Source organism: Mediterraneibacter catenae (genome assembly GCF_008691045.1).
Lineage (GTDB): Bacteria > Bacillota > Clostridia > Lachnospirales > Lachnospiraceae > Mediterraneibacter > Mediterraneibacter ornithocaccae.
Window position 1 is genome coordinate 115,344 of record NZ_VMSO01000003.1, and the last position, 115,343, is coordinate 230,686.

A 115,343-nucleotide genomic window follows, 5' to 3' on the forward strand; every position below is an offset into this window, starting at 1 on the left:
TCAGGCAGCAGGACAGGTACAAAAGAGTACTGTATAGAAATGGACGCAGTGGAAACGCAGAGAGAAGTGTGCGCGAAAACAGCGTCTTTTCTTTGTCTGACCTGAGCGTGCAGATATATGTGAAGCCTGCTGTAAAACCGATTATGATGAGAAGGATATGCCACAGGTAGGAGTGTATAGTGAGTGCGGGGAGAGGATAATGCAGTCCGCTTGTGTCAGCAAACACGGCAATCCCTCCCAGCAGACAGTAGCACATGAGGAATGCGAGAATAGTAAGGCGGGCGTTTTTGTGCCGCAGCCACGGATATGCGAGGAGAATATACATGGGAATGCTGCAGAGCTGGAAAGGAAAATACCACCAGTTGTAGCTCCCGCCTCCAAGGGTGAATGTCAGGGCAAACTGCTTCCATATCTCGCTGGACAGCATGATGATACCGCAGAGAAAGAAGAAAATGTCTGATATATGGGAAAAATATGATAACGTTGAAAAATTTCTCTTGTTCATTTATGCACCTCTTCTATATTATAGCGCAAACAGGGGAATGTTTATACCGGATTGCTGTTTTTTGAATTATAGCAGGATGAAAATAAACGTTATATTGTACGAAACATACAAATAATTAATAATTTTTCGGTGGTTTTATACAAAATGATATGCGGCGGAGGAAAAGGGAAGGAGATTTATGTAAAACACATAAAAAATCAATAAAAGATCATTCTGTGCAAGTTGAGAAAAAGGACAAAATGAAATAAAAAATGTCCGTCCGGGCGTCTTGAGTTTTACTGTGTGAAAATATTGACAAATTTCGATCCGGGGCGTAATATTTACTCAGCTTTCCGGAATGCCTATTTAATAAGAAGAGACAGACGGGAAGCGGACGTCTCCGGAAGAAGGGCAGAACGTGCTTTGACGGAGGCGGACGGCGTGGAACTGAAAAGTGAAAAGAGGATATAAGGGGTTCAAAGGTGAGCAACTCTTTTTTTTATGCCCAAATCCGCAGCACATACAGTTTCAGCGCGTCAAGTTTACATAGATAATCAAACAGAAAAAGGAGGGAGCAATACGGGAAATCTGACAGAAACACTGATGGAAGAGCTGAACTGTGAAACTGTGTTTACTCTTCCGGTTATAGGCGGTATCTCGGAGTCCGTGGTCGTCACCTGGATCCTTATGGCAGTGCTTGTTCTGTTGTCTGTCATCCTTGTGAGAAATCTTAAGGTTGAGAATCCTGGCAAGGTGCAGCTTGCGCTGGAAGCAGGCATCGGATGGGCGCAGGATTTCTTTGAGGGGATTATCGGGAAAGAGAACCGGAGGTATGTGCCTTATCTGATCACAGTACTTCTCTATCTTGCGGCAGCCAATACAGTTGCACCTTTGCTCGGCTTCAAACCGCCGACAAAAGATTTGAACGTGACCGCCGCATTGGCGATTATGAGTATGTGCCTGATTGAATTTTCGGGAATCCGGAAAAACGGGGTAAAGCATTGGGTAAAACATTTCGCCCAGCCGGTTCCGGTCGTAGCACCGATCATGATACTGGAGATTGTGATCCGGCCGCTGTCGCTCTGTATGCGACTCTTCGGAAACATGCTGGCGGGATTTGTGGTATTGGAACTTTTGAAATTTTTTGTACCGCTGCTCATACCAATCCCGGTAAGTTTTTATTTTGACATCTTCGACGGTCTGCTTCAGGCTTATGTATTTGTATTTCTGACAGCGCTGTTTATGACTGAGGAGATGGAATAATCCCGCGGCTGACGGGAAATAAGCTGTGCCCGGATGGAAGGGGCCGGCAGAGATATTTTATAAATCATAAAAGAGTAGAAAAAGGAGATCATTATTATGGAGACAATTATTGCTATCGGAGCAGCTATCGCTGTATTAACAGGTATCGGAGCAGGTGTAGGTATCGGAATTGCAACGGGAAAAGCTACAGAGGCAATTGCAAGACAGCCGGAGGCAGAAGGAAAAATCAGTAAGAACCTGATTCTTGGATGTGCACTTGCAGAGGCAACGGCTATCTACGGATTCATTATCGGACTTCTGATCATCATCCTTCTTCAGTAATATCGCAGACTGAACTGTTACGAATTTAGAGAAGATAACATGAAAGGTGGATTGCAAAGGTGATTTCAATAGACTTGAACCTTGTCTGGACCATCATCAACCTTGTTGTTCTTTATCTTTTGCTGAAACATTTTCTCATTGGGCCTGTGATGAACATTATGGAGCAGAGAAAACTGATGATCGAGGAAGGATTCAGAAATGCACAGACCGCACAGGACGATGCCAACAGACTGAAGCAGGAGTATGAGACAGCGCTTAGCGGAGCGAAACAGGAATCTGTACAGCTGATCGAGGATGCCAGAAAGAGTGCAAAAGCAGAGTACGACCGCATTATCATCGAAGCGGGAGAAAAAGCTGACACGATGCTTGAATCCGCGAAAGAGAGCGTGCGCGTAGAGCGTGAGCAGACGATGAAAGAACTGAAGTCCCAGATCGCAGGGCTTGCTGCTGCATCAGCGGCAAAGATCATCAGCGGAAATGCAGATGAGAAAGAGAGTCAGGACCTGTACGATCAGTTTTTGAAAGAAGCAGGTGAGAACGATGGCAATGCAGACAAATAAAGAGATACGCTGTTCTTCTCCGGCAGTCTCATACGGAAAGGTTCTGTTTGAACTGGGGGTTCCTGAAGAGAGTGTGAAAAAGACAAAGGAGATACTTGAGGCTGTTCCGCAGCTTTCGGATTTGTTTACGAATCCTACAGTCGCTCTGAAAAAGAAGCAGACGGTGATCGACAGGGTGTTTCCGGAAGATATGCGCAATTTTCTTAAGACAGCGTGCAGGTATCAGAGGATGGATCTTATGGACGAGATTTTTGCTGCATACGAAAAGTGCCGGGACGAGCAGGATAAAGTTCTGCATGCCGTTCTGACCTGCACTGTGGCACCGGGAGACGAGCAGAAGCGGGGAATGGAAAATTTCCTGAGCAGGAAATACGGTGCCGAAAAAGTACACATCGAAGTACGCTATGACGCAGACCTGCTGGGCGGATTTATTCTCCGCGCGGGCAGCGATGAGTATGACTGGAGTATGAAAGGACGTCTGGACAGACTTGCGCAGACTCTGGCACACTGACAAATTAACCTGGAGGTGAACAAGGTGAGTTCAATCAACTCAGATGAGATTATCTCTATTCTCCGAGAAGAGATAGAGAATTTTGATATAATGAGCAAAGACAGCGAGGTCGGTACTGTCGTATCAGTAGGTGACGGAATTGCTACAATCTACGGAATCGACCACGCAATGTACGGAGAGATCATCACATTCGAGACCGGGCTTAAGGGTATGGTCCAGGATATTCGCAAGGATGAGATAGGATGTATCCTTTTCGGCAGTGATACGGGGATCCGTGAAGGTACGAAAGTATCCCGTACAGGAAAGAAAGCCGGCGTACCTGTCGGTGAGGCGTATATAGGAAGAGTCGTCAATGCGCTCGGAGAAGCAATCGACGGCAGAGGGGAGATCGAGGCGTCCGACTATCGTCCGATCGAGCAGGAAGCGCCGGGGATCATTGACAGAAAGTCAGTCAGTGTTCCGATGGAGACAGGCATCCTCTCCATTGACGCAATGTTTCCGATCGGCCGCGGTCAGCGTGAGCTGATCATCGGAGACCGTCAGACGGGAAAGACATCCATTGCCATGGATGCGATCCTGAACCAGAAAGGCAAGGATGTGATCTGCGTCTATGTAGCCATAGGCCAGAAGGCATCTACGGTGGCAAAAGTCGTTAATACTCTGAAAACGCACGGCGCTATGGATTATACGATCGTAGTATCCTCCACAGCGAGCGACTGTGCGCCGCTCCAGTATATCTCGCCGTATGCGGGAACAGCGATGGCAGAGTATTTTATGTATCAGGGGAAAGATGTACTGATCGTGTATGACGACCTGTCAAAACATGCAGTGGCATACCGCGCCCTGTCCCTTCTCCTCGGACGTTCTCCGGGACGTGAGGCGTATCCGGGAGATGTGTTCTATCTTCATTCAAGGCTGCTGGAGCGCTCCAGCCGTCTGAGCGAGGAGAAAGGCGGCGGTTCTATTACAGCACTGCCGATCATTGAGACGCAGGCGGGAGACGTGTCCGCCTATATTCCGACCAATGTGATCTCTATCACTGACGGACAGATATTCCTGGAGAGCGGACTGTTCGCATCGGGTATGAGACCGGCGGTCAATGTAGGTCTTTCTGTATCCCGTGTAGGTGGCGCTGCACAGACAAAAGCAATGAAGAAAGCGTCGGGAAGTATCCGTATCGATCTGGCACAGTACAGAGAGATGGAGGTGTTCACACAGTTCAGCTCTGATCTGGACGCTGCAACAAAAGAACAGTTAGAGTACGGCAGCGGACTGATGGAACTGTTAAAGCAGCCGCTGTACCACCCGCTGTCCCTGCATGAAAAGGTCATTACTCTCTGCGCTGCGACACATAAAGTCCTTCTGGGAATCAACAAGAAGGAGATCAAGCAGTTCCAGGCGGATATGCTTACCTATTTCGAAACTGCGCATCCGGAGATCGGAGAGGAGATTGAAGAGAAGAAAGTTCTGTCCGACGAGCTGATCGAGAAGATTGTGAAGACTGCAAAGGCGTTTAAAGAGAGCAGGTGATAACATGGCAAATATCAGAGAGATACAGAGCCGTATCAACAGTGTCAAAGATACGATGAAGATCACGAATGCGATGTACATGATCTCTTCTTCTAAGCTGACGCAGGCGAAGAAAAAGCTTCAGGATACAGAACCGTACTTTTACGCACTTCAGGGTGAAATTTCAAGAATCCTGCGCCATCTTCCCGAACTGGAGCACAAGTATTTCGATAAGAGAGAGAAAGTGCCGCAGGATGAGCGGAAGATCGCTTCGATCGTAGTCACGGCGGACAAGGGACTTGCCGGGGCATACAATCATAATATCGAGAAGCTGGAAGAGGAGATCCTGGCAAAACCGGGAATCCATAAGCTGTTTGTTGTGGGAGAGCTGGGAAGGCATTATTTTGCAAAACGCGGGCAGGAAATTGATACACATTTCAGATATACAGTACAGAAACCGACCATGCACCGGGCGAGAGACATCTCGGGCGTGCTGCTCGAACAGTTTGAAAACGGCGAGCTGGACGAGATATATATTGTGTATACAAGGATGGAGAACTCCGTCCAGTCCGAGGCAGAAGTGATGAGACTTCTTCCGCTGGAGAGGAGCTCGTTCAACGAGATGAAGATGCCTCTCAATGTGCATCGTGAGTCTATCGAGCTGTATCCTTCCGCTGAGGCGGTGATGGATAGTATCGTGCCCAACTATGTGACCGGTATGATATACGGTTGTCTTGTCCAGTCGTATGCGAGTGAGCACAATGCCCGTATGATGGCGATGAAATCGGCGACAGACAGTGCCAAGGATCTGATCCATGATCTGTCGATCGCGTACAACAGAGCGCGTCAGGCGGCGATCACGCAGGAGATCACAGAGGTATGTGCAGGCGCCAGGGCACAGCAGAAGTAGCAGGATACTTTTGGAAAGAAAGTGAGAATGATTATGAATAAAGGAAGAATCACACAGGTCATGGGACCTGTCGTTGACGTAGTATTTGAAGACGGCGAACTTCCCTTTATCAAAGATGCTCTTGAAGTCGATAACAACGGCAGAAAGTGCATCATGGAAGTAGCCCAGCACCTCGGGAATAATGAGGTGCGCTGTCTTATGCTGGCAGCGAGCGAAGGGCTTCACAAAGACATGGAAGTTACAGCCACAGGAGCCGGCATCAAAGTGCCTGTAGGAGAGAAAACGCTCGGCAGACTCTTTAATGTGCTCGGCGAGACGATCGATGACGGAGAAGCTATTAAAGATTCACCTGAATGGGTAATCCACAGAGATCCGCCGTCATTTGAGGACCAGAGTCCGGTCGTGGAGATCCTTGAGACGGGAATTAAGGTTATCGACCTTCTGGCGCCGTACGCGAAGGGCGGTAAGATCGGTCTCTTCGGAGGAGCCGGAGTCGGAAAGACAGTGCTCATCCAGGAGCTGATCCGTAACATTGCCACAGAGCACGGCGGATATTCCATCTTTACCGGAGTCGGAGAGCGTTCCCGTGAGGGTAATGACCTCTGGTCTGAAATGAAAGAATCAGGAGTGCTTGAGAAGACTGCCCTGGTGTTCGGGCAGATGAACGAGCCGCCTGGAGCGCGTATGCGTGTGGCGGAGACAGGGCTTACGATGGCAGAGTATTTCCGTGACGAAGAGCACAGAAACGTACTGCTGTTCATTGATAATATTTTCCGTTTCACACAGGCCGGCTCAGAGGTGTCTGCGCTGCTCGGCCGTATGCCGTCAGCCGTAGGATATCAGCCCACACTGGCGACAGAGATGGGCGAGCTGCAGGAACGTATCGCTTCAACAAAGAACGGATCAGTAACGTCCGTACAGGCTGTCTATGTGCCTGCCGACGACCTGACCGACCCGGCGCCGGCGACTACATTCGCCCATCTGGATGCGACGACCGTGCTGTCCAGAAAGATCGTGGAGCAGGGTATTTACCCGGCGGTAGATCCGCTGGAGTCCAGCTCACGTATTCTTGAGGCGGATATCGTAGGGGAAGAGCACTATGAGGTGGCAAATAAAGTCATTGCGATCCTTCAGAAATATACAGAGCTGCAGGATATCATTGCAATCCTTGGTATGGAAGAGCTTTCCGACGAGGATAAAGCGACTGTCATGCGTGCAAGAAAGATCCAGAGATTCCTGTCACAGCCGTTCTTCGTAGCTGAGACATTTACAGGAATCCCGGGAAAATATGTGCCGCTGAAGGAGACAATCCGCGGGTTTAAGATGATCATCGACGGTGAGATGGATGAATATCCGGAGTCCGCATTCTTCAATGTAGGAACGATCGACGATGTGATCGAGAAAGCGAAAGCAGAAACTGCCGAAGAGTAAAAGTGCACAATAGAACAGGAGTGTATGCATAATGGATACATTTGGTCTGAAAATCATAGCGAGTGACAAGGTCTTTTATGAGGGCCGCTGCAGAAAACTCATCATTCCTGCTCCGGACGGAGAGAAGGGAATCCTGCCAAATCATGAAAATATGGTAATAGCTATTGCGGTAGGTACTGCAAAAGTACAGCTTGCAGGCGAAGATGAGTGGAGAGATCTGGCGGTCGGAACCGGGTTCGCAGAGATCGTAAACAACCGTGTCACACTGCTCGTGGATACCGCAGAAAGACCTGAAGATATCGATGTGCGCCGCGCCCAGGAACAGCAGGAGCGTGCTCAGGAACAGATGCGGCAGAAACAGAGCATACAGGAGTATTACCATACCCAGGCGTCCCTCGCCCGGGCAATGACCCGCCTGCGAGTAGCCCAGGATAAAAAGTGGAATATATAGCAACAACTCAGCCCATATAAAGAGCTCCGGACAAAACCATGCTTGCATGAGTTTTTCCGGGGCTTTTTATATGGAGGGAGCGCCCGAATATGAGCAAAGAAGCGGCGGAAGCCGCGGTAAGCACGTTAGTGCGGCTTTGCGAATGGCGCGGCAGAGTTGTTGCGGACGTGGCGCGCAAAGAAGCGGCGGAAGCCGCGGTAAGCACGTTAGTGCGGCTTTGCGAATGGCGCGACTGAGGTGTTGCGGACGGACGCTAGAGTTTTGCTAAGAAATAATCCGGTCGTTGACACGCCGGCGGTCGGATGTTATATTTAGGTTAATTTTGTGTAAAGTATCCGGCAAAATCCTGCCGGTATTTTTATGCAGAATCCGGAATACGTAAAAGTATTCCGGTACAACTTAATATAGTAATTTACAGCAAAGAGGGAAAAAATATGGATGTTTCTTTTGCAGGATTCTGTCAGCAGGTATTTGCTAATCCTGTACTGATGGTGACAGTAGTGCTCACACTGGGGGTTATCTTTGTGAACGGCTGGACGGATGCGCCAAATGCCATTGCGACATGTATTGCCACAAGGTGCCTGAAAGTCAGAACGGCAATCATGATGAGTGCCGTGTTTAATTTCCTTGGCGTGCTCGTTATGACGCACATCAACAGTGCGGTCGCATCGACGATCAGTAACATGGTAGATTTCGGCGGACAAACAGATGAAGCGCTTATCGCTTTGTGTGCTGCGCTGTTTTCTATTGTTGTCTACAGTGTGGCTGCATCTGTGTTCGGGATACCGACAAGCGAAAGCCATAGCCTGATCGCGGGTCTTACAGGTGCTGCCATAGCGATCCACAACGGAGTCGGGGGAGTTAATTTTGATGAATGGGTAAAAGTCCTTTACGGTCTTGTGCTCAGTCTGGCGCTGGGATTCTTCATGGGATGGGTGATATGTAAGATTATTACGATATTCTGTGCGGCTATGGATCGCCGGAAAACTAACGGATTCTTCACCACGGCCCAGATTTTCGGAGCGGCGTTTATGAGTTTTATGCACGGCGCGCAGGATGGCCAGAAGTTTATCGGCGTTCTTTTTTTAGGAGTTGCATTCTGCAACGGTCAGAGCAGCGTGGAAGGTATGCTCATTCCCGTATGGCTTATGCTGCTGTGCAGCGTCGTCATGGGCGTCGGGACAAGTGTTGGCGGAGAGAAGATTATTAAATCTGTAGGGATGGATATGGTAAAACTGGAAAAATTCCAGGGATTTTCCGCAGATCTTGCGGGCGCGGTATGTCTGCTGCTTTCCAGTGTGTTCGGTATCCCGGTATCAACGACACATACGAAGACGAGCGCGATTATGGGTGTGGGCGCCGTGAAACGGCTCTCTGCAATCAATTTCGGTGTTGTGAAGGACATGATGCTGACCTGGATCTTTACATTCCCGGGATGTGGCCTGATAAGTTTTGTGGTTGCGAAAATTTTTATTACGATTTTTTAGGAGGAAAAAACAGTGGCGAAGAAACAGGATGCATTTTATTTTGAGAATTTCGTGGCATGTGCAGAGGATTCCTGCCGTGCGGCACAGATGTTAAAAGAAGCGCTTGAAAATTTCGAACCGGAGAGTCTAAAAGAACGGCTTGACAGTATCCATGAGGTAGAACACAGTGGAGATGCAAAAAAGCATGAGATGCTGGATCATCTGGCGAAAGAGTTCCTGCCTCCCATCGAGCGTGAGGATATCGTCTCCCTGAGTCAGAATATTGATAATGTAACGGATAAAGTAGAAGATGTCATGCTCAGGATATATATGAATAATGTACAGAAGATTGAGCCGAACGCACTGAAAATGACGGATGTGGTAATTCAGTGCTGTGGTGCGGTGAGAGATCTTCTTGTAGAGTTTAAAAATTTTAAACGCTCTAAAAATCTTAAACAGCTTGTAATCCGCATAAATGATCTGGAGGAAGAGGCTGATAAATTGTTTATGCAGAGTATAAGAGGACTCTATACAGAATCCGAAGATCCGATCAGAGTTATCGCGTGGAGAGATATTTATATCTATCTTGAAAGATGTGCGGATGCATGCGAGCATGTGGCGGATGTGGTAGAGAGTGTGATTATGAAGAATTCATAACTGATTCGGACATATTGAGGAAAAAGAAGAGGTTATTATAACAGGAAGAACCGGCGGCAGAGTGACCGACCGGTTCTTCCCAGTTTTATCTTGCATTTTCAGTTAGCCTATACTACAATAAAAATGCCTTGTGAAATGCGATAAAACAATATTTTTATATATTTGTTGTAAACGAAAAAGTTTATTTAGATTGAAAGACAGGGGAGAGAAAGAAATGAGTGAAAGTTACAAACCGCGTTCTCTTGTAGATATCATGAACGATGTTTTAAGTACGATTCGTGATTATTATGACTCGGAATACGCCTATTATATTGAGAAAGAACAGGGCGATATCGAGACAATCTATGAGTGGTGCGCCGAGAATGTTGAGTGGCAGCGCGATCGTCTGAAACTTCTGCCAGAAGACCAGCAGCCAAAGTGGATGAGGATGGAAATCACAGATACTACTTCAGATGATTACAGCGTGTTCAGACAGATCAGCGAGGATACGACAGCTATTCTGGCGGTTGCAGGGGTGCACCGGGGAGGATGTACACTGGATCTGATGAGAGCACTTCTCCCTTATATCCCGCAGGCAATCGCACTTCAGAAGATGCAGAAGCAGCAGGAGTATCTCAGTTATCACGATGATCTGACAGGACTGTTGAACAGGAACAGTCTGGTGGATTATCTGGATCATGTAAATAACAAAGAACTCAAGTCTCTTGGAGCGCTTTCTATTGATATTAACGGACTGAAAAATTTTAACAAAGAGTTCGGCCGGGATTATGGTGATGAGGTGATTATCCGCATTGGAGAAGTACTGCAGGAGTATTTCCATAGCGGAGAGGTCTACCGTCTGACGGGTGATCAGTATCTTGTCCTTGTGGAGAATACGACATATGAAGACTTTACAAAGCAGATATATGCTGCCCATACCAAGCTTGACAATATCAGTCTCGGACTTGCATCAATGGGGTATGCCTGGGAGAAGGTAGATATTGATGTTGAGAAACTGGTGAATAATGCGGAAGTCATGATGCGCGAGGAGAAGAAGAAATATTATAAAAACCTTAAAAGAGGACATCATGAACCTATTATCAAGAAGGATCTTCTGGAAGATCTGGAACACCGCAACTTTATCGTCTGCCTCGTGCCTAAGGTAGATACTGCTACAGGACGGGTTGCCGAAGCTGAGGCGGTGGTAAGATATCATCATAAAGATCTGGGAATTGTAGATCCGGGAAGATATATCAATCTTCTGGAGGAGACGAAACTCTCACATTATCTGGATCTTTATGTATTTGAGGAAGTGTGCAAGACTCTTCACAAATGGGAGCTGGAAGGGATCCCGCTGATTCCGATCGCGGTGAATTTTGCCGGAGCTACACTGAAGCAGGAGAGCATTGCAGAGAAGATGCTGCACCTGATTGAAAAATATCATGTGAGATGCGAGTACCTTGAAGTGGAAGTGTCGGAATCCGGAAGCGATATGAACCAGGAGATGCTTGCAGAGACGAGCAGCAAGATACGCAAGGCAAATGTGCGCGTGATCCTGGATCATTTCGGTGCGAAAGATTCCAGTTTCTCCATACTTTCATTGATGGAGTTTGACGGGCTGAAACTGGATAAGAGTCTGATCACGAACATTGTAGGAAATACACGAAGCCGCATTGTTGCACAGGCTGTAATAGATATCTGCCGTCAGTTAGGAGCATTTGTCCAGGCGTCGGGTGTGGAGACTCAGGACCAGCTCAATGTGCTGAAAGAGCTGGGATGTGACTACGCCCAGGGTACATTGTTTAATAAACCGATTACAATTGAGACATTTGAAGTCAGATATATGAAAGGGTAGATATGGTAAAAGCATGGATTGCGGATGTTACATCACTTCTGGAGAAGGAATGTTATGAAAGGTATTACAGGAAGGTTCCTGATTTTCGGAAGAAAAAGGCAGACGTGCTCCGGCTGGATCAGATGAAAGCGCAGAGTGTGGGCGTGTGGGCATTGTGGCAGAAGATACAGACAGAGTACCATCTGCCGGAGAATGCAGCCTTTAATTTTTCGCATTCGGGCAATTACGTTATGTGTGCAGCGTGTATGGACGGTGAAAACATTCAGGTCGGCTGCGATATTGAAAAGACAGGAGAGCTTAAAATGAAACTTGCCCGGCGCTATTTCTGTCGGGAAGAATATGATACCATTGCAGCGGCTGAGACGGATGATGAGAAAACGGATCTTTTTTTCCGGTACTGGGTGCTTAAAGAGAGTTTTATGAAAGCGACGGGCAGAGGAATGGCGCTGCCGGTCAATTCTTTCTGCATCCGTATGGGAGAACCGCCTGACCTTATCAGGCAGCCGGCTGAGTTTGCGCAGAAGTATTATTACAGAGAATACCGCATCGAAGGACTGGCGTATAAAATGGCGGTATGTTCTACAGATAAGGATATTGATACGGAATTACATACAGAGTTGACATTATGATAAAATTTGACATTGACAGACATAAGATAAAGACATTGGGAGCGGGGGCAGCAGCGGGGCTCGCAGCCGGAATTCTGATTACTTTTCTGGGAGCTTATTGTGTTATCTCAGAGGACAGATTGGCAGCGGCAGCAAAAGAGGAACAGCTGACGCAGGAAAATGAGCAGCTTGCAGAGGAACTTAAGAAAGAACGCGCAGTGCAGGAAAATACCGAGACGCTTGCCGGTGATGAAGACGGCTGGCAGCTCATTCTTGTGAATGAAGATCATCCGCTGGATTCTTCCTACGAACCGGAGAAGCTGACAGAGATATCGCCGGGATATGAGGTGGATAACCGGATAGTTTCGGATCTTCGGCAGATGCTGGATGACGGAGCGGCAGAGGGGCTGAGCATGTATGTGACGTCAGCTTACCGGTCTTACGAACAGCAGACTCAGACATTTAACGCATCGATGCAGAATCGCCTGAACCAGAAGATGACTCCTCTTGAAGCTTATCAGGAGACAAGCATGTCTGTTGCGCTTCCGGGGACGAGCGAACATGCGACCGGCCTTGCCGTGGATATCATTTCTACGGAGTATGCAGCTCTTGATGACAGGCAGGGGGATACGGAGGAACAAAAATGGCTTATGGAACATTGCTGGGAATATGGGTTTATTCTGCGATATCCGCCGGAAAAGTCTGATATTACCGGCATCATTTATGAACCTTGGCATTATCGGTATGTAGGAAAGGACGCGGCCAAAGAGATAACAGAACAGGGGATTACCCTGGAAGAGTACCTCGGCCAGTAACGAACAGGAAAGTATAGAACGGCAGGAATACAGGTGCCTGCCGGCTGAGAATAATCAGTGGGGAATATAGGAAATACGTAAGGAGGAAAACCATGGAAGATTTAACATTCGGGGAACAGGTCAAGATCATTCTGGGGAGAAAAGGCATGACGATCAAGCAGCTTGCAGAGCTGATTGAAGTTCGGACAGGTAAGAAGATGTCCAGGCAGAACCTGACACAACGTCTTGGCAGGGATAATTTTCAGGAGCAGGATATGCGTATGATAGCAGGAATCCTTGATTGTCCGTTCCATCTGAGTATTATGTCGGAGATGCCGGCGCAGCCGCGCAGTACGGCGGCTCTTGAGAAGGCGGCAATTGCACGGACTGAAGCTGTAGAGAAGAAGCAGGCTGAGGAAGCAGAGCAGAATGAGACAGTTCTGATGAGTGACGAAGTCATGGGACAGGATTTGACTGAAGAGACGGCGGAGACGGCAGATGAACAGACGGTGCCCGAAGAGACGGTTACCTCAGATGAGCGGGATATGACGATCGGCGAGCTCTACGAAATCCATAAGGAGCTGTCCGAACTCGAGGAGAATGCAAAAGCCGGAGAACCAGTGGAGGAGATAAAAAAAGAGCTTGAAAAGCCCAAGAAGGACCGCTTCCGTACAGGAGGAATCTTCCTGCGCAGAAAACGCCGCAATGAGGCTGAGGAGAGCAGAAAAGAAGAAATATGGTCTGCAGACAGGGAGCAGAAAGCGGATGAAGTTCGGACAGAGGAAGAAGTTCAGCCTGCAGAGGAAGCTTATCAGGGAGAACTGACAGATGAGCCGGAAACCCTGTATACAGCGCCGGAACAGCAGGAGTTTGAGTCTGCATCAGATAAAAGAGATGATTTTGAACCGGTTATTACGCATGATGACGTAGAAGAGGACAGGGAAGCAGGGGAAATCAATCCATATACCGGAAGAGAGTATCAGTCGAACAGCGTGCGCATGCATCCTACCCGGATTGGGTATGTGCAGGTATATGACCGTACGATCCACAAGTGGACGGATATGACTGAATGGGCGTTCCTCGGTCTTCAGGAGCGGAAGAAAGCCCTGCTTGGAAAGGCATATGAGCCGCCGATTTATCTGGATTGAGTTTTTTAGGGCGGGAACATGTACATGAGAGTCCGCGCGGACTGACGAAAGGGGAAGGACACGATGGAGTGGAGAACGCTGTTGTCCCCGAGACGGGAGCGTGAGAGCTCGGGAAGATCAAAATCTGCAGATCTCCGAAGTGAATTTGAAAAGGATTACCACAGGATTATAGGAAGTGCGTCGTTTCGGCGGCTGCAGGATAAGACGCAGGTATTTCCTCTGGATAAGAGCGATTTTATTAGAACAAGACTGACCCATTCCCTTGAGGTCTCGTCTCTGGGAAAGTCTCTTGGACAGAATATCGGAGAGAATATTCTGAAGTTCCGCAGAAACTCAGGATTTACCCCTCAGATGAAAGAAGATATTTCACATATACTTGAATGTGCGGGGCTGATCCACGATATAGGAAACCCGCCGTTCGGGCATTTCGGAGAAATAGCAATACGTGAATGGTTCGCGGGGAATTTACCTGAGCTGTCTTTTGGCGGCCGGCGTGTAGAAGATATGCTGAGCGAGCAGATGAAACAGGATTTTTATCATTTCGAGGGCAATGCCCAGGCTCTCCGCCTTGTGACGAAACTGCACTATCTGGTGGACGAGCACGGAATGAATCTGACATATGCGCTGCTCAACACCATTATCAAATATCCTGTTCCTTCCACCGGAATCCGTATGGACAGTGGGAACATCAAGGATAAGAAGATGGGATATTATCTTGCGGATGAGGAGATATTCCGCAAGGTGACAGAAACGACAGGGGCGGGGAATAACAGACATCCGCTGACCTACATTCTTGAAGCAGCGGATGATCTGGCATACAAGACTGCAGATATCGAAGATGCATTTGTAAAAGGTTTCATCACTTATTATACTCTGGAGAGGGAACTGGCGCCTCTGGAACAAAATTATCCGGAGTCGCCGTTCAAACCGCTGGAAAAGCTGCGTAAGCTCTATGAGCGGGGGCAGAAGAAAGGCGTAAGCAATCCGGAGTCATATGCAGTGAAGAACTGGATAGTAAGTGCCCAGGGCTTTCTGATAAGCTGCGCCACATTTGGCTTTACATCCAACTATGAAAGTATCATGGCGGGGACATTCGGTCATGATCTGTTTCATGGAACATACGGAGAAAAGCTGATGGATCTGCTCGGGGACATGGCATACCGCCGGGTATTTTCCTCTATGGAGATCTATAAGATGGAAGTGGCGGAATCAGCCATCCTGGATAATCTGATGAACAAACTGGTGAGAGCAGTGCTGTATTACGACACCGATGTCAGGCAGGATACAATAGATAAGAGAGTAGTGTCTTTTATTTCGGATAATTATAAGAATGCATACAGACTGCAGGCGAAAGGAAAGAGCGAAGCGGAGAAACTGTATCTCCGCCTGCTCCTTGTGACTGATTATGTGTGCGGCATGACAGACAGCTATGCCAAACGTCTTTATCAGGAGATGAACGGGATTATATAGTTCCTACACAGCGGCACCAGTGCCCGAAGTCTGCTGTATCATTGCGTTCTCCTTCTGATAGATTTAATACCGGGACATATGCGCGCGTGAACCGCGGGAAGCCGAACAGATCGGCAGCGCGGGCCTCGCGCGTATCGTATATACCGGGGACTCCAAGCCATCTTCTGCCGCCTTCTTCGATGAGTACGAGATGGTTATAATTATGGTACCCGTGAAGAAGGAAACTGTTGTTGGCAAGCGGCCAGAATTTCCGGGGTAAAAGTGTCAGGTCTTCACGGCTGATTTTCTTTGCCTGGGTCAGCTCTTTTGCCTCGGCGGACTCCAGCGCAGGCTCTCTCGGCGGATCAGAAGAATTCTCTGCATCAGGGCCAGACTCCGCTTCAGACGAATCCTCCGTTTCAAGAACAGACGCTGCTTCAGGAACTGGGGACGGCTCGGTTATATCGGCTGGTGCGGCTTCAGTCTCAGGCTCAGGTACATCTTCAGGTACATCGGGCCTGATCATGTCAGGATGGATATCAAAGAAGAAGGAGGAAGCCATCCATAAGATTACGGCATTACTTTCCGGAGACTGCAGCAGAAATCCGTCAATCTGCTGAAGAGAACGCATTCCTGGAAAATGCGTCTCAGATACCGGAAGTCGGATTGAGATGTTTCTGCCGCAGGAGTTCAGTTCCGCAATCTGCGAAGTGACCATCTGATCATGGTCGCAGAAGAAAGCATACAGGTTGAGAGTGCTTCCTGTTCTGAGCGGGATACCTCTGGCGTGGATCTGAAGGATGCATGACTGATAATGGCGGGAGACTTTGATAAAGCCTACATTCCGCCTGCGTTTATAATTTTCGTATTCATATAGATAAAAGGTGCCGGGATTCATAGAATTAACCTCTGGTCTTGTCTCTTTTCATTCCAGTCTATTCAGAGAGGCAGGTAAAAAGAACAGAGACAGAAAGGAAAATTATGTCTGAAGAAAGAATTGATATCTGCGAAGAGCAGAAAAAGATCGACGAAAAATATATGAGAGAGGCGATTCGTCAGGCGAAGAAAGCTTATAAACTCGATGAGACGCCGATCGGCTGCGTGATCGTCCATGAAGGTAAGATCATAGGCAGGGGGTATAACCGGAGAAATACGGATAAGAGTCCTCTCGCCCATGCGGAGATCACAGCGATTAAGAAAGCGAGCAAAAGACTCGGCGACTGGAGACTTGAAGAGTGTACGCTCTATGTGACGCTGGAGCCGTGCCAGATGTGTGCCGGAGCGATCATACAGTCTCGTCTGACCCGCGTAGTGGTGGGCTGCATGAACCCGAAAGCAGGTTGTGCGGGTTCGGTCCTTAACCTGCTGGATGTGAAAGCGTTCAATCACCAGGCGGAGCTTACAACAGGAGTGCTCGAAGAAGAGTGCAGCACGCTGATGACAGGATTCTTCCGCAATCTGAGGGAGCGGAAGAAGATGCAGAAGAAAGCTGCTATATCTTCTTCTCTTCCCTGAAATCTTCAATGTACAGAAATGCGGTCTGCAGAGAGCAGCCCGAGATCTTGTGAAGCGATGATACCGATGTTATCGGGGGTATCCGCATCCATTACGGAAAAGTTCCTGGAAACTATGTGCGGCTGTGGGGCGTAAAAGCTGATTCTGTGCACCTGTGTGAAGAGAAACGGAATATCTGTCTGAACAGAAAACGGACAAACGGTCCGGCATATAATATCTGCCAGAAGAATGCCATCGGGAAGTTCAGCGCGACAGTCTGCAGCCATACAGCAATAAACTGGCTTCCGGCATCTTTGAATAATATTGTCGCTGCGAGGCTCATGAGCGGGCACATCCATGCGACAGATACGGCAGAAATCGCAAGAACAAGATGGAATGGATTCTCCCTTTTCGGATTCACGATGCAAAATGCCGTTTTCTTTGCGATGTGTCCTACAAAAAAGAAATCGAGTACAAAAGCGACCGGCGCCATGATCACAAATTCATGAAGTGCTGACAGAAACACGCTGTTGTTCATACCGCCTATATTTAAGGCAATATTATAGCAGATCATCATATAGACCATGACAAATACCATCAGAATGGTAAAAATTATTTCCTGAAATTTAGTTTTGGGCATAAAAAATCCTCCTTAATGATAGTAAACAGAAAAATGTGTTGTTCGTTATCATTCAGGAGAATGTGCGTTTCCAATAAGACCAAAATCCGTTATTCTTTTTTACGTGCATTGCGCTTCGAACATGATCCACAGGCGTTACCCCGGCAGTTGACTCAGCCCAGGCACCCTCACGGCACCCGGGAGCTCCTGCTTAGTGCTGCTCCGTTCCCGACCTGACACGGTTCACAGGTTCCCGTCGCGTGAGACCCAGACATCAACATCACTTACCGGGGGCAGCCCTGCAGACTGCCGCCCTCTGCGCAATATCACCCCTGCTATAGCGGATTGCAGGTTCAAGGTACCGCTAACACCCCGGCTGCACGAGTCTTTAGTTTACATGGTTTTTGCAGAAATGTCAATGGATGGCGGGGAAAGAAATTGCCGAAATTGATAATTGGTGCTAGAATAAACAGAACTTATGAAGAAACGGAGTGCGCAGATGAACATCCTTTTAGCAGCGATCAACGCAAAATATATTCATGCTAATCTTGCAGTGTACAGTCTGAGGGCTTATGCCTGCAAATATATTGAAGAAATTGAAATCGCGGAATACACGATTAATCAGCCGGTGGATGATATCCTTATGGATATCTATACGCACCGGCCGGATATTTTGTGCTTTTCCTGTTATCTGTGGAATATAAGTTATGTGGAACAGCTTATCAGGGAGATACCGAAGATACTGCCTGATACGAAGATATGGCTGGGCGGGCCGGAGGTCTCTTACAATGCAAAGGATATGCTGAGAGATTATCCCGGTCTGGCAGGCATTATGTGTGGGGAAGGTGAGGGGACTTTCCTGGAACTTATGGAATATTATCATGCGGGAACGGATGTGCCAGAGGGAGCTTCCCTTTCTCAAATTCCCGGGATTGTATACCGGGAAAGTGAAGGGAATATCCAGGATACACCGCCCCGTCCGGTTCTTGACCTGAGCACCGTTCCGTTTGTATATGAACATATCGAAGATTTTCGTAACCGGATCATCTATTACGAGTCAAGCAGAGGCTGTCCGTTCTCTTGCAGTTATTGCCTTTCTTCTATTGACAAGTGTCTCCGGTTCCGCGACCTTGAGCTTGTGAAAAGTGAGCTGCAATTTTTTATCGATCATGAAGTGCCGCAGGTGAAATTTGTGGACCGGACATTTAACTGCCGCCATGATCACGCTATGGCAGTGTGGAGATATATCAAAGAACACGACAGAGGCATTACGAACTTTCATTTTGAGATAGCAGCGGATCTTCTGAATGAGGAGGAGATCAGTCTGATCCGCAGTATGCGCCCGGGACTCATCCAGCTAGAGATCGGCATCCAGTCCGCAAATGAGGAGACGATACGTGAGATCAGGAGAAAGATGGATCTGGACAAGGTAGAACACATTGTGGCAGAAGTGAGAGAGAACAGAAATGTGCATCAGCATCTTGATCTGATAGCGGGGCTTCCGTATGAAAATTATGACAGTTTCACGAAGTCTTTTGACCGCGTATACAGTATGAGACCGGATCAGCTCCAGCTCGGGTTCCTGAAAGTACTGAAGGGTTCACTCATGCACGAGAGGACGAGGGAATACGGGTTAGTTTACCAGAATCGGCCGCCCTATGAAGTCCTTTCAACAAATTGGCTGTCTTATGCTGATATAGTCCGGCTTAAAAAGGTTGAGGAGATGGTAGAAGTCTATTACAACAGCGGACAGTTCAGAAATACAGTAGGGCATATGGAGAAAGAATTTACCGGTGCGTTTGCTATGTACAGCACTCTGGCGGATTATTATGACAGAAACGGTCTGTTCAGGGTCAGTCATTCGCGGATCTCAAGATATGAGATTCTGTTCCGATTTCTGGAAGAACATACCGGAAGGCCGGACGAATATGTACAGTGGTTGACATTAGACCTGTATCTGAGGGATAATGTGAGAAACCGTCCGCAGTTTCTGCCGGAGAATAAAGTGAGTTCAGATGAAGCAGCTGCTTTTTATAAGTCAGAAGAAGAGGAACGTCGTTATCTGAAGTCATATACGGGATACGACAGAAGACAGATGCGCAAGATGACACATCTGGAGCGGCTGTCCGGAAGTCTGTTCCTGTTTGATTACCGGGAGAGAGACCCGCTCAGCGGTGATGCAAAATTATATATAATAGAAGATCAGGAAAGGAAGATCGACAATGAATTTTCATGATAAACGGTTCAGACGTATTGTTTCTATTATTATCCTGCTTTTGATAGCAGCGATGGTGCTGACAATGGTACTGCCGTACATTATATGACGGTTACGGTTTTTACAGGAAAGATACAGGAGAGACAGCAGGCAATGTCAGAGAAAGATGGAATGAGGATCGGAAAGATCACGCAGACCGCATGGCAGCGGACTGTCAGAAAACAGCTGCATACAGAAGATAAAAGAACGCTGTTCGGCGCATCTCCGTGGGAGACGTGCTCCGGTTTCGAAACGGAGGGAGGCGGCGGATATGTGTGGGCGGATGCCTGTGCAGCAGGAGATGACGGCAGAACAGGATATTATGCCGTATATCACGCGGCCGGTGATCTTGCAGCCCGCGGTGTAAGCGCGGAAGGAGCGGCAGTGCGTATCCTGCTCCCGACGGGAAGCAGTGAGGAGAAGCTTGGCTTGCTTGCTGCCGGCGTGGACCTCGCATGCAGGGAATTGAATATACAGGCGTCAAGTTTTCAGGCAGAGGTGTCGGGCGCAGTGCGACAGACAGTAGTATTTGTGAGTGCGGCAGGGAAGTTGTACAGCCGGCCGGCAGGGCGGAAACGGGGACAGGAAAAACACGATGCGGTGCAGACTGTGCAAAAGGGGGAGATGCACCGGGAGATCGTTCAGTGCGGATATGCTGGGCTTGAAGGGACACTGCGCGTCCTCGGTGAAGCCCGTGAGGAGCTGGAGACAAGGTTTGTCTCTACGTTCCTCGATCAGGCAGAAGAGATGACAAATGAACTGGTAAGACCGGTGCAGCTTCTGAACATTTATGAATGTGACGGAGCGGCGGAGGTGTGCCAGATAGGGAGCGGCGGCATACTGGCAGCTCTGTGGCAGCTATCGGAGACCGCGCACACAGGGTTTGAGATCGATATGCCTCAGATCGCCCTGAAGCAGGAGACTGTGGAGATCTGTGAATTCTATCGGCTGAATCCGTATCTTATGACATCGGCCGGGAGCTATCTTATCCTGACCTCAGAGGCGGAGTCTGTCATCCGGGAGCTCGAAGAGGCAGGAGTATGTGCGGTCAGACTCGGTGTGGCAAGAGACGGGAATGCAAAAGTAATCCGGAATGGCGAAGAAGTCAGGTATCTGGACAGACCGGCGTCGGACGAGCTGGAACGCTGGATGGCTGAGCGGTGATATATAATATCGGGAGGGAGAAAGATGAGCGATAATAAAGAAGCTTTGAGGATTGAAATACTCAAATATCTGGAGAAACACAGCAGGGTTGACTTAAGTGAACTGGCTGCCCTTATGGGGGCGGAGGAGACGGAAGTCGCGAATGAAATGGCCGAGATGGAGAAAGAAAAGATCATCTGCGGCTATCATACGCTGATCGACTGGGATAAGACCGGTGTTGAGATGGTGACTGCCCTGATCGAAGTGCGTGTAACGCCCCAGAGAGACCGGGGATTCGACCGCCTTGCAGAGCGGATTTATAACTATCCGGAAGTCTATGCTGTCTATCTCATTTCCGGAAGCTATGACCTGCTTGTGACGCTCGAAGGGAAAAGCCTGAAAGAAGTTTCCCGTTTTGTCTCGGAAAAGCTGTCTCCGATTGAGGGCGTGCTCAATACTGCGACACACTTTATCCTGAAAAAGTATAAAGACCATGGAACGGTCATGATACCGAAGAAAGAGCCGGAAAGGATGCTGGTGATGCCGTAATGAGAAGTCCATTATCAAAGAAGATCATAGATATACAGCCGTCAGGGATACGAAAGTTCTTTGATGTAGCAAATGAGATGAAAGATGCTATTTCTTTAGGCGTCGGGGAACCTGATTTTGACACGCCATGGCGGATCAGAGATGAAGGAATTTTTTCGCTGGAGAAAGGCAGGACATTCTATACGTCAAATGCGGGACTGAAAGAACTGCGTCAGGAGATATGCAGGTATCTTGAACGGAAAATTCATGTGTCATACAATCCGATGAAGGAGACGCTGGTCACGGTAGGTGGGAGTGAGGCTATCGATGTAGGACTGCGCTGCATGCTCGATCCGGGGGATGAAGTACTTATTCCTCAGCCGAGTTATGTCTCCTATCTGCCGTGTACTGTTATGGCGGATGGCGTACCGGTGGCAGTCCCGCTCAAGAATGAAAATGAGTTCAAGCTGACTGTGGAAGATCTGGAGAAATATACGACGCCGAAGACAAAAATACTGATCATGCCATTTCCGAATAATCCGACCGGTTCCATTATGACAAGAGATGACCTTGAGCCTGTTGCAGACTTTGTAAAAGAACATGATTTGTATGTGATATCTGATGAGATCTATTCTGAACTCACTTACCAGACAGAACATGTCTCTATCGCGAGTCTGCCGGGTATGAGAGAGAGAACAGTTGTGATCAACGGTTTTTCCAAGGGATTTGCCATGACAGGATGGAGACTGGGGTACTGCTGCGGACCGGAAGAAATCATAGAGCAGATGACAAAGCTTCATCAGTTTGCTATCATGTGCGCGCCTACGACGAGCCAGTACGCAGCGGTTGAGGGTTTGAAGAACTGTGAAGACGAAGTGGAGGAAATGCGCAGATCGTATAATCAGAGACGGCGTTTCCTTATGCATGAGTTCAGACGGATGGGACTGGAGTGTTTCGAACCGTTCGGAGCATTCTATGTGTTCCCGAGTATAAAAGAGTTCGGTATGAGTTCTGAAGAGTTCGCCACACGGCTGCTGCAGGAGGAAAAAGTGGCTGTCGTTCCGGGAACTGCGTTCGGGGAATGCGGAGAGGGATTCCTGAGGATCTCGTATGCATATTCTCTGGATGACCTGAAAGAGGCGCTGGGACGGGTAGAGAGATTCATCACCAGACTGAGAGAAAAAACGGGAGATAAGTAAAATGTTGAATATCGTACTTCTTGAGCCGGAAATCCCGGCAAATACGGGAAATATAGGGAGGACATGTGTGGCGTCCGGCACCAGACTCCATCTGATCGAGCCCCTGGGCTTCAGCCTGAGCGAAAAAGCGCTGAAGCGCGCGGGAATGGATTACTGGAAGGATCTGGACGTGACGACTTATATTGATTACCAGGATTTCCTGGACCGGAATCCGGGAGCAAAGATATACATGGCGACAACAAAAGCCCGCAAAATATACACAGAAGTCTCCTATGAAGATGACTGCTACATCATGTTCGGAAAGGAGAGCGCAGGAATTCCCGAAGAAATCCTCGTTCAGAATCAGGAGAACTGCATCCGGATCCCGATGATGGAGAAGATCCGTTCTCTGAATCTCGGAAATTCGGCTGCGATTGTGCTGTATGAGGCACTGCGGCAGAACGGGTTTGCGGGGCTGGAACGGGAAGGTAAGCTGCACAGGCTTTCGTGGCAGTAAATTATGGTCAAAATTACATATAACAAGTCTTGGAAAAGAGCTCCGATGATATGGTAAATTTTATCATTTACATCACCGGGGCATTTATTTTGAATGAAAAATGCACGATATTTTCAGATATGCTAATGAACAGTTATGAAACATGCTAATAAATGTTTTGAATAATCACTGAGTATGTTATATAATGATCACAAGATCGTGTTAAAATTGTGTTAAAAACCATTCTCTGTATGAAGAAGGAAGTAATGGAAAAACTAAGGAAACAGAAATGATCGTGGAAGGTGGTGGATAAAATATGGTAGAAGAGACGATCAGGACGGTCCGCGAGACTGAGAAACAGGCGCAGGAAATCGTGGATAATGCCCGCCTGGAGAGTGAACGCACGATAAAAGCGGCGAAGGAACGCTCAGAGGCTCTCAGAGAAGAAATCCTCGGGAAAGCGTATGCAGAGGCGGCGGCTGAAGCTGAGAAAGCGCAGCAGGCGGGAGCAGAGACAGAGCGCAGGGCGAAAGCCGAATGTGAGGAAGAGACGGCGAAGCTTAAGACTTCTGCCGGGGAGAAAGAAAAAGAGGCAGTAGAGATGGTGATCTCGCTGCTGGCGTAGTCAATGACAGTTACTGATCACAGTAACTGACAGTAAAACAGAAAAGAAAGTGGCATATAAGTGTCATGCGGCAAAGGAGGGATATATAAATGGCGGTACTTAAGATGCAGAGGATCAGTATCTGCGCCTTAAAGAAAGACCGTAAAGCGATCCTTGAAAAGCTCCAGAGCCTGGGAACCCTTGAAGTAGATCATATCCTGGATGAGGATGAAGACTTCCACCGGATGGATACCGTAGGACAGAAACAGGGATTTGAAAAAGCGGCTGCCTCTGTGGATCAGGCGCTGGATATCCTGGAACGATATGTTCCGGAAGAAAAATCTGTGTTTTCGGCCCTTGAAGGTAAGAAGCTGATCTCCGTGGAAGAGGGGATGAAAGTCCAGGAGGAGCGGCGAGACCTCTTAAGGACGGCGAAGCAGATCTATGATCTGGACCGGGAACATGCAGAGCAGCTTGCATCTGTTACGAAGCTGACGAACAGCATCGAGAGCCTGACGCCGTGGCTCGCACTGGATGTTCCGCTTAAGGCAATGAAGACTGACAGGACTGTCTTCTTCCCGGGCACGATGCCCGGCGGCACGACAGCGGCAAAAGTATATGAGGTACTGGCAGAGAAGGCTCCGGACACGGAGAGTGCAGATGTGCATATTATTTCGCAGGAGCAGAGCACAGTCTATCTGGCGGTGATCTGCCTGAAAGAAGAAGCCGGTGCAATAGAAGATGCGCTCAGGAGTGAAGGATTTGCCAGAGCGTCCCAGACATGGGAGGAGGTGCCCGCGCGGCAGAAAGAGCAGCTTGAACAGCAGATTTCGGAATACAGGGAGAAGGTATCCGGGATCGAGGAGAAGATAACGGCGCTTGCTTCAGAGCGGGAGAGACTTAAGATCGTGGCAGATTATTACAGAGTCCGTGCAGACAAGTACGAAGTGCTTGGAACGCTGCCCCAGTCAGAGAGGACATTTGTTATCAGCGGGTATATACCGGAGGCTGTGGCGGGCAGTGTAGCGGACGGCCTGATGAAGAAGTATGACTGTATGGTGGATGTGGAAGAGTTAAAAGAAGACGAGGAACCGCCGGTCATCCTGAAGAACAACCCGTTCTCCGCCAATATGGAGGGCGTTGTGGAGTCCTACGGACTTCCAGTAAAAGGAGAGATCGATCCGACGACGATCATGTCGTTCTTCTATGTATTCTTCTTCGGAATGATGCTCTCAGATGCGGCATACGGAGTGATCGTATCCATTGTGTGCGGGATTCTTGTGCTGAAATTCCCGAGGATGTCGCCGGGGATGAAGAAGTCGCTAAAGCTCTTCTTCTACTGCGGACTCTCGACCATTGTGTGGGGCGTCCTTTTTGGCGGGTATTTTGGAAATATCGTGGATATCGTCTCGGCGAAATTTTTAGGCACGACGATCACGCCGCCGGCGCTGTGGTTCGTTCCGCTCAATGAACCGATGAAGCTGTTGCTGTACTCCCTGCTCTTCGGAGTGATCCACCTGTTTACAGGGCTTGCGATCAAAGGGTATCTGTGTATCAGAGACGGGAAGATCATGGATTTCTTCTGCGATGTTGTACTCTGGTTCATGCTTCTCATCGGACTGATCCTGATGCTTCTCCCGAGCGATCTTTTTGCATCGATCGCGCAGATGGAGATCGTATTTCCGGGATGGCTCAACACTACGGCAAAGGCGCTTGCGATTATCGGAGCTGTGGGAATCGTACTGATGTCGGGACGCTCGAATAAGAATCCGGCGCTTCGGATCGCTCTGGGTGCGTATGATCTTTACAACATTACAGGATGGTTAAGCGACGTGCTTTCCTATTCCCGTCTGCTGGCTCTGGGCCTTGCAACGGGTGTTATCGCATCGGTCATCAACCAGATGGGCAGTATGCTGCCGAACAATGTGATCGGGATCATTTTCTTTATCCTGATCTTTATCGTCGGACACGCAATGAATCTGGCGATCAACCTGCTGGGTGCGTATGTACACACAAACCGCCTGCAGTTCGTAGAATTTTTCGGGAAGTTTTATGAGGGCGGCGGACGGCCGTTCAACCCATTCAGAGAAAATACAAAATATGCAGAGATTAAGGAGGAAACTTTATCATGAGTGAATTAGGAATTGTGTATGCATTACTTGGAGCGGCTGTTGCTGTTCTTCTGTCAGGTACGGGATCTGCTATTGGCGTAGGTATCGCGGGTCAGGCGGCTTCGGGAGTTGTGACCGAAGATCCGAGTAAGTTCGCAAAAGTGCTGATCATCCAGCTGCTTCCGGGTACACAGGGTCTGTACGGACTTCTGATCGGATTTATCACACTGTCAAAGATCGGTGTGCTCGGCGGAGGCCTTGCAGATATTTCTGTCCAGACCGGACTTCTCATCCTGGCTGCGTGCCTGCCGATCGGAGTGGTAGGACTTCTCTCAGCGATCGCGCAGGGCAAGACTGCTGCGGCTGCTATCGGTATCGTAGCTAAGAAACCGGATCAGTTCGGTAAGGCTATGCTCTTCCCGGCGATGGTTGAGACATATGCGATCCTCGCACTTCTGATCTCCTTCCTGTCTGTCAACGGCATCCAGGTATAGACCGGGAAGATACGGATATGTGATTTGTATATCCGCGAAGAGACAGTGAAACATAAGAGACCAGAAACAAGAAGGAGAGCGAGGAAATGAGTGGACTGGATAAAATGAAAGCCCGGATTCTCGAAGAGGCGCAGAGCACCGCACAGGAGATTACCGACAAGGCGAAAGCGGACGCGGATGCGGCGGTTCAGGCCGCACGGGAGTCAGCCGAGGCCGAGGCGGCAAAGATCCTCGAGCGTGCGAAGCGCGACGCGGCAGATTATGCGGCTCGAGTGGATTCCTCGATGGATATGCAGAGAAAGCAGGCTGTCCTTGCCGCAAAGCAGGAAGTGATCGGCGGCGTGCTCGATAAGGCATATGATGCGGTAATGAATCTGGACGATGAGAAATATTTTGAAATGCTTGAGAAGATGCTGGAGAAACATGTTCTGGCCGAAGAAGGTGTGATCTGCTTCTCGGCAAAAGATCTGGAACGGATGCCGGAAGGCTTCCCGGAGAAGGTTAAGAGCATTGCCGAATCAAAGGGCGGAAAACTTACTCTCTCCGAGAAACCGGAGAAGATGGACGGAGGTTTCCTGCTTGTGTACGGCGGCATTGAAGAAAACTGTACGATCAGCGCAGTGTTTGCTTCCAGGCGGGAAGAATTATCAGATCAGGTGAACAGGCTGCTGTTCGGATAAAGCGCAGATGTTAGGAGGGTTAACTTGAGTAATACAAAATATACTTATGCGGTCGCGCGCATCCGCGCACTGGAAGTATCCCTGTTCTCAGATGCATTTATCGAGCAGCTCTTAGCGTGCAAGAGCGCGGAGCAGGTCCTGCAGTCCGTAGTCGAAAAAGGCTGGGGCGATATGGACACCGAGCATGATGCGGAAGCGGTATTAAAGCGAGAGGAAGAGAAGGCATGGGCGGTCATCCGTGACGTGGCTCCGGATATGAGCGTCTTCGACGTGCTCTCTTACCCGAAGCTGTACCATAATCTGAAAGCGGCAGTCAAAGAAGTGTGCACGGGTGTGAAGAATCCGGCAATGTTCTATGACGACTGCCCCATCCCCGGAGAGGAGATGTATCAGATCATAGAGAGCAGAGAGTTCTCCAGGCTCCCGGGCAATATGTCACGGACGGCACAGGAGGCGCTGGATACACTTCTGCATACAGGGGACGGACAGCTCTGTGACATCATTGTAGACAGGGCGGCGCTGGAGGCTATCGAAGAGGCAGGGAAGAAGTCGGGGGAACCGATCATGGAAAACTATGCGGACACGACAGTTGCCATCGCTGACATCAAGATTGCCGTGCGCTCCCAGAAGACGGGCAAGAGTGCGGAGTTCATGAGAAGCGCCATGGCGGAGTGTGATAGTTTAAGTCTTGATCAGCTTATCCGCGCAGCGCTCTCAGGCGCAGAGGAGATCGCCCAGTATCTCGAGGGCACATCCTATGCCGGGGGCGCGGACGCTTTAAGAGAGTCCCCGTCTGCATTTGAGCGCTGGTGCGACAACCGTATGATCGAGACATTGAAATCTCAGAAATATGAGACATTTTCTGTAGGGCCCCTGCTGGGGTATCTGATCGCAAGGGAGAATGAGATCAAGACGGTGCGGATCATTCTGACCGGGAAGCAAAACGGATTCACGGACGACGCGATCCGGGAAAGGATAAGGGAGATGTATGTATAAGATTGCAGTGGTCGGCGATTACGACAGTATCTACGGTTTCGCCACATTGGGGCTTAGCATCTGCCCTGTGAGGAACCGGGAGGAAATACGTGACAGGCTCCGCAGTCTCGCGGAGGAGGACTATGGCATCATCTATATCACGGAAGCGGCTGCCGCTGAAGTGAGTGATGAGTTGGAAATGTATCGTGAGAAGACTCTGCCGGCGATCATCCAGATACCCGGCGTATCCGGCAATACCGGAGCAGGCGTCGAGAATGTGAAGAAGACGGTGGAACAGGCGGTCGGATCAGATATTCTGTTTGGAGGAGTAAGCTAATGAGCACAGGAGTGATTAAAAAAGTCGCAGGACCTCTTGTCATTGCGGAGGGAATGCGTGATGCAAATATGTTCGATGTGGTCCGTGTGTCGAATCAGCGTCTGATCGGTGAGATCATCGAGATGCACGGAGACGAAGCATCGATCCAGGTATATGAGGAGACATCGGGATTAGGACCGGGCGAGCCGGTGGAATCCATGGAAGTTCCGATGTCCGTCGAGCTGGGACCGGGACTGATCACGAGTATCTATGACGGTATCCAGAGACCGCTCGATGATATCATGAAGATCTCGGGAAATAACTTAAAGCGTGGTGTAGAAGTACCGTCCTTAAAGAGAGATCTGAAATGGGAGTTCGTTCCCACGGTGAAAGCCGGCGATGAGGTGGAAGCCGGAGATGTGATCGGTACAGTTCAGGAGACTGTACTCGTACAGCAGAAGATCATGGTTCCGTATGGCATGAAGGGAACCATAAAGGAGATCAAAGCAGGAGACTTTACAGTTGAGGAAGTGGTTGCCATCCTTGAGACTGCGGAGGGCGATAAGGAACTGACACTGATGCAGAAGTGGCCGGTGCGCCGCGGACGTCCGTACCAGAAGAAACTTCCGCCGGAGATGCCGCTTGTGACAGGGCAGAGAGTCATCGATACATTCTTCCCCATCGCAAAGGGCGGCGTGGCTGCAGTGCCTGGACCGTTCGGAAGCGGTAAGACTGTCATCCAGCATCAGCTCGCGAAATGGGCGGAGGCTGATATCGTCGTCTATATCGGCTGTGGTGAGCGCGGCAATGAGATGACGGACGTTCTGAACGAGTTCCCGGAACTGAAAGACCCGAAGACAGGACAGCCCCTGATGCAGAGGACAGTTCTGATCGCAAATACTTCGGATATGCCTGTGGCTGCCCGTGAGGCGTCCATTTACACAGGTATCACCATTGCTGAATATTTCCGTGATATGGGATATTCTGTGGCGCTGATGGCAGACTCCACATCCCGCTGGGCGGAGGCATTAAGAGAGATGTCCGGACGTCTCGAGGAGATGCCCGGTGAGGAAGGTTACCCGGCATATCTGGGAAGCCGTCTGGCACAGTTCTACGAGCGTGCGGGACATGTGATCTCGCTGGGAAAAGAAGGACGTGAGGGAGCCCTCTCCGTTATCGGTGCGGTATCCCCTCCGGGCGGTGATACGTCAGAGCCTGTATCTCAGGCGACACTTCGTATCGTGAAAGTGTTCTGGGGACTGGATTCGGCTCTCGCGTACAAGAGACATTTCCCGGCTATCAACTGGCTGAACAGCTATTCTCTGTATCTGGATGATATGGAAAAATGGTTCAACGGAAATGTAGCTCCGGACTGGATGGAAGGACGTCAGAAGATGATGACCCTCCTTCAGGAAGAGGCAGAACTGGAAGAGATCGTGAAGATGGTCGGTATGGACGCGCTCTCACCGGGCGACCGGCTGAAGATGGAAGCAGCGCGATCCATTCGTGAAGACTTCCTGCATCAGAACTCTTTCCATGAGATCGACACTTATACGTCACTCAAGAAACAGCACATGATGATGCTCCTTGTAAATGCATTCTACGACAGGGCTGTAAAGGCTCTCTCAGAAGGGGCGTCCCTGCAGAAGCTGATCTCCATGTCTGTGAGGGAGCAGATCGGACGTTTCAAATATGTGCATGAGGATGCACTTGACGAGGAATATAAGAAAGTAGACGAGGAGTTGACCGCTCAGATCGCCAATGCATTTGTAAAGGAGGGCCGCTAAATGCCAAAAGAGTACAGAACCATACAGGAAGTAGCCGGACCGCTGATGCTCGTGCGCGGCGTGGAAGGCGTGACATACGATGAGCTCGGAGAGATCGAGCTTGCCAGCGGCGAGACAAGGCGATGCAAGGTGCTCGAGGTAAACGGAAGTGACGTGCTCGTACAGCTCTTCGAGAGTTCTACAGGAATCAACCTGTCCAACAGCAAGGTACGTTTCCTTGGACGGAGCATGGAGCTTGGTGTATCCGAGGATATGCTTGGCCGTGTCTTTGACGGTCTGGGCCGTCCGATCGACGACGGGCCGGAGATCCTGCCGGAAGCGCGCATGGATATCAACGGCCTGCCCATGAATCCGGCAGCCAGAAGCTACCCGGAGGAGTTCATCCAGACCGGAGTATCAGCAATCGACGGACTGAACACACTGGTAAGGGGACAGAAGCTTCCGATCTTCTCGGCATCCGGACTTCCGCACGCACAGCTTGCCGCACAGATCGCGAGACAGGCAAAGGTGCTTGGAAAAGATGAGAACTTCGCCGTTGTATTTGCCGCAATGGGGATCACTTTCGAGGAATCAAACTTCTTCATAGAGAGTTTTCGTGAGACAGGAGCGCTGGATCGTACTGTCCTGTTTATTAATCTGGCGAACGATCCGGCCATCGAGCGTATCGCAACACCGAAGATGGCGCTGACAGCGGCAGAGTATCTTGCATTTGAGAAAGACATGCATGTGCTCGTCATCCTGACCGATATCACGAACTACGCGGACGCGCTCCGCGAAGTGTCTGCCGCACGAAAAGAAGTGCCCGGACGCCGCGGTTACCCGGGATATATGTACACGGATCTTGCGTCCATCTATGAGAGAGCAGGACGTCAGAACGGTAAAAAGGGAAGCATCACTATGATCCCGATCCTGACTATGCCTGAGGACGACAAGACCCATCCGATCCCTGACCTGACAGGATATATCACAGAGGGACAGATCATTCTGAGCCGTGAACTTTACCGCAAGGGTATTACGCCTCCGATCGACGTACTGCCATCGCTCTCCCGTCTGAAGGACAAGGGAATCGGCGAAGGAAAGACCCGCGCAGACCACTCCAACACCATGAACCAGCTCTTCGCCGCGTATGCCCGCGGAAAAGACGCAAAAGAACTCATGGTCATCCTTGGAGAAGCGGCGCTGACCGAGATCGACCTGATGTACGCGAAATTCGCGGATGCATTTGAGAAAGAATACGTTTCTCAGGGATATAACACCGACCGTGGTATCGAAGAGACACTGGATATCGGCTGGAAACTGCTGAGAATGCTGCCGAGAACCGAACTCAAACGAATCGACGATAAATATCTGGATATGTACTACGGGACTGGCCCCGAAGCGTAAGCGCAGCGGGCCTGTCCCGGAAGCCGGAGGCAAGAAAATGACTGGCCCCGAAGCGTAAGCGTAGCGGGTCTGTCCCGGAAGCCGGAGGCAAGAAAATGACTGGCCCCGAAGCGTAAGCGCAGCGGGCCTGTCCCGGAAGCCGGAGACAGTATTAGTATTCAGATAAATCGATGAAGGAGGTGGCGTTTTGGCGGCAAAACAGGTGAACCCGACCAGAATGGAGCTGACGCGTCTGAAGAAGAAGCGGATCACCGCGATCCGCGGTCACAAACTGTTAAAAGACAAGCGAGACGAGCTGATGCGTCAGTATCTAGATCTGGTCCGTGAAAATATGGAAGTGCGCAAGAAGGTCGAGGCTGGTATCAAGTCTGCAAACCGCAACTTTGTCATCGCAAAGGCCGGAATGTCAGAAGCGGCGCTTAACACCGCTCTCATGGCGCCCAAACAGGAGATCAGCCTGGAGGCCGGAGAAAAGAATGTTATGAGCGTCGATATCCCGACTTTTGAATATAAGACAAGGACTGCGGACGAAAATGATATCTATTCTTATGGTTTTGCGTTCACATCAAGCGATCTGGATGGAGCAGTGAAATCGCTTGCGGATGTCCTTCCTGATATGATCCGTCTCGCTGAATGCGAGAAGGCATGCCAGCTCATGGCGGCGGAGATCGAGAAGACAAGACGGCGTGTCAATGCGCTGGAGCATGTGATCATACCGGAGACAGAGGAGAGCATCAAATATATTACGATGAAGCTGGATGAGAACGAGAGAAGTACCCAGATCCGTCTGATGAAGGTAAAGGATATGATGCTTGAAGACGCGCATCATTACAGCGAGAAATAGATTAAAATCTACTGATCACGGAGAGCCGGGAAGTAAATGGAACAGAGTTTTTCCTGGTGTTCATAGGAAAAAGAAAGAAAATATAAAGAAGATCTTAGCATTTGCGGTGCTGCCGGCAGAGATTTTATTAAATTTCTGCCGGCAGTCTTGTTGCGGCCTTTGTGGCATGATAGAATAAGTAAATGTCAGAAATGGCAATACTTAATTGTATAACGGACATCCTGACTGAGGAGGCAATATGAATCTTGACAATGAAAGTATAAAAAAACTGAGACAGCTTATTCTTTTTACGATAGTCCTGCTCATCGCTTTATGGAACTATGCGATCATCTTTGAGTGGATCGGAGTTGCGTTCGGGATTATTTTTCCGTTCCTGCTGGGGGGAGCGATTGCTTTCGTATTAAATGTACCGATGAGTTTCCTGGAAGAGAAGATATTCCGGAACAGATACCTGAAAGGAAAGAAAGTTGCCGAACGTCTCGCGAGACCGGTGTGCCTCGTGCTTACGATCGCGATTGTGATAGGCGTTGTAGTTCTGGTCATGTTTGTTGTAATCCCGGAACTGACTACAACGGTGATTTCGCTCGGAAAGACAATCCGGGATTTTATACCGGCTGCACAGAGGTTCCTTGAGGATGTGTTTGCAGATAACAGTGAGATCAGTAAGTGGCTTAATGGTCTGAACCTGAATGTGGACAGAATCATAGAAAGCGCTGTGGCATTCTTCCAGAACGGCGCCGGGGATGTATTGAATTCGACAATGTCCGCCATCGGATCGATTGTGAGCGGAGTGGCGACGTTTGTTATTGCATTTGTTTTTGCATGTTATGTCCTGCTCCAGAAAGAAAAACTGCGTGTGCAGGTTACAAAAGTGCTGTATGCATTCCTGCCGGAGAAACGCGTTGGTTGGTGCCTTGAGGTGTGTTCACTGACTGCAAAGTCATTTTCAAGCTTTCTGACGGGACAGTGTGTGGAGGCGCTGATTCTCGGAATGATGTTCTTCATTGTTATGAGTATACTGAATATGCCGTACACGCTGCTTGTAGCTGTGCTGATCGCATTTACGGCTCTGATCCCGATCTTCGGAGCGTTTATTGGATGTTTCATAGGAGCCTTCCTGATTTTGATGGTAGATCCGCTCCAGGCGTTGATCTTCGTGATCATGTTCCTTATCCTGCAGCAGATCGAGGGCAATCTGATTTATCCGAAGGTTGTAGGGGCATCCGTGGGACTTCCATCAATTTGGGTGCTGGCTGCGGTGACGATTGGCGGCAATCTGCTGGGAATCGTAGGTATGCTGATCTTTATACCGATCGTGTCAGTAGTATATACACTGTTCAGGGCGAGCGTGTATAAGAGACTGAAAAAGAAGCACAGGGACCTGAAGACAGGCAGGATGGAGAAACCAGAATCTCCAGTAGAGAATGATGAAAGAGGCACTACTGCTAAAAAATAGAAGGAAGACCTTGACTTACATCCACTCGCCGTGGTATACTACTACGGCGAATGGAAGTAGGTCTTTTTTTTATGCCTAAAAATCGATGGCTTCGCAACCATCAGTAACACGTAGTGAATAAGTTAAAAGCGAGGTGGAAGTTGTGCGCACAAGAATTACACTGGAGTGTACGGAATGCAAAAACCGTAACTACAACATGACAAAGGACAAGAAAGCTCATCCGGAACGCATGGAGACCAAGAAATACTGCAGATTCTGCAAATCACACACACTGCACAAGGAAACGAAGTAGTCGCCGGAAGGAAGTGGACAAATGAGTGATAAGGCAAAAACTCAGAAGAAGAGCTGGTTTAAGGGGCTTCAGGCGGAGTTCAAGAAAGTTATCTGGCCAGACAAGAAGACACTTGCAAGACAGACCACGGCGGTAGTTGCTGTCTCTGTAGTTCTCGGAGTGATCATCGCAGTGATCGACGCACTTCTGAGCTACGGGATCAAATTTTTGGTAGGATAGTTGACCGCAGCAGAAAGGTGATTTTATGTCAGAGGCAAAATGGTATGTAGTTCATACTTATTCAGGGTATGAAAACAAAGTGAAAGCGAACATTGACAAGACGATCGAGAACCGTCATCTGGAAGACCAGATTCTTGAAGTCCGCGTTCCCATGGAGGAAGTGACAGAGCTCAAGAACGGAGTCCAGAGAGCTGTACAGCGTAAGATGTTTCCGGGATATGTCATGATCCATATGATCATGAATGACGATACCTGGTATGTGGTCAGGAATACCCGAGGTGTGACCGGGTTCGTCGGACCGGGATCCAAGCCGGTTCCGCTGGAGGAGAGCGAGATGGAGAATCTCGGCATCAAACGAGATAATGTTGTTGTCAACTTCGGCGTAGGTGATACGGTTGTTGTGCTCAGCGGCGCATGGGAGGGAACTGTCGGCGTAGTGCAGAGCATGAACGATCAGAAGAAGAGCCTGTCTATCAATGTTGAGCTGTTTGGCCGCGAGACACCGGTTGAACTTGGTTTTTCAGAAGTGAAGAAAATGGATTAAAGATGAGTGGGAGGGGCATGGCCCCGTAAGTACCACAAGGAGGTAATTGAAATGGCAAAAAAAGTAGAAGGTTATATCAAATTACAGATTCCTGCCGGCAAGGCAACTCCGGCACCACCGGTTGGTCCTGCACTTGGACAGCACGGTGTAAATATCGTTGAATTTACAAAGCAGTTCAACGCAAGAACAGCAGACCAGGGCGACCTGATCATCCCGGTTGTAATCACTGTATACAATGACAGAAGCTTCAGCTTCATTACAAAGACACCACCGGCAGCAGTTCTGATCAAGAAAGCATGCAAGATCCAGTCCGGTTCAGGCGTGCCGAACAAGAACAAAGTTGCAACGATCACAAAAGCTCAGCTTCAGGAGATCGCAGAGATGAAGATGCCTGACCTGAATGCAGCATCAGTAGAGGCTGCTATGAGCATGGTAGCAGGAACATGCCGTTCCATGGGTGTTGTTGTAGAGGAGTAGAGCATTTGGCGGTACATCGGGCGCCAGAGCGCGGGTGTATCTTCGTATAGGTAAACAGAAGTGGGAGGGGCACGTTCCCGCCAATACCACAAGGAGGTTATTGTAAAATGAAACGAGGAAAAAAATATATTGAAGCTGCGAAACTGATCGAGAGAGGAAATCTCTACGACAAAGAAGAAGCAGTGGCACTTGTTAAGAAAGCAGCAGTAGCAAAGTTTGACGAGACAATCGAAGCTCACATCAGAACAGGATGTGACGGACGCCATGCAGATCAGCAGATCCGTGGTGCGGTTGTGCTTCCGCACGGAACAGGTAAGAAAGTCCGCATCCTTGTGTTCGCTAAGGACGCAAAGGCTGAGGAAGCAAAAGCAGCAGGAGCTGATTTTGTAGGCGGAGATGAGCTGATCCCGAAGATTCAGAATGAAGGATGGCTTGACTTCGATGTAGTTGTTGCAACACCGGATATGATGGGCGTTGTAGGACGTCTCGGACGTGTACTCGGACCGAAAGGCCTTATGCCGAACCCGAAGGCCGGAACAGTTACAATGGACGTAACAAAGGCTATCAACGAGATCAAAGCTGGTAAGATCGAGTACAGACTTGACAAGACAAACATTATCCATGTACCGATCGGTAAAGCTTCCTTTACCGAAGAGCAGTTAGCGGACAACTTCCAGACGCTTATCGATGCAATCAACAAGGCAAGACCGGCAGCGGTTAAGGGACAGTACCTGAAGAGCATCACTCTTACATCTACAATGGGCCCTGGCGTAAAGGTTAATCCTCTGAAGCTTGCATAATTTTAGATGAATATAAGATCCTCATGCTATGCAAATGGTATGGGGGTCTTTTTTTTGTCCTGTTTTCATCCCCGGGCCGGGATGCGGCGGCTTTACACTTCGTGAATGCGCGTGGTATAATTATCGCGCACCCTGCGGCTTTGCCGTACGACGGTGGAATGACAGGAGGATATAATGAGTCTGATCAACAGAATTCCCCATGATTTCTATAAATTATTCACAAGTAAATATACAGAGTATTATATGACCTTCCTTGTGGCGATCTACGATGCCATGGAGCAGTCCTACTCGGTGCTTGGCCTGACGGAGAAGGAGTGCAGGGCCGTGATGAATGAAAGAATTGCTTCGGCGGCGATTTTGTGGGACGCGGAGAATTACGATGAAGACGGAGTGTTCCTCACGCGGTCTAATATGGCGTCCGTCTGTCTGAAGCACTTTGAAGACTGGGGCTGGCTTAAGCAGGACTATGACGAGACGCTGAACAGCTATGTGGTCACATTTCCTGAGTACAGTCAGATGTATGTGGAACTTTTTGCACGCCTGCTGGACGAGAGCGACAGCCAGGAACGGGAGAGCGTCCTTGCGATTTACAGTTATCTATATACATACAGTGTAGATGCGGAAAAGAACAATGAGATTTTGAAAAGTGCGCTGAATGCATCCAAAAGGCTGGTGCGTATGCTGGTCAATATGCAGGACGGCATGAGGGAATATTTTGATGAACTTTCCCGCCAGAAGGATTTTAAGGGAATACAGGATGTGCTTGTCAAAGAGATCAATAACAGCGACAGCCGCAAGTATGCGATCCTTACGACAACGGACAGTTTTTACCGGTATAAGGAAGCGGTCAGGGAACTGATCGTGAAAAATCTGGATGAAAATGAAGCGCGCAGAAGGCAGAAAGAAAGAGAACTGACCGCTCTGGAGCCGGGGACGCCGCCTTTTGTGAGGTGCAGCCGTGCGATAGGGCTCTGCGACGAAGCGGCGGATATCATGTTCCGGATCGAGCGGCAGTCGGACGTGATTGAGAGAAGATACAATAAGCTGATCGAGCAGAAGACTGTGTTTGCGGGACGGGCGGCGGCGCGCATTCGTTATATTATGCAGGAGGGGGCCGATGGCGATGACCGCACGGCTGTTTTTGTCAGTCTCCTGGGCAGGAGCGGCAGGAAAGATGAGATTGTGGAAGCGTTGGCGGAGCGTGTAGGAATAAGCGCTCCGCATCATCTCATGTCACCGGACAGCCTGTATATGAGAAGAGCATCCGGCAGGGAGGAGTTTGCGCCTCGGGCTGTGGAGCAGGAGAGCGGAGCCGGACCGGAAGAGATGGATTCGTTTATCCTGAAGCCCCTTTATACCCGCAGAGAAATTGACACATTCCGCAAAAAAAATGAGACGGACGGCGTGTTCCGGGTGAATGCTGATACCGTGCGCAGTGTGGAGGATCTGGAGAAACTGTTCTTTGTGTGGCAAGAGGCAACCGAGAAGGCTGAGAGCGGCGGAGATATCGAATTGGGAGAGGAACAGGAAAACAGTTCCGGCTTCAGGTACTCTTCGCTGACCATCCGCGGCGGATGAACGAAGAGCTGACAGGCCGGGACAGAGGAATATCCGGTGGACTATGAAAGGAAAAGGTTATGTTTACATATCTGGAAGAACTGACAGTAACAGAGGCAGAGCAGGTGAGGAAGACTGTGCAGGCGCTGTTCCGGCAGAGCTGCATCCTGCAGGTGAAGTATGATCCGGCCACACTGACGCCAAGGGACAACCCGCAGTATGAGATCTGCGCAAGACACAGAGTGTTTATTGAAAATTATATCGAAGTGCTCGGATGCGAACTGGTTCATGACGCGCAGGAACATGTTTTCCGTCTGACCGGCGAGCATATGCCCAAAGAGAAACTGAGCCTTACAAGTACAGTGATCCTGCTTCTTGTAAAACTGATTTATAGAGACCGGATCATGGGCGAAGGACTGAATGCCCCGGTCACAACTTTGAAAGAAATCCGTGAATATGGAAAGAACACGAATCTGATCACGGAAAAGCTGACGCAGGCGCAGTGGAGGGAAGCGCTCTATCTGATGCGGATGCATCAGGTCATAGATCTGCCCGGCGCGGTGAGGGATGTAGAGGATGAGACTCCGATCTATATCTACAGTACCGTCAACCTTTATGTGACGGCAGCGGATATCAACGCGCTGATTGAGGAATACAGAGGAGAGGGGGAAGAGGATGAGGCAGCCGAAGAAATTATTTACCAGAATTCTGATCAATAACTGGGGCGGGATCAGCCATAAGATCCTCGATCTGAACGAGTATGTGAACCTTTTCAGTGGAAAGAGCGGATCTGGAAAATCCACCGTCATGGATGCGATACAGGTTGTGCTCTACGGCAGTGTATCCGCCAGCTTTCTGAATAAGGCGGCGGATGATTCGAAAAACAAACGAAGCGTGCTCAGCTATCTCAGAGGGGCTCAGAAAGACGGGAGTGTGAACAGAGCGGGTATGGATTTCTGTTCCCAGATTGTGATGGAGATCGAGGATACGGGGACGCGTATTGCGACCTGTATCGGAGCTGCGTTTGAGGTCGGACGGAATGATTCGGAGCTGAGGCGCTACAATTTTTTCAGTCATTCCGGACGGATGCCGGAGGATGAATATCTGGCGGACGGCGTGCCCTATACCATCGATCAGATACGAAAGCTGGCGAAAGAACGCTCTGTCAGCGTGGATAACAGAGGACACGGGGATGTAAACCGTGTTTATCCGTCAAAGGAAGCCTATCTGAATACACTTTATGAAGTGATTTTCGGCTGCGTAGAGCCGGGGCGGATGATCACCATGGAAAAGAGCGCGATTGCGTTGCGGATGTCAAATGGCACAGGGCAGTTTATCCGGGATTATATGTTTCCGAAGAGCAGGGAGAATACTGTGGCCGTGATCAGCGAGCAGCTGGGAGCTTACCGGGAGATCCGGGAACGCGTGGAGGATCTGGAGAAACGCATCGGGATGCTGGATGCGGTTCATGCGGCAGATCTGGAGCTTACCGGCGTCAGGGCGGATAAACTGCATTCGGAGACTATTCTCAGATACATCGACATTGAGGGCTGCAGAGCAAAGCTTGCCTCCCGCGGCGATGATCTGGAACGGGCGAAAGAAGCCTCGGTACGGGCGCAGCAGAGACAGGCCGGTGTTCAGGAAGAACTGACAGCTCTAAGAAACCGCCTTATCGATGTGAAAGCGGAGCTTAAGAATAGTGATTATGGTCAGAAGCAGCAGGAGCTTCAGGAAATGGAGCATACGATTCAACTGCTTGCAGACAGTTCGGCGGACTGGCGCAGGATTATAAACGGGCTGAAATGTTGGGAGGAAGATGAAACCGCGACCGATTATGTGAGTAACCGCGCTCTGCAGCTGATTGATGATTTTGCACGGGGCGAGGTGACAGAAGAAGCCTGCGGCGAATTGCGGACTCATCTGAAAGCGGCGATGGACAACATCTCAGAAGAACTGGCAGATACGGCGGTGTCGATCCGGGAGACGACAAAAGAACTCCGGGAAAAAGAAGAAGCGCTGGAAGATATGAACAACGACAGGAAGCCTTATCCGAAAGAGCTGAAGGAAGCGAGGCAGCTGCTCCAGAGCGCGCTGAGCGACCGGTATGGCAGAACGATCCATGTACATATCCTTGCTGATCTTTTTGATATTACTGATGAAAAGTGGAAGAACGCAGTGGAGGGCCGGCTTGGCCGGCTGAAAAAAAGCATGATCACCGAACCGGCCTATGCGCTGGATGCGGCGAAGATCTTCCGGAAGATGAAGCGGTATGAGGAGGCGGATCTGATCAACAGCGCCGCAATAAAAAGAGAGTCGCCTGCGGCAGAGAAAAACTCTCTGTACGAGGCGGTGCATACGGATCTGGACTATGTGGACTGGTGTCTGAAACGGTATCTCGGCAAGATCCGGAAATGTGAGACGGTGGAAGAACTGGACAGTGTGCGGGATGGTGTAACGCCGGACTGTTACTCTTACAGCAACTATATATTCCGTCATCTGCGCAGCAGAGATTACAGAAAAGGCGCCTGCATCGGGACAAGGATATCGAAAGCCAGATTAAGGGAACTGGCGGATGAGATTGAGAGTCTCCAGGAGCATCTGATCGGCGAGCGCCAGAGGGAGGCGTCTCTGAAGGATGCCCAGAAGTATGAGGCATTGAGCCAGGATACCGGACAGATACTGAGACTTTCCTCGGCTGCGGATGAACTGGAGGAATATTACCGGAAGCAGGAGAAACTCCGGAGAGAATTGCGGGAACTGGAAGACGGAACAAGGACTGCCGAGCTGAAGAACGAACAGGAAAAGCTGGAAACGGATGTTGCAGAGAAAGAAAAAAACGCCAGGGATATTCAGAAAGAGCAGATCCGCCTTGGCGGAGTCGTTGAGGCGGCGGAGCGCGATATTCAGGATCTGAAGTCGAAGCTGGATGAACTTACGACCGGATTTGTAGAAAATGAGAAATTGACGGAAGAGGTAACCGCGGAGATCGCAAAACGTTCGGAGGCGTCTTACCGGCAGTCGGTGAAAGCGCAGTTTGACCGTCTCTCTGAAAGAGAGGAAGAACTTGTTGATGAACGGACCATTGCGAGAAATCATTTCAACAGAGAATATCCGGCGTACGGTTTCACCGGCGTAGAGCATTCCAACGAAGTATACGATCAGGTGCTGGAGCGCTGCCGGAAGGATTTCGAGCCGAAGTATAAAGAAGAATTCCGGAAGCAGTATGAGCTTGTCTATCATTCCCTGAGGGACAATGTAATCGCCACTATACACGGGGAGATCAAGGCGGCTTACCGGCACAGGAGAGACATCAACCGCATGCTCTCGAAGATTCGTTTCTCAGACAGTATCTACCAGATTGATATTCTTCCAGCCAGAAATGAGAATGGTCAGTTCTATGATATGCTGATGGCTCAGGAACTGGACAGCAAGGTAATCGACAATGACGGTATAGACGGTCAGATGAGCCTGCTGGAGGATGATTTCTTCCGGAAATACGAGCAGAAGATCCGGCTGCTCACGGAGAAGTTTATGCCTCTGAGAGAGGAGGACAGCCAGAACCGTGAGAAACACCGGCAGGAGATGGAGAAGTTCGCCGATTACCGGAATTATCTTACTTTCAGTATGTATGAGCAGGTGATCGATGAAAACGGAGTTGAGAAAAAGAATTATGTGGACGATATGGCGGGCGTAGACTCGGGAGGAGAAGGACAGAACCCGAAATATGTGGCGCTGCTCGCGGGATTTGCCATGCTGTATATGCAGCAGACCAGCCGCGATCCGAAGATCCGGCTTGTACTCCTCGACGAGGCATTTTCCAAGATGGATAAGGAGCGAAGCGAGGTGTGTCTGCGGTATGCCAGAGAACTGGAACTTCAGCTTATTGTCTGTGTGCCGGACGAGCGTCTCCAGTCGCTGATTCGTAATGTGGACAGTGTCTACGGATTCCGGCGGTTTAAGAATCAGATCAGTATGATGCATATCGATAAAGGACATTATCTTGAGATGATAGAGGGAGATGATACAGATGGAGAGCCTGCTGCCTGTAAAAAGTGAAACTGTTCGGAAAAAAGGATGTTACGAAAAAACGGAAAAAAATGTAGAAAATACTTGACAAAATAAACTTCGGGTGTTATTGTAATACAGCAACTGCCGAAGACAGTAGGTGCTGTAAAGCGTAAGGGTCAAAACGCCTACCGAGGAGAGTCAGATTTATTACGAAAGTATGAATTTACAAACCTCTGTGTCTTTGCGGCGCAGAGGTTTTTTACTTTGGCAGTACACGCACTATGTAACAGCTCCCCCTGATGGCTGAACTGTTACAGCAAAATTTATAAGGAGGTGTACCAGAAAGTGGCAAAAGTTGAATTAAAACAGCCGATCGTAGAGGCAATCGCAGAAGAGATCAAAGACGCTCAGTCAGTTGTGCTTGTTGATTACCGCGGACTTACGGTAGCTCAGGATACAGAGCTTCGTAAACAGCTCAGAGAAGCCGGCGTGGTATACAAGGTATACAAGAACACGATGATGAAGAGAGCTTTTGAAGGAACTGAATTCGAAGGCCTTGAGAGCTGTCTGGAAGGACCGAGCGCTATCGCGGTATCCAAAGATGATGCGACAGCACCGGCAAGAATCCTGTGCAATTTCGCTAAGGACGCACCGGCACTGGAACTCAAAGGCGGCGTTGTGGAAGGAAATGTCTATGACGTAGCAGGACTTACAGAACTGTCCAAGATCCCGTCAAGAGAAGTACTTCTCTCCAGACTGCTTGGAAGCATGCAGTCACCGATTGCAAACTTTGCGCGTGTTATTAAGCAGATCGCTGAGAAAGACGGCGAGGCGGCACCGGCAGAGGAAGCTGCAGCTGAGACAGCAGAAGCTCCGGCAGCTGAAGCAGCAGAGGCACCGGCGGCAGAATAAGCGCGGACGCGCATATGGATGTGTACAGAACTGTGCATGACATGAATATCGGCAGGGTGAAAACCTGCAAAACAAAATGATATGAGAAAATAAGAAAAATGGAGGATATCAAAAATGGCTAAATTGACAACAGCTGAAATGATCGAAGCGATCAAAGAGTTATCAGTATTAGAGTTAAACGAGCTTGTAAAAGCTTGTGAAGAAGAGTTCGGCGTATCTGCAGCAGCAGGCGTTGTAGTTGCAGCAGCAGGCGGAGACGGAGCTGCAGCAGCAGAAGAGAAAGATGAGTTTGATGTAGAGCTTGTATCTGCAGGTTCTTCCAAGGTTAAAGTTATCAAGGCTGTACGTGAGATCACAGGTCTTGGACTGAAAGAGGCTAAAGAGCTCGTAGACAACGCTCCGAAGGTAGTGAAAGAGGCTGTTTCCAAGGCTGAGGCTGAGGAGATCAAAGCTAAACTTGAGGAGCAGGGTGCTGAGGTTAACCTGAAATAATCAGTCTGAAAATCATTCGGGCATGTGTGTCTGAGATGAAGAGATATGCGGGGCCGTGGAAGAAAACAAACTTCTGCTGCCCCGTATGTTATTAAAAAAGGCGTATGATATCATATCTGCCGAAAAATGTCAAGAAAAAAACAAAAATACTTGTTGACAACAAAAAGAGCTTTGTGATATAGTAAAAAATGCACTATTATGGAAAGGTATGCCATATTAGCGGGGAGTATTACTTTCACATGGCTCTTTTCATATTTGTATAGATTAACAAGAGGAGTGAAACGTCAATGGAGAAAAACAGGATCCGTCCCATTAAAACCGGAAACAGCTTCCGCATGAGCTATTCCAGGCAGAAGGAAGTATTGGAGATGCCCAATCTCATTGAAGTTCAGAAAGATTCCTACCAGTGGTTTCTTGATGAAGGTCTCAAAGAGGTGTTCGATGATATTTCCCCGATCTCAGATTTCAGCGGTCATCTGAGTCTGGAATTTGTGGATTTCACACTCTGCGAAGATGATGTGAAATACACGATAGACGAGTGCAAAGAGCGCGATGCGACTTATGCGGCACCCTTAAAAGTAAGGGTGAGGCTCCACAACAAAGAGACTGATGAGATCAATGAACATGAAATCTTCATGGGAGATCTCCCGCTGATGACTAAGACTGGAACTTTTGTCATTAACGGGGCAGAGCGTGTCATCGTCAGCCAGCTTGTGCGTTCCCCGGGTATCTATTATGGCATTGCCCATGATAAGCTCGGAAAGAAACTCTATTCGGCGACTGTCATCCCGAACAGAGGTGCATGGCTTGAGTATGAGACTGACTCCAATGACGTTTTTTATGTACGTGTAGACCGGACGAGAAAGGTGCCGATCACAGTGCTGATCCGTGCCCTCGGTATCGGGACAAACGCGGAGATCGTGGAGCTGTTCGGAGAGGAACCGAAGATTCTGGCAAGCTTCGGAAAGGACACTGCTGAGAACTATCAGGAGGGTCTTTTAGAGCTGTACAAAAAGATCCGTCCCGGCGAGCCGCTGGCAGTGGACAGCGCAGAAAGCCTGATCAACAGTATGTTCTTTGATCCGAGACGTTATGATCTGGCGAAGGTAGGACGTTATAAATTTAATAAGAAACTGATGCTCAGGAATCGTGTGACGGGACGCATCCTGGCAGAAGATGTCGTAAGCCCGCTGACAGGCGAAGTGGTGGCAGAAAAAGGGACAAAGATCACCCGTGAGATCGCAGATCAGATCCAGAATTCTGCTGTGCCGCATCTGTGGGTAGAAGGAGAGGATGCTTCCAGAAATATCAAGATCCTTTCCAATATGATGGTAGACCTTCAGGCGGTCGTAGATATTGACCCGAAAGAGGTCGGTGTGACAGAGCAGGTTTACTATCCGGTACTTGCAGGAATCATCGAGGAATCCGCGGGAGATATCGACGAGATGAAGCGCATGATCAAACGCGACATCCATGATCTGATTCCGAAGCATATTACAAGGGAAGACATTCTTGCTTCCATTAACTATAATATCCATCTTGAGTATGGCATCGGAAATGATGATGATATCGACCATCTGGGCAACCGTCGTATCCGTGCGGTGGGCGAGCTGCTCCAGAATCAGTACAGGATCGGTCTGTCCAGACTTGAGAGAGTCGTACGCGAGCGTATGACGACGCAGGATCAGGAGGGAATCTCACCGCAGTCACTGATCAATATCAAACCGGTGACGGCAGCAGTGAAAGAGTTCTTCGGATCTTCCCAGCTGTCCCAGTTCATGGACCAGAACAACCCGCTGGGCGAGCTGACACACAAGAGACGTCTCTCCGCTCTCGGACCGGGAGGTCTTTCAAGAGACCGTGCGGGATTCGAGGTGCGTGACGTTCACTATTCCCACTACGGAAGAATGTGTCCGATCGAGACTCCTGAGGGTCCGAACATCGGTCTGATCAACTCTCTTGCATGCTACGCAAGGATCAATCAGTACGGATTTATCGAGGCTCCGTACCGCAAAGTAGATAAGACAGATCCGCAGAATCCGCGAGTTACGGATGAAGTTGTTTATATGACAGCGGACGAGGAAGATAACTATCATGTGGCTCAGGCGAATACGCCTCTGGATGAGGAAGGACATTTTGTCCACAAAAATGTATCCGGTCGTTACCGCGAAGAGACACAGGAATATGAAAGAAATAAATTTGATTACATGGATGTATCCCCGAAGATGGTATTTTCCGTGGCTACAGCCCTGATCCCGTTCCTGCAGAACGACGATGCGAACCGTGCCCTCATGGGATCAAACATGCAGCGCCAGGCCGTGCCGCTTCTTACAACAGAAGCTCCGGTAGTCGGAACAGGTATGGAAGTAAAAGCTGCTGTTGACTCCGGTGTATGCGTGGTTGCAGAGCAGGCGGGAACTGTTGAGAGCTCCACATCCAAGGAGATCGTGATCCGCCATGAGGACGGAACAAAGCAGTCCTATAAACTGACAAAATTCCAGAGAAGTAACCAGAGCAACTGCTACAACCAGAGACCGATCGTCAACAAAGGCGATGTGGTAGAGGCAGGACAGGTTATCGCTGACGGACCGTCTACTTCCGGCGGAGAGATGGCTCTCGGAAAGAACCCGCTCATCGGATTTATGACATGGGAAGGTTACAACTACGAGGATGCCGTTCTCTTAAGTGAGAGACTGGTACAGGATGATGTTTATACTTCTGTTCATATTGAAGAGTATGAGGCAGAGGCAAGAGATACAAAGCTCGGACCTGAGGAGATCACAAGAGATATCCCGGGCGTGGGTGATGATGCGCTGAAAGATCTGGATGAGAGAGGTATCATCCGTATCGGTGCAGAAGTGCGCGCAGGAGATATCCTTGTCGGAAAGGTAACTCCGAAGGGAGAGACAGAGCTGACAGCAGAGGAAAGACTGCTCCGTGCGATCTTCGGCGAGAAGGCGCGCGAGGTAAGGGATACTTCCCTGAAAGTGCCGCACGGCGAATATGGTATTATCGTGGACGCGAAAGTGTTTACAAGGGAGAACGGAGACGAACTCTCACCGGGAGTAAACCAGTCAGTCCGCATCTATATCGCACAGAAGAGAAAGATCTCCGTTGGAGATAAGATGGCCGGTCGTCACGGTAACAAGGGTGTCGTTTCCCGCGTGCTTCCGGTAGAGGATATGCCGTTCCTTCCGAACGGACGTCCGCTCGATATCGTGCTTAACCCGCTGGGCGTGCCGTCACGTATGAACATCGGACAGGTACTTGAGATCCACTTAAGTCTTGCGGCAAAAGCACTTGGATTTAATATTTCCACTCCGGTATTCGACGGGGCGAACGAGGTAGATATCATGGATACCCTCGACCTGGCGAATGACTATGTAAATCTTGAGTGGGATGAGTTTGAGAAGAAACACGGAGAAGAACTTCTTCCGGAAGTGCTCCAGTATCTCTCTGACAACAGAGAGCACAGGAAACTGTGGAAGGGAGTGCCGCTTTCAAGAGACGGAAAAGTTCGCTTAAGAGACGGACGTACCGGCGAGTTCTTCGACAGCCCGGTTACGATCGGACACATGCATTACCTGAAACTGCATCACCTTGTCGATGACAAGATCCATGCACGTTCCACCGGCCCGTACTCACTTGTCACACAGCAGCCGCTGGGTGGTAAGGCACAGTTCGGAGGACAGCGTTTCGGAGAGATGGAGGTGTGGGCTCTCGAGGCTTACGGTGCATCTTATACACTGCAGGAGATCCTGACAGTGAAGTCCGACGATGTTGTAGGACGTGTGAAGACTTACGAGGCGATCATCAAGGGCGAGAATATCCCTGAACCGGGAATTCCGGAGTCCTTCAAGGTGCTCTTAAAAGAGCTGCAGTCACTGGCTCTCGATGTCCGTGTACTGCGCGATGACAATACAGAAGTTGAGATCATGGAAAATGTAGATTATGGCGAGACAGATCTGCGCCATATCATCGAGGGTGACAGAAAGTACCGCGATGAGAATGAGTCCTTTGGCGATCACGGTTTCACAGAGCAGGAATTCGTGGGAGAAGAGCTGGAGGATGTTGAGCCCGAAGAAGAGCCGGATGACAGTGAACTCGATGCGATCGAATTTGACGAGTATTCCGGTTATGATGAAAACTAATGGGAGGAGCCATATCTATGCCAAATAACAATGAACAACAATATCAGCCGTTAACATTTGATGCGATCAGAATCGGGCTGGCTTCACCGGAGAAGATCATGGAGTGGTCCAGAGGCGAGGTCACAAAGCCGGAGACGATCAACTACAGGACATTAAAGCCTGAGAAGGACGGTCTGTTCTGTGAGAGGATCTTCGGACCGAGCAAAGACTGGGAGTGTCACTGCGGTAAGTATAAAAAGATCCGTTACAAAGGTGTTGTATGTGACCGGTGCGGGGTTGAAGTCACAAAGTCAAGCGTGCGCCGTGAGCGTATGGGACACATTGCTCTTGCGGCTCCTGTATCACATATCTGGTATTTTAAGGGAATTCCCAGCCGCATGGGCCTGATCCTTGATATTTCTCCGAGAACACTGGAGAGAGTGCTCTATTTCGCTTCCTATATTGTGCTGGACAAAGGCGAGACGGATCTGCAGAACAAGCAGATCCTCTCGGAGGCAGAGTATCAGGAACAGAGAGAAAAATGGGGCAGCGGTGCATTTCGTGTAGGCATGGGCGCTGAGGCGATCAAAGAACTCCTCGAAGCGATCGATCTTGAGAAAGAGTGCGATGAGCTTCAGAAAGCGCTGGAGAATGCAACAGGACAGAAACGTGCCAGAATCGTAAAGAGACTGGAAGTTGTCGAGGCGTTCCTCGAGTCCGGCAACCGTCCGGAGTGGATGATCCTTACAGCAATCCCGGTAATCCCGCCGGATCTGCGCCCGATGGTACAGCTCGACGGAGGACGTTTTGCTACGTCTGACTTAAATGATCTGTACAGAAGGATCATCAACAGAAACAACCGTCTGAAGAGACTGCTGGAGCTGGGGGCGCCGGATATCATCGTGCGCAATGAGAAACGTATGCTCCAGGAGGCGGTAGACGCACTGATCGACAACGGACGCCGCGGCCGTCCGGTCACAGGACCGGGAAACAGAGCGCTGAAGTCCCTGTCCGACATGCTGAAAGGTAAATCCGGACGTTTCCGTCAGAACCTGCTCGGAAAACGTGTTGACTACTCCGGACGTTCCGTTATCGTCGTAGGACCGGAGCTTAAGATCTACCAGTGCGGTCTTCCGAAAGAGATGGCGATCGAGCTGTTCAAGCCGTTTGTTATGAAAGAGCTTGTGGCAAACGGTACAGCCCATAATATAAAGAATGCAAAGAAGATGGTTGAGAGACTTCAGCCGGAGGTATGGGATGTGCTCGAGGAAGTTATCAAAGAGCATCCGGTTATGCTGAACCGTGCCCCCACGCTTCACAGACTTGGTATCCAGGCATTTGAGCCGATCCTTGTAGAAGGTAAGGCGATCAAGCTTCATCCGCTCGTATGTACCGCTTACAACGCGGACTTCGATGGTGACCAGATGGCTGTCCATGTACCGCTGTCTCAGGAAGCACAGGCTGAGTGCCGTTTCCTTCTCCTGTCCCCGAACAACCTGCTGAAACCGTCTGACGGTGGTCCGGTGGCTGTTCCGTCGCAGGATATGGTCCTTGGTATCTACTACCTGACACAGGTAAGACCGGGTGCCAAGGGAGAGGGAATGTTCTTCCGCAGCGTGAGCGAGGCGATCCTTGCTTACGAGAACGGATACATTACCCTGCATTCACAGATCAAAGTACGTGTCTCCAAGACAATGTCGGACGGAACTGTGAAGACAGGAACTATCGATGCAACGCTGGGACGCCTGCTCTTCAATGAAATCATTCCGCAGGACCTTGGTTTTGTCGACAGAGAGGTTCCGGGCAATGAGCTGAAGATGGAGATTGATTTCCATGTAGGCAAGAAGCAGTTAAAACAGATCCTCGAGAAAGTTATCAACACACACGGCGCTACACAGACAGCGGAAGTACTCGATGATGTAAAATCTATCGGATACAAATACTCCACAAGAGCTGCCATGACCGTATCTATTTCGGATATGACAGTGCCGCCGCAGAAGCCGCAGATGATCGAGGAAGCTCAGAACACTGTGGACAGGATCACAAAGAACTACAAGCGTGGTCTTATCACAGAGGAAGAGCGTTACAAAGAAGTCGTAGAGACATGGAAGGCAACCGATGATAAGCTGACAGACGCTCTGCTTTCCGGTCTTGATAAATATAACAACATCTTCATGATGGCGGATTCCGGAGCCCGTGGTTCCGATAAGCAGATCAAACAGCTTGCCGGTATGCGTGGTCTTATGGCTGATACGACAGGACGTACTATCGAGCTGCCGATCAAGTCCAACTTCCGTGAAGGTCTGGACGTACTGGAATACTTCATGTCCGCCCATGGAGCGCGTAAAGGTCTGTCTGATACGGCTCTGCGTACGGCCGATTCCGGTTACCTGACAAGACGTCTGGTAGACGTATCCCAGCAGCTGATCATCCACGATACAGACTGTGTGGGACCGGATGAGGAGATCCCGGGAATGTATGTACACGCATTCACAGACGGAAACGAAGAGATCGAGAGCCTGCAGGATCGTATCACAGGACGTTTCTCCTGCGAGGATATCAAAGACAAAGACGGCAATGTGCTCGTGAAGAAGAACCACATGATCACACCGCGCCGTGCAGAGCGCGTGATCAAGAAGGGTGTGGATGAGAGCGGAGAACCGATCAGCAAGGTTAAGATCCGTACGATCCTTACCTGCCGCTGCAAGGACGGCGTATGTGCGAAATGCTATGGTGCCAACATGGCGACCGGCGAAGTCGTACAGGTCGGAGAGGCTGTCGGTATCGTGGCTGCACAGTCTATCGGTGAGCCGGGTACACAGCTTACCATGCGTACGTTCCATACCGGTGGAGTTGCCGGTGATGACATCACACAGGGTCTTCCCCGTGTCGAGGAGCTTTTCGAGGCAAGAAAGCCGAAAGGACTTGCGATCATCACAGAGTTCGCTGGAAAGGCTACGATCAGCGACACGAAGAAGAAACGCGAAGTTATCGTCACAAACGACCAGACAGGCGAATCCAAAGCATACCTCATCCCGTACGGATCACGTATCAAGATTCAGGACGGCGATATGCTTGAGGCCGGTGATGAGCTTACAGAAGGTAGCGTGAATCCGCATGATATCCTGAAGATCAAAGGGCTCCGTGCAGCTCAGGATTACATGCTCCGCGAGGTACAGCGTGTATACCGTCTCCAGGGTGTTGATATCAATGATAAGCATATCGAGGTCATTGTACGCCAGATGCTCAAGAAAGTCCGTGTGGAGGAGAAGGGCGATTCCGAATTCCTTCCGGGAACGATGGTAGATGTGCTTGAATTTGAAGATGTGAACAAGCAGCTCGAGGCAGAGGGCAAAGAGCCGGCAGTGGGAGAGCAGATCATGCTCGGTATCACAAAGGCTTCTCTCGCTACAGATTCCTTCCTGTCTGCAGCATCCTTCCAGGAGACGACGAAGGTACTGACAGAGGCGGCGATCAAGGGTAAAGTAGACCACCTGATCGGATTGAAGGAGAATGTCATCATCGGTAAGCATATTCCGGCTGGTACGGGTATGAAGAAATACCGTGATGTTACTTTGAATACAGATGCCAATATGGAGCAGGAGCTGAATCTGGATGATGAGCTGGAGATCGACCTCGAAAGCGATTTTGAGGGAGATGCAGCAGATGAGACAGCAGCAGATACAGTTTCAGACGCTGTGACAGCAGAAGAAAGTGAAGAGACTGTTGAGATGCCGGAAGAGACGGCAGAGGATACTGTTTCAGATACAGAAGAATAAATCCTGATTCATTTATAAAGAGGCGCCTGCCGGATTGATTGTCCGGCGGGCGCCTTGCGTATAAGACTTACTATTTATTCTTCTTCATCTTCAGCCATCCGGTATCCTACTCCGACTTCGGTAAAGATATATTTCGGCTGCGCAGGATCATCCTCGATCTTGCGGCGGATATTCGCCATATTTACGCGCAGGATTTTATTGTCGTCATCTGCATAAGGTCCCCAGACATTAGAAAGGATAGAAGCATAAGTGATTACTTTCCCGGAGTTCTGGGCCAGATATGCTACGATTTTGTATTCAATGGGGGTCAGATGTATCTCCTCGCCGTTCACCTTGAGCAGACGTCTGGCAAAATCAAGAGTCATACCGTCGTGCCTGTAAGGCCGGATGTAGAATGTACTGTCGGTCCTCAGTCTGTTGCTGTGTCGAAGAGAAGCCCGCATGCGCGCAAGCAGTTCGGAGGTGCCGAAAGGTTTTGTAATATAATCGTCTGCTCCAAGGTCCAGGGCCAGTACTTTTTCCCGTTCGGCTGTGCGTGCTGAAATGACGATGATCGGGGTGCTGGTCCATGTTCTGACTTCACTGATAAGATCGTCACCGTTCATGTCCGGAAGACCAAGATCCAGAAGGATGATATCCGGGCACTGGGATCGGATCATCTCAAGTCCCTGAGCTCCTGTATCAGCGCAGAAAACGCGATAATCGTGCCGCTTGAGTACTTTGCCCATAAAGGCCTGTATGTTTTTTTCATCTTCTATGATAAGGACTGAGCACTTAGGCATTGTTAAGATCCTCCTTTTCTTTTGGAAGAGTAAAGGTGAACTCTGCTCCGTTGGAATGATTTGCAGCCGTGATCATACCGTCGTGAGCCCGGATGATTGTCTTACAGATGGACAGCCCGATGCCGATCCCTTTATGGCCGTCGGCGGTTTCTGACATTGTCTGCTGCCCTTCAAAGATATAAGGGAGCTGCTTTTCACTGATACCTTTACCGTAATCCCGTACTGTAAATGAGATATATTTCGGATATTCAGTTATCACCAGATCGATCGGCTCACAGCTTCCGGAGTGAACACGGGCATTTTCCAGAAGGTTGATCAGTACCTGTTCAATGAGAGTAGGATCCATGGAAAGCATAAGAAAATTATTTGGCATATTTACCCGGACTTTTATATCTGGCAGTCTTTTTTTTAGACGCAGTATTGCTTCCGAGACAACTTCCTCTACAACTTCAGGAGATTTTTTGACTTTATCTGTATCATTATCCTTGATGCGTGTGACTGTGAGCAGATTTTCTACCATATTAAGGAGCCACTGGGAGTCCTCCTTGATATTAGCTACAAGTTCTGTGCGTTCCTCTTCGGTAAGCTCCGGAGAGTTTTCCAGATAGGATGAAGAGGAGCCGATAATGCTCGTTAGAGGAGTCCTCAGATCATGTGATACGGCGCGCAGCAGATTAGCACGCAGTTTTTCGCGGTCTGCCTCGGCGAGCTCCTTTTCACGTTCGGCAATAGCCTGGCGCTGTTGTTTAAGTGCAGTAGTGGTTGCGCTTGTGATCAGTGAGATCGCCAGCATGCCGATAAAGGTGACAGGATATCCGCTCAGGGAGAAATTGATTCTGAAGTACGGATAAGAAAAGAAATAATTTACTGCAATCACACAGAAGAGTGAAGCGATGATTCCGAACAGGTAGCCTGATGTGTAGAGCGCTGTCAGGATAAGTGCCAGTGTATAGACAATAGTAATATTTGCCACATTTTTATTGCCGAGATAAAAAAAGCCAAAAGATATGGCAGTTGCGGCTGCCAGCATAAGTATGGTAAATGCAGTCTCGGATATAAGTCGTTTTTTCATAATCGTATGATAATCAGAGCGCGCTTTGTCTCAGCGCGCCCGGGAAATATAATATATTCAGAAGCTTATTGTTTTATACAGGTTCGCCGCTTTTGTATTTGCGGAGTACATTCTGGATTCTCTCATTCGGGCTCAGGATAGAGCTGATTGAACCGTCATGATTCAGAGTGTCGATGATAAGGGCGATATATTTGCTCATATCACAGTTGATATAATAAGGTTTGGAAAGAAGCTCCGGAGTCTGATAGATCAGATTAGTTGTCAGTATACCGGTAATGATTCCTTCTTCATATGCCTTGTCGAATTTTTCCATTCCGTTCGTAAACAGACCGAATGTAGCTGCTGCAAAGATCCTGTTGGCTTTTCTGCGTTTCAGTTCTGTTGCGACATCAATAATGCTGTCCCCGGATGAAATCATATCATCTATGATGATCACGTCTTTTCCTTCTACAGAACTTCCGAGAAATTCGTGAGCGACAATAGGATTACGTCCGTTTACTATTCTTGTATAGTCACGGCGTTTGTAAAACATACCCATATCAAGCCCCAGTACATTTGCAAGATAGACAGCACGGTTAGTACCGCCTTCATCCGGGCTGATTGCCATCATGTGCTCACTGTCGATCTTCAGATCTTTTACTGTGCGGAGAAGACCTTTGATGAACTGGTAGGTAGGAGACACTGTTTCAAAACCGCTCAGAGGTATTGCGTTCTGGACTCTGGGATCATGAGCATCGAATGTAATGATATTCTCAACGCCCATCCGCACAAGTTCCTGGAGTGCAAGTGCACAGTCCAGAGATTCACGGGAACTTCTCTTGTGCTGGCGGCTTTCGTAAAGGAACGGCATAATGACATTGATTCGCCTGCCCTTCCCGCCGATTGCTGCTATGATTCTCTTTAAGTTCTGGAAATGATCATCAGGAGACATATGATTAGTTTGTCCGGTCAGTGAATAGGTGACACTGTAATTGCATACGTCCACCATCAGATACAGATCTTTGCCGCGGACAGATTCTCCGATGATTCCCTTAGCCTCACCGGAACCGAAACGCGGAACTTTTGCATTGATCAGATAAGTATCCTTTTCATATCCGGAAAATGCGATGTCATCCTTATATTCGTGCGCGCTTTCGTGACGCCATTTTACAAGATAATCATCTACCTTTTTACCGAGCTCCTCGCATCCGGTCAGTGAGATAAGTCCGAGACTTCCGACGGGTATGTTTTCTAAAATTCGTTCTGTTCGGCGTACCATTAATGTTCCTCCCTGTGTTCTAACTTTTTTCTGATACGTATATCATCACCGATAATCTTCAACAATGCATAATTACTTGTGATTCTGGAAAAGGACCGCTCCGTATAGAGATTGGCAATTGATTCCAGAGACAGGTTTGTTGAGATGATCGTTGATTTCCTGTGTATGAGTCTTTCGTTGATACATGTAAAAAACTGTGCTGTGATAAATGCGTTTGTGTATTCGCTGCCCAGATCGTCAATGATCAGAAGATCACAGTTATATATATAGTCTGTCATATTTCTGGCGTCTACATCGCTCTTGTCAAACTTTGTCTGGGCAAGCGTGTTAAAAAGCTGCGGTGCTGAAAAATAGACGACAGAAAATTCTTTTTCCATGATTTCACGGGCGATACATGTAGAAAGAAAGGTCTTTCCGACACCAACACTGCCATAGAAAAACAGATTCTGAAATTCTTTGCCGAATGTATCAATAAAACGGTGGCAGATTCTCAGTGTGTCTTCCATCATAGCACGGGCACTTCTCCCGGTTGTTTTATCATAAAGTGCAGAGGGATAAAAATCAAGTCTGAAATGTTCGAAAGATGCCTCGGTCGGGAACTCCTTAATATTCGACTGGTCATATAACAGTTGTATGATGGCCTGCTTAAAGCAGTGACATTTCTGATTCCCGATGTATCCGGTGTCTTTGCAGTCCGGGCAGTCATAGATCGGTTTAAGATAATCCTCCGGAAATCCTGCGGAGATAAGCAGCTGCTTTTTGCTGCTGCGCAGGATTTCCAGTTCTTCTTTTAATGATGACAGAGCGCTTTTATCTCCGTTTAAAAGCTTTTTGCCGTATTGGACGGAAAGGATAGAGATTGATTCGTCCAACGACTTAAATTCGGGAAGCTTTGTGTACACTTCTTCGTAGCGGGCAGTCTGAATATCATGATTCTTCTGGCGGATCTTTTCATATTCACGCATGATCGCATAATATTGTGAGTTCTTAAGTGCCATGGATACGCTCCTTTAATTGCTGTTCAATAACTGTTCCTCAAGTGAATCCATATCATAATTACGGCGTTCAAAGTTATTGAGATTTTTAGTCACAGTCCGGGACCTTATGGCAGTTTTCCCGGAACTGCGCTCTTTCTGGTATTCTTCATCCAGGGATGAAACGTCCTTGAGATGACGGATATTTCTGCCGTGCCATTTTGTCAGAATCTTGTCCGCATATTCAAAACTGGGCTGATGAGTCGCTGCAATTGTGCGACGGCAGGCTTCTTCTATAATATCTGGTGCAAAACCATACTCTTCCGCCCATTTTTTTATGTAAGTGAGCTCGGAAGCAGCAGGACCGCGGTTCTTGATTCCGAAAGCATTAAGTACGGTATAGCAGTTTCTGCTGTAGAGTGCAGACTGTTCTTTTGCCTGAGAAATTGTCTCAATACCTGCTTCTGCCCAGGAAAAAGCTACCTTCTGTATATAGTGCATACTTTTATGTCCGTTTTCGACACAGGATTCCAGCAGGTATTCGATCAGATCTGCTGACATGTGCAGTGTATCATAAAAATAGGTAATTGTCTCCATCTCAGTGTGTGTCAGCGTTTTTCCGAGATACTGTTCTGCTATGAAAAGGAGAGATTTGATCTCTTTTTGCGCGCGGAAAGAATCGATAGGAACGGCTTTGCTTTTTGCTCTGGGGGCAGCGGGAGCCTTCCGGGCCGGCGCGGCTGTCTCCTGCGGTGTGTCAGCGGCGGGCTCGGCAACAGAAGTCCTGCCCGGTCTTGCAGTTTTCTGCATTTCCAGTCCTGTGATCCTTCCGTCAGCATCACGCTCAACACAGAGCAGTCCTGCGTTTTCCCAGTAGCGAAAAGCACGCAGAATATCATTTTCGGTATTATTAAGGCAGTCTGCGATCGTGGAGATCGTAATCGAAGAACACGGATCGTCCAGATGGCGGAGCAGAAAGAGATAGACTTTTACGAATTCTCCGTTTGCATCGATCATGTAGTTATCTATAAAATCATTCGGCAGTAAAGTCGCGTTCGTCTGGAATCTGTTCTTCAATGTCAATGTCTTCATAATACGTTTATCCTACTTTCTTTTATGTTACGGCATTTTAAGAGTTTAAAATAGAAAGCGGACTGGATGAATCCGCTTTCCTTGCTTAACTAATAATAGCATTTTATTACCGGTATAAAAAGAACTTTTTCGTGGGTAAGTCTCCCTTTTTTGTAGATAACTATGTGCAGAAAGTGTGGATAACTTCTGTAACGCCGGTAAACACGGTGTTTTTTTCACCGGGTGCGGCTAATTCTTTTATGCAGTAAAATCCTTTTAGCTGAGAAGATCTTCTCCTACGTTCACGATGTCCCCTGCGCCCATGGTGATAAGCAGATCACCGGGTTTGCAGTTCTCTTTTAAAAATGTTTCGATTTCTCCAAAACTCGGGAAATAATGAGTATCTGTGCCGAGCTTTTTTACTTCTTCCGCCAGATCCGCCGAGGAGACGCCCAGTGTGTCTGTCTCGCGGGCAGCATAAATATCAGCCAGCACGAGATGGTCGGTATGGGAGAGCGCTTCGGCAAATTCGTGGAAAAATGCTTTGGTACGTGTGTAAGTGTGAGGCTGGAAAACGCACCATACTTTATCGTGTGGATAATGTTTTGCAGCTTTGAGTGTTGCCGCGATCTCAGTCGGATGGTGTGCATAGTCGTCAACAACCGTGACCCCGTTGAACTCCCCTTTATATTCGAAGCGGCGGTCTGTTCCGGAGAAGGAAAGCAGCCCCCTTTTTGTCACATCCATCGGAATATCCAGCAGGTCTGCCACAGCGATAGCGGACAGCGCGTTGGATACATTGTGATCTCCGGTTACAGACAGTACGATATGATCTGTGTGTTCGCCATGCTTTATCAGGTCGAATGAAACATGGCCTTTTTCATCATAAGTGATATTGTCGGCACTGTAATCAAAGCCGGCCAAAGAGCCGTAAGTTACAACATTGCAGTTAAGCCCGCTGAAGATCTCCTCATAATCTTTAATATCCCCGTTGATGACAAGCGTACCGTCTTCAGGAAGCAGCCCGGCGAACTGATGGAAAGAGTGACGGATATCCTCCAGATCTTTAAAGAAGTCAAGATGATCTTCTTCAATATTTAAGATCACACTGATCTTAGGGAAAAAATGAAGGAAACTGTTTGTGTATTCACATGCTTCAGTGATAAAAGTCTCCGAGTTTCCGACCCGGATATTGCCGCCGATCGCTTTCAGGATGCCGCCTACGGAAATAGTGGGATCCATATTGCCTTCAAGGAGGATATGGGAAATCATTGAAGTTGTCGTTGTCTTGCCGTGAGTACCGGATACTGCGATCGGCGTGTCATAGTTTTTCATGAGCTGTCCCAGCAGTTCCGCGCGTGTCAGCATAGGAATCTTCTGTGCTACAGCCTCAATGAGTTCGGGATTGCTCCGGCTGATTGCTGCTGTGTAAACGACACAGTCTATATCAGGAGTGATATTCTCTGCTTTCTGTCCGTAAGCGATGCGTGCGCCTTCGGATTCCAGCTTTTTGGTGAGCGGAGATTCCTTTGAATCTGAGCCGGATACTGTAAATCCTTCTTCCAGGAGAATTTCGGCCAGTCCGCTCATACTGATTCCGCCGATCCCGATAAAATGAATATGAATAGGTTTTTCAAAATCAATCTTATACATAGGTATTCCTCTTCTCTTTTTTATTCCCGCAGGCAACGAGCCTGGCGGGCATGCGTATTTGACGTTAATAGTTATAAAATACCTCAGCCTACTATATTATACTATATACAGCTGAAATTTAAAGTGGTTCTTTTTTGGGCAAAATCAATAAAAAGTTAAAAAAAAACAAGAAAAAATTGTAAATAATTATTTTCTAAAGACAAATATATGGTATAATAGACGCATATAACTAGAAATGAGGTGACGCAATGTTTAAAAAGGAAATGATTGCCATGCTGTTGGCGGGCGGACAGGGCAGTCGACTCGGGGTTCTTACGGCAAAAGTCGCAAAACCTGCAGTGGCTTTTGGCGGCAAATACAGAATCATTGATTTTCCGCTGAGCAACTGTATTAACTCGGGAATCGATACAGTGGGTGTACTGACACAGTATCAGCCCCTGCGATTGAACACACATATCGGCATTGGTATCCCCTGGGATCTGGACCGGAATGTGGGAGGTGTATCGATCTTGCCGCCCTATGAGAAGAGCTCCAACAGTGAGTGGTATACAGGAACGGCAAATGCGATTTATCAGAATCTGAATTATATGGAAACATATAACCCGGATTATGTACTGATCCTGTCGGGTGATCATATCTATAAGATGGATTATGAAGTTATGCTGGATTTCCATAAGGCTAATAAGGCAGATGTTACGATTGCGGCAATGCCGGTTCCGATAGAGGAGGCAAGCCGTTTTGGTATCGTTGTCACGGACAATGACAGCCGGATCACGGAATTTGAGGAGAAACCGGAGAAGCCGAGCAGTAATCTTGCTTCTATGGGAATCTATATTTTCAGCTGGCCAGTACTTAAGGAAGCACTTATTAAACTGAAAGACCAGCCGAATTGTGATTTTGGAAAACATATCATCCCCTACTGCCACGAGAAGGGGGACAGGCTGTTTGCCTATGAATACAATGGTTACTGGAAAGACGTAGGAACACTGAGTTCATACTGGGAAGCTAATATGGAACTGATCGATATTATTCCGGAATTTAACCTGTACGAAGAATTTTGGAAGATCTACACAAACAGCGCGAATATCCCACCTCAGTATGTCGCGGAGCAGGGGGTAGTGGACCGCTGTATTATAAGTAACGGTTCAGAGATCTATGGTGAAGTACACAGCTCGGTTCTGGGGGGAAGCGTATCGGTCGGCAAAGGAAGCGTGGTACGTGACTCCATCATTATGCAGGGAGTGACGATCGGAGAGAACTGCGTGATAGAAAAAGCGATTATTGCAGAAGATACAGTGATCGGCGATAATGCGGTAATAGGTATCGGAAGCGATGTCCCGAATAAGTCAAAGCCGAATATCTACAGCGGCGGTCTTGCAACGATCGGAGAGAACTCCGTGATACCTGCCGGAGTACAGATCGGCAAGAATACCGCGGTCAGTGGTATAACTGTTGCAGAGGATTATCCGGGCGGTGTGCTTGAAAGCGGAGAGACATTGATAAAGGCAGGTGACAGAGTATGAGAGCAGTTGGAATTATCCTTGCAGGCGGAAACAGCAGGAAGATGCATGAACTGACCGCGAAGCGCGCGGTTGCGGCAATGCCTATAGCGGGCAGTTACAGGGCTATCGATTTCGCACTCAGCAATATGACAAATTCTCATATTCAGAAAGTCGCAGTGCTGACACAGTATAATGCGAGGTCGCTGAATGAGCATCTGAATTCTTCCAAGTGGTGGGACTTCGGCAGAAAACAAGGCGGATTGTTCGTATTTACACCGACGATTACTGCCGATAATGGTTACTGGTACAGAGGAACAGCGGATGCTATCTATCAGAACCTTGATTTTTTAAGAAAATGTCATGAACCTTATGTGATCATTACATCCGGTGATGCAGTATACAAGCTGGATTACAATAAGGTTCTTGAGTATCATATTGCAAAGAAAGCTGATATCACAGTTGTGTGCAAAGAACTCGACCCGAATGAGGATGCCACACGGTTCGGCACGATCCGCATGAATGAAAGCGCAAGGATTGAAGAATTTGAAGAAAAGCCGATGGTGGCACATTCACAGACTGTTTCCACCGGAATCTATGTGATCCGCAGGAGACAGCTCATTGATCTTGTAGAGCACTGCGCTGAGGAAGAAAGACATGATTTTGTAACCGATATCCTGATCCGGTATAAGAACCTGAAGAAGATATATGGTTATAAAATAAACAGCTACTGGAGTAACATCTCAACAGTAGACGCGTATTATCAGACAAATATGGATTTCCTGAAACCGGAAGTCCGCAATTACTTCTTTAAAGAACTTCCGAGTGTTTACTCAAAAGTAAGCGATCAGCCCCCGGCAAAATATAATCCCGGCGCGGTTGTAAAGAACAGTCTTGTAGGCAGCGGAAGTATCATCAACGGAACGGTAGAAAATTCCGTGATCTTCAAGAAAGTATTTGTAGGAAATAACTGTGTGATCAAGAATTCCATTATTCTGAATGATGTATACCTTGGAGATAATACTTACATTGAGAACTGCATCGTTGAAAGCCGTGATACTATCAGGGCAAACACAAGGCACGTCGGTGAAAATGGTGTGAAAGTCGTAGTTGAAAAAAATGAACGATATGCATTATGACCCTGTACTGACAGAGGAGGGCGGCAGGGCCGTAAGGGAGGATTTGGGACTAGACATTTGAGACTTGACATATATAAAACAAACAGGCCCCGCGAAGTAATGCAATAGAGAAAGGAGACCTGGAGAGTATGCAGATCACAGATGTACGTGTACGCAAAGTTGCGAAAGAGGGGAAATTAAAAGCCGTGGTATCTATCACGATCGATGATGAGTTCGTGGTACATGATATTAAAGTGATAGAAGGGGAAAAGGGAATGTTCATCGCTATGCCGAGTAAAAAAGCTCTGGACGGTGAATATCGTGATATCGCACATCCGATCAATTCCGGTACACGGGAAAGAATTCAGTCCACGATACTTGCAAAGTATGAAGAATCGCTGGAAGATGAAGATTCTATCGTCGTTGACGAGATGTAGATGAAAACTGACAGGTAAATATTGAAAGTGAAAATGGAGCTGCTGCAGGCAGCTCCATTCATTTTTCCGGTAATTCAAATATCATTTCTTTTCCATTGCCGGGATGTTTGAATTCAAGGCGATATGCACATAATCTCAGAGACTCAGAGGTTTTCCTGTTTTCCGGCATGCTGCCGGTTGGTTGCCCATACTTCCTGTCTCCGACGAGAGGGCAGCCAAGATGTGCCATCTGCACCCGGATCTGGTGATGACGCCCGGTGTCTAATCTAATCTTTACGACTGATGTGACAGGCGGGACATCTTCACAGACTTTTTCTACCCGGTAGTGAAGCCTGGCGAGTTTTGCGCCGGGAGTGTCCTTTGTGCAGACGCGGGACGTATTGGCGCGTCCGTCCTTTATCATATAGTCTTCCAGTGTTCCCTCGAACGGATCAGGGACGCCTGTGACGACGGCGCGGTAATATTTCCCAAATCCGGAGGTGGTGAGCTGGCGGTTCAGCTCCCTCGCGGCAGCAGGAGTTTTTGCAAATACAAGCAGCCCTTCTACCGGCTGATCCAGTCGGTGGATGACCGCCAGATAAGGGTTACGGGAAGCAAGATGCGTCTTCAGAAGACTTGCCATGTCGGGCGTGCCGATCTTTGCGCTTTGGGTCGGCACGCCTGACGGTTTATGACAGACGATGATATAGGGGTCTTCATATATGATAAGCGAGTTGATATCCGGTTTCATAAGTATACTCCTTTTAAAGCTTAAAGTGTTATGTTTTTGCTGCCCGATCAGGGCGGGATTTCTTGACTTTTATAAGGGCAGCGGCTAAACTGATTATCATATAAAAGAATTTTGCGGTCAAGCTTTTTAAGGAGGCATTTCATGATAAATAACGACTGGGAAAGGTTTGGAGACGAGATACGCAGGACAATACAGGATGCGGTGGACAACCGGGATTTCAGCAGGCTGAACCAGACTGTTTCAGATACACTCGGCAGAGCGATGGACAATGTGTCGCGGGGAATGCGGAACGGGGGCTGGTACAGGGATAATCCGCTGCAGAAGGGCCGGGCAGATCAGCCGGGCGGAAATATGAATGGCGGATACGGGGCAGGAGCTCCAGGGGGCGGGTTTAATCCTGATCCACAGAAAGCGGCAGAAGGACAGCGGATGCAGAGGCAGTCAGCGCGGCCGGCAAAGAAACTACTGTATCTGAAAGGCACTTCGACAAAGATCGGCGGTATTTTCCTGGCGGTGACAGGATATGTATTTACCGTCGGAACAATTATATTTCTGCTGCTTCTGACGCTGGGAGCGGCGGCTACGGGATGGGATCTGGTCATGCAGATCGGTATGGGAATCTTCGGATTATTCGGACTCGCTTTTGTTATCATGGCTCTGGCGGGTACGAATATGGTATGTTCCGTAGGCCGATTCCGGAAATATGTGAACATTATAAAAGACAGAGAATATTGCGATGTAAAAGAGCTTGCACAAAAAACCGGGCGCTCTGCAAAAGCAGTTTTGAAGGACCTGAAAAAGATGATCAAAAAGGGCTGGTTCTGTCAGGGACACCTGGATGAGAAAGAGAGCTGTCTGATGGTCAGCGACGCGGCATACGGCCAGTATACAGGTCTGATGGAGCGGATGCGCAGGGAGAAAGCCGAGCGGGAGGCAGCGGCTGAAAAACAGCAGCAGGAATTTTCGAAACTTTCCCCGGAAGTACAGAAGATCGTCAGAGCCGGGGAGGAATACGTGAGGAAGATCCGTGCGGCAAATGACGCGATTCCGGGGGAAGAGATATCGGCAAAGATATCGAGGATGGAAATGCTTGTAGACCGTATATTTGACCGGGTGGAAGAACATCCTGAGTCAATAACTGACATACGAAAGCTGATGGAATATTATCTTCCGACGACGATCAAGCTGCTTGATGCGTACGAAGAGCTTGATGCGCAGCCCGTGCAGGGGGAGAATATCATCTCTTCAAAACGGGAGATCGAGAAGACGATAGATACACTCAATACCGCATTTGAGAAGCTGCTGGACGATCTGTTCCAGGATACGGCGTGGGATTTGTCTTCCGATATATCCGTGCTTCATACGATGCTGGCGCAGGAAGGCCTGACAGAAGATGGATTAAAGAGTGCCGGAAAGAAAAACTAATAAATGGAGGTAATGAAGATGAGCAATGATTTTCAGGATATGAGCACAGCACCTACTCTGACGCTGGATCCGTTTCAGACGCAGGGACAGAAGCAGCCGCCGGTGGAACAGCCTAAGGAAGAACCGGCACTGGACGAGAGCATACTTACAGACGAAGAGCGCAGGACGGTAGATGCATTTGCGCAGCAGATCGATCTGACGAATTCAACTCTGGTGCTCCAGTATGGTGCGGGGACGCAGAAGAAGATGGCAGACTTCTCGGAGGATGCCCTCAACAATGTACGGTCCAAAGATCTGGGAGAAGTAGGTGACCTTCTGAGCGGTGTTGTAAAGGAACTGAGAGGATTTGACGAGGAAGAGGAAAAAGGATTCTTCGGGATCTTCAAGAAAGCTTCCAATAAGATCGAAACCATGAAAGCGAAATATGCCAAGGCCGAGGCAAATGTAAATGAGATCGTGAAAGTTCTGGAGAAACATCAGGTACAGCTCATGAAAGATTCGGCTCTGCTGGACAAGATGTACGAACTGAACCTGACTTACTTTAAAGAATTGTCCATGTATATCCTTGCCGGCAAGAAGAAACTGGCGGAAGTGAGGAATACCCAGTTAAAAGAGCTCCTTGATAAAGCAATGCTGTCCGGACTTCCGGAGGATGCACAGGCGGCGAAAGATCTGGATTCTATGTGCAATCGTTTTGAGAAGAAGATCCATGATCTGGAGCTCACAAGGATGATCTCAATCCAGACTGCTCCCCAGATCCGTCTTGTACAGAATAACGATACTCAGATGGTGGAGAAAATCCAGTCAACTATCGTGAATACGATCCCTTTGTGGAAGAGTCAGATGGTACTTGCTCTCGGAGTAGAACATTCCGCACAGGCGGCAGCCGCCCAGCGGGAGGTTACGGACATGACCAATGAGCTGCTCAGGAAGAATGCGGAGAAGCTCAAGATGGCAACGATCGAGACAGCAAAAGAGTCTGAACGCGGCATTGTCGATATGGAGACACTCAAGGCGACGAACGAATCTCTGATCTCTACACTTGACGAAGTGATGAACATCCAGAGGGAAGGACGCCAGAAGAGGGCGGAGGCGGAGGAAGGCCTGCGCAGCATGGAGCAGGAGCTTAAAGCGAAGCTCTTGGAGATACAAGGATAAATCCGCGGGTTGACATGCCCGGTGATTTCGGTTAAAATCACAGTTACGAACAGCGATGAACGGGATTAGTATATATGAGGGAATGCCACAGAGAGAAGGCGGATGGTGCGAGCCTTTTGCAGGACTGTATAGAACCGGCCCGGGAGCTTCTGCATGAAAATGCAGCGTACGTTCCGCGTTAAGGACGTAAGAGTGAACCGCGCATAAGTGCAGTTAATTAGGGTGGTACCGCCGGGATATCCGGTCCCTTGTTTTGAGGGACTTAAGATGTCCCGGCGTTCTTTTATGTATGAAAGAGCGCATTTAGAAAAATGTGTAAAGGAGAAGAAAGATGGCAAAGGAAAAGAAACTGGTACAGTCGATCACTTCGAGAGACGAAGATTTCGCACAGTGGTACACGGATGTCGTGCGCGAGGCGAAGTTGTGTGATTATTCGGGAGTAAAAGGATGCCTGAATTATCTGCCGAACGGCTATGCGCTGTGGGAGAATATTCAGGCGGATCTCGACAAACGTTTTAAAGATACAGGTGTGGAGAATGTATACCTTCCGGTGCTGATCCCGGAGAGCCTTCTCCAGAAGGAGAAAGACCATATCGAGGGCTTTGCCCCGGAGGTGGCATGGGTGACGCACGGCGGCATGGAACAGCTTCAGGAGCGTTTCTGCATCCGTCCTACATCCGAGACGCTGTTCTGCGATGTGTGGAGCAAGACAGTGCAGTCCTACCGCGACCTGCCGAAAGTATGGAATCAGTGGTGTTCTGTCCTCCGCTGGGAGAAGACGACGAGACCGTTCCTCCGCTCCAGAGAGTTCTTGTGGCAGGAGGGGCACACGATCCACGCAACATACGAGGAAGCGGAAGAGCGCACAAAGATGATGTGGGAAGTGTATAAGAACTTTGTGGAAGAAGACCTTGCGATCCCGGTCGTGGCAGGGCGCAAGACAGAGAGCGAGAAGTTCGCCGGAGCACAGGATACCTATACGATCGAGGCGCTGATGCACGACGGACAGGCGCTGCAGTCCGCGACGAGCCATTTCTTCGGAAATTCCTTCCCGGATGCGTTCAATATCAAATATGCAGATAAGAACAACGAACTGCACAGTGTATATGAGACTTCCTGGGGATTATCCACCAGAATCATCGGCGCGATCATCATGGTACACGGCGATGACAGCGGCCTGGTGCTTCCGCCGAGGATCGCTCCGGTGCAGACGAGAGTAATTCCGATCGCACAGCATAAAGAAGGCGTGCTCGACAAAGCAAATGAACTTCTGGAAGCACTGAAGGCAGCAGGCTACCGTGCGAAGATCGATGATTCTGAGAAGAGCCCGGGATGGAAGTTCAGTGAGCAGGAGATGCTTGGTATCCCGACTCGTATCGAGATTGGCCCGAAGGATATTGAGAACGGTCAGGTCGTAGTTGTCCGCCGCGATACGAGAGAGAAGATTGTTGTTTCCATCGATGAGATTGCGACAAAGCTGGGAGAGATTCTTGAGACGATCCAGAAAGATCTCTACACAAAAGCAAAAGCATTTCTGGATGACCATATCAGCACAGCGACAACGATCGAAGAAATGAAGGACGCTGTCCAGAATAAGAAAGGATTCGTTAAAGCGATGTGGTGCGGCGAGGAAGCGTGCGAGGATGAGATCAAGGCGCAGGCAGGCGGCGTAACATCGAGGTGTATTCCAATGAAAGAAGAGCATCTGTCCGATGTATGCGTATGCTGTGGCAAACCGGCGAAACACATGGTTTACTGGGGAAGAGCCTATTAAACAACACCTGAGTACCTCTGTGCAACCGAGTTGAATTGCACAGAGGTCTTTTGCATAACGTAGTATAATAGTGTGATGATGCCTCGGGCAAAAGTCATGTGATCAGTTAACAGTTATTCAGAAAGGCGTGGAAACAACAGTGATCTACAATAATATTTTAGAAGCAATGGGAAATACACCGCTGATCCGTCTGGAGCGGATGGCAGAGAAAGGGAGCGCCCAGATCCTTGTAAAGTTCGAGGGACTTAATGTGGGCGGCTCCATCAAGACAAGGACCGCCTATAATATGATACGCGACGCTGAAGAAAAAGGGCTCATCAAGGAAGATACTATCATTGTTGAACCTACCAGCGGGAACCAGGGGATCGGGCTTGCACTCGTAGGGGCGGTGCGCGGGTACAAGACACGGATCATCATGCCCGATTCCGTCAGTGAGGAGCGCAGGAAGCTGATGAAGCATTACGGGGCGGAAGTGGTGCTGATCCACGATGCGGGCAATATCGGCGAATGTATCGAAGAGTGTTTGAACACGGCGCTTAAGATGGCGGAGGAAGATCCGAGAGTCTTCGTGCCCCAGCAGTTTGAGAACCCGGCGAATCCGGCGGTCCACAGATCGAGGACAGCGATCGAAATCCTGGAGCAGGCAGACTGCAAGATCGACGGGTTCTGCTCAGGCATCGGGACGGGCGGAACGATTACCGGGATCGGTGAAGTGCTCAAAGAGAAGAATCCGGATATGGAGATCTGGGCGGTAGAGCCGGAACACGCGGCGATCCTCTCCGGCGGTTCCATCGGAACACATCTGCAGATGGGCATCGGGGACGGACTGATCCCGGAGATACTGAACACACAGATCTACGACGATATCTGTATCGTGACAGATGAGGAAGCCATTCAGACATCGCGTGAACTGGCTTCAAAGGAGGGGATCATGTGCGGGATCTCTTCCGGGACGAATGTGGCAGCGGCGATCAAGCTGGCGAGAAAGTTAGGAGCAGGAAAGACTGTGGTTACAGTCCTTCCGGATACTGCGGAACGGTATTTCTCCACACCGCTGTTTGAAGAATAAAAGTATTTCTGCCCGCGTCATTCGCAAAGGCGCACGGACGTGCTTACCGCGGCAATGCCGCTTCTTTGCTCATATACGGGCGCTCAGTACATCTGAGTGTCAGTCGCCGGATTCTTATGCAAGCATAAATCCGCCTCCTGACATCAGATGGCTGAAACGATTAAGAAAACAGTTCAGCGCGCGCCATTCGCAAAGGCGCACTGACGTGCTTACCGCGGCAATGCCGCTTCTTTGCTCATATACGGGCGCTCAGTACATCTGAGTGTCAGTTGCCGGATCTTTATGCAAGCATAAATCCGTCTCCTGACATCAGATGGCTGAACTGTTTTCTTATAAATTCTTGTAAAATCCCTTGACTTTCCAATATAAACGTAATAAACTAGTCTAGCGTGCACGAAAAGGCATCGTTCTTTTGGTGCGCCAAAAAGGATAACGACAAGATTATCCGCAGCCCCTCGCGGAATGACCTGCGAGGAAACGAATAATTCATAGGAGGTGAAAAGGAATGCCAACATTTAACCAGTTAGTTAGAAAAGGACGTCAGACTTCTGAGAAAAAGTCTACAGCACCGGCACTTCAGAAAGGATACAACTCTCTGAGAAAACGTGCGACAAACACATCTTCACCGCAGAAGAGAGGTGTCTGCACAGCCGTTAAGACTGCTACACCGAAGAAGCCTAACTCAGCTCTGAGAAAGATCGCCAGAGTTCGTCTTTCTAACGGAATCGAAGTAACAAGCTACATCCCGGGCGAGGGACACAACCTTCAGGAGCATAGCGTTGTTATGATCCGTGGAGGAAGAGTTAAAGACCTGCCTGGTACAAGATACCACATCATCCGTGGTACACTTGATACAGCAGGTGTTGCGAAGAGACGTCAGGCGCGTTCAAAATACGGCGCTAAGAGACCGAAAGACGCAAAGAAATAAGTAACTGATAGTTAAATCGTATCACAAACAGAACTATGATTATCGTAAGGTTGCGGATCAATCTTTAATTGATAAAAGTCCCGCGGCCGCGAGCACATGAAATGCGATTCCATAGAAAGACACATGTGAGTACCGATGAATTAATCCCGGTTTGACCGGAAAATATGATTAAGGAGGGAAGGACCGTGCCACGTAAAGGACATACTCAGAAAAGAGATGTATTAGCCGATCCGATATACAACAATAAAGTTGTTACCAAACTTATCAACAACATCATGCTGGATGGTAAGAAAGGCGTAGCACAGAAGATTGTATACGGAGCGTTTGAGAGAGTTGAGGCAAAGGCTGAGAAGCCGGCAATCGAAGTGTTCGAGGAAGCTATGAACAACATGATGCCGGTTCTGGAGGTTAAGGCAAGACGTATCGGTGGTGCAACATACCAGGTGCCGATCGAGGTCAGAGCTGACAGAAGACAGGCGCTCGCTCTTCGCTGGCTGACAATGTATTCCCGTCAGAGAGGCGAGAAGACAATGGAAGAAAGGCTGGCAAACGAGATTCTTGACGCAGCGAACAACACAGGCGGAGCTGTGAAGAGAAAAGAAGATATGCACAAGATGGCAGAGGCAAACAAAGCGTTTGCACACTATCGTTTCTAATTATCTAGGAGGAAAAAACCTTGGCTGGAAGAGAATATCCATTAGAGAGAACCAGAAATATCGGTATCATGGCGCATATCGATGCGGGTAAGACAACGCTTACAGAGCGTATTCTCTACTATACCGGTGTTAACTACAAGATCGGTGATACTCATGAAGGTACTGCTACCATGGACTGGATGGAACAGGAGCAGGAGAGAGGTATCACGATCACTTCAGCCGCTACGACATGTCACTGGACTCTGGAAGAGAAAACGAAACCGAAACCGGGTGCTCTGGAGCATCGTATCAATATCATCGATACTCCGGGACACGTTGACTTTACCGTAGAGGTTGAGCGTTCACTCCGTGTACTGGACGGCGCTGTAGGCGTTTTCTGTGCAAAGGGCGGTGTTGAGCCTCAGTCAGAGAACGTATGGCGTCAGGCAGACACATACAATGTACCGAGAATGGCATTCATCAACAAGATGGACATTCTTGGAGCTGATTTCTACAATGCAGTAGATCAGATCAAGACAAGACTTGGCAAAAATGCTATCTGTCTTCAGCTTCCAATCGGAAAAGAAGACGAATTCAAGGGAATCATCGACCTGTTCGAAATGCAGGCTTACATCTACAACGATGATAAGGGTGATGACATCACAGTATGCGACATTCCGGAAGAAATGCAGGATGAAGCAGAGCTGTATCACACAGAGTTGGTGGAGAAAATCTGCGAGCTGGATGATGACCTGATGATGGAGTACCTCGAGGGAGAAGAGCCGTCAGTTGATGCTATGAAAGCTGCGCTGAGAAAAGCTACCTGCGAGTGTACGGCAGTACCGGTTTGCTGCGGTTCTGCTTACAGAAATAAAGGTGTCCAGAAGCTTCTGGATGCAGTTCTTGAATTTATGCCTGCTCCGACAGACATCCCGGCTATCAAGGGTGTTGATGAGGACGGTAATGAGGTTGAGAGACATTCTTCAGATGAAGAGCCGTTCTCAGCTCTCGTATTCAAGATCATGACAGACCCGTTTGTAGGTAAGCTTGCTTACTTCAGGGTTTACTCAGGTACTATGAACTCCGGTTCTTATGTACTGAATGCAACTAAGAATAAGAAAGAGCGTGTCGGACGTATCCTTCAGATGCACGCAAATAAGCGTGAGGAGCTGGATAAGGTGTACTCAGGAGATATCGCTGCTGCGATCGGTTTCAAGATCTCTACAACAGGTGATACAATCTGTGACGAGCGGCATCCTGTAATCCTTGAGTCCATGGAATTCCCGGATCCGGTTATCGAGCTTGCTATCGAGCCGAAGACAAAGGCATCTCAGGGCAAACTCGGTGAATCTCTTGCAAAACTTGCAGAGGAAGACCCGACATTCCGCGCTCATACAGATCAGGAGACAGGACAGACGATTATCGCCGGAATGGGAGAACTCCATCTGGAGATCATCGTTGACAGACTTCTGCGTGAGTTTAAGGTAGAGGCTAATGTAGGTGCACCGCAGGTTGCTTACAAAGAGACGATTACCAAAGCTACGGACATCGACAGCAAGTATGCAAAACAGTCCGGTGGACGTGGACAGTACGGACACTGTAAAGTTAAGTTTGAGCCAATGGATGCAAATGGTGAGGAGACATACTCCTTCGAGTCCACTGTTGTCGGCGGATCTATCCCGAAAGAGTATATCCCGGCTGTAGACGAGGGTATCCAGGACGCAATGAAGTCCGGTATCCTTGGCGGATTCCCGGTAGTGGGTGTTCATGCAAACTGCTACGACGGATCCTATCATGAGGTCGACTCTTCCGAGATGGCGTTCCACATCGCAGGTTCTCTGGCATTTAAAGATGCTATGAAACAGGGTGCTCCGGTACTGCTTGAGCCTATCATGAAGGTTGAGGTAACAATGCCTGAAGAATATATGGGTGATATCATCGGAGACCTGAACTCTCGCCGTGGACGTATCGAGGGTATGGACGACCTTGGCGGCGGAAAGATCGTACGTGCATTTGTTCCGCTTTCCGAGATGTTCGGATACTCTACAGACCTTCGTTCCAGAACACAGGGACGTGGTAACTACTCAATGTTCTTCGAGAGATATGAGCAGGTGCCGAAGTCTGTACAGGAAAAAGTATTATCCAATAAAAATGCGTAAATCGCATAAAAAGGCTTGAAAAACGGCTAAGTATGAAATATAATCAAACTTAGCCGAGTAAAATCGAAACCATAAAATGCCCGCAAAACCGGGCGCAGATTTAAGGAGGATATTCAAAATGGCAAAAGCTAAATTTGAAAGAACAAAACCGCATTGTAATATCGGTACTATCGGCCACGTTGACCATGGTAAAACAACACTGACAGCGGCTATCACAAAGACTCTGTCTCACAGAGTTGCTGGTAACGCAGCAGTTGATTTCGAGAACATTGACAAGGCTCCGGAGGAGAGAGAGCGTGGTATCACAATTTCTACAGCACACGTTGAGTATGAGACAGAGAAACGTCACTATGCACACGTTGACTGCCCGGGACATGCTGACTACGTTAAGAACATGATCACTGGTGCTGCTCAGATGGACGGTGCTATCCTTGTAGTTGCTGCAACTGACGGTGTTATGGCTCAGACAAAAGAGCACATCCTTCTTTCCCGTCAGGTTAACGTTCCGTACATCGTTGTATTCATGAACAAATGTGACATGGTAGACGATGAGGAGCTGCTTGAGCTTGTAGAGATGGAGATCCGTGAGGTTCTCAACGAGTATGAGTTCCCGGGAGATGACACACCGGTTATTCAGGGTTCTGCTCTGAAAGCTCTTGAGGATCCGGACGGAGAGTGGGGAGACAAGATCATGGAGCTCATGGACGCTGTTGATGAGTGGATCCCGACTCCTGAGCGTGACACAGACAAACCGTTCCTGATGCCGGTAGAGGACGTATTCTCTATCACAGGACGTGGTACTGTTGCTACAGGTAGAGTAGAGCGTGGTACTCTTCACATTTCTGACGAAGTTGAAATCATCGGTATCCACGATGATGTTAAGAAGACAGTTGTAACTGGTATCGAGATGTTCCGTAAGCTGCTCGACGAGGCTCGTGCAGGTGATAACATCGGTGCTCTTCTTCGTGGTGTTCAGAGAACAGAGATCGAAAGAGGACAGGTTCTTATCAAACCAGGTACAGTTACATGCCATACAAAATTCACATGCCAGGTTTACGTCCTGACAAAAGATGAGGGTGGCCGTCATACACCGTTCTTCAACAACTATCGTCCGCAGTTCTACTTCAGAACAACAGACGTAACAGGTGTTTGCGAGCTTCCGGAAGGCACAGAGATGTGCATGCCTGGAGATCACGTTACAATGACAGTTGAACTGATCCACCCGGTAGCTATGGAGGAAGGTCTGAGATTCGCTATCCGTGAAGGTGGCCGTACAGTAGGATCTGGTACAGTAGCATCTATCATCGAGTAATTTTCGCGTTGGCAATGAGCCGTGCGATAAAATAAGAGAAGACCCGCAGGAAGTGCTTGCATTTCCCCGCGGGTCTTCTTTTATTTTGTAATAGAGCGAAGCCCGCAAGCTAAATGAAGCGGAATTGAGAAGATTTTCATGTTCTTTCTGCAGGTAAGAGCTGTTTTGATTTACAGTATTATTGGAGCAGTATATAATGAAAAAAAGGAGTAAAAATCATAAATCTTCAGACAGTGCCAATGCATAGAAACAGTTAAAGTTTCAGAAGTTTTAAAGTGCGGCGGAGAAATTGCCGTGTAGGAGCAGGAGGTACGATATGATTTTATATATAGCTATCGCGGTCGCCCTGATTATTAATATTATAAATCCCCGAATTCTGTGGCGTATCGATTCATGGAAGTATAAGAATGCCTCAAAAGCAGAGCCTTCACCCTTATATCTTTTCTTATGCAGGGGATTATCACTGCTGGGGGTGGTCATTCTAATTATGGCCGTTTATTTTCGTCCGATGAATTTGACGGATCTTGTCGATTGGAATTCTAAGCTTCGGATTACGCAGCAGTATATGGGGGTAAAAAACGGCGAACCATATATCGATTCCGAAGGCTATAATGAACTGTCAGAAGAGCAGCTGGAAAGTATTTTTACTTTGTTTCAGCAATATACATACCGGAGAACATATGACACGTTATTTTCTGACGGATCTTTGTCAAATTTGGGTGAAAGGATGATTATATTTTTCGTCTATGAAGACGATGAACTTGTTAATACTCTGATCGTTTCAGATACAGGGAGGATATCAGTGAATGACAAGTCATATATTATGCAGAATTCTCCAGAATTAATCAGGAGAGTATCTGAAATTATCTGAATAAACAAATCGGAGTATTTGTAAATGTTGCCTGGATTATATATGGTCTGCCTTCTTTCGCAAATCCCGTTTGCCCGGAATTTTATAAAAACAATGAAGAAAAAGCTATGTTGGGTTTGGCAAAGGAAGGAGGAATGCTCTGTGAAGAAAAATGCTTTACAGTATCTATTGCCTATGATCGCAGGGATTACTGTTTTTTGTACAGCCTGCGGTAGCGGAGCAAATTCTTCCGATAAAGAAGTACCAAAAAATCCATCAGGTGATACATCTGCAGAAGATGCTGATACAGAATCTATGACAACAGCGGAACTTGTGGATGCCATCCTCAGAGATCCGGAAATGACTGTCTTCAGTGCTTATAATGACAGTATGCAGGCGTTGGAGATGTTCCGGCAGACCTATAACGTATACGGGGAGCTGAACAATCGGGACGATGTGCTGGGATGTGCTGGAAGCATTGGCGGATGCCTATGATGAAGTTAAGATACTTACTGCAGAAGAGATGAAAGAGAATGAAGAGAAGGGGATAGACGATAGCAGTGAATTTTTTCTTGGAACAAATGTCGAAATACTGATTGCCTCTGAACTGTTCGAAATCCCCGGTGATGCCCTGACAGACAGTCAGCGCCGGCTTTGCGACAGAATTATGGAACGTAGCCGAAAAGTGCAGGAGATCCGGGATCAACAGGGTGACATATACAACATGTACAGTAACGGATTTTATGAGTTCTATATTAAGCTCGTGGGCTCGGAATATCAGGAAACGATGGAAAAGTCGGCACTTATGCTTTTTGTGCCGGAAGAAGAATAATTATTTCTGTGGCTGAATATACTATATCCTGCATCCCGGTATATACCGGGACTGAACCAGAACTGCAGGTGTGTATAGGAAATGAGTGACAAGAAAACAAGCATAAATCTAAAAACAAAAATTGATTATAAGATCCTGCTTTGGGATCTTCTCTATGATATTGCCGGCAGTATTCTTTATGCTGCCGGCATTTATACCTTTGCGGGCTATGCCGGATTCGCTCCGGGAGGAGTATCAGGGCTGGCGCTGATACTCAATCATTTACTGGGACTTCCGGTCGGTACAGTGACGCTTCTGTTTAATATTCCGCTGGTTATCATCAGCTATAAAGACGTTGGAAAGGCACTTCTGCTCAAAAGTGCGAAAACGATGGTCATTTCTTCACTTTTTCTTGATGTAATATTTCCCTTTATTCCAATGTATACAGGCGGCCGCCTGATGGCTGCAATCTGTTCCGGTGTCTTTATGGGAGCAGGGATGGCGCTTTTCTATATACGCGGCTCATCCTCTGGCGGCATTGATTTTCTGGCCCTTACGATCAAGAAGAAAAAACCTCATATGACGATCGGCGTAATCACGCTTCTCATTGATCTTGTGGTGATCCTGCTGGGGTGGCCGGTATTCGGAGATGTGGATGCCGTGCTATACGGTGTGGCCTCTACAGGTGTATCCACAATTGTGATCGATAAGATACTGTATGGAGCCGGGGCAGGGACACTTGCAATTATCATAACAGAAAAGGGGAGGCAGATTGGGGAAAAGATAGGAGAGAATGTGAGGCGCGGCGTTACCACGATCCCTGCGTCGGGAGGTTATACAGGTATGTACAGAGATGTGATCTTATGCGCATGCTCAAAGGCGGAAGCATATCTGGTCAAAAGTATCGTGCAGGAAGTGGATGATAAAGCATTTGTGATGTTTACAGAGACAAGTGAGGTGCTGGGGGAGGGGTTCAAAACAGAGAATAAACAGGCCGGATCAAACGGCAACGGATAAAACGGCTGTCATGACTTTTCGGATGTGCTCTGCTATACTATATAGTAAAGCTGAATGAGGCAAAAGAAACAGCGGAGGAGAGAAAGCATGATACGAGGAGTATTGTTCGATATGGACGGGCTGATGTTCGATACAGAAGCACTCGGACTGAAAGGATGGAAAGCGGCCGGACGGAAAATCGGAATAGAAATCACAGACGATATGATTGCGTCTTTCAGAGGGCTTGGAAGCAGTGAGAAACGGAAACGCTTCGGACAGGTGACCGGGAAGCCGGAATTATATGAAGCGGCACTTGCAATCCGAACAAACTATGGAGATGAGTGGATCAGAGACAATGGGATTCCGATAAAGCCCGGACTCAAACAGCTGCTGGTTTTTTTGCGGGATGCAGGTATTCCGGCAGCTCTTGCAACTTCCACAGAGAGGGAAAAAGCAGTGTCATACCTCAAGCTGGCCGGAGTTGGAGAGTATTTTTCTGCGGCAGTCTGCGGGAAGGAGGCGGGGCCATCAAAGCCCGAACCGGATATTTTTCTGAAAGCAGCAGAGAAACTGGGGCTTTCAGCATCGGAATGTATGGTGCTTGAAGACAGTGAAAACGGTCTGCGGGCAGCAAGAGCCGCAGGGTGTACAGTTGTTGTAGTCCCGGATCTTTCACCTGCACCGGCAGAAGAAAAAGGACTTTGGGATTGGCGTGCGGATACGCTCAGTGATGTGCCGGAAATAATCCGGAAACTGCGGCGGAGGAACCATTCTGTTTAATTGCAAATCGAAAATATATACAAAAAACACAGTGAATGTACAATAATATTGATAAATATATACAAATATGATAGTATAACTATCAGAATATGCAATGCGAAAGGGGCATACAAGATGAAGGAATCCGCAGCCAGAATGCGCAGAACACAGTACCGCGCTCAGAAGATCCTGGAGGCGGCGATGGTATTGTTCTGTGAGAAAGGGATTGAAGAGACGTCAATTGATGAAATTGCCGAGCGCGCAGGTGTCGGCAGTGCTACGATTTACCGCTATTACGAGACGAAAGCCCAGCTTGCAATCCGAAGTGGAATCGAATACTGGAAGAAAATTGCCGGTCAATATTTAAACGTCACAGAGATAAAGCGTTATTCCGATATGTCCGGGCGGGAGCAGCTTGAATGTATTATGGATGCGCTTATTGTGATATTCGAGCGTGAAACCGGTTTTCTTAAATATCTGCAGGAGTTTGAAGTGTTTGTGCGCAGGTATGAGATAGACATAGAACGGCTGGCAGAGTATGAGGAGTGCATTATGAGTCTGAAGCCCCGCGTGACCGATGCTCTGGAGAAAGGGCTTGCTGACGGCACGCTGGATTTTGAGTGGTCGCCCAATGAAGTCTGTTACTCCCTCGCACATACGGCCTTCGGAGTGATGAAGCGATTCGCATGGAACGGGAGTATGTTGGAGCTTGACAGTCAGGTCGAGCTTATCCTGCAGGTGAAGATCGCGATAAAACTCCTGATCCGGGGGCTGGCAGCCTGAACGGGCAGCACGGGGCCGGACAGAGCATGAGATGTGCCAATATGCGGCAAAGCATGCGAAACGATAGCCAGTGAAAAAGGAAGTGTAACAGAAGAGGAGAAGGCTTATGTACAAAGTATACGAAATCAAGAAACGGATCTTCGATGACAATGATCAGGAGGCGGAGAAAGTAAGGAAGGAGCTGAAGGAGAATCAGACATTCCTTCTGAATCTGATGTCTTCACCGGGAGGAGGAAAGACCACTACTCTTAAGAGGACGATCGAAGCACTCAAAGAAGAGATGCGTATCGGTGTTATGGAGGCAGATATCGACAGCGCTGTGGATGCGGATACCATCAGTGAGACCGGAGCAAAAGTCATCCAGTTACATACCGGCGGCATGTGTCATCTGGATGCGGATATGACGAGACAGGGACTCGAGGAACTGGGAACGGACGATGTAGATCTTGCCATATTGGAAAATGTGGGCAACCTTGTCTGTCCGGCGGAATTCGATACGGGAGCGGTAAAGAACGTGATGATCTTAAGCGTGCCGGAGGGAGACGACAAACCTCTGAAATATCCTCTTATGTTCCAGGTATCCCACTGTCTGCTGATCAATAAGATCGATGCGCTTTCTTGTTTTGATTTTGACTTTGAGGCGTGCAGGAAAAGTGTGCTGCGGCTGAATCCGGATATGAAGATCATCCCGATTTCAGCAAAGACAGGAGAAGGAATGGAGGAATGGTACAACTGGATCAGAGAACAGGTGAGAGACTGGAAGGAGGGAGATAAATGAGCGAAGAGAGAAAACTGATCCTGAAACTGGGACAGATGATCACCGACCGCATCGGGCACAAAGTGACTGTAGATGATCCCGAGTACTGGGGACTGGCCGAAGTGCTGACAGATGAGATGGCCGAAGTATGTCTGTCCATGAAAGTAAGGAAGCCGATGACGCTCGAGGAGATTGCGAAAAAATCAGGTAAAGATAAAGAACGGGTACAGAAGCTCCTGGACGAGATGTCTGTCATCGGCATGATCGAGTACAACTGGGAAAATGAAGACCGCCATAAACAATATGTACTTCCGATGTTCGTGCCCGGATGTGCGGAATTCATGATGATGAATAAGAAACAGACCGAGGAACATCCGATTATTGCAGACTTTTTTGAAAACATGTCCCGACTGCCGCTGGAAAAAGTGACGCCAATGGTGCCGCCCGGAGGTTCCGGTATCGGCATGCATGTCATTCCTGTGGAGAAGGCAATCCCGGCGCATCAGCAGTCCGCGAGTGTGGAGCATATCTCCCACTGGCTGAAAAAATATCAGGACAAATATGCAGTGGGGGCCTGTTCCTGCCGCCGCCAGCAGAGGATGCGCGGTGAAGGGTGCGGGGAGATCGAGGGCGATCTGTGCATCGGTGTGGGAGATATGGCGGATTATCTTGTGGAGACAGGAAAGGGACGCTATATCGATCTCGATGAAGTAATGGAGATACTGGAGCGCGCCGAGCGGAATGGATTTGTGCATCAGATTACAAATATCGACGGCGAGGACAAGATCTTTGCGATCTGCAACTGCGCGCCCGGTGTGTGCAACGGACTGCGGACGTCGCAGCTCTTTAACACGCCGAACATGTCCCGCTCCGCATACAGGGCACATGTGGAGAAAGAGAAATGCGTGGCGTGCGGAAAATGTGTCGAGGTCTGTCCTGTGGGTGCGGCGAAACTTGGACAGAAGCTGTGTACAAAGCACGGCGAGATCCAGTACCCGAAGGCGCTTCTTCCGGATACGGAGAAGTGGGGAAGAGATAAATGGGATCCTGACTACAGAGATCATGCAAAGATCAACTGCTACGAGACGGGCACATCGCCGTGCAAGACAGCCTGTCCGGCGCATCTCCCTGTGCAGGGCTATATCAAGATGGCGGCAGAGGGCAGATATATGGACGCTCTGAAGCTCATCAAACAGGATAATCCGTTCCCGGCTGTGTGCGGCGCTATCTGCAATCGACGCTGTGAGGATGAATGTACGAGGGGGACTATTGATAAAGCGGTGGCCATCGATGAGATCAAGAAGTTTATAGCAGAGAAGGAGATTCACGAGGAGCACCGATATGTTCCGCTCTGTGAGAACCATGAAGGTAAACAGTTTGACCAGAAGATTGCAGTTATCGGTGCAGGTCCTGCAGGTATGTCGGCGGCATACTATCTCAGGACAAAAGGCTATCCGGTGACTGTGTTTGAGAAGGAAGAGCGGCCGGGCGGCATGCTGCTGAACGGCATCCCGTCATTCCGTCTGGAGAAATCAGTGATCGAGGCCGAGATTGATGTACTCCGGCAGATGGACGTGGAATTCAGATGCGGCGTGGAAGTTGGAAAAGATATCACGATCCCGCAGCTCAGAGAAAAAGGTTATAAAGCATTCTACGTGGCGGTAGGTGCCCAGGGCGGAAGGCTGGCGGGAGTTCCCGGCGAGGACGCGGATGGTGTGCAGACCGGTGTGGACTTTCTGAGAAGGATCAATCTGGCGGAAGAAGGCGCAATGTCTGTTGACAACATGGCTGTTCCGGGCAGTGAAATGCTCCCTGCTGACGTAAAGCTTTCCGGCCGGACTGTCGTGATCGGCGGCGGAAATGTGGCGATCGATGTGGCGAGAACAGCGCTGCGCGCGGGTTCTGACAGTGTGAGCATGTACTGTCTGGAGTCTCTGGCAGAGATGCCGGCTGCTGCGGACGAGGTGGCAGAGGCCCGCGAGGAGGGTGTCGTAGTCTGGAACGGCTGGGGGCCGAAAGAGATCCTTGCAGAAGCCGGAAAAGTGAAAGGTATCATTCTAAAGAAGTGTGTTTCTGTATTTGATGAAAACGGCAGATTCCATCCGGTTTACGACGAAAACGAATGCATCACAGTGGAATGCGAGAATATACTTCTCTCTATCGGCCAGTCTGTTCAGTGGGGAGAACTTCTGAAAGATACGGCAGTAGAGTTTAACGCGAACGGTACGGCGAAGGCGGATCCGGTGACATACCAGACAAAAGAGCCGGATATCTTCGTCGGAGGAGATGTGTACACAGGGCCGAAATTCGCCATCGATGCCATCGCAGCGGGCAAGCAGGGATGTGAGTCGATCCACCGTTTTGTGCATGAGGGACATTCTCTTACTCTGGGACGTGATCTTCGTCAGTTTATGGAACTTGACAAAGATGCTGTCGTGATCGAAGAGTTCGACAATGCGAAACGGCAGATACCAGGAAGGAAAGCAGGGATTGCCAAAGAAAGTTTCCGAGATCTGCGCTCGGTATTTACGGAAGAACAAGTAAAGGCGGAGGCGGCCAGATGCCTCGGATGCGGGGCTACAGTCGTGGATGAGAATAAATGTATCGGATGCGGTCTGTGTACGACGAAATGCGAGTTCGACGCTATTCATCTGAGCCGGGATCTTCCGGAGATGAGCACGATGAGGAAGGCGGAAGACAAGCTAAAAGGCATCCTGCCATATGCATTGAAACGTGCGATAAAAATAAAATTGAAAAAGTAGAGTTTATGCATGAATTAGGGATTATTGTACATATTACAAAGACTCTGCAGGGTGTTGCAGAGGAGAACAATTTAAGCGAGATTGCTTCTGTCACTCTGGAAGTGGGCGAAGTGAGCGCTATCGTTCCGGATTATCTTACAGACTGCTGGGAGTATTATAAAAAGAAATTCCCGCTCATCGAAAATGCACAGATGAGGATTGAGATGCTGCCGGCAGTTACATATTGTGAATCTTGTAAAGAGACATATCCGACCGTGGAGTATGGACGGCAGTGCCCGCATTGCGGGAGCTGGGAGACATATCTGGTGACCGGAGATGAATGTAATATCCGGGAGATCGAGGCGCAATGACAGGCAGTTCTGATGCTGCCGGAGAGAAAAGGGGGTAATATTTATGCTATTTCACGTTTACGGTTCGGAAGCCATACCGCAGTGGATCGCCATGCTCGGAGTGCTGGCGGCACTGATTCTGTTGAATGAGTTTGCCAGACGGACGAAAACGGGCGGTATCATCATGTTTTTCATTATCCCGGCCGTGCTGACGGTGTACTTCATCGCTATCGCCGTGGGCGCCGGGATGGGTGCAGAGTGGGCACTCAACAATCAGACCCACGTATATATGAATGGCTGGTTCCACTATGCGAAGCTGTATGCGTCGCTGGCGGGCTGTATCGGATTTATGATGATCAAATACGAATGGGGGATTGGAAAAACACACTGGTTCAAGGCGTATCCGTTCGTGATCGTAGCCATCAATATCCTGATCGCAGTGGCGAGCGACTTTGAGTCTGCAATCAACGGATGGTATTCCTGGTGGCTGTCCTCGGAGGATGTGTGGCTGTACGGCGGCTGGCACAATGTGTTCAACGGTATTGCCGGCATCATCAATATCTTCTGTATGACAGGATGGTGGGCGGTATACTCGTCCAAGGATAAGAAAGACATGATCTGGCCGGATATGATATGGGTGTATATCATCGTGTATGATATCTGGAATTTTGCCTATACTTATAACTGTCTGCCGACACACGCATGGTTCTGCGGCATCGCCCTCCTTCTGGCACCGACGATTGCAGCTTTGCTGTGGAACAAGGGCGGATGGATCATGAACCGTGCGAACACGCTCTGTATCTGGTGTATGTTCGCCCAGGTATTCCCACTATTCCAGGAGACTCTTTCTGACGGAACGCAGCTCTTCCCGTGGGCAACGCTGCCGAAGCTCTATGCGGACGGCACACTGAACGGTATTACCGCGGGCGGCAGCGCCAATGCCGATCCGACTATGATGACGGTGGTGAGCGTGCTGGCACTCGTGACAAATATCATCGCGCTGGCCTATATCATTTATGTTTCTGTCAAGAGAAAGAAAAATCCTTACAAGAACGAAGCGTTTACAGAGTTCAAGTATTATAAGGATGCGGCAGCGAGAGCTGAGATTAAATGAATGATATAGTACTATCAGACAGGAGAATGTGATACAATGAGTAAGAGATATCTGGACTGTACGGCTTCGGAAATACAGAGGATGACAGGAAGGGAGTTGGCAGAGTCGATCGCGGGAAGCGAGGGACGTGTCCTGGTCTGCGAGACGATCGGTTCGGTCCGGCCTATGCTGGGTGACGTAACTAATGCCGAATTCGCTTCGGCGATGGGAGCTGACATGCTCATCCTGAATCTGTTCGATGTGAATGCGCCTGTGATACAAGGACTTCCGGACGTCTCACGGGAAGATACGATCCGTGAGGTGAAGCGTCTGACAGGCCGGGCAGTGGGCATTAATCTGGAACCGCTTGAGCCGGATGCAGCGAGTGCCGTAGAGACGAACGGGGAATGGAATCTCACGTCCGGACGTGCTGCGACTGTGGCAAATGCCCGAAAAGCAATAGAGATGGGCGTTGATTTCATTGTGCTCACGGGCAACCCAGGTGTTGGTGTAACAAATGTTGCGATCACCCATACTCTCAGAAAGTTCAGAGAGGAATTCGGTGACCGGATCATGCTGATCGCCGGAAAGATGCATGCTGCAGGGATTCTGGCGGAGAGTGGTGAGAATATCATCGGGGAAAATGATGTGAGTGCTTTTGCCGAAGCAGGAGCGGATGTGATCCTCATGCCGGCTCCGGGAACGGTGCCGGGTATCACTATGGAATATATCCGCATGCTGGTATCCTGTGCACACAGACTCGGAAAGATGACGATGACTGCGATCGGCACTTCCCAGGAAGGGGCAGATACATCTACCATCCGTGAGATTGCGCTGATGTGCAAGATGACAGGGACAGACCTGCATCATCTGGGCGACTCCGGTTATGTGGGGATGGCTCTGCCGGAAAATATCCTGGAGTATGGAAAGGCGATACGGGGAGTCCGGCATACATATCACCGGATGGCATCTTCGGTCAACCGATGACCGTATCCGCAGCAATGCGAAAAGGATCGGGGTCAGAGTGAACAAAGGTATATAGAATGAAGTGAGCCCTCTCCCGGGGCGGACAGGAGTGTTTCTTAGGAAAGTTCTGTCTGCTCCGGGAGTTTTATCTCTCCGTTAATTTGACGCCTCGTATGCTTGCTCCGGGCGATTTGACTGCGCGGTCTTGCAAAATATCTTGTGATGCCGTACAATAAAGAGCAATGAGTTTTAGAGTAACAGTGCGGCTTTGTGAATGGAGAGAGCCGGACTGCTGTGTTTTAGAGAGGAACGGAGGACAGCGCATGCCAAAAGAGATGATACATGCCGAAAAATTGATCTACGAATATGACAAGCGCGACGAAGAAGGCAATATAATCGGCGCGGAGCGTGCCATTGACGGTGTTGATATCGACGTGCCGCAGGGCTCTTTTGTGGCGATCCTCGGTCATAATGGTTCGGGAAAATCTACCCTTGCAAAGCATATGAATGCAATCCTTGTTCCGACAGGCGGAACGATGTGGGTGGACGGAAGAGATACAAAGGATCCGGCGGAACTGTGGAATGTGCGCCAGACGGCGGGTATGGTATTCCAGAATCCGGACAACCAGATCATCGGAACCGTGGTGGAGGAAGATGTGGGATTTGGTCCTGAAAACCTGGGAGTCCCGACAGACGAGATCTGGCAGCGTGTAGAGGAGAGCCTGAAAGCTGTCGGAATGCTCGAACGCAGGAAGGATTCTCCGAACAAACTGTCCGGCGGACAGAAGCAGAGAGTGGCCATTGCGGGAGTCCTTGCGATGGAACCGAAATGTATCGTGCTGGATGAGCCTACTGCCATGCTGGACCCGAACGGAAGAAAAGAAGTGATCCGTGCGGTAGAGGAGCTGCGGAAGAAAAAGAATGTCACTGTTATCCTCATCACACATTATATGGAAGAAGTCATTGATGCTGATCAGGTATTTGTCATGGATGGCGGGCATATTGTAATGCACGGGACTCCACGGGAGATATTCAGCCGGGTGGACGAGTTGAAAAGCTACCGGATGGATGTCCCACAGGTGACGATGCTTGCGGAAAATCTGAGAAACCGCGGACTGGATCTGCCGGGAGGGATTTTAAGAAGAGAAGAATTGGTGGAGGCATTATGTCAATTGCGTTAGAACATGTGAGTTATGTATACAGCCCGGGTACGGCTTATGAGAAACACGCGCTTAAGGATGTGAGCTTTGAGATCCCGCAGGGACAGTTTGTCGGGATCATCGGACACACCGGCTCGGGGAAGTCTACCCTGATCCAGCATCTGAACGGACTGGTGAAGGCGACGTCGGGAAAAGTTATTTACGAAGGCCGGAATATCTATGATGAAGGCTATAATATGCGTGAGCTTCGCAGTCAGGTGGGGCTTGTGTTCCAGTATCCGGAATATCAGCTTTTTGAAGTGGACGTGATCAGCGATGTATGTTTTGGCCCTAAGAATCAGGGGCTGTCCCAGGAAGAATGCGAGAAGAACGCCAAAGAAGCCCTGGAGCTGGTGGGTTTCCCGGAGAAATATTATAAACAGTCACCGTTTGAACTGTCCGGCGGGCAAAAGCGGAGAGTGGCGATTGCCGGAGTGCTGGCGATGAAACCGAAAGTGCTGATCCTGGATGAGCCGACAGCGGGACTCGATCCGAAAGGCCGGGATGAGATACTCGATCAGGTAGAGAAGCTGCATAAAGAGACAGGTATGACGGTCATATTAGTCTCACACAGCATGGAGGATATTGCGCGATATGTGGAGCGTATTATCGTCATGAATCATGGGGAGAAGATGCTTGACGGTGCGCCGAGAGAGGTGTTCTGTCATTATAAAGAGCTTGAGAAGGTCGGTCTTGCCGCACCCCAGGTGACTTATGTGATGCACGATCTGAAAGAACGGGGAATGGATGTTTCTCCGGATGTTACCACAATAGAGGAAGCTGCGGATGAGATTATGAGATGTTTCCGGAGCCGAGAGTAAGTTTACAGATACAGAGGAGTTGCTATGATAAGAGACATAACAATCGGGCAGTATTACCCGGCAGACAGCCGGATACACAGACTGGATCCCAGGGTGAAGATTGTCTGCACCCTGCTTTTTCTTGTATCCCTTTTTATACAGAATAGTCTGCTGGGGTACGTGATCGCAACCCTATTTCTCGGGACAGTGATCCGGCTGTCGAAAGTGCCGCTGAAGTATATTGTCAAGGGTCTGAAGCCGATCGTGATCCTGCTGCTGTTTACCGTGGTGATGAACCTGTTCCTCACACAGAGCGGAGAGGTGCTGGCGCATTTCTGGATCTTTACGATCACGGAGGGCGGACTGAGAACATCTGTGTTCATGGCAATCCGTCTTATGTATCTGGTGGCTGGTTCGTCTATCATGACGTTTACCACGTCTCCGAACGGACTGACTGATGGTATGGAAAAACTGCTCCATCCTTTGAATAAACTGAATGTTCCTGTCCATGAGGTGGCAATGATGATGTCAATTGCACTGCGGTTTATCCCGATATTGCTCGAAGAAGCAGACAAGATCATGAAAGCCCAGCAGGCGAGGGGGGCAGATTTCGAGAGCGGAAATATTATACAGAGGGCAAAAGCGATGGTGCCAATTCTTGTGCCACTGTTCGTGTCTGCGTTCCGCAGGGCCAACGATCTGGCAATGGCGATGGAATCCCGCTGCTACCACGGCGGTGACGGGCGTACAAAGATGAAGCCGCTCCGGTATAAGAGCAGAGACAGGATAGCGTATGTTTTAACCTTGATCTATATTGTTCTTGTGTTTGTGGTTGGAAGATATGTCCCTTTTAAATTGTGGATTTTTTAAAAGAAGTAGCTTGATTAATATCACCTTTGGGACAGGGTGAATTTTAATTGGGGACGTAGTAAAATCCGGTTTTACTACGTCCCCAATCAGGAGTTTTTATGCGTAGGATTAAACTTACCGTCGCCTATGACGGCACTGATTATTGCGGCTGGCAGATTCAGCCCAACGGAATTACAATAGAAGAGGTGCTCAATAGTGCTCTTTCCCGCCTTACCGGGCAGAGAGTAACTGTTATCGGAGCCAGCAGGACGGATGCAGGTGTCCATGCACGGGGAAATGTTGCGGTGCTGGACACAGAGTCTCCGATCCCTCCGGAGAGATTCGCGCATGCGGTGAATCCGTTACTGCCGGAGGATATCGTGGTGGTGAAGTCGGAAGAGGTCCCGGAAGACTGGCACCCGCGATACCAGGATTCTGTCAAGACGTACGAATACCGTATTCTGAATCGGGAGATGCCGGATCCGCTCAGACGAAGAGATACCTGGCATGTCTCCTTCCCTCTTAATCTGGAAAAGATGAGAGCTGCTGCGCTCTGCCTGACGGGAGAGCATGATTTCCGAAGCTTTTGCAGCATTCATACAGGAGTAAAAACTACAGTAAGGACAATCTATAAGCTGGATATTAAAAAGTCAGGGGATTTGATCGTGATTCGTATCAAAGGAAATGGATTTTTATATAATATGGTGCGTATTATTGCTGGAACACTGACTGAAGTGGGAAGGGGATTCAGGAGTCCGGAAGACGTAAAGTGCATACTTGAGTCGGCAGAGCGCCGACTGGCAGGAGCTACGGCGCCTCCCCAGGGTCTGATTCTTACAGATATCGAATATGGGAGGTAATACTTGGCCCATATGTTCAGTCAGGAATTTTATTTTCTGTGTTTTGAATACTGATATGACTTGACAAAACACGTGGTGATTGCTAGTATTAAATTATCAGAAGGCTGGATTGTTACTTCCAGGAGGCAAAACCAGATTTTCAGGTGATGAAGTATATTTTTATGCCTGAAAGTCTGGTTTTTTCTATATGAAAATCTGCCGGACAGGATTATTTCTATCTGCTTAATAATGTTCCCCCCCGGTGGTATTTTGCAGCGGAAGCCGGCCTGTTTTGTCATGTAGAAAAAGGAGGAGAAGGAAATGAGAATCTATGAGACAGCGAATTATGAAGAGATGAGCAGAAAGGCAGCAAATATTCTGTCGGCGCAGGTGATTTCTAAACCGGACAGTGTACTGGGGCTTGCGACGGGATCTACGCCGATCGGAATGTATGATCAGCTTGTAGAGTGGTATAACAAAGGTGATGTGGATTTTTCTGAAGTAAAGACAGTGAATCTGGACGAATACAAAGGTCTTGCACGTGACAATGATCAGAGTTACTACTACTTCATGCACAAGCATTTGTTTGACAGAGTGAATATTAATCCGGATAATACAAATGTACCGGATGGAACACAGATGGACTCAGAGAAAGAATGTGCAAGATATGAGAAATTGATCGAGTCCATGGGTGGAGTGGATATCCAGCTCCTGGGTATCGGACGTAACGGTCATATCGGCTTTAACGAACCGGACAATTGTTTCGCGAAAACGACTCATTGTGTGGATCTTACGGAAAGCACAATCGAGGCAAATAAGAGATTTTTCGCATCTGCGGATGATGTGCCGCGTCAGGCATATACAATGGGAATTGGAACGATCATGAAAGCTAAGAAAATACTGCTCATTGTCAATGGAGAGGACAAAGCAGATGCCCTGGCAAAGGCGGTATACGGACCGGTGACCCCGGAAGTTCCGGCATCTATCCTGCAATTCCACAATGATGTTGTTATCGTTGCAGACCAGGCTGCCCTTTCTAAAATGCCTAAATAGTTTTATATTGAAAATACCGGGTTAGGGGGTACAGGTCATGATTATAAAAAATGTGAAGGTTTATACAGAGGATAAGACGTTTGTCCCCGGGGAAGTGTCGGTCGTCGACGGTAAATTTTCCGAAGGCAACGCGGATGACGGAGAAGTTCTGGATGGTGAAGGATGTTATATGATTCCTGGACTTGTAGATATTCATTTCCATGGATGTGTGGGAGATGACTTCTGTGATGCCAGGGAAGATGCAATTGCTAATATGGCAAAATATGAAGCGTCCGTTGGTGTGACATCGATCTGTCCTGCAACTATGACTCTGGCAGAAGAAGATTTGCATAATATTATGAAGACTGCCGGCTCATATAGTGGAACGGAAGGTGCCAGACTGGTAGGAATTAATATGGAAGGTCCGTTTATCAGTGAGAAGAAAAAAGGAGCCCAGGCAGCGGATCATATCAGGAAATGTGATACGGCTCTTTTCCGTGTGCTGCAGGAAGAATCTGGTGGACTGATCAAGCTTGTAGATATTGCACCTGAAAATGACGGTGCGATTGAGTTTATCCGTGAAGTAAAGGATGAGGTGGTCGTATCTGTTGCTCATACAGTGGCGGATTATGATACGGCTTCCAAAGCGCTGGAAGAGGGCGCCAGCCATGTGACACACCTCTATAATGCTATGCCGCCGCTTAATCACAGAGACCCTGGAGTAATCGGGGCTGCCCGTGACGACGAGAAATGTCATGTAGAGCTGATTTGTGATGGGGTTCATATCCATCCGTCGGTTGTGCGCGCGACTTTCGCAATGTTTGGCGCGGATCGGGTAATCTTGATCAGTGACAGCATGCGTGCGACGGGACTTACTGACGGACAGTATACTCTGGGTGGTCAGGATGTGTTTGTGAAGGGACCGAAGGCAACACTGGCTGATGGGACAATAGCAGGTTCGGCGACAAATCTCATGGGATGTCTGCGTGTAGCTGTGCAGAAGATGGGGGTTCCGCTGGAGGATGCTGTCGGATGCGCCACGATGAATCCTGCAAAAGAAATCGGAATCTTTGACCGGTGCGGAAGTATTACACCCGGAAAATATGCTGACTTCGTATTGCTTGATGAGGAACTGAATGTTAAGAGCGTGTATATAAACGGCAAAAGGCAGTAAAAATAATAAATAAAAAATAAATTGTATAAACAAAAAATAAAAACTGCATTGACTTTGTCGGGTGATTCTGTTATATTATAAACAATAAGTGAATACGGTAGGATTGTTACTGTATGGCAGGCAAAACCAAATTTTGTAAACATAGCGTTTACGGGTATGTTTATAAGATTTGGTTTTTTTGTCTCCTGAAAGGTTCAACATGCTAATAGAAAAGGTAATAAATAATAATATCGTTTCTGCTTTTGATGACACGGGAAGAGAAGTCGTTGTAATGGGAAGGGGACTTGGTTTCGGCGTGCGGCCGGGGCAGCCCGTCAACGAGAAAAAGATAGAGAAGGTGTTCAGGATCAAGAGCCGGGATACGGCTGATCAGCTCAAGGAGCTTCTTGCGGATATGCCGCTTGAGAGAGTCCAGATATCGGCGGATATTATTTCTTTCGCAAAAAGCAATCTTAACCTGAAACTGAACCAGAGTATTTATGTAACCCTCACTGATCATATTAATTTCGCAATCGATCGTTTCGAACAGGGAATCAACCTGCAGAATGCGCTGCTGTGGGAGATTAAAAGATTTTATCCACATGAGTTTGAACTTGGCCGGTATGCGCTGGAGCTGGTTAAAGAACGGATCGGTGTAGAGTTGCCGGAAGATGAAGCGGGATTTATTGCACTTCATTTCGTGAATGCAGAATATGGGACTGACATCAGAGATGCCTTCCGTTTCCCGAACCAGCTAAAAGATATTCTTGAGATCACGAGTGATGAACTGGGCATAGTCCTCGATGAGAGGACGCTTCACTATGAGCGGTTTGTAACCCATCTGAAATTCCTTCTTCAGAGAGTATACCGCAGAGAGCTTCTCCCCAATGAGGAGGATGAACTGGCTGATCTGATGCGTACGAAATATCCGAAGGAATACGCGTGCAGCCGTAAGATTGCTGAGTATATCGAAAAAAATACAGACTGCAGGCTGTCCGGGGAAGAAGTAATGTATCTAGCCATCCATATAAGACGTGTGACTATGGCGGAAGACTGATACAGCGAAGGAAGTAAATAGTGTTTTAAGACAGGAGGAGAGAGATGTTCAATTTATTCAGAAAAAAGGAAAAGAACAATGTAATCGGATCTCCGGTGAAGGGGAAAGCTGTTCCTTTAAAAGAGGTGAGCGACCCGACATTTGCAGAGGAGATGCTTGGTAAAGGAGCGGCGGTCATCCCGGAAGACGGGAAATTTTATGCTCCGGCAGATGGAGAGATCGGAATGGTGTTTGATACGCTCCATGCAGTCAGCATGACAACTGACTTCGGGGCCGAGATCCTGATCCACATCGGGCTTGATACGGTGAAAATGAAAGGCGAGGGCTTTACCGGCCACGTAAAAGCAGGAGATCATGTGAAGAAGGGGGACCTTCTTCTGGAAGTTGATCTGGAGAAAGTGAAAGCGGCAGGTTATGACACGATCACTCCTGTGCTTGTCTGCAATACACCGGACTATGCGTCGGTAGAAGGAATTGGATCCGCGCAGGTGAATGCCGGGGATGATCTGATCATAGTATCATAGTAAGATTCATATTTATAACAAAATCAAAAGTGATTTTAACCGGGAAGTCCGGTTGAAATAGAAAAAGGGATTATGACGAGAGTCAAAACAAGGAGGGAAAATAATGAAGTTTTTACAGAAATTAGGTAAATCTTTGATGCTCCCTGTTGCTTGTCTGCCTATCTGTGGTATCCTCATGGGTATCGGATACGCTCTGTGTCCGTCGACAATGCAGGGTGGAGAAGTAACAGGTATTATCCAGCAGATTGGTTACTATCTGGTGAAAGCAGGCGGTGCTCTGATTGATAACATGGCAATCCTGTTTGCAATTGGTATCGGTGTCGGTATGTCGGATGAAAATGACGGTACTGGCGGTCTGGCAGCCCTGGCTTCCTGGCTGATGATCACAAATCTGCTGGCGACAGCAAACGTGACAGTTATCATGCCGTCAATCGCAGAGAATGCTGATGCTACACTTGCATTCGACAAGATTGCAAACCCGTTCATCGGTATCATCGCAGGTATTATCGGATCTATGTGCTACAACAAGTTTAAGAGCACAAAACTTCCGGACTGGCTGTCATTCTTCAGCGGCAAGCGCTGTGTAGCGATCATTGCAGGTGTTGTATCCATTCTTGTATCTGTTGTCCTGCTGTTTGTATGGCCGATCCTCTTCGGTGCGCTGGTTGCACTTGGTGAAGCGATCGTAAACCTGGACGCAATCGGAGCCGGACTGTATGCGTTCTTCAACAGACTGCTCATCCCGTTCGGTCTGCACCACGCACTGAATAACGTATTCTGGTTCGATACAATTGGCCTTGGCGACCTGACTCACTTCTGGGCAGGCGAGACATCAGCAGATGTAACATGGAGCCTTGGAATGTATATGTCAGGATTCTTCCCGTGTATGATGTTCGGTATCCCGGGTGCTGCTCTGGCTATGGTACACACAGCCAAGAGCAACAAGAAGAAAGTTGCTATCGGTCTCCTGAGTTCTGCAGCTATCGCAGCATTTGTCTGCGGTGTTACAGAGCCGTTCGAGTTCGGTTTCATGTTCCTTGCACCGGTACTGTACGTGATCTATGCTCTGCTTTACGCAATTTTCACAGTGATCACAGTGCTGGTTGGATTCCGTGCAGGATTCAGTTTCTCGGCCGGACTTACTGACCTCGTATTCTCTGCTACCCTTCCGGCAGCAGCAAATACATGGATGATCATTCCGCTTGGTATTGCAGCATTTGTGGTATTCTACATCGTATTCCGTTTCGCGATCGTGAAATTCGATCTGAAGACACCGGGCCGTGAAGATGATGATGACACAGAGGCAGAAAAGAAAGTTGTTCTTTCCAATGATAACTTCACAGAAGTGGCGAAGATTATTCTTGAAGGTGTCGGCGGAAAAGCAAACGTGACATCCATTGATAACTGTATTACAAGACTTCGCCTTGAGATTAAGGATTACACAAAGGTTGATGAGAAGAAGATCAAATCTGCGGGAGTTGCAGGCGTGATCCGTCCGGGCAAGAACTCGGTACAGGTTATTGTTGGAACAAAAGTTCAGTTCGTTGCAGACGAATTCAAGAAACTCTGCAAATAAATCCAAATTTAATATATAATCCCTTTTGAATGCGGTTGGGGACGTAGTAAAATCCGATTTTACTACGTCCCCAATCGTGTTTTACCCTGTCCCTAAATGTGCTTTTAGAGAAATGATGCTTGACAAACCCCTGTGGATACGCTAATATCACCATATGATTTATCATGTAAAAAGCGGTGAAGGGAAGAAGTAGCAGTTATCGGAGAAGACAGAAAGCAGCCGGCAGATGAGAGGCGCGTGACACGTTATCTGTGAATACATCTCGGAGCTCCGCACTGAAAGGCTTCATTACAGGGGGGGCTGAGTAGGATGCGGCGGACTGGCACTCGTTATTGTGCTGAATGAGACCGGAATAGGAATTCCGGTGAATTAAGGTGGTACCACGGTTAATTATTCGTCCTTATTGCGAGAGCAGTAAGGACGTTTTTGTTATTTCGACAAGCCGAAGTCCGGGCTTGTCCGAGACCTTGGCGACCGCTTGTAAAGTGTTTGATTATACGCAAAGGAGAAGTGGAAAGATGGGAATTTATGAAGAGCTTCAGGCGCGCGGCCTGATTGCCCAGGTTACAGATGAAGAGGGAATCAGAGAACTTGTAAACAATGGGAAAGCGGTATTTTATATCGGATTTGATCCGACTGCGGACAGCCTTCATGTAGGGCATTTTATGGCGCTGTGTCTGATGAAACGTCTGCAGGAGGCGGGAAATAAACCGATAGCACTGATCGGAGGAGGAACAGGTTATATCGGTGATCCGTCGGGGAGAACGGATATGAGGAGCATGATGACTCCGGAGCAGATTCAGCATAACTGTGACTGCTTCAAAAAGCAGATGAGCAAGTTTATTGATTTTTCAGAAGGAAAAGCACTTATGGTAAACAATGCGGACTGGCTGCTTGACCTGAATTATATCGAGCTGCTCCGTGAAGTCGGTCCTCATTTCTCTGTAAACCGTATGCTGACGGCAGAGTGCTATAAGCAGAGAATGGAGAGAGGCTTAAGTTTCCTTGAATTTAACTATATGATCATGCAGGCGTATGATTTCTATGCGCTGTTCCAGAAATACGGCTGCAATCTGCAGTTCGGCGGGGATGACCAGTGGAGCAACATGCTGGCAGGAACAGAACTGATCCGCCGCAAGCTCGGGAAAGACGCCGGAGCTATGACGATTACCCTGCTTCTGAATTCTGAAGGAAAGAAAATGGGCAAGACGCAGTCAGGCGCGGTATGGCTTGATCCGGAGAAAACATCTCCGTTCGAATTCTATCAGTACTGGAGAAATGTAGCTGACGCTGATGTGTTGAAATGCATCCGCATGCTGACATTCCTCCCACTGGAGGAGATCGACAAGATGGATTCCTGGGAAGGAGCACAGCTCAATACTGCAAAAGAGATCCTTGCCTACGAGCTGACAAAACTGGTGCACGGCGAGGAAGAAGCGAAGAAAGCGCAGGAGAGCGCGCGTGCACTCTTCAGTAAAGGAAATGCGGCTGAGATGCCGACGACAGAGCTGACAGAGGATGATTTTGTAGACGGAAACATCGATATCCTGACTATGCTGGTAAGAGCAGGACTTGTACCATCGAAATCCGAAGCAAGACGCGCGGTGCAGCAGGGAGGAACTTCGATTGATGGTGAAAAGATCACAGATATCAAAGCTCTGTTTGAAAAAGAAGAATTTACAGGAGAAGGGATCATCCTGAAAAAAGGAAAGAAGAACTTCCATAGACTGATCATGAAATAGAGTTTCACGAGAATGATTACGTGATGCAGCGACGGGGCGCATCTGCTTATTTAAGCGGCGTCCCGTTTTGTAAATTGACCGGGGATTAAATGAAGGGAGGAAACAAAGTGGGCTTGAATCAGACGCCGATGTCCGAGAGGACACATATCGGCTTTTTTGGAAAGCGTAATGCGGGGAAGTCCAGTGTTATGAACGCGGTGACGGGACAGGAACTTGCGGTAGTGTCAGATGTCAAAGGGACTACAACTGATCCGGTGTATAAATCTATGGAGCTCCTGCCGCTGGGGCCGGTAGTCATGATGGATACGCCGGGGATTGATGATGAAGGTGAGCTTGGGAGTATGCGCGTCAGGAAGAGCTATCAGGTCCTCAACAAGACGGATGCCGCGGTTCTTGTGATCGACGGTACGGTCGGGGCGTCAGCAGAGGATGAGACTCTGCTGGAGAGGATCAGGAAAAAGAATATCCCGTTCATCGTAGTTATTAATAAGAAGGAACTGGCGGATACAGCGGTGGAGGAAGCGGTAAAAAGGAGACTGACACTGGACGATGGACAGCTGGCGCTGGTAAGCGCTGCGACCGGAGAGGGAATCCATGAGCTGAAAGAACGGATCGCTTCGATCGCGCGCGTGGAAGAGCCGGAAAAGTATCTTGTCAGGGATCTCCTTGAACCGTCAGATGTAGCGGTGCTTGTGGTTCCTATTGATTCTGCCGCTCCCAAGGGCAGGCTGATCCTGCCCCAGCAGCAGACAATCCGCGATATCCTCGAGGCGGATGCGGTCTCAGTGGTCGTAAAAGAGAACGGGGTTAAAAATGCGCTTGGGCAATTAAATAAGAAACCGAAGATGGTCATCACGGACAGTCAGGTGTTCGCACAGGTCGCGGCTGATACGCCGGAGGATATCCAGCTGACTTCTTTCTCTATATTAATGGCCAGGTATAAGGGGAATCTTGAGCAGGCCGTGCGCGGGGTGACTGCACTGGACGGACTGGAAGACGGCGATATGGTGCTTATCAGTGAAGGGTGCACCCATCACAGACAGTGCGATGATATTGGAACTGTAAAGATCCCGAGATGGATCAGGGAGTATACAGGGAAGGATGTGCAGATAGTTACGAGTTCCGGAACTGAATTTCCAGATGATCTGAAAAAGTATAAGCTGATCATCCACTGTGGAGGCTGTATGCTTAATGAGCGGGAGATGAAATACCGTCTGAGCTGCGCAGCTGATCAGGGAGTGCCGATGACAAATTACGGGATCATGATCGCGTATGTGAAAGGGATACTGAAAAGAAGTGTTCAAGTCTTTCCCGACATCTCCGTACTTTTGGGATGAGAGCCGGATTTCACAGGCATATGCTTTTAGAGAAGCGGCGAGAAGAAAGAGATTATAAAGAAAACCGGCAGCACTGGGATGTCAGATCAACAGGGCTGCCGGTATGGATCTATATAATATGTAACATATTCAGCACAAACAGGATCAGAACGATCGGTGATGAAATGCTGCTGATCACAAACAGTGCGAACTTGAATCCTTCCAGCCGTTCGAATTTACGATACTGTTCTTTTACTTTTGAGCTGTAATCATGCAGCACCTGAGTGGCTTCGCTGACCTTTGCCAGTTCTTTGTCGCAGGAATCTTTGACATTTCCCTGAATAGACTGGGCCAGAGCGAGTGTAAGTCTCTGGATTTCTTTGTCGATGCGTGCGTCGAGAGATGCGCTGGTCTTTTTCAACCTGTGGGCCAGAGCTTTAATTGTATCGAGCTGCTGATTTACTGCTGTATTGTTTTCAAGTACAAGAGTATGGATAAGTTTTTCATATTCACTGTAGTGTTCTTTGTAGCTGTCCATGAGACGGACCAGTTCGGCGGACTCGGCTTTTGCGAGTGCAAGCTCGCTGTCCGCCTTGCGCAGATCTGAGAGATATCTCAGGTAATTGCTCTGATTGATTTTTACTTCGGCGTTTGCCTCTGCATCGAAATCGTCATCCAGATTTTCCGGCGCCCCCAGGCTGTCCGGCTCTTCGAAGAGTTCCGGAGCGATTGCTTCGCGGCTGTGAAGCGGAAACTCTGTAGTTGCACCGCTGTTTTTGTTGAATTGAGAATCAGACAGGTCGATGATAGAATTGTCGTTTTTGTACATAATTGTGTTATCGTTTGATACTCCCATAATAATTTACCCCTTGTCATTTGTACTACCTTATTAACTGCAGAATCGCCAGAAAATGGCAATAACTGTATCTACATTATATTAGACATGTATAACTTTCGCAACATATAAAATTGTATTGAAAAAAATACATTATTTCTTAAAAACCTCTTGAAATAAATCCAACTATCGGATATACTGAAAAAGCTGTGACATGATAGCGATGAAGCGTGAGGTTGCTGCCGGAGCGAAAAGATAAGCGAAAGCAGGTTTTCCGTGGAGCGAATGTCAAGTTAGGAAACTGGCGACAAGTCACTGTACGAATCACAACAGTATCTCGTTTTTTGTGTGCAGAAAAAGTCTGCCGCATGAGTTGAAGAAAGCGAGAGCGCCGTGTATGTTTCTCACGACACACACGGGAGAGTGTACAGTCACCGCTTGTCGTACTGAGTTACAAGTACGAAAAGGAGGCGACTTTTTTTATGGCAAGTCAAGTAATGAGAATCACACTGAAAGCGTATGATCACCAGCTGGTTGATGCATCCGCAAAGAAAATCATCGAAACTGTAAAAAAGAACGGTTCACAGGTGAGCGGACCGGTGCCGCTGCCGACTAAGAAAGAGGTAGTGACAATTCTGAGAGCTGTACACAAGTACAAAGACTCCAGAGAGCAGTTTGAGCAGAGAACTCATAAAAGACTGATCGATATCATCACACCGACACAGAAGACGGTTGATGCACTTTCCAGACTGGAAATGCCGGCAGGTGTGTACATTGATATCAAAATGAAGTCCAAATAATACGGACAGCTACATTATTAAAACAGTAACGTCCTAACATTTAGGATGAGCGCATAAGCGCTCCGCTGTAAATCACAGGAGGTAATCATAATGAAGAAAGCTATTTTGGCTACAAAAGTTGGAATGACTCAGATCTTCAATAACGAAGACGGAGTACTGATTCCGGTAACAGTTCTGCAGGCTGGTCCTTGTGTAGTAACACAGGTTAAGACAGTTGAGAACGATGGCTACAGCGCTGTACAGGTTGGTTTTGTTGACAAGAAAGAGAAGATCGTCACAAAAGACGGCAGCGGAAAGAAAGCAGTTGCACACAGAAACGGTGTGACAAAAGCTGAGAAAGGCCACTTTGACAAAGCAGGCGTATCCGGAAAGAGATATGTAAAAGAGTTCAGATTTGACAATGCAGAGGAATATGCTCTTGCTCAGGAGATCAAAGCTGACATCTTCGCAGAGGGTGATCACATCGATGCGACAGCAATCTCCAAAGGTAAAGGTTTCCAGGGTGCGATCAAGCGCCACGGACAGAGCAGAGGACCTATGACACACGGTTCCAAGTTCCATCGTCACGCTGGTTCTAACGGTGCTGCATCTGATCCGAGCAAGGTGTTCAAAGGAAAGAAAATGCCTGGACAGATGGGTAACAAGAAGATCACAGTTCAGAATCTCGAGGTCGTAAGAGTTGACGCAGAGAACAACCTTCTCCTTGTAAAAGGTTCTGTGCCGGGACCGAAGAAATGCCTCGTAACGATCAAAGAATCCGTTAAGAGCTGCTAAGGGTGACAATAAGAAAGGAGGAACACACAGATGGCAAAAGTATCTGTTTACAATATCGAAGGTAAAGAAGTTGATACCATCGAACTGAATGATGCTGTATTCGGTGTTGAGGTAAACGAGCACCTTGTACACATGGCAGTTGTAAATCAGCTTGCAAACAATCGTCAGGGAACACAGAAAGCTAAGACACGTTCTGAAGTTTCCGGCGGCGGAAGAAAACCGTGGAGACAGAAAGGAACAGGTCATGCAAGACAGGGTTCAACAAGAGCTCCGCAGTGGACAGGCGGCGGCGTAGTATTCGCTCCGGTTCCGAGAGATTACTCTTTCAAGATGAACAAGAAAGAGAAGAGAGCGGCTCTCAAATCCGCACTTACTTCCAGAGTGGAAGAAAACAAATTCATCGTAGTTGATGAACTGAAATTTGACGAGATCAAGACAAAGAACTTCCAGAACGTTCTGAATAACCTGAACGTGAACAAAGCTCTTGTAGTGCTGGAAGACGGAAATACAAATGTTGAGATCTCCGCTAAGAACATCCCGGATGTCAAGACAGCTCGTACAAATACGATCAATGTATATGATGTCCTGAAATACAACACAGTTATCGCAACGAAAGCTGCTGTTGCTGCAATCGAGGAGGTGTACGCATAATGGCAAACGTTCAGTATTATGATGTAATCCTTAAACCGGTCATCACAGAGAAGAGCATGGATCTGATGGCTGACAAGAAATATACATTCCTTGTACACACAGAGGCTACAAAGAATCAGATCAAAGAAGCTGTTGAGAAAATGTTCGAAGGAACAAAGGTAAAGAGTGTCAACACAATGAACCTTGACGGAAAGAACAAGAGACGTGGTATGACATTCGGTAAGACAGCTAAGACGAAGAAAGCAATTGTACAGCTTACAGAGGACAGCAAAGACATCGAGATCTTTGAGGGTCTGTAGACTTAACGAGAGCAAGTCGAAGACGCAGGTCGAGTTTTAGTCGGGACCCGTTCGCGGAGCTTGGCGAGGTCTTTTCGAGCCTAGCACAGCGAACTGTAAATCCTTTGATGAAACTTTACCGATCAACCTATATGCATAAAAGCATGATAACAAATAATCGCAGTAACGAAAGGAGAGAAAGTAATGGGAATCAAAACTTATAACCCATATACACCTTCCAGAAGACAGATGACAGGTTCTGATTTCTCTGAGATCACAAAGACAACTCCTGAGAAATCCCTCCTGGAATCCAAGAAAAGAAAAGCAGGCCGCAACGCACAGGGTAAGATCACTGTAAGACACCGTGGCGGCGGAGCTAAGAAGAAATATAGAATCGTAGACTTCAAGAGAAAGAAAGACGGAATCCCGGCAACTGTAATCGGTATCGAGTACGATCCGAACAGAAGCGCGAACATCGCTCTGATCTGCTATGCAGACGGCGAGAAAGCATATATTCTTGCTCCTGAAGGACTGACAGACGGCATGACCGTTATGAACGGACCGGAAGCAGAGGTACATGTAGGAAACTGCCTGCCGCTTTCTGAAATCCCGGTTGGTACGCAGGTACACAACATTGAGCTTTATCCTGGAAAAGGCGGACAGCTTGTACGCTCTGCCGGAAACAGTGCACAGCTCATGGCAAAAGAAGGTAAATACGCAACATTGAGACTTCCGTCAGGTGAGATGAGAATGGTTCCGATTATCTGCCGCGCATCAGTAGGTGTGGTAGGAAACGGAGAGCACAACCTGATCAACATTGGTAAAGCAGGACGTAAACGTCACATGGGTATCCGTCCGACAGTCCGCGGTTCTGTTATGAACCCGAATGACCATCCGCACGGTGGTGGTGAAGGTAAGACCGGTATCGGACGCCCGGGTCCGTGTACTCCGTGGGGTAAACCGGCACTTGGCCTTAAGACCCGCAAGAAGAAAAAAGCTTCCAATAAGCTGATCGTAAGAAGAAGAGATGGTAAAGCGATTAAATAATCAGATTCACAAGGAGGTTAGAACCTATGGCTCGCTCACTTAAAAAAGGACCATTTGCAGACGAACATTTACTGAAAAAAGTAGACGCTATGAATGCATCTGGTGATAAATCAGTTATTAAGACATGGTCACGCCGTTCTACAATCTTCCCGTCATTTGTCGGTCACACATTTGCCGTACATGACGGAAGAAGACATGTACCGGTATATGTTACTGAGGACATGGTAGGACACAAACTCGGTGAGTTCGTTGCGACAAGAACTTACAGAGGACATGGAAAAGACGAGAAGAAATCTAAAGTCAGATAAGATTCGTATATTTTGAAAGGAGGGTTCATCCATGGCAAAAGGACATAGATCCCAGATCAAGAGAGAAAGAAACGAGCAGAGAGATACAAGACCTTCAGCCAAGATCTCTTACGCAAGAGTATCTGTTCAGAAGGCATGCTACGTTCTTGATGCCATCAGAGGAAAGGATGTAACAACAGCACTCGGTATCTTAGCTTACAATCCGAGATATGCTTCTACAGTGATAGAGAAACTGCTGAAATCAGCGATCGCGAACGCTGAGAACAACAACGGTATGAGCGTCGACAACCTTTACATCGAGGAGTGCTACGCAAATAAAGGACCGACAATGAAGAGAATCAGACCGAGAGCACAGGGCAGGGCTTACAGGATCGAGAAGAGAATGAGCCACATCACAATCGTGCTGAATGAAAGATAGGAGGGCATTATGGGACAGAAAGTAAATCCTCATGGCTTGAGAGTCGGCGTTATCAAAGACTGGGATTCCAAATGGTACGCAGAAAAAGATTTCGCTGACAACCTGGTTGAAGACCACGAGATCAGAAAATTTTTGAAAAAGAGATTATACAGCGCCGGAATTTCAAAGATCGAGATCGAGAGAGCTTCTGAGCGCGTTAAGATCACTGTTTACACAGCAAAACCGGGTGTAGTGATCGGAAAAGGCGGCTCTGAGATCGAGAAAGTAAAGAAAGAACTCGGACAGTTTACAGACAAGAAGCTGATCGTTGATGTCAAGGAGATCAAGAGACCGGACAAAGACGCACAGCTTGTTGCTGAGAATATCGCACAGCAGCTTGAGAACCGTATCTCTTTCAGACGTGCTATGAAATCCTGCATGTCAAGAACAATGAAAGCAGGTGCGCTCGGAGTTAAGACTTCCGTATCCGGACGTCTTGGCGGTGCAGATATGGCTCGTACAGAGTTCTACAGCGAGGGAACAATTCCGCTGCAGACACTGAGAGCTGACATTGCTTATGGATTCGCAGAAGCTGACACAACTTACGGAAAAGTCGGTGTAAAGGTTTGGATTTACAAAGGCGAGGTTCTTCCGACTAAAGCAGATAAGGAAGGGAGCGATAAATAATGTTAATGCCAAAAAGAGTAAAACGTCGTAAACAGTTCCGTGGTACTATGAAGGGTAAAGCCCTCAGAGGTAACACGATCTCATATGGTGAGTACGGTATCGTTGCTACAGAGCCGTGCTGGATCCGTTCCAACCAGATCGAGGCAGCCCGTGTTGCCATGACACGTTACATCAAACGTGGTGGTAAGGTATGGATCAAGATCTTCCCGGATAAGCCGATCACAGCTAAGCCGGCCGAGACTCGTATGGGTAGCGGTAAAGGTACAGTTGAGTACTGGGCAGCAGTAGTTAAACCGGGCCGTGTAATGTTTGAAATTGCAGGAGTACCAGAGGAAATCGCTAGAGAGGCACTTCGACTTGCAATGCATAAATTACCTTGCAAATGCAAAATTGTTTCTCGCGCAGACTTAGAAGGCGGTGATAACAGTGAAAACTAATACATTTGTAAAAGAATTAAGAGGAAAATCCGTAGAGGAATTAAATCAGGAATTAGTAGCTGCTAAGAAGGAACTCTTCAACTTAAGGTTCCAGAATGCCACAAACCAGTTGGACAATACAAGCAGGATCAAGGAAGTAAGAAAGAATATCGCTCGTATCCAGACTCTGATTACTGAAGCTGGGCGATAGGAAGGAGTAAGCCGTGGAAGAGAGAAATCTTAGAAAAACCCGTACGGGTAAGGTTGTCAGCGACAAGATGGACAAAACAATCGTTGTTGCTGTTGAGGACCATGTAAAACACCCGCTTTATAAGAAGATCGTTAAGAGAACTTACAAACTGAAAGCTCACGATGAGAATAACGAGTGTAAGATCGGAGATACAGTAAAAGTTATGGAAACAAGGCCGCTGTCCAAAGACAAGAGATGGAGACTTGTGGAAATCATGGAGAAAGCGAAATAATTTTTGAAGGAGGTTTACCTGCATGATACAGCAAGAAAGCAGACTGAAAGTAGCAGACAACACAGGTGCTAAAGAGCTTCTGTGCATCCGCGTACTTGGCGGTTCTACAAGAAGATATGCAAGCATCGGTGATGTGATCGTTGCGACTGTTAAAGATGCAACACCAGGCGGCGTTGTGAAAAAGGGAGATGTCGTAAAGGCTGTAGTTGTACGTTCTGTAAAGGGCGCACGCCGTAAAGACGGTTCCTACATCAAATTCGACGAGAATGCTGCTGTTATTATAAAAGATGATTTAAACCCGCGTGGAACACGTATTTTTGGACCAGTAGCCCGTGAGCTCAGAGAGAAACACTTCATGAAGATCGTTTCCCTTGCTCCGGAAGTACTGTAGGGAGGTGCCTAAGAATGTCAACTATGAAGATTAAAAAGGGCGACACTGTAAAGGTCATCGCCGGAAAAGATAAAGACAAAGAGGGCAAAGTAATTGCCGTAAATAAAAAAGACGGTAAAGTCCTGGTTGAAGGCGTCAATATGCTGACAAAGCACACAAAGCCGAGCGCAGCGAACCAGAATGGCGGCATCGTACATCAGGAAGGCTACATTGATGCGTCCAACGTTATGTACGTACACAAAGGACAGGCAACAAGAGTAGGATTCAAGATGGATGGCGACAAGAAAGTTCGTTTCGCTAAGAAAACAGGCGAAGTGATTGATTAATTCGAGGAAGGAGGTCCAGGACTTTGAGTAGACTGAAAGAACAGTACCAGAATGAGATCATTGATGCAATGATCAAAAAATTCGGTTATAAAAATATTATGGAAGTGCCGAAGCTCGACAAAGTTGTTATCAACATGGGCGTAGGCGAAGCAAAAGACAATGCAAAGGTTTTAGAGTCTGCGATTGCTGACATGGAGAAGATCGCAGGTCAGAAAGCCGTTGTTACAAGAGCAAAGAACTCCGTGGCTAACTTCAAGATCAGAGAAGGTATGCCGATCGGATGTAAGGTTACACTTAGAGGCGAGAGAATGTATGAGTTCGTTGACCGTCTCGTAAACCTTGCACTTCCGCGTGTTCGTGACTTCAGAGGTGTAAACCCGAACGCATTCGACGGAAGAGGAAACTATGCACTTGGAATCAAGGAGCAGCTGATTTTCCCTGAGATCGAGTATGACAAGATCGATAAAGTCAGAGGTATGGATGTAATCTTCGTTACAACTGCCAAGACTGACGAGGAAGCACGTGAATTATTGAGACTGTTCAATATGCCGTTTGCAAAGTAAGGAGGGAAATTCATGGCTAAGACATCAATGAAAATCAAACAGCAGCGCAAACCGAAATTCTCCACAAGAGAGTACAGCCGCTGTAGAATCTGCGGACGTCCGCATGCATATTTGAGAAAATATGGAATCTGCCGTATCTGCTTCCGTGAACTGGCATACAAAGGACAGATCCCTGGCGTTAAAAAAGCAAGTTGGTAAGGAGGAATCACAGACATGACTATGAGCGATCCGATTGCAGATATGCTTACAAGAATCCGTAACGCAAATACTGCGAAACATGATACAGTTGATGTACCGGCATCCAAGATGAAAATTGCTATAGCAAACATCCTGCTCGATGAAGGTTATATCGCAAAATATGATCTTGTAGAAGACGGACATTTCCAGACGATTCATATCACACTGAAATACGGTGCTGATAAGAACGAGAAGGTTATTTCCGGACTGAAGAGAATCTCCAAACCGGGACTTCGTGTTTATGCAAGCACAGAGAATATCCCGAGAGTTCTCGGAGGACTCGGAACAGCGATCCTTTCTACAAACAAAGGTGTAGTAACAGACAAAGAAGCAAGAAAACTCGGCGTAGGCGGAGAAGTGCTCTGCTTCGTTTGGTAATCCCCGCGCCGGCAGGCGCAAGCAACTGAAAACAGAGCAGCCTAAAGCCGCTGCTCCGAAAATTTAAGTTAAGGAGGAAAACAGGTATGTCACGTATAGGAAGACTGCCCGTAGCAATTCCTGCAGGAGTAACTGTAGAAGTTGCTGAGAACAATGTAGTGACTGTAACAGGTCCGAAGGGAACTCTTACAAAAGAGCTTCCGACAGAAATGGAAATCAAAGTTGAAGGCGAAGAAGTAACTGTAACAAGACCGAACGATCTCAAGAAAATGAAATCTCTTCACGGTCTTACAAGAACACTGATCAACAACATGGTTGTTGGTGTTACACAGGGATACGAGAAAGTCCTGGAAGTAAACGGTGTAGGTTACAGAGCAGCCAAATCAGGAAATAAACTGACACTGAACCTTGGATACTCTCATCCAGTCGAGATGATCGATCCGGAAGGTGTTGAGACCGTTCTGGAAGGTCAGAACAAGATCACTGTAAAAGGTATCGACAAAGAGAAAGTCGGACAGTTTGCAGCAGAGATCAGAGACAAGAGAAGACCTGAGCCGTACAAGGGCAAAGGTATTAAGTACGCTGATGAGGTCATCAGACGTAAAGTCGGCAAGACTGGTAAGAAATAAATAAGGAGAGTGTGAAAATGGTTAGTAAGAAATCAAGAAGCGAAATTCGTAGAAAAAAACACATGAAATTACGCAACCGTTTCAGCGGAACTGCTGAGAGACCGCGTTTAGCTGTGTTCAGAAGTAATAATCATATGTATGCTCAGATCATTGACGACACTGTTGGAAATACTCTGGTTGCAGCTTCCACTCTTCAGAAAGACGTGAAGGCAGAACTTGAGAAGACAAACAACATCGATGCAGCAGCATACCTCGGAAAAGTGATCGCTGAGAAAGCGAAAGAAAAAGGTATCACTGAGGTCGTATTCGACAGAGGCGGCTTCATTTACCAGGGTAAGATCAAAGCACTGGCAGACGCAGCAAGAGAAGCTGGGCTGAATTTCTAGGGAAGGGAGAACACAGATGAGACAGGAACGTATTGATGCTAGTCAGATGGAATTATTAGAAAAAGTGGTATCAATCAAACGTGTTACCAAGGTTGTTAAAGGTGGTCGTAACTTCAAATTTACAGCTTTAGTTGTTGTCGGCGATGGAAATGGCCATGTTGGTGCAGGTTTGGGAAAAGCTACTGAGATCCCGGAAGCAATCCGCAAGGGAAAAGAAGATGCAATGAAGAAGATGATCACAGTATCACTTGATAACAACTCGAGTGTGATCCACGATGTGATCGGAAAATTCGGAAGCGCATCCGTACTCCTTAAGAATGCTCCGGATGGTACCGGTGTTATCGCCGGAGGTCCGGCCCGTGCCGTGATCGAGATGGCGGGAATCAAGAACATCCGTACAAAATCTCTTGGATCAAATAACAAGCAGAACGTTGTACTTGCTACAATTGAAGGGCTTAAGGGAACAAAAGCTCCGGAGGATGTTGCAAGACTTCGCGGAAAATCTATTGAAGAGATCATGGGCTAAGCGGATAGAATCTGTTATGATATAGTCAGATCTATCACATAAGGAGGTAAGATTGAAATGGCAAACTTAAAAGTTACGTTAGTAAAGTCTACAATCGGCGCCATACCAAAGCATAAAAAGACAGTTGAGGCTCTTGGTCTCAAGAAGACAGGCAGAACAGTCGTACTGCCGGACAATGCAGCTACCAGAGGTATGGTACAGCAGGTTAGACACTTGGTTAAGGTTGAAGAAGAGGCATAAAAAGATAAGGAGGTAACGTCATGGACTTATCAAACTTAAGACCGGCAGACGGTTCTAAACAGAGTGATAATTTCAGAAGAGGCCGCGGACATGGTTCAGGAAACGGCAAGACAGCCGGCAAAGGCCACAAAGGACAGAAAGCCCGTTCAGGTGCAACAAGACCTGGATTCGAAGGTGGTCAGATGCCTTTATACAGAAGAATACCGAAGAGAGGTTTCACAAACAGAAACTCCAAGACGATCGTTGCTATCAACCTGGGCGCACTTGAGAGATTCGAGGATGGCGCTACAGTATCTGTTGAGACTCTGATCGAGAGCGGTATCGTGAAAAACCCGAGAGACGGGGTTAAAATTCTTGGAAATGGAGAGTTAACTAAGAAGCTTACTGTTCAGGCTAATGCATTTAGTGCAGCAGCTGCTGAGAAGATCGAAGCACTTGGTGGAAAAGCAGAGGTGATCTAATGCTTAAGACAGTACGTAGAGCATTTCAGATTGAAGACATCAGAAAGCGGATTTTCTACACATTTGTAATGCTTATCGTTGTGAGGCTTGGATCACAGCTCCCGACTCCGGGAGTAGATCCAACTTTCATTCAGGAATTTTTTGCACAGCAGACCGGGGACGCATTCAATTTTTTTGAGGCGTTCACCGGCGGTTCTTTTACTAATTTTTCTGTGTTTGCACTGAGTATTACGCCGTACATCACATCTTCTATCATCATGCAGCTCCTTACAATCGCTATTCCAAAGCTTGAGGAAATGCAGAAAGAGGGAGAAGAAGGAAGAAAGAAGATCGCGGCGATCACAAGATATGTGACAGTAGGGCTTGCACTGATTGAATCTACTGCTCTTGCTGTAGGACTCGGACGTCAGGGACTTCTGGAGAACTATAATTTTGTTGACTGCGCGATCGTGGTTTGTACTCTGACAGCAGGAAGTGCTTTCCTGATGTGGATTGGTGAACGTATCACAGAGAATGGTGTTGGAAACGGTATATCTATCGTACTTCTGATCAACATTCTTTCACGCCTTCCTCAGGACTTCACGACACTGTACGAGCAGTTCATTGCAGGCAAAAAGATTGCGCAGGCAGGACTTGCAGCTCTGATCATCCTTGCTGTGATCCTTGCAGTCGTGATTTTTGTCGTACTGCTGCAGAGTGGTGAGAGAAGAATCGCAGTACAGTACTCCAAGAAAGTACAGGGAAGAAAAACATACGGCGGACAGTCCACACATATTCCGCTCCGTGTAAATACTGCCGGAGTTATTCCGGTCATCTTCGCATCTTCGCTGATGCAGACACCTATTGTGATCGCTCAGTTCGTAGGCGCAGGAAAAGGCACAGGTATCGGAAGCCAGATTCTTGCCGGTCTGAATTCCAACAACTGGTGCAATCCGGAAAATCCGGTTTATTCGATTGGCCTTGTAGTGTATATTCTGCTTACTATATTCTTTGCATATTTCTATACATCGATTACTTTCAATCCGTTGGAAATTGCAAATAATATGAAGAAGAGCGGCGGGTTCATACCGGGTATCCGTCCGGGTAAACCGACTGTGGAATATCTGCAGAAAATATTAAATTACATTATTTTCATAGGCGCCTGCGGATTGATCATCGTCCAGGTTATACCGTACTTCTTTAACGGTGTGTTTGGCGCAAATGTTTCATTTGGAGGAACATCACTGATCATTATCGTCGGTGTAGTACTTGACACTATAAAGAAGATTGAGTCACAGATGCTTGTGAGAAATTATACAGGATTTTTAAATAACAAAGGAAGTAATATGTCGAACAGCTTCCTTGGATATTAAGCCACTATCAAGCTCGCTGAATTTTGTCCGGTAATGAGGGCAAAATCTCGCGGGCTCATGGCTTATTATGAAGCAACAACTCGGTCATGTGATATTCGGGAGCGAGGAGGATGCCTACATTCTCATGCGAGCGGATATACACATGAAGAGAGCGCAAGTATATGAGCAAAACAGCGGCATCGCCGCGGGAAGCACGTAAGTGCGGTTTTGCGAATGCGCTCTCCGAGTGGGGCAATAAAACAAATTTTATAAAAACAGACAGATCGGAGGTAAGATTATGAAGATTATCATGCTTGGAGCACCGGGTGCAGGAAAAGGAACTCAGGCCAAGAAAATTGCGGAGAAGTATTCAATCCCGCATATCTCCACAGGAGATATTTTCCGTGCCAACATTAAGAATGGCACAGAGCTTGGGAAGAAAGCCAAAACATACATGGATCAGGGACTGCTCGTTCCGGATGAACTGGTCGTTGACCTTGTTGTTGACAGAGTGAACCAGGATGACTGCGCAAATGGATATGTGCTTGACGGTTTTCCGCGTACAATTCCGCAGGCAGAGGCCCTCGACAAAGCTCTTGCTGAGATGGGGCAGAAGATGGATTATGCGATCAATGTGGAAGTTCCGGATGAAAACATTGTGAACCGCATGTCCGGAAGAAGAGCATGTGTGGACTGCGGAGCTACTTATCATATCGTATATGCACCTACAAAAGAGGAAGGCATCTGTGATAAATGCGGCGGCAGCCTCATCTTAAGAGATGATGACAAACCGGAAACAGTACTTAAGAGACTCGGAGTATACCATGAGCAGACACAGCCTCTGATTGATTATTACACACAGGCAGGCATTCTGAAAGAGGTAGACGGCACAGTTGATATCAACGATGTATTTGCAGCAATCGTTGAAATTTTAGGAGAGTAAACCGGAATGCAGTTAAAACCGGGAATGCTTGTAAAGTCAAAAGCGGGTCATGACAAAGATCGCATCTATGTCATAATCCGCGATGAAGATGAATATGTATATGTGGCGGACGGGGATTTAAGACCTCTCCGCCATATGAAACGAAAAAACAGGAAGCATCTGCAGCCGATTCTGAAGATGCGCCTGGAGGAGATGCCGGATGACACGGCAGTCCGTAATATTATAAGTACATTTACCCAGCAGGGGGATCAGGTTTAGGAACGGGGGCTTGGATGCCCAGATTTGCAGGAGGATTTAATATGTCAAAAGCTGACGTGATTGAAATCGAGGGAGTTGTAGTAGAGAAACTTCCGAATGCTATGTTTAAGGTAGAATTAGAGAACGGCCACATCGTACTCGCCCACATCAGTGGCAAGCTGAGAATGAATTTTATCAAGATTCTGCCGGGCGACAAGGTTACACTGGAGATGTCTCCGTATGATCTCAGCAAAGGAAGAATCATCTGGAGAGATAAATAGACCGAAAGCATTTAGCGAAAGCTCAGTAAAAAAATAAAATTAGTTATTGACTCGATAGAGTATTTGATGCTATACTATGAAATGGTCATTTTTGGAGTGGTGTGCCCAAAAACGGCCGGAAAATGTAGGCAAAGCACATAAGGGAAGGAGGATTTGACATGAAAGTTAGATCATCAGTAAAACCAATTTGTGAAAAATGCAAGATTATTAAAAGAAAAGGAAGCATCAGAGTAATCTGTGAGAATCCGAAGCATAAACAGCGTCAGGGTTAATTTCGGATTATGATTTAGGCGGCTGACAGCAGGACACACTCGGCAGTGTGTAGAGCTGTTTAATATACAGTAAGGATACACCGCATCTGTACACAGGTACCGCAGAGCGGGGGTCTGGCATTTCTGTATATTGCTTCTAATACCCGGCGTTTGCATTGACGGGGCTTGAAAAAGATCCGTGCCGGGAAAGGGCGTGGCGGATTATGCACGCCTGGGCTGGGATATCGGGAGATGATAACCCGGTAGGATGCACATGACACCAAAAGTCAGAGAGAATCTCTGCAGAGCATCCGCAGCCTCAGTTAAAGTAGATATCAACAAAGAAAATGGAGGAAAGACACATGGCTCGTATTGCAGGTGTAGACTTACCAAGAGACAAACGTGTAGAAATCGGTCTGACTTATATCTATGGAATCGGTAGAACAAGTTCAAACCGTATCTTAGCAGAGGCAGGAGTAGATCCTAGCACTCGCGTAAGAGATCTTACAAGTGAAGAAGTAAAGAAGATCAGTGCAGTAATCGATGAGACTCAGGTGGTAGAAGGTGATCTCAGAAGAGAGATCCAGCTCAATATCAAGAGACTCAAAGAAATCGGATGCTACCGCGGAATCCGTCACAGAAAAGGACTCCCGGTACGTGGTCAGAAGACAAAGACAAATGCAAGAACATGCAAGGGACCGAAGAGAACTGTAGCAAATAAGAAAAAGTAAGATAGAAAGAAGAAAGTAGGTTAGTTTAAATGGCAAAGAAAGTTGCGAAAAAAGTAACAAAAAAACGTGTCAAGAAAAACGTTGAACGAGGACAGGCACACATCCAGTCATCTTTTAATAATACAATCGTTACATTAACAGATACACAGGGAAATGCTCTTTCATGGGCAAGTGCAGGCGGCCTGGGATTCAGAGGTTCAAGGAAATCTACTCCGTACGCAGCGCAGATGGCAGCTGAGACAGCAGCTAAGGCAGCATTGGTACATGGTCTTAAAACAGTAGATGTCTTTGTAAAAGGCCCGGGATCAGGAAGAGAGGCAGCAATCCGTGCGCTTCAGGCATGTGGTATCGACGTAGTCAGCATCAAAGACGTGACTCCGGTTCCGCACAACGGATGCCGTCCGCCGAAACGCAGAAGAGTCTAATCTCAGTGAGAAAGTAATCTGTATAAATACGAAAGTAACTAAAACAGCGGATGTCCGCTGATGTGTATGAAATTAGGAGGATAGACATGGCAGTAAACAGAGTTCCTGTTCTTAAAAGATGCCGTTCATTAGGCATGGATCCGATTTACCTCGGAATCAGTAAGAAATCTAACAGACAGCTGAAGAGATCAAACAGAAAAATGAGTGAATACGGTCTTCAGCTTCGTGAGAAACAGAAAGCAAAATTCATCTATGGCGTTCTTGAGAAACCGTTCAGAAACTATTTCGAGAAAGCAAAACAGATGGAAGGTATGACAGGTGAAAACCTGATGAGACTTCTTGAGTCCAGACTGGACAATGTAATGTTCCGTATGGGATTTGCAAGAACAAGAAAAGAAGCAAGACAGATCGTTGATCACAAGCATGTTCTCGTAAACGGCAAGCAGGTGAACATTCCGTCTTACCTGATCAAAGCCGGAGACGTGATCTCTATCAAAGAGAATAAGAAAAGCTCACCGAGATACAAAGAAATTCTCGAAGTGACAGGCGGAAATCTGATTCCGGACTGGCTTGAAGTTGATTCAGAGAATCTGACAGGTACAGTAAAAGAGCTTCCGACAAGAGAAGCTATCGATGTTCCTGTAGATGAGATGCTGATCGTCGAGCTGTATTCTAAGTAATATCGGCTGCAACAGCGTACCCCTTCAACATTTAAAAACCCATAAGGAGGGTCTGTGTAGTGTTTGATTTTAATAAACCAAATATTGAAATTACGGATGTTTCAGATGATAAAAAATACGGAAGATTTGTCGTAGAGCCGTTGGAGAGAGGTTACGGAACAACCCTTGGAAACTCCCTGAGAAGAATTATGCTTTCTTCTCTTCCGGGAGCAGCCATCAGTTCCGTGAAGATTGACGGTGTGCTGCACGAATTCAGCTCCATTCCGGGGGTAAAAGAAGACGTGACAGAGATCATTATGAATCTGAAATCTCTGGCGATCAAGAACACTTCCGAATCTGATGAAGTCAAGACAGCATATATCGAGTTCGAGGGTGAGGGCGTTGTTACAGGCGCTGATATTCAGGCGGATTCTGATATCGAGATCGTTAATCCGGAGCAGGTCATCGCTACATTGAGCGGCGGCAAGGACTGCAAATTGTATATGGAACTGACCATTACAAAAGGCAGAGGATATGTGAGTGCAGACAAGAATAAGACAGAGGACATGCCGATCGGCGTGATCCCGATTGATTCCATTTACACTCCGGTTGACCGTGTAAATCTTACTGTAGAGAATACCCGTGTCGGACAGATCACCGATTATGATAAACTGACACTTGACGTGTGGACAAAGGGAACGATGCTTCCTGATGAGGCTGTCAGCCTTGCGGCTAAAGTCTTAAGCGAGCATCTGAAACTCTTTGTTGATCTCTCAGAAGTTGCTCAGGCAGCGGAAGTTATGATCGAGAAAGAGGATGACGAGAAAGAGAAAGTTCTTGAGATGAGCATTGATGAGCTCGAGCTTTCCGTTCGTTCCTACAATTGTCTGAAGAGAGCCGGAATTAATACCGTAGAAGAGCTTACAAACAAGACACCTGAGGATATGATGAAAGTCCGCAACCTCGGACGTAAATCCCTTGAGGAAGTTCTTGCGAAGCTCAAAGAGCTCAATCTGGAGTTAAATCAAGGCGACGAATAACATAAAGCGTCTTGATGCTGCTTCTTGAGCCACAGGATCAAGAAGATACCATTAATAGGGTGATGAGTAATTCAGGTGCCCTGTAGGAAACATTGTAATAACTCTCTGCCGATAAGCCCGAAGAGCACGGCGGAGACATTTGATTAATAAGCCCGAAGATGCATAACCAAATGGAGGAAATTAGAAATGGCAAAGTATAGAAAACTCGGCAGAACATCAAGCCAGAGAAAAGCGTTGATCAGAAATCAGGTAACAGCTCTGCTCAACAACGGAAAGATCGTTACAACAGAAGCTAAAGCGAAAGAGATCCGCAAAGTTGCAGAGAAGCTTATCGCAATGGCAGTTAAAGAGAAAGATAATTTCGATGAAGTAACTGTAACAGCCAAAGTTGCCCGCAAGGACAAAGACGGCAAGAGAGTGAAAGAAGTTGTCGATGGAAAGAAAGTAACAGTTTACGATGAAGTAGAGAAGAAGATCAAGAAAGATCAGCCGAGCCGTCTCCACGCAAGACGTGAGATGATGAAGGTTCTCTGCCCGGTTACTGAGGTTCCGGCAAAGGCTGCAGGCAAGAAAGCAGGCACAAAGAAAGTTGACGTAGTAGAGAAACTCTTCACAGAGATTGCACCGAAATACGCAGACCGCAATGGTGGTTACACAAGAATCATCAAGATCGGACAGCGTAAAGGTGACGCTGCTATGGAAGTTCTGATGGAGCTTGTATAATTGAATAAGAAATATGACCATTCATTTACCGCCGGGTAAATGTAAAGCGTTGAATCTGTATCGGCAGGCCGTAGGAGATACAGGTTTGGCGCTTTTTTGTTTGTATGGATAGAATGCACATGACTTTCAGTAATTTTAAATATAACGTACATATGGGAGGACACGTATTATGGAATGGGCATTTTTAGTTATTGCAGGCGGTCTGGAAGTATTTTGGTCCACCTGTATGAAGTATTCAAATGGATTTACAGAAATAAAGTATACAGTACTAACGATTATCGGGATGGTATTCAGTTTCATTTTTCTATCGCAGGCTACAAAGACTCTGCCTCTGGGAACAGCTTATGCAGTCTGGACGGGAATCGGAGCCCTGGGAGCAGTCATAGTCGGAATCGTGCTGTTTAAAGAGCCGGTGACAGCTGCGAGGATATTCTTTGTATCACTGCTGTTGATTGGAATTATAGGGCTGAAAGCGACATCAGGACATTAATATTTTCTGCGTCTTTAAATTTACAGGCTGGGTGAAAATTTGTATGTATGCCGTTATATTTTGTATATAATGCACAAATATTGTTAAAAATATAACGTTAATATTTTAACAAAAACACATTGACAAAAATTTAACGAATCCCTTATACTTAGAACTGTGGTAAGCAACCAGTAAATATTAAGTACAGGAGGATTTATTAAAATGGCCGAGAAAGAAAAGGCAGTAGTGCCTGAGATCATCGACAATGTGGAAGCTCTTGAAGCGAAGATGAAAGCCATGCGTGAGGCGCAGAAAGTATTCGCGACTTACACCCAGGAGCAGGTGGACAGGATCTTCTATGAAGCTGCAATGGCAGCAAATAAACAGCGTATTCCGCTGGCTAAGATGGCGGTCGAAGAGACAAAACGCGGTGTGATGGAAGACAAAGTTATCAAGAATCATTATGCGGCTGAGTATATTTATAATACCTATAAAGATACAAAAACATGCGGCGTGATTGAGGAAGACTCTGCATACGGTATCAAGAAAATAGCAGAACCGATCGGTCTTGTTGCTGCCGTGATTCCGACGACAAACCCTACTTCTACGGCTATCTTTAAGACGCTGATCTGCCTGAAGACGAGAAACGCTATTATTATCAGTCCCCATCCAAGCGCAAAAGCGTGTACGATCGCCGCGGCAAAAGTCGTTCTGGAGGCCGCGGTAAAGGCAGGAGCGCCGGAAGGAATTATTGGCTGGATCGACGTGCCATCTCTTGAACTGACAAACACAGTCATGAGAGAGTCTGACATTATCCTGGCGACGGGAGGTCCGGGCATGGTAAAGGCCGCATACTCTTCTGGAAAGCCGGCTCTGGGTGTAGGAGCAGGAAATACACCGGTCATCATTGACGATTCGGCAGATATCCGGATGGCGGTGAATTCCATTATTCATTCCAAGACATTTGACAATGGCATGATCTGCGCATCCGAGCAGTCGGTGACTGTCCTTGACAGCATATATGACGATGTAAAGAGGGAGTTTGCGTACCGGGGGTGCTATTTTCTTAAACCAGGTGAAGAAGTCGACAAAGTGCGCAAGACAATTATTATTAATGGCGCCTTGAACAGTAAGATACCGGGAAAATCAGCATATGAAATTGCGCAGCTTGCCGGTATTGATGTTCCTGAAAATACAAAAATCCTGATTGGTGAGGTGGAGTCTGTTGATATTTCTGAAGAATTTGCCCATGAAAAATTATCTCCTGTACTTGCAATGTATCGGGCGAAGACATTTGACGAAGCTCTTGAAAAAGCAGCTCAGCTCGTAGCTGACGGCGGATACGGACATACATCTTCTCTCTATGTAGATCCGTCAGAGACGGAAAAGATACAGAAACATTATGAGGCAATGAAGACATGCCGTGTACTGATTAATACACCGTCTTCCCACGGCGGTATTGGCGATCTGTATAACTTCAAACTTGCACCGTCACTCACCCTGGGATGCGGTTCATGGGGCGGAAATTCTGTATCAGAAAACGTTGGAGTGAAACATCTTCTGAATGTGAAGACGGTTGCCGAGAGGAGAGAGAATATGCTGTGGTTCAGGACGCCTGAGAAAGTATACTTTAAGAAAGGCTGTACACCGGTTGCGCTGGCAGAGCTTGGCAATGTGATGCATAAGAAAAAAGCGTTCATCGTAACGGATACATTCCTTTACAAAAACGGATATGCAGATCCGATTGAGAAGAAACTGGATGAAATGGGAATTCAGCACGCATGCTTCTATGATGTGGCGCCGGACCCGACATTGCAGTGTGCCCGGGAAGGTGTAAAACAGATGCGTTCCTTTGAGCCGGATACAATTATTGCCCTGGGAGGAGGCTCTGCAATGGATGCTGCCAAGATCATGTGGCTTATGTATGAACATCCGGAAGCAGACTTTGAGGACATGGCGATGGATTTCATGGACATCCGCAAGAGAGTCTTTACATTCCCGAAAATGGGAGAGAAAGCTTATTTTGTGGCAATCCCGACGTCTTCTGGTACGGGATCGGAGGTTACGCCATTTGCTATTATTACAGATGCAGAGACGGGCGTGAAATGGCCAATCGCTGACTACGAGCTGCTCCCCAATATGGCAATTGTAGATGTGGATAATGCAATGACAGCGCCGAAAGGTCTGACAAGCGCGTCCGGTATCGATGTTATGACACATGCGATCGAAGCATATGTTTCAATCATGGCTACCGACTACACAGATGGACTTGCTATGAAAGCTGTTAAGCTGGTGTTCGATAATCTCCCTTCTGCTTATGAGAATGGCGCAAAGGCTCCGAAAGCGCGTGAGGCAATGCACAATGCGTCCTGTATGGCAGGCATGGCATTTGCAAATGCGTTCCTTGGAGTAAATCACTCTATGGCTCACAAGCTTGGCGCATTCCACCACCTTCCTCACGGCGTGGCAAATGCAGTGATTCTGACAGAAGTTATGAGATACAATGCGGCAGAAGCTCCGACAAAGATGGGAACTTTTTCTCAGTATCAGTATCCGCATGCGCTTTCCAGATATGCAGAGCTCGGACGCTTTGCGGGATGCACGGGCAGCACGGATGAAGAAGTATTCGAGAGCTTTATTGCGAAATTGGAAGATTTAAAAGAAAAAATTGGTATTAAGAAGACGATAAAAGACTACGGCATTGATGAAAAATATTTCCTTGAGACACTGGATGAGATGAGTGAGCAGGCATTTAATGATCAGTGTACTGCAGCAAATCCGAGATATCCGCTCATCAAAGAAATAAAAGAAATTTATTTGAAGTGTTACTACGGAAAATAATGTAGATCGAAGAGAGCAGATGCGGAGAAGGCCAGAGTGCAGCTTTGCATCTGCTCCTTTTGCGAGTACAGCAATCCTGACCTTATGTTTGTTAAAGAAATAACGATAAAAATAATCATAAAAATATGGTTAAAAATTGCACAAACTTCTGCGTGAGTCCTTTTTTTGAATGAATTAATAGGGTATAATTAGACCATCAGATATGAAAAGTTCAATTAAGGAGGGCATTGTTTATGAAGCTGGAAGAAAAAAATATTATTGTAGAACGTCCGTATAAAACAGTCTACAGATGTGATGACAGTATTGTAAAAGTATTTGCTGAGACACATCCGAAGGCAGATATTTTTAATGAAGCGCTGTTGACTGCCCGGATAGAAGAGACCGG

122 protein-coding genes, 1 other RNA gene and 3 other annotated features (2 of these 126 cut by a window edge) are annotated in these 115,343 nt (G+C 47.9%); of the genes, 111 read left to right on the plus strand and 12 right to left on the minus strand.

What is annotated here, in order from left to right:
* Positions 1-505: the 5' portion of a YwaF family protein gene (locus FNY66_RS03805; protein WP_150310349.1), read on the minus strand. The gene continues 242 nt to the left of window position 1, outside the view; 505 of the gene's 747 nt are visible here — the first part of the coding sequence; its start codon is at positions 503-505; the stop codon falls past the left edge of the window.
* 582 nt (positions 506-1,087) lie between these two features.
* Here FNY66_RS03805 and FNY66_RS03810 point away from each other — a divergent pair.
* The 16 genes from FNY66_RS03810 (at position 1,088) to FNY66_RS03880 (ending at position 15,417) form a co-directional block, all read left to right on the plus strand.
* Positions 1,088-1,747 (plus strand): F0F1 ATP synthase subunit A, encoded by a 660-nt coding sequence (locus FNY66_RS03810; protein ID WP_087150407.1) that lies wholly within the window; start codon positions 1,088-1,090, stop codon positions 1,745-1,747.
* 96 nt (positions 1,748-1,843) lie between these two features.
* Positions 1,844-2,068 (plus strand): ATP synthase F0 subunit C, encoded by a 225-nt coding sequence (gene atpE / locus FNY66_RS03815; protein WP_087150299.1) that lies wholly within the window; start codon positions 1,844-1,846, stop codon positions 2,066-2,068.
* 59 nt (positions 2,069-2,127) lie between these two features.
* Positions 2,128-2,628 carry a F0F1 ATP synthase subunit B gene (gene atpF, locus FNY66_RS03820; RefSeq protein WP_087150300.1) on the plus strand — a complete coding sequence of 167 codons (501 nt, stop codon included), beginning with the start codon at positions 2,128-2,130 and terminating at the stop codon, positions 2,626-2,628.
* Positions 2,609-3,139 (plus strand): ATP synthase F1 subunit delta, encoded by a 531-nt coding sequence (atpH, locus tag FNY66_RS03825; protein WP_190324768.1) that lies wholly within the window; start codon positions 2,609-2,611, stop codon positions 3,137-3,139. Before atpF ends, atpH begins: the two co-directional genes overlap by 20 nt.
* Before the next feature lie 24 nt (positions 3,140-3,163).
* A complete protein-coding gene (gene atpA / locus FNY66_RS03830; protein ID WP_190324769.1) occupies positions 3,164-4,669 on the plus strand; it encodes a F0F1 ATP synthase subunit alpha in 1,506 nt (501 codons plus the stop codon).
* Positions 4,670-4,673: 4 nt separating this feature from the next.
* Complete coding sequence (gene atpG, locus FNY66_RS03835; protein ID WP_087150302.1) at positions 4,674-5,558, plus strand: ATP synthase F1 subunit gamma; 885 nt, start codon at positions 4,674-4,676, stop codon at positions 5,556-5,558.
* Between the two features lie 33 nt (positions 5,559-5,591).
* Entirely contained in the window at positions 5,592-6,989 is a 1,398-nt protein-coding gene (gene atpD / locus FNY66_RS03840; RefSeq protein ID WP_087150409.1) for a F0F1 ATP synthase subunit beta, read from the plus strand.
* A 31-nt stretch (positions 6,990-7,020) separates the two neighbouring features.
* On the plus strand, positions 7,021-7,440 hold the full coding sequence (atpC, locus tag FNY66_RS03845; protein WP_087150303.1) for an ATP synthase F1 subunit epsilon: 420 nt from the start codon (positions 7,021-7,023) through the stop codon (positions 7,438-7,440).
* A gap of 89 nt (positions 7,441-7,529) precedes the next feature.
* Complete coding sequence (locus tag FNY66_RS15435; RefSeq protein WP_190324770.1) at positions 7,530-7,676, plus strand: hypothetical protein; 147 nt, start codon at positions 7,530-7,532, stop codon at positions 7,674-7,676.
* Positions 7,677-7,874: 198 nt separating this feature from the next.
* The gene (locus FNY66_RS03850) at positions 7,875-8,927 is read left to right on the plus strand and encodes an inorganic phosphate transporter (RefSeq protein WP_087150304.1); all 1,053 of its coding nucleotides are present in this window, start codon (positions 7,875-7,877) and stop codon (positions 8,925-8,927) included.
* Positions 8,928-8,939: 12 nt separating this feature from the next.
* On the plus strand, positions 8,940-9,563 hold the full coding sequence (locus FNY66_RS03855) for a DUF47 domain-containing protein (RefSeq protein ID WP_087150305.1): 624 nt from the start codon (positions 8,940-8,942) through the stop codon (positions 9,561-9,563).
* Between the two features lie 214 nt (positions 9,564-9,777).
* Entirely contained in the window at positions 9,778-11,397 is a 1,620-nt protein-coding gene (locus FNY66_RS03860) for a bifunctional diguanylate cyclase/phosphodiesterase (protein WP_087150306.1), read from the plus strand.
* A gap of 2 nt (positions 11,398-11,399) precedes the next feature.
* Positions 11,400-12,026 carry a 4'-phosphopantetheinyl transferase family protein gene (locus FNY66_RS03865; RefSeq protein WP_087150307.1) on the plus strand — a complete coding sequence of 209 codons (627 nt, stop codon included), beginning with the start codon at positions 11,400-11,402 and terminating at the stop codon, positions 12,024-12,026.
* Positions 12,023-12,820, plus strand: a complete 798-nt coding sequence (locus FNY66_RS03870) for a M15 family metallopeptidase (RefSeq protein ID WP_150310350.1) — start codon at positions 12,023-12,025, stop codon at positions 12,818-12,820. The genes FNY66_RS03865 and FNY66_RS03870 overlap by 4 nt, the downstream gene beginning before the upstream one ends.
* A gap of 92 nt (positions 12,821-12,912) precedes the next feature.
* Complete coding sequence (locus FNY66_RS03875; RefSeq protein ID WP_087150309.1) at positions 12,913-13,947, plus strand: hypothetical protein; 1,035 nt, start codon at positions 12,913-12,915, stop codon at positions 13,945-13,947.
* A 63-nt stretch (positions 13,948-14,010) separates the two neighbouring features.
* The gene (locus tag FNY66_RS03880) at positions 14,011-15,417 is read left to right on the plus strand and encodes a deoxyguanosinetriphosphate triphosphohydrolase (protein ID WP_150310351.1); all 1,407 of its coding nucleotides are present in this window, start codon (positions 14,011-14,013) and stop codon (positions 15,415-15,417) included.
* On the opposite strand, the gene FNY66_RS03885 is transcribed toward FNY66_RS03880, so the two are convergent.
* A complete protein-coding gene (locus tag FNY66_RS03885) occupies positions 15,410-16,294 on the minus strand; it encodes a DUF6128 domain-containing protein (RefSeq protein WP_150310352.1) in 885 nt (294 codons plus the stop codon). The genes FNY66_RS03880 and FNY66_RS03885 overlap by 8 nt on opposite strands.
* A gap of 83 nt (positions 16,295-16,377) precedes the next feature.
* Between FNY66_RS03885 and tadA the strand changes: the two genes are divergently transcribed.
* Complete coding sequence (gene tadA / locus FNY66_RS03890; protein ID WP_087150312.1) at positions 16,378-16,911, plus strand: tRNA adenosine(34) deaminase TadA; 534 nt, start codon at positions 16,378-16,380, stop codon at positions 16,909-16,911.
* Between the two features lie 112 nt (positions 16,912-17,023).
* Here tadA and FNY66_RS03895 read toward each other — a convergent pair whose 3' ends face one another.
* Together FNY66_RS03895 and ffs are read right to left on the minus strand one after the other, a co-directional pair.
* On the minus strand, positions 17,024-17,530 hold the full coding sequence (locus FNY66_RS03895; protein ID WP_087150313.1) for a DUF2798 domain-containing protein: 507 nt from the start codon (positions 17,528-17,530) through the stop codon (positions 17,024-17,026).
* A gap of 101 nt (positions 17,531-17,631) precedes the next feature.
* An RNA gene (gene ffs / locus FNY66_RS03900) (signal recognition particle sRNA large type) lies at positions 17,632-17,893 on the minus strand.
* A gap of 115 nt (positions 17,894-18,008) precedes the next feature.
* Between ffs and FNY66_RS03905 the strand changes: the two genes are divergently transcribed.
* The 27 genes from FNY66_RS03905 to rpoC all read left to right on the plus strand — a co-directional run bounded on the left by FNY66_RS03905 (position 18,009) and on the right by rpoC (position 50,968).
* Positions 18,009-19,745: a B12-binding domain-containing radical SAM protein gene (locus tag FNY66_RS03905; RefSeq protein ID WP_150310353.1), complete on the plus strand. Its 1,737-nt coding sequence runs from the start codon at positions 18,009-18,011 to the stop codon at positions 19,743-19,745.
* A 132-nt stretch (positions 19,746-19,877) separates the two neighbouring features.
* Positions 19,878-20,927 carry an AIR synthase-related protein gene (locus FNY66_RS03910; protein WP_190324771.1) on the plus strand — a complete coding sequence of 350 codons (1,050 nt, stop codon included), beginning with the start codon at positions 19,878-19,880 and terminating at the stop codon, positions 20,925-20,927.
* Positions 20,928-20,951: 24 nt separating this feature from the next.
* The gene (locus tag FNY66_RS03915; RefSeq protein ID WP_087150315.1) at positions 20,952-21,455 is read left to right on the plus strand and encodes an Lrp/AsnC family transcriptional regulator; all 504 of its coding nucleotides are present in this window, start codon (positions 20,952-20,954) and stop codon (positions 21,453-21,455) included.
* Positions 21,455-22,633: an aminotransferase class I/II-fold pyridoxal phosphate-dependent enzyme gene (locus FNY66_RS03920; protein WP_150310355.1), complete on the plus strand. Its 1,179-nt coding sequence runs from the start codon at positions 21,455-21,457 to the stop codon at positions 22,631-22,633. Before FNY66_RS03915 ends, FNY66_RS03920 begins: the two co-directional genes overlap by 1 nt.
* 1 nt (position 22,634) lies before the next feature.
* Entirely contained in the window at positions 22,635-23,129 is a 495-nt protein-coding gene (locus FNY66_RS03925) for a tRNA (cytidine(34)-2'-O)-methyltransferase (RefSeq protein ID WP_087150317.1), read from the plus strand.
* Between the two features lie 295 nt (positions 23,130-23,424).
* On the plus strand, positions 23,425-23,733 hold the full coding sequence (locus tag FNY66_RS03930; protein WP_087150318.1) for a hypothetical protein: 309 nt from the start codon (positions 23,425-23,427) through the stop codon (positions 23,731-23,733).
* Between the two features lie 89 nt (positions 23,734-23,822).
* Positions 23,823-25,844: a V-type ATP synthase subunit I gene (locus FNY66_RS03935; RefSeq protein WP_150310356.1), complete on the plus strand. Its 2,022-nt coding sequence runs from the start codon at positions 23,823-23,825 to the stop codon at positions 25,842-25,844.
* Positions 25,841-26,317, plus strand: a complete 477-nt coding sequence (locus FNY66_RS03940) for a V-type ATP synthase subunit K (RefSeq protein WP_150310357.1) — start codon at positions 25,841-25,843, stop codon at positions 26,315-26,317. Before FNY66_RS03935 ends, FNY66_RS03940 begins: the two co-directional genes overlap by 4 nt.
* An 86-nt stretch (positions 26,318-26,403) precedes the next feature.
* Complete coding sequence (locus tag FNY66_RS03945; protein ID WP_150310358.1) at positions 26,404-26,997, plus strand: V-type ATP synthase subunit E; 594 nt, start codon at positions 26,404-26,406, stop codon at positions 26,995-26,997.
* A gap of 24 nt (positions 26,998-27,021) precedes the next feature.
* Positions 27,022-27,993 carry a V0D/AC39 family V-type ATPase subunit gene (locus tag FNY66_RS03950; RefSeq protein WP_150310359.1) on the plus strand — a complete coding sequence of 324 codons (972 nt, stop codon included), beginning with the start codon at positions 27,022-27,024 and terminating at the stop codon, positions 27,991-27,993.
* Complete coding sequence (locus FNY66_RS03955) at positions 27,986-28,309, plus strand: V-type ATP synthase subunit F (RefSeq protein WP_150310360.1); 324 nt, start codon at positions 27,986-27,988, stop codon at positions 28,307-28,309. Before FNY66_RS03950 ends, FNY66_RS03955 begins: the two co-directional genes overlap by 8 nt.
* Entirely contained in the window at positions 28,309-30,075 is a 1,767-nt protein-coding gene (locus FNY66_RS03960; RefSeq protein WP_150310361.1) for a V-type ATP synthase subunit A, read from the plus strand. Before FNY66_RS03955 ends, FNY66_RS03960 begins: the two co-directional genes overlap by 1 nt.
* Positions 30,076-31,458, plus strand: coding sequence for a V-type ATP synthase subunit B (locus FNY66_RS03965; protein ID WP_087150325.1), 1,383 nt, complete (start codon positions 30,076-30,078; stop codon positions 31,456-31,458). It begins immediately after the preceding gene.
* 187 nt (positions 31,459-31,645) lie between these two features.
* Positions 31,646-32,302, plus strand: coding sequence for a V-type ATP synthase subunit D (locus tag FNY66_RS03970; protein ID WP_087150326.1), 657 nt, complete (start codon positions 31,646-31,648; stop codon positions 32,300-32,302).
* A gap of 238 nt (positions 32,303-32,540) precedes the next feature.
* A complete protein-coding gene (locus tag FNY66_RS03975; protein ID WP_087150327.1) occupies positions 32,541-33,758 on the plus strand; it encodes an AI-2E family transporter in 1,218 nt (405 codons plus the stop codon).
* Positions 33,759-33,900: 142 nt separating this feature from the next.
* Positions 33,901-34,050: a 50S ribosomal protein L33 gene (gene rpmG / locus FNY66_RS03980; RefSeq protein ID WP_087150328.1), complete on the plus strand. Its 150-nt coding sequence runs from the start codon at positions 33,901-33,903 to the stop codon at positions 34,048-34,050.
* A gap of 21 nt (positions 34,051-34,071) precedes the next feature.
* Entirely contained in the window at positions 34,072-34,269 is a 198-nt protein-coding gene (gene secE / locus FNY66_RS03985; RefSeq protein WP_087150329.1) for a preprotein translocase subunit SecE, read from the plus strand.
* Positions 34,270-34,294: 25 nt separating this feature from the next.
* Complete coding sequence (gene nusG, locus FNY66_RS03990; protein ID WP_087150330.1) at positions 34,295-34,813, plus strand: transcription termination/antitermination protein NusG; 519 nt, start codon at positions 34,295-34,297, stop codon at positions 34,811-34,813.
* Positions 34,814-34,864: 51 nt separating this feature from the next.
* Positions 34,865-35,290: a 50S ribosomal protein L11 gene (gene rplK / locus FNY66_RS03995; RefSeq protein ID WP_087150331.1), complete on the plus strand. Its 426-nt coding sequence runs from the start codon at positions 34,865-34,867 to the stop codon at positions 35,288-35,290.
* Between the two features lie 107 nt (positions 35,291-35,397).
* Entirely contained in the window at positions 35,398-36,090 is a 693-nt protein-coding gene (rplA, locus tag FNY66_RS04000; RefSeq protein ID WP_087150332.1) for a 50S ribosomal protein L1, read from the plus strand.
* Positions 36,091-36,264: 174 nt separating this feature from the next.
* Positions 36,265-37,668, plus strand: coding sequence for a Wadjet anti-phage system protein JetA family protein (locus tag FNY66_RS04005; protein ID WP_190324772.1), 1,404 nt, complete (start codon positions 36,265-36,267; stop codon positions 37,666-37,668).
* A 59-nt stretch (positions 37,669-37,727) separates the two neighbouring features.
* Complete coding sequence (locus FNY66_RS04010; RefSeq protein ID WP_087150333.1) at positions 37,728-38,366, plus strand: DUF4194 domain-containing protein; 639 nt, start codon at positions 37,728-37,730, stop codon at positions 38,364-38,366.
* On the plus strand, positions 38,323-41,703 hold the full coding sequence (locus FNY66_RS04015) for an SbcC/MukB-like Walker B domain-containing protein (protein ID WP_087150334.1): 3,381 nt from the start codon (positions 38,323-38,325) through the stop codon (positions 41,701-41,703). The genes FNY66_RS04010 and FNY66_RS04015 overlap by 44 nt, the downstream gene beginning before the upstream one ends.
* Before the next feature lie 78 nt (positions 41,704-41,781).
* Positions 41,782-41,925, plus strand: a sequence feature (ribosomal protein L10 leader region).
* 75 nt (positions 41,926-42,000) lie between these two features.
* Entirely contained in the window at positions 42,001-42,567 is a 567-nt protein-coding gene (rplJ, locus tag FNY66_RS04020; protein ID WP_087150335.1) for a 50S ribosomal protein L10, read from the plus strand.
* Between the two features lie 114 nt (positions 42,568-42,681).
* Positions 42,682-43,059 carry a 50S ribosomal protein L7/L12 gene (gene rplL, locus FNY66_RS04025; RefSeq protein WP_087150336.1) on the plus strand — a complete coding sequence of 126 codons (378 nt, stop codon included), beginning with the start codon at positions 42,682-42,684 and terminating at the stop codon, positions 43,057-43,059.
* A gap of 287 nt (positions 43,060-43,346) precedes the next feature.
* A complete protein-coding gene (gene rpoB / locus FNY66_RS04030; RefSeq protein WP_150310362.1) occupies positions 43,347-47,210 on the plus strand; it encodes a DNA-directed RNA polymerase subunit beta in 3,864 nt (1,287 codons plus the stop codon).
* Positions 47,211-47,227: 17 nt separating this feature from the next.
* Complete coding sequence (gene rpoC, locus FNY66_RS04035) at positions 47,228-50,968, plus strand: DNA-directed RNA polymerase subunit beta' (protein ID WP_150310363.1); 3,741 nt, start codon at positions 47,228-47,230, stop codon at positions 50,966-50,968.
* Positions 50,969-51,042: 74 nt separating this feature from the next.
* On the opposite strand, the gene FNY66_RS04040 is transcribed toward rpoC, so the two are convergent.
* The 6 genes from FNY66_RS04040 to murC all read right to left on the minus strand — a co-directional run bounded on the left by FNY66_RS04040 (position 51,043) and on the right by murC (position 57,778).
* The gene (locus tag FNY66_RS04040; protein ID WP_087150339.1) at positions 51,043-51,750 is read right to left on the minus strand and encodes a response regulator; all 708 of its coding nucleotides are present in this window, start codon (positions 51,748-51,750) and stop codon (positions 51,043-51,045) included.
* Positions 51,743-52,822: a sensor histidine kinase gene (locus tag FNY66_RS04045; RefSeq protein ID WP_087150340.1), complete on the minus strand. Its 1,080-nt coding sequence runs from the start codon at positions 52,820-52,822 to the stop codon at positions 51,743-51,745. Before FNY66_RS04045 ends, FNY66_RS04040 begins: the two co-directional genes overlap by 8 nt.
* A gap of 73 nt (positions 52,823-52,895) precedes the next feature.
* On the minus strand, positions 52,896-54,080 hold the full coding sequence (locus FNY66_RS04050) for a ribose-phosphate pyrophosphokinase (RefSeq protein WP_087150341.1): 1,185 nt from the start codon (positions 54,078-54,080) through the stop codon (positions 52,896-52,898).
* A complete protein-coding gene (locus FNY66_RS04055; protein ID WP_150310364.1) occupies positions 54,080-55,078 on the minus strand; it encodes an ATP-binding protein in 999 nt (332 codons plus the stop codon). Before FNY66_RS04055 ends, FNY66_RS04050 begins: the two co-directional genes overlap by 1 nt.
* 12 nt (positions 55,079-55,090) lie before the next feature.
* A complete protein-coding gene (locus tag FNY66_RS04060) occupies positions 55,091-56,146 on the minus strand; it encodes a DnaD domain protein (RefSeq protein ID WP_087150343.1) in 1,056 nt (351 codons plus the stop codon).
* Positions 56,147-56,401: 255 nt separating this feature from the next.
* A complete protein-coding gene (gene murC, locus FNY66_RS04065; protein ID WP_150310365.1) occupies positions 56,402-57,778 on the minus strand; it encodes a UDP-N-acetylmuramate--L-alanine ligase in 1,377 nt (458 codons plus the stop codon).
* A 248-nt stretch (positions 57,779-58,026) separates the two neighbouring features.
* Between murC and FNY66_RS04070 the strand changes: the two genes are divergently transcribed.
* The 3 genes from FNY66_RS04070 to spoVG all read left to right on the plus strand — a co-directional run bounded on the left by FNY66_RS04070 (position 58,027) and on the right by spoVG (position 60,832).
* Positions 58,027-59,301: a glucose-1-phosphate adenylyltransferase gene (locus FNY66_RS04070; protein WP_087150345.1), complete on the plus strand. Its 1,275-nt coding sequence runs from the start codon at positions 58,027-58,029 to the stop codon at positions 59,299-59,301.
* Positions 59,298-60,416 carry a glucose-1-phosphate adenylyltransferase subunit GlgD gene (gene glgD, locus FNY66_RS04075; protein ID WP_150310366.1) on the plus strand — a complete coding sequence of 373 codons (1,119 nt, stop codon included), beginning with the start codon at positions 59,298-59,300 and terminating at the stop codon, positions 60,414-60,416. Before FNY66_RS04070 ends, glgD begins: the two co-directional genes overlap by 4 nt.
* Before the next feature lie 128 nt (positions 60,417-60,544).
* Positions 60,545-60,832, plus strand: a complete 288-nt coding sequence (gene spoVG, locus FNY66_RS04080) for a septation regulator SpoVG (protein WP_087150347.1) — start codon at positions 60,545-60,547, stop codon at positions 60,830-60,832.
* A gap of 58 nt (positions 60,833-60,890) precedes the next feature.
* Here the strand turns inward: spoVG and FNY66_RS04085 are convergent, their stop codons facing one another.
* Positions 60,891-61,562 (minus strand): RluA family pseudouridine synthase, encoded by a 672-nt coding sequence (locus tag FNY66_RS04085; RefSeq protein ID WP_150310367.1) that lies wholly within the window; start codon positions 61,560-61,562, stop codon positions 60,891-60,893.
* A gap of 141 nt (positions 61,563-61,703) precedes the next feature.
* Between FNY66_RS04085 and FNY66_RS04090 the strand changes: the two genes are divergently transcribed.
* The 30 genes from FNY66_RS04090 (at position 61,704) to hydF (ending at position 94,236) form a co-directional block, all read left to right on the plus strand.
* Entirely contained in the window at positions 61,704-62,987 is a 1,284-nt protein-coding gene (locus FNY66_RS04090) for a 5-bromo-4-chloroindolyl phosphate hydrolysis family protein (RefSeq protein WP_150310368.1), read from the plus strand.
* A gap of 18 nt (positions 62,988-63,005) precedes the next feature.
* Positions 63,006-64,145, plus strand: a complete 1,140-nt coding sequence (locus FNY66_RS04095; RefSeq protein ID WP_150310369.1) for a toxic anion resistance protein — start codon at positions 63,006-63,008, stop codon at positions 64,143-64,145.
* 46 nt (positions 64,146-64,191) lie between these two features.
* Positions 64,192-64,397 (plus strand) — a binding site (T-box leader).
* 79 nt (positions 64,398-64,476) lie between these two features.
* Positions 64,477-65,919: a proline--tRNA ligase gene (gene proS, locus FNY66_RS04100; RefSeq protein WP_087150351.1), complete on the plus strand. Its 1,443-nt coding sequence runs from the start codon at positions 64,477-64,479 to the stop codon at positions 65,917-65,919.
* A 139-nt stretch (positions 65,920-66,058) separates the two neighbouring features.
* Positions 66,059-66,988 (plus strand): cysteine synthase A, encoded by a 930-nt coding sequence (gene cysK, locus FNY66_RS04105; protein WP_150310370.1) that lies wholly within the window; start codon positions 66,059-66,061, stop codon positions 66,986-66,988.
* 505 nt (positions 66,989-67,493) lie between these two features.
* The gene (rpsL, locus tag FNY66_RS04110) at positions 67,494-67,916 is read left to right on the plus strand and encodes a 30S ribosomal protein S12 (protein ID WP_087150353.1); all 423 of its coding nucleotides are present in this window, start codon (positions 67,494-67,496) and stop codon (positions 67,914-67,916) included.
* A 185-nt stretch (positions 67,917-68,101) separates the two neighbouring features.
* Complete coding sequence (gene rpsG / locus FNY66_RS04115) at positions 68,102-68,572, plus strand: 30S ribosomal protein S7 (protein WP_009243127.1); 471 nt, start codon at positions 68,102-68,104, stop codon at positions 68,570-68,572.
* 20 nt (positions 68,573-68,592) lie between these two features.
* A complete protein-coding gene (gene fusA / locus FNY66_RS04120; protein ID WP_087150354.1) occupies positions 68,593-70,710 on the plus strand; it encodes an elongation factor G in 2,118 nt (705 codons plus the stop codon).
* 118 nt (positions 70,711-70,828) lie between these two features.
* Positions 70,829-72,022 carry an elongation factor Tu gene (tuf, locus tag FNY66_RS04125; protein ID WP_087150355.1) on the plus strand — a complete coding sequence of 398 codons (1,194 nt, stop codon included), beginning with the start codon at positions 70,829-70,831 and terminating at the stop codon, positions 72,020-72,022.
* 316 nt (positions 72,023-72,338) lie between these two features.
* Complete coding sequence (locus tag FNY66_RS04130; protein WP_150310371.1) at positions 72,339-72,893, plus strand: hypothetical protein; 555 nt, start codon at positions 72,339-72,341, stop codon at positions 72,891-72,893.
* Positions 72,894-73,034: 141 nt separating this feature from the next.
* Positions 73,035-73,367: a hypothetical protein gene (locus FNY66_RS04135; RefSeq protein ID WP_150310372.1), complete on the plus strand. Its 333-nt coding sequence runs from the start codon at positions 73,035-73,037 to the stop codon at positions 73,365-73,367.
* Complete coding sequence (locus FNY66_RS04140; protein WP_143449252.1) at positions 73,339-73,704, plus strand: hypothetical protein; 366 nt, start codon at positions 73,339-73,341, stop codon at positions 73,702-73,704. The genes FNY66_RS04135 and FNY66_RS04140 overlap by 29 nt, the downstream gene beginning before the upstream one ends.
* A gap of 81 nt (positions 73,705-73,785) precedes the next feature.
* On the plus strand, positions 73,786-74,700 hold the full coding sequence (locus tag FNY66_RS04145) for a YitT family protein (RefSeq protein WP_087150359.1): 915 nt from the start codon (positions 73,786-73,788) through the stop codon (positions 74,698-74,700).
* An 87-nt stretch (positions 74,701-74,787) separates the two neighbouring features.
* On the plus strand, positions 74,788-75,459 hold the full coding sequence (locus FNY66_RS04150; protein WP_150310373.1) for an HAD family hydrolase: 672 nt from the start codon (positions 74,788-74,790) through the stop codon (positions 75,457-75,459).
* Between the two features lie 114 nt (positions 75,460-75,573).
* Complete coding sequence (locus FNY66_RS04155) at positions 75,574-76,221, plus strand: TetR/AcrR family transcriptional regulator (RefSeq protein WP_087150361.1); 648 nt, start codon at positions 75,574-75,576, stop codon at positions 76,219-76,221.
* 106 nt (positions 76,222-76,327) lie between these two features.
* Complete coding sequence (gene hypB, locus FNY66_RS04160) at positions 76,328-76,999, plus strand: hydrogenase nickel incorporation protein HypB (RefSeq protein WP_087150362.1); 672 nt, start codon at positions 76,328-76,330, stop codon at positions 76,997-76,999.
* Positions 76,996-79,740 (plus strand): FAD-dependent oxidoreductase, encoded by a 2,745-nt coding sequence (locus FNY66_RS04165; RefSeq protein ID WP_150310374.1) that lies wholly within the window; start codon positions 76,996-76,998, stop codon positions 79,738-79,740. Before hypB ends, FNY66_RS04165 begins: the two co-directional genes overlap by 4 nt.
* A gap of 5 nt (positions 79,741-79,745) precedes the next feature.
* Positions 79,746-80,090, plus strand: a complete 345-nt coding sequence (locus FNY66_RS04170) for a hydrogenase maturation nickel metallochaperone HypA (protein ID WP_087150364.1) — start codon at positions 79,746-79,748, stop codon at positions 80,088-80,090.
* Between the two features lie 43 nt (positions 80,091-80,133).
* The gene (locus FNY66_RS04175; protein WP_087150365.1) at positions 80,134-81,183 is read left to right on the plus strand and encodes a DUF5692 family protein; all 1,050 of its coding nucleotides are present in this window, start codon (positions 80,134-80,136) and stop codon (positions 81,181-81,183) included.
* Between the two features lie 36 nt (positions 81,184-81,219).
* Entirely contained in the window at positions 81,220-82,149 is a 930-nt protein-coding gene (locus FNY66_RS04180) for a DUF7916 family protein (RefSeq protein ID WP_087150366.1), read from the plus strand.
* Positions 82,150-82,451: 302 nt separating this feature from the next.
* The gene (locus FNY66_RS04185) at positions 82,452-83,309 is read left to right on the plus strand and encodes an energy-coupling factor transporter ATPase (RefSeq protein WP_190324773.1); all 858 of its coding nucleotides are present in this window, start codon (positions 82,452-82,454) and stop codon (positions 83,307-83,309) included.
* Positions 83,294-84,148 carry an energy-coupling factor transporter ATPase gene (locus FNY66_RS04190; protein ID WP_087150367.1) on the plus strand — a complete coding sequence of 285 codons (855 nt, stop codon included), beginning with the start codon at positions 83,294-83,296 and terminating at the stop codon, positions 84,146-84,148. The genes FNY66_RS04185 and FNY66_RS04190 overlap by 16 nt, the downstream gene beginning before the upstream one ends.
* Before the next feature lie 24 nt (positions 84,149-84,172).
* Positions 84,173-84,997, plus strand: coding sequence for an energy-coupling factor transporter transmembrane component T family protein (locus FNY66_RS04195; protein ID WP_087150368.1), 825 nt, complete (start codon positions 84,173-84,175; stop codon positions 84,995-84,997).
* 98 nt (positions 84,998-85,095) lie between these two features.
* A complete protein-coding gene (truA, locus tag FNY66_RS04200) occupies positions 85,096-85,836 on the plus strand; it encodes a tRNA pseudouridine(38-40) synthase TruA (protein WP_087150369.1) in 741 nt (246 codons plus the stop codon).
* Between the two features lie 300 nt (positions 85,837-86,136).
* Complete coding sequence (gene nagB / locus FNY66_RS04205; RefSeq protein ID WP_087150370.1) at positions 86,137-86,868, plus strand: glucosamine-6-phosphate deaminase; 732 nt, start codon at positions 86,137-86,139, stop codon at positions 86,866-86,868.
* Positions 86,869-86,905: 37 nt separating this feature from the next.
* A complete protein-coding gene (nagA, locus tag FNY66_RS04210; RefSeq protein WP_150310375.1) occupies positions 86,906-88,021 on the plus strand; it encodes an N-acetylglucosamine-6-phosphate deacetylase in 1,116 nt (371 codons plus the stop codon).
* Between the two features lie 199 nt (positions 88,022-88,220).
* Entirely contained in the window at positions 88,221-89,057 is an 837-nt protein-coding gene (gene licT / locus FNY66_RS04215) for a BglG family transcription antiterminator LicT (protein WP_087150372.1), read from the plus strand.
* A gap of 44 nt (positions 89,058-89,101) precedes the next feature.
* A complete protein-coding gene (locus FNY66_RS04220; protein WP_087150373.1) occupies positions 89,102-89,581 on the plus strand; it encodes a PTS sugar transporter subunit IIA in 480 nt (159 codons plus the stop codon).
* A gap of 103 nt (positions 89,582-89,684) precedes the next feature.
* Complete coding sequence (locus tag FNY66_RS04225; protein ID WP_087150374.1) at positions 89,685-91,157, plus strand: PTS transporter subunit EIIC; 1,473 nt, start codon at positions 89,685-89,687, stop codon at positions 91,155-91,157.
* Positions 91,158-91,324: 167 nt separating this feature from the next.
* Positions 91,325-91,562 (plus strand) — a binding site (T-box leader).
* 113 nt (positions 91,563-91,675) lie between these two features.
* Positions 91,676-92,899 carry a tyrosine--tRNA ligase gene (gene tyrS / locus FNY66_RS04230; protein ID WP_150310376.1) on the plus strand — a complete coding sequence of 408 codons (1,224 nt, stop codon included), beginning with the start codon at positions 91,676-91,678 and terminating at the stop codon, positions 92,897-92,899.
* Between the two features lie 107 nt (positions 92,900-93,006).
* On the plus strand, positions 93,007-94,236 hold the full coding sequence (hydF, locus tag FNY66_RS04235) for a [FeFe] hydrogenase H-cluster maturation GTPase HydF (RefSeq protein WP_150310391.1): 1,230 nt from the start codon (positions 93,007-93,009) through the stop codon (positions 94,234-94,236).
* A gap of 109 nt (positions 94,237-94,345) precedes the next feature.
* On the opposite strand, the gene FNY66_RS04240 is transcribed toward hydF, so the two are convergent.
* Positions 94,346-95,071, minus strand: a complete 726-nt coding sequence (locus FNY66_RS04240) for a hypothetical protein (protein WP_150310377.1) — start codon at positions 95,069-95,071, stop codon at positions 94,346-94,348.
* A gap of 461 nt (positions 95,072-95,532) precedes the next feature.
* Between FNY66_RS04240 and rpsJ the strand changes: the two genes are divergently transcribed.
* The 34 genes from rpsJ to FNY66_RS04410 all read left to right on the plus strand — a co-directional run.
* The gene (rpsJ, locus tag FNY66_RS04245; RefSeq protein WP_087150377.1) at positions 95,533-95,850 is read left to right on the plus strand and encodes a 30S ribosomal protein S10; all 318 of its coding nucleotides are present in this window, start codon (positions 95,533-95,535) and stop codon (positions 95,848-95,850) included.
* A 90-nt stretch (positions 95,851-95,940) separates the two neighbouring features.
* The gene (rplC, locus tag FNY66_RS04250) at positions 95,941-96,624 is read left to right on the plus strand and encodes a 50S ribosomal protein L3 (RefSeq protein ID WP_087150378.1); all 684 of its coding nucleotides are present in this window, start codon (positions 95,941-95,943) and stop codon (positions 96,622-96,624) included.
* 30 nt (positions 96,625-96,654) lie between these two features.
* Positions 96,655-97,275, plus strand: coding sequence for a 50S ribosomal protein L4 (rplD, locus tag FNY66_RS04255; protein WP_087150379.1), 621 nt, complete (start codon positions 96,655-96,657; stop codon positions 97,273-97,275).
* A complete protein-coding gene (gene rplW / locus FNY66_RS04260) occupies positions 97,275-97,574 on the plus strand; it encodes a 50S ribosomal protein L23 (protein ID WP_087150380.1) in 300 nt (99 codons plus the stop codon). The genes rplD and rplW overlap by 1 nt, the downstream gene beginning before the upstream one ends.
* A gap of 183 nt (positions 97,575-97,757) precedes the next feature.
* Positions 97,758-98,600, plus strand: coding sequence for a 50S ribosomal protein L2 (gene rplB, locus FNY66_RS04265; RefSeq protein WP_087150381.1), 843 nt, complete (start codon positions 97,758-97,760; stop codon positions 98,598-98,600).
* Positions 98,601-98,626: 26 nt separating this feature from the next.
* Positions 98,627-98,908 carry a 30S ribosomal protein S19 gene (gene rpsS, locus FNY66_RS04270; RefSeq protein ID WP_087150382.1) on the plus strand — a complete coding sequence of 94 codons (282 nt, stop codon included), beginning with the start codon at positions 98,627-98,629 and terminating at the stop codon, positions 98,906-98,908.
* Between the two features lie 31 nt (positions 98,909-98,939).
* Complete coding sequence (gene rplV / locus FNY66_RS04275) at positions 98,940-99,326, plus strand: 50S ribosomal protein L22 (protein ID WP_087150383.1); 387 nt, start codon at positions 98,940-98,942, stop codon at positions 99,324-99,326.
* A 9-nt stretch (positions 99,327-99,335) separates the two neighbouring features.
* Complete coding sequence (gene rpsC / locus FNY66_RS04280) at positions 99,336-99,992, plus strand: 30S ribosomal protein S3 (protein WP_150310378.1); 657 nt, start codon at positions 99,336-99,338, stop codon at positions 99,990-99,992.
* Positions 99,992-100,429, plus strand: coding sequence for a 50S ribosomal protein L16 (gene rplP, locus FNY66_RS04285; protein WP_087150385.1), 438 nt, complete (start codon positions 99,992-99,994; stop codon positions 100,427-100,429). Before rpsC ends, rplP begins: the two co-directional genes overlap by 1 nt.
* Entirely contained in the window at positions 100,419-100,619 is a 201-nt protein-coding gene (rpmC, locus tag FNY66_RS04290; RefSeq protein ID WP_072524033.1) for a 50S ribosomal protein L29, read from the plus strand. The genes rplP and rpmC overlap by 11 nt, the downstream gene beginning before the upstream one ends.
* A gap of 13 nt (positions 100,620-100,632) precedes the next feature.
* Positions 100,633-100,890, plus strand: coding sequence for a 30S ribosomal protein S17 (gene rpsQ / locus FNY66_RS04295; protein ID WP_009243086.1), 258 nt, complete (start codon positions 100,633-100,635; stop codon positions 100,888-100,890).
* Between the two features lie 22 nt (positions 100,891-100,912).
* Positions 100,913-101,281: a 50S ribosomal protein L14 gene (gene rplN / locus FNY66_RS04300; RefSeq protein ID WP_087150386.1), complete on the plus strand. Its 369-nt coding sequence runs from the start codon at positions 100,913-100,915 to the stop codon at positions 101,279-101,281.
* A gap of 14 nt (positions 101,282-101,295) precedes the next feature.
* Complete coding sequence (gene rplX / locus FNY66_RS04305) at positions 101,296-101,607, plus strand: 50S ribosomal protein L24 (RefSeq protein ID WP_087150387.1); 312 nt, start codon at positions 101,296-101,298, stop codon at positions 101,605-101,607.
* A 23-nt stretch (positions 101,608-101,630) separates the two neighbouring features.
* On the plus strand, positions 101,631-102,170 hold the full coding sequence (gene rplE / locus FNY66_RS04310; RefSeq protein WP_087150388.1) for a 50S ribosomal protein L5: 540 nt from the start codon (positions 101,631-101,633) through the stop codon (positions 102,168-102,170).
* 12 nt (positions 102,171-102,182) lie between these two features.
* On the plus strand, positions 102,183-102,368 hold the full coding sequence (locus tag FNY66_RS04315) for a type Z 30S ribosomal protein S14 (protein WP_004847508.1): 186 nt from the start codon (positions 102,183-102,185) through the stop codon (positions 102,366-102,368).
* 15 nt (positions 102,369-102,383) lie between these two features.
* Positions 102,384-102,785, plus strand: coding sequence for a 30S ribosomal protein S8 (gene rpsH, locus FNY66_RS04320; protein ID WP_087150389.1), 402 nt, complete (start codon positions 102,384-102,386; stop codon positions 102,783-102,785).
* Positions 102,786-102,871: 86 nt separating this feature from the next.
* Positions 102,872-103,414, plus strand: a complete 543-nt coding sequence (gene rplF / locus FNY66_RS04325; protein ID WP_087150390.1) for a 50S ribosomal protein L6 — start codon at positions 102,872-102,874, stop codon at positions 103,412-103,414.
* Between the two features lie 17 nt (positions 103,415-103,431).
* Entirely contained in the window at positions 103,432-103,800 is a 369-nt protein-coding gene (gene rplR, locus FNY66_RS04330; RefSeq protein WP_087150391.1) for a 50S ribosomal protein L18, read from the plus strand.
* Between the two features lie 16 nt (positions 103,801-103,816).
* A complete protein-coding gene (rpsE, locus tag FNY66_RS04335) occupies positions 103,817-104,326 on the plus strand; it encodes a 30S ribosomal protein S5 (RefSeq protein ID WP_087150392.1) in 510 nt (169 codons plus the stop codon).
* 57 nt (positions 104,327-104,383) lie between these two features.
* Positions 104,384-104,566, plus strand: a complete 183-nt coding sequence (gene rpmD, locus FNY66_RS04340; protein WP_087150393.1) for a 50S ribosomal protein L30 — start codon at positions 104,384-104,386, stop codon at positions 104,564-104,566.
* 20 nt (positions 104,567-104,586) lie between these two features.
* Positions 104,587-105,027, plus strand: a complete 441-nt coding sequence (gene rplO, locus FNY66_RS04345; RefSeq protein WP_087150394.1) for a 50S ribosomal protein L15 — start codon at positions 104,587-104,589, stop codon at positions 105,025-105,027.
* Positions 105,027-106,379: a preprotein translocase subunit SecY gene (secY, locus tag FNY66_RS04350; RefSeq protein WP_150310379.1), complete on the plus strand. Its 1,353-nt coding sequence runs from the start codon at positions 105,027-105,029 to the stop codon at positions 106,377-106,379. Before rplO ends, secY begins: the two co-directional genes overlap by 1 nt.
* A 277-nt stretch (positions 106,380-106,656) precedes the next feature.
* A complete protein-coding gene (locus tag FNY66_RS04355; protein ID WP_087150396.1) occupies positions 106,657-107,301 on the plus strand; it encodes an adenylate kinase in 645 nt (214 codons plus the stop codon).
* Positions 107,302-107,307: 6 nt separating this feature from the next.
* The gene (locus FNY66_RS04360; RefSeq protein WP_150310380.1) at positions 107,308-107,559 is read left to right on the plus strand and encodes a KOW domain-containing RNA-binding protein; all 252 of its coding nucleotides are present in this window, start codon (positions 107,308-107,310) and stop codon (positions 107,557-107,559) included.
* A gap of 41 nt (positions 107,560-107,600) precedes the next feature.
* The gene (gene infA / locus FNY66_RS04365) at positions 107,601-107,819 is read left to right on the plus strand and encodes a translation initiation factor IF-1 (RefSeq protein WP_004847497.1); all 219 of its coding nucleotides are present in this window, start codon (positions 107,601-107,603) and stop codon (positions 107,817-107,819) included.
* 158 nt (positions 107,820-107,977) lie between these two features.
* A complete protein-coding gene (gene rpmJ, locus FNY66_RS04370; protein WP_003497809.1) occupies positions 107,978-108,091 on the plus strand; it encodes a 50S ribosomal protein L36 in 114 nt (37 codons plus the stop codon).
* Positions 108,092-108,432: 341 nt separating this feature from the next.
* Entirely contained in the window at positions 108,433-108,801 is a 369-nt protein-coding gene (gene rpsM, locus FNY66_RS04375) for a 30S ribosomal protein S13 (protein WP_087150398.1), read from the plus strand.
* Positions 108,802-108,830: 29 nt separating this feature from the next.
* Complete coding sequence (gene rpsK, locus FNY66_RS04380; RefSeq protein WP_072524017.1) at positions 108,831-109,226, plus strand: 30S ribosomal protein S11; 396 nt, start codon at positions 108,831-108,833, stop codon at positions 109,224-109,226.
* A gap of 86 nt (positions 109,227-109,312) precedes the next feature.
* Entirely contained in the window at positions 109,313-109,906 is a 594-nt protein-coding gene (gene rpsD / locus FNY66_RS04385) for a 30S ribosomal protein S4 (RefSeq protein WP_087150399.1), read from the plus strand.
* Positions 109,907-109,965: 59 nt separating this feature from the next.
* A complete protein-coding gene (locus FNY66_RS04390; RefSeq protein ID WP_087150400.1) occupies positions 109,966-110,925 on the plus strand; it encodes a DNA-directed RNA polymerase subunit alpha in 960 nt (319 codons plus the stop codon).
* A 186-nt stretch (positions 110,926-111,111) separates the two neighbouring features.
* Positions 111,112-111,648: a bL17 family ribosomal protein gene (locus tag FNY66_RS04395; protein ID WP_150310381.1), complete on the plus strand. Its 537-nt coding sequence runs from the start codon at positions 111,112-111,114 to the stop codon at positions 111,646-111,648.
* A 169-nt stretch (positions 111,649-111,817) separates the two neighbouring features.
* Positions 111,818-112,138: a DMT family transporter gene (locus tag FNY66_RS04400; protein WP_087150402.1), complete on the plus strand. Its 321-nt coding sequence runs from the start codon at positions 111,818-111,820 to the stop codon at positions 112,136-112,138.
* Positions 112,139-112,339: 201 nt separating this feature from the next.
* Positions 112,340-114,958: a bifunctional acetaldehyde-CoA/alcohol dehydrogenase gene (gene adhE, locus FNY66_RS04405; protein WP_150310382.1), complete on the plus strand. Its 2,619-nt coding sequence runs from the start codon at positions 112,340-112,342 to the stop codon at positions 114,956-114,958.
* A gap of 233 nt (positions 114,959-115,191) precedes the next feature.
* Positions 115,192-115,343 carry the 5' end (the start) of an aminoglycoside phosphotransferase family protein gene (locus FNY66_RS04410; RefSeq protein WP_087150404.1) on the plus strand. Its footprint extends 604 nt past the window's final position, so only the first 152 of its 756 coding nucleotides appear in the window; it begins with the start codon at positions 115,192-115,194; its stop codon lies beyond the right edge, outside the window.

Bases quoted from the DNA above. Each gene is read 5' to 3' on its own strand.
- atpG (WP_087150302.1), top strand. From the start codon at position 4,674: ATGGCAAATATCAGAGAGATACAGAGCCGTATCAACAGTGTCAAAGAT.
- rplR (WP_087150391.1), top strand. From the start codon at position 103,432: ATGGTTAGTAAGAAATCAAGAAGCGAAATTCGTAGAAAAAAACACATG.
- FNY66_RS04130 (WP_150310371.1), top strand. From the start codon at position 72,339: ATGATTTTATATATAGCTATCGCGGTCGCCCTGATTATTAATATTATA.
- FNY66_RS04400 (WP_087150402.1), top strand. From the start codon at position 111,818: ATGGAATGGGCATTTTTAGTTATTGCAGGCGGTCTGGAAGTATTTTGG.
- rpsM (WP_087150398.1), top strand. From the start codon at position 108,433: ATGGCTCGTATTGCAGGTGTAGACTTACCAAGAGACAAACGTGTAGAA.
- adhE (WP_150310382.1), top strand. From the start codon at position 112,340: ATGGCCGAGAAAGAAAAGGCAGTAGTGCCTGAGATCATCGACAATGTG.
- FNY66_RS04085 (WP_150310367.1), bottom strand. From the start codon at position 61,562: ATGAAACCGGATATCAACTCGCTTATCATATATGAAGACCCCTATATC.
- FNY66_RS04155 (WP_087150361.1), top strand. From the start codon at position 75,574: ATGAAGGAATCCGCAGCCAGAATGCGCAGAACACAGTACCGCGCTCAG.
- FNY66_RS03935 (WP_150310356.1), top strand. From the start codon at position 23,823: ATGGCGGTACTTAAGATGCAGAGGATCAGTATCTGCGCCTTAAAGAAA.
- FNY66_RS04050 (WP_087150341.1), bottom strand. From the start codon at position 54,080: ATGGTACGCCGAACAGAACGAATTTTAGAAAACATACCCGTCGGAAGT.
- FNY66_RS04070 (WP_087150345.1), top strand. From the start codon at position 58,027: ATGTTTAAAAAGGAAATGATTGCCATGCTGTTGGCGGGCGGACAGGGC.
- rpsL (WP_087150353.1), top strand. From the start codon at position 67,494: ATGCCAACATTTAACCAGTTAGTTAGAAAAGGACGTCAGACTTCTGAG.
- FNY66_RS03920 (WP_150310355.1), top strand. From the start codon at position 21,455: ATGAGAAGTCCATTATCAAAGAAGATCATAGATATACAGCCGTCAGGG.
- rpsC (WP_150310378.1), top strand. From the start codon at position 99,336: ATGGGACAGAAAGTAAATCCTCATGGCTTGAGAGTCGGCGTTATCAAA.
- licT (WP_087150372.1), top strand. From the start codon at position 88,221: ATGCTAATAGAAAAGGTAATAAATAATAATATCGTTTCTGCTTTTGAT.
- FNY66_RS04145 (WP_087150359.1), top strand. From the start codon at position 73,786: ATGAGTGACAAGAAAACAAGCATAAATCTAAAAACAAAAATTGATTAT.
- glgD (WP_150310366.1), top strand. From the start codon at position 59,298: ATGAGAGCAGTTGGAATTATCCTTGCAGGCGGAAACAGCAGGAAGATG.
- rpsE (WP_087150392.1), top strand. From the start codon at position 103,817: ATGAGACAGGAACGTATTGATGCTAGTCAGATGGAATTATTAGAAAAA.
- rplD (WP_087150379.1), top strand. From the start codon at position 96,655: ATGGCAAAAGTATCTGTTTACAATATCGAAGGTAAAGAAGTTGATACC.
- FNY66_RS03975 (WP_087150327.1), top strand. From the start codon at position 32,541: ATGAATCTTGACAATGAAAGTATAAAAAAACTGAGACAGCTTATTCTT.
- FNY66_RS04170 (WP_087150364.1), top strand. From the start codon at position 79,746: ATGCATGAATTAGGGATTATTGTACATATTACAAAGACTCTGCAGGGT.
- rplO (WP_087150394.1), top strand. From the start codon at position 104,587: ATGGACTTATCAAACTTAAGACCGGCAGACGGTTCTAAACAGAGTGAT.
- rplV (WP_087150383.1), top strand. From the start codon at position 98,940: ATGGCAAAAGGACATAGATCCCAGATCAAGAGAGAAAGAAACGAGCAG.
- rplP (WP_087150385.1), top strand. From the start codon at position 99,992: ATGTTAATGCCAAAAAGAGTAAAACGTCGTAAACAGTTCCGTGGTACT.
- nusG (WP_087150330.1), top strand. From the start codon at position 34,295: ATGTCAGAGGCAAAATGGTATGTAGTTCATACTTATTCAGGGTATGAA.
- FNY66_RS15435 (WP_190324770.1), top strand. From the start codon at position 7,530: ATGAGCAAAGAAGCGGCGGAAGCCGCGGTAAGCACGTTAGTGCGGCTT.
- rplC (WP_087150378.1), top strand. From the start codon at position 95,941: ATGAAGAAAGCTATTTTGGCTACAAAAGTTGGAATGACTCAGATCTTC.
- atpE (WP_087150299.1), top strand. From the start codon at position 1,844: ATGGAGACAATTATTGCTATCGGAGCAGCTATCGCTGTATTAACAGGT.
- FNY66_RS04005 (WP_190324772.1), top strand. From the start codon at position 36,265: ATGAGTCTGATCAACAGAATTCCCCATGATTTCTATAAATTATTCACA.
- rpsJ (WP_087150377.1), top strand. From the start codon at position 95,533: ATGGCAAGTCAAGTAATGAGAATCACACTGAAAGCGTATGATCACCAG.
- FNY66_RS03850 (WP_087150304.1), top strand. From the start codon at position 7,875: ATGGATGTTTCTTTTGCAGGATTCTGTCAGCAGGTATTTGCTAATCCT.
- atpH (WP_190324768.1), top strand. From the start codon at position 2,609: ATGGCAATGCAGACAAATAAAGAGATACGCTGTTCTTCTCCGGCAGTC.
- FNY66_RS04195 (WP_087150368.1), top strand. From the start codon at position 84,173: ATGATAAGAGACATAACAATCGGGCAGTATTACCCGGCAGACAGCCGG.
- FNY66_RS03940 (WP_150310357.1), top strand. From the start codon at position 25,841: ATGAGTGAATTAGGAATTGTGTATGCATTACTTGGAGCGGCTGTTGCT.
- secE (WP_087150329.1), top strand. From the start codon at position 34,072: ATGAGTGATAAGGCAAAAACTCAGAAGAAGAGCTGGTTTAAGGGGCTT.
- infA (WP_004847497.1), top strand. From the start codon at position 107,601: ATGTCAAAAGCTGACGTGATTGAAATCGAGGGAGTTGTAGTAGAGAAA.
- FNY66_RS04150 (WP_150310373.1), top strand. From the start codon at position 74,788: ATGATACGAGGAGTATTGTTCGATATGGACGGGCTGATGTTCGATACA.
- rplA (WP_087150332.1), top strand. From the start codon at position 35,398: ATGAAACGAGGAAAAAAATATATTGAAGCTGCGAAACTGATCGAGAGA.
- rpoB (WP_150310362.1), top strand. From the start codon at position 43,347: ATGGAGAAAAACAGGATCCGTCCCATTAAAACCGGAAACAGCTTCCGC.
- FNY66_RS04060 (WP_087150343.1), bottom strand. From the start codon at position 56,146: ATGAAGACATTGACATTGAAGAACAGATTCCAGACGAACGCGACTTTA.
- FNY66_RS03870 (WP_150310350.1), top strand. From the start codon at position 12,023: ATGATAAAATTTGACATTGACAGACATAAGATAAAGACATTGGGAGCG.
- FNY66_RS04355 (WP_087150396.1), top strand. From the start codon at position 106,657: ATGAAGATTATCATGCTTGGAGCACCGGGTGCAGGAAAAGGAACTCAG.
- FNY66_RS04095 (WP_150310369.1), top strand. From the start codon at position 63,006: ATGAGCAATGATTTTCAGGATATGAGCACAGCACCTACTCTGACGCTG.
- FNY66_RS03960 (WP_150310361.1), top strand. From the start codon at position 28,309: ATGAGCACAGGAGTGATTAAAAAAGTCGCAGGACCTCTTGTCATTGCG.
- FNY66_RS04225 (WP_087150374.1), top strand. From the start codon at position 89,685: ATGAAGTTTTTACAGAAATTAGGTAAATCTTTGATGCTCCCTGTTGCT.
- rplB (WP_087150381.1), top strand. From the start codon at position 97,758: ATGGGAATCAAAACTTATAACCCATATACACCTTCCAGAAGACAGATG.
- FNY66_RS03925 (WP_087150317.1), top strand. From the start codon at position 22,635: ATGTTGAATATCGTACTTCTTGAGCCGGAAATCCCGGCAAATACGGGA.
- FNY66_RS03875 (WP_087150309.1), top strand. From the start codon at position 12,913: ATGGAAGATTTAACATTCGGGGAACAGGTCAAGATCATTCTGGGGAGA.
- atpD (WP_087150409.1), top strand. From the start codon at position 5,592: ATGAATAAAGGAAGAATCACACAGGTCATGGGACCTGTCGTTGACGTA.
- FNY66_RS04045 (WP_087150340.1), bottom strand. From the start codon at position 52,822: ATGAAAAAACGACTTATATCCGAGACTGCATTTACCATACTTATGCTG.
- nagB (WP_087150370.1), top strand. From the start codon at position 86,137: ATGAGAATCTATGAGACAGCGAATTATGAAGAGATGAGCAGAAAGGCA.
- FNY66_RS03865 (WP_087150307.1), top strand. From the start codon at position 11,400: ATGGTAAAAGCATGGATTGCGGATGTTACATCACTTCTGGAGAAGGAA.
- FNY66_RS03915 (WP_087150315.1), top strand. From the start codon at position 20,952: ATGAGCGATAATAAAGAAGCTTTGAGGATTGAAATACTCAAATATCTG.
- FNY66_RS03955 (WP_150310360.1), top strand. From the start codon at position 27,986: ATGTATAAGATTGCAGTGGTCGGCGATTACGACAGTATCTACGGTTTC.
- atpC (WP_087150303.1), top strand. From the start codon at position 7,021: ATGGATACATTTGGTCTGAAAATCATAGCGAGTGACAAGGTCTTTTAT.
- rpmJ (WP_003497809.1), top strand. From the start codon at position 107,978: ATGAAAGTTAGATCATCAGTAAAACCAATTTGTGAAAAATGCAAGATT.
- FNY66_RS04165 (WP_150310374.1), top strand. From the start codon at position 76,996: ATGAGCGAAGAGAGAAAACTGATCCTGAAACTGGGACAGATGATCACC.
- FNY66_RS03930 (WP_087150318.1), top strand. From the start codon at position 23,425: ATGGTAGAAGAGACGATCAGGACGGTCCGCGAGACTGAGAAACAGGCG.
- FNY66_RS04015 (WP_087150334.1), top strand. From the start codon at position 38,323: ATGAGGCAGCCGAAGAAATTATTTACCAGAATTCTGATCAATAACTGG.
- FNY66_RS03905 (WP_150310353.1), top strand. From the start codon at position 18,009: ATGAACATCCTTTTAGCAGCGATCAACGCAAAATATATTCATGCTAAT.
- FNY66_RS03810 (WP_087150407.1), top strand. From the start codon at position 1,088: ATGGAAGAGCTGAACTGTGAAACTGTGTTTACTCTTCCGGTTATAGGC.
- FNY66_RS03860 (WP_087150306.1), top strand. From the start codon at position 9,778: ATGAGTGAAAGTTACAAACCGCGTTCTCTTGTAGATATCATGAACGAT.
- FNY66_RS04185 (WP_190324773.1), top strand. From the start codon at position 82,452: ATGCCAAAAGAGATGATACATGCCGAAAAATTGATCTACGAATATGAC.
- rplW (WP_087150380.1), top strand. From the start codon at position 97,275: ATGGCAAACGTTCAGTATTATGATGTAATCCTTAAACCGGTCATCACA.
- FNY66_RS04175 (WP_087150365.1), top strand. From the start codon at position 80,134: ATGCTATTTCACGTTTACGGTTCGGAAGCCATACCGCAGTGGATCGCC.
- truA (WP_087150369.1), top strand. From the start codon at position 85,096: ATGCGTAGGATTAAACTTACCGTCGCCTATGACGGCACTGATTATTGC.
- FNY66_RS04180 (WP_087150366.1), top strand. From the start codon at position 81,220: ATGAGTAAGAGATATCTGGACTGTACGGCTTCGGAAATACAGAGGATG.
- spoVG (WP_087150347.1), top strand. From the start codon at position 60,545: ATGCAGATCACAGATGTACGTGTACGCAAAGTTGCGAAAGAGGGGAAA.
- FNY66_RS04240 (WP_150310377.1), bottom strand. From the start codon at position 95,071: ATGGGAGTATCAAACGATAACACAATTATGTACAAAAACGACAATTCT.
- rpsH (WP_087150389.1), top strand. From the start codon at position 102,384: ATGACTATGAGCGATCCGATTGCAGATATGCTTACAAGAATCCGTAAC.
- murC (WP_150310365.1), bottom strand. From the start codon at position 57,778: ATGTATAAGATTGATTTTGAAAAACCTATTCATATTCATTTTATCGGG.
- proS (WP_087150351.1), top strand. From the start codon at position 64,477: ATGGCAAAGGAAAAGAAACTGGTACAGTCGATCACTTCGAGAGACGAA.
- FNY66_RS03965 (WP_087150325.1), top strand. From the start codon at position 30,076: ATGCCAAAAGAGTACAGAACCATACAGGAAGTAGCCGGACCGCTGATG.
- rplL (WP_087150336.1), top strand. From the start codon at position 42,682: ATGGCTAAATTGACAACAGCTGAAATGATCGAAGCGATCAAAGAGTTA.
- rplX (WP_087150387.1), top strand. From the start codon at position 101,296: ATGTCAACTATGAAGATTAAAAAGGGCGACACTGTAAAGGTCATCGCC.
- rpsS (WP_087150382.1), top strand. From the start codon at position 98,627: ATGGCTCGCTCACTTAAAAAAGGACCATTTGCAGACGAACATTTACTG.
- rplK (WP_087150331.1), top strand. From the start codon at position 34,865: ATGGCAAAAAAAGTAGAAGGTTATATCAAATTACAGATTCCTGCCGGC.
- FNY66_RS04010 (WP_087150333.1), top strand. From the start codon at position 37,728: ATGTTTACATATCTGGAAGAACTGACAGTAACAGAGGCAGAGCAGGTG.
- tuf (WP_087150355.1), top strand. From the start codon at position 70,829: ATGGCAAAAGCTAAATTTGAAAGAACAAAACCGCATTGTAATATCGGT.
- FNY66_RS03895 (WP_087150313.1), bottom strand. From the start codon at position 17,530: ATGCCCAAAACTAAATTTCAGGAAATAATTTTTACCATTCTGATGGTA.
- FNY66_RS03910 (WP_190324771.1), top strand. From the start codon at position 19,878: ATGTCAGAGAAAGATGGAATGAGGATCGGAAAGATCACGCAGACCGCA.
- hypB (WP_087150362.1), top strand. From the start codon at position 76,328: ATGTACAAAGTATACGAAATCAAGAAACGGATCTTCGATGACAATGAT.
- FNY66_RS04040 (WP_087150339.1), bottom strand. From the start codon at position 51,750: ATGCCTAAGTGCTCAGTCCTTATCATAGAAGATGAAAAAAACATACAG.
- FNY66_RS04220 (WP_087150373.1), top strand. From the start codon at position 89,102: ATGTTCAATTTATTCAGAAAAAAGGAAAAGAACAATGTAATCGGATCT.
- rplN (WP_087150386.1), top strand. From the start codon at position 100,913: ATGATACAGCAAGAAAGCAGACTGAAAGTAGCAGACAACACAGGTGCT.
- FNY66_RS04090 (WP_150310368.1), top strand. From the start codon at position 61,704: ATGATAAATAACGACTGGGAAAGGTTTGGAGACGAGATACGCAGGACA.
- FNY66_RS04055 (WP_150310364.1), bottom strand. From the start codon at position 55,078: ATGGCACTTAAGAACTCACAATATTATGCGATCATGCGTGAATATGAA.
- rpsK (WP_072524017.1), top strand. From the start codon at position 108,831: ATGGCAAAGAAAGTTGCGAAAAAAGTAACAAAAAAACGTGTCAAGAAA.
- rpmD (WP_087150393.1), top strand. From the start codon at position 104,384: ATGGCAAACTTAAAAGTTACGTTAGTAAAGTCTACAATCGGCGCCATA.
- FNY66_RS04315 (WP_004847508.1), top strand. From the start codon at position 102,183: ATGGCTAAGACATCAATGAAAATCAAACAGCAGCGCAAACCGAAATTC.
- rpsD (WP_087150399.1), top strand. From the start codon at position 109,313: ATGGCAGTAAACAGAGTTCCTGTTCTTAAAAGATGCCGTTCATTAGGC.
- FNY66_RS03945 (WP_150310358.1), top strand. From the start codon at position 26,404: ATGAGTGGACTGGATAAAATGAAAGCCCGGATTCTCGAAGAGGCGCAG.
- tyrS (WP_150310376.1), top strand. From the start codon at position 91,676: ATGGGAATTTATGAAGAGCTTCAGGCGCGCGGCCTGATTGCCCAGGTT.
- rplF (WP_087150390.1), top strand. From the start codon at position 102,872: ATGTCACGTATAGGAAGACTGCCCGTAGCAATTCCTGCAGGAGTAACT.
- FNY66_RS04360 (WP_150310380.1), top strand. From the start codon at position 107,308: ATGCAGTTAAAACCGGGAATGCTTGTAAAGTCAAAAGCGGGTCATGAC.
- FNY66_RS04190 (WP_087150367.1), top strand. From the start codon at position 83,294: ATGTCAATTGCGTTAGAACATGTGAGTTATGTATACAGCCCGGGTACG.
- nagA (WP_150310375.1), top strand. From the start codon at position 86,906: ATGATTATAAAAAATGTGAAGGTTTATACAGAGGATAAGACGTTTGTC.
- tadA (WP_087150312.1), top strand. From the start codon at position 16,378: ATGTCTGAAGAAAGAATTGATATCTGCGAAGAGCAGAAAAAGATCGAC.
- FNY66_RS03885 (WP_150310352.1), bottom strand. From the start codon at position 16,294: ATGAATCCCGGCACCTTTTATCTATATGAATACGAAAATTATAAACGC.
- FNY66_RS04395 (WP_150310381.1), top strand. From the start codon at position 111,112: ATGGCAAAGTATAGAAAACTCGGCAGAACATCAAGCCAGAGAAAAGCG.
- FNY66_RS03880 (WP_150310351.1), top strand. From the start codon at position 14,011: ATGGAGTGGAGAACGCTGTTGTCCCCGAGACGGGAGCGTGAGAGCTCG.
- secY (WP_150310379.1), top strand. From the start codon at position 105,027: ATGCTTAAGACAGTACGTAGAGCATTTCAGATTGAAGACATCAGAAAG.
- rpoC (WP_150310363.1), top strand. From the start codon at position 47,228: ATGCCAAATAACAATGAACAACAATATCAGCCGTTAACATTTGATGCG.